At 50.9% G+C, this 83,461-nt stretch carries 92 protein-coding genes, 2 tRNA genes and 1 pseudogene (1 of these 95 cut by a window edge); 20 read left to right on the top strand and 75 right to left on the bottom strand.

The window, feature by feature from the left end; all coding sequences use genetic code 11:
• Nucleotides 1-364 precede the first annotated feature (364 nt).
• Both EDD53_RS14310 and EDD53_RS14305 read left to right on the top strand, forming a co-directional pair.
• The gene (locus EDD53_RS14310) at nt 365-1,546 is read left to right on the top strand and encodes an AMP-binding protein (RefSeq protein WP_123794236.1); all 1,182 of its coding nucleotides are present in this window, start codon (nt 365-367) and stop codon (nt 1,544-1,546) included.
• The gene (locus EDD53_RS14305) at nt 1,543-2,649 is read left to right on the top strand and encodes a thiolase family protein (protein WP_123794235.1); all 1,107 of its coding nucleotides are present in this window, start codon (nt 1,543-1,545) and stop codon (nt 2,647-2,649) included. Before EDD53_RS14310 ends, EDD53_RS14305 begins: the two co-directional genes overlap by 4 nt.
• A 1-nt stretch (nt 2,650) precedes the next feature.
• Here EDD53_RS14305 and EDD53_RS14300 read toward each other — a convergent pair whose 3' ends face one another.
• From EDD53_RS14300 to EDD53_RS14285, 4 genes are read right to left on the bottom strand one after another with little or no spacing between them, the layout of a single operon-like run.
• Nucleotides 2,651-3,328, bottom strand: coding sequence for a nitroreductase (locus EDD53_RS14300; protein ID WP_123794234.1), 678 nt, complete (start codon nt 3,326-3,328; stop codon nt 2,651-2,653).
• Complete coding sequence (locus EDD53_RS14295) at nt 3,325-3,870, bottom strand: biotin transporter BioY (protein ID WP_123794233.1); 546 nt, start codon at nt 3,868-3,870, stop codon at nt 3,325-3,327. The genes EDD53_RS14300 and EDD53_RS14295 overlap by 4 nt, the downstream gene beginning before the upstream one ends.
• Nucleotides 3,871-3,887: 17 nt before the next feature.
• Entirely contained in the window at nt 3,888-4,487 is a 600-nt protein-coding gene (locus tag EDD53_RS14290; protein WP_123794232.1) for an energy-coupling factor transporter transmembrane component T family protein, read from the bottom strand.
• Complete coding sequence (locus EDD53_RS14285; protein ID WP_123794231.1) at nt 4,462-5,202, bottom strand: energy-coupling factor ABC transporter ATP-binding protein; 741 nt, start codon at nt 5,200-5,202, stop codon at nt 4,462-4,464. Before EDD53_RS14285 ends, EDD53_RS14290 begins: the two co-directional genes overlap by 26 nt.
• Before the next feature lie 384 nt (nt 5,203-5,586).
• Here EDD53_RS14285 and EDD53_RS14280 point away from each other — a divergent pair, with 384 nt between their 5' ends.
• Genes EDD53_RS14280 through EDD53_RS14270 form a run of 3 tightly spaced genes read left to right on the top strand, consistent with a single transcriptional unit; the run spans nt 5,587 to nt 7,470 of the window.
• Nucleotides 5,587-7,119, top strand: a complete 1,533-nt coding sequence (locus EDD53_RS14280) for a cryptochrome/photolyase family protein (protein ID WP_123794230.1) — start codon at nt 5,587-5,589, stop codon at nt 7,117-7,119.
• On the top strand, nt 7,106-7,258 hold the full coding sequence (locus tag EDD53_RS14275) for a DUF2256 domain-containing protein (RefSeq protein ID WP_123794229.1): 153 nt from the start codon (nt 7,106-7,108) through the stop codon (nt 7,256-7,258). The genes EDD53_RS14280 and EDD53_RS14275 overlap by 14 nt, the downstream gene beginning before the upstream one ends.
• Nucleotides 7,255-7,470 (top strand): DUF2805 domain-containing protein, encoded by a 216-nt coding sequence (locus EDD53_RS14270; protein ID WP_123794228.1) that lies wholly within the window; start codon nt 7,255-7,257, stop codon nt 7,468-7,470. The genes EDD53_RS14275 and EDD53_RS14270 overlap by 4 nt, the downstream gene beginning before the upstream one ends.
• A 77-nt stretch (nt 7,471-7,547) precedes the next feature.
• Here the strand turns inward: EDD53_RS14270 and EDD53_RS14265 are convergent, their stop codons facing one another.
• The 3 genes from EDD53_RS14265 to EDD53_RS14255 all read right to left on the bottom strand — a co-directional run bounded on the left by EDD53_RS14265 (nt 7,548) and on the right by EDD53_RS14255 (nt 11,090).
• Nucleotides 7,548-8,534 (bottom strand): ABC transporter permease, encoded by a 987-nt coding sequence (locus tag EDD53_RS14265; protein ID WP_123794227.1) that lies wholly within the window; start codon nt 8,532-8,534, stop codon nt 7,548-7,550.
• Nucleotides 8,531-10,075, bottom strand: coding sequence for a sugar ABC transporter ATP-binding protein (locus EDD53_RS14260; protein ID WP_123794226.1), 1,545 nt, complete (start codon nt 10,073-10,075; stop codon nt 8,531-8,533). Before EDD53_RS14260 ends, EDD53_RS14265 begins: the two co-directional genes overlap by 4 nt.
• A gap of 94 nt (nt 10,076-10,169) precedes the next feature.
• Entirely contained in the window at nt 10,170-11,090 is a 921-nt protein-coding gene (locus EDD53_RS14255; protein WP_123794225.1) for a sugar ABC transporter substrate-binding protein, read from the bottom strand.
• 360 nt (nt 11,091-11,450) lie between these two features.
• Here EDD53_RS14255 and EDD53_RS14250 point away from each other — a divergent pair, with 360 nt between their 5' ends.
• A complete protein-coding gene (locus EDD53_RS14250; protein ID WP_123794224.1) occupies nt 11,451-11,921 on the top strand; it encodes an RbsD/FucU family protein in 471 nt (156 codons plus the stop codon).
• On the opposite strand, the gene EDD53_RS14245 is transcribed toward EDD53_RS14250, so the two are convergent.
• The 3 genes from EDD53_RS14245 to EDD53_RS14890 all read right to left on the bottom strand — a co-directional run bounded on the left by EDD53_RS14245 (nt 11,911) and on the right by EDD53_RS14890 (nt 14,389).
• Nucleotides 11,911-12,912: a LacI family DNA-binding transcriptional regulator gene (locus tag EDD53_RS14245; RefSeq protein WP_123794223.1), complete on the bottom strand. Its 1,002-nt coding sequence runs from the start codon at nt 12,910-12,912 to the stop codon at nt 11,911-11,913. The two genes, EDD53_RS14250 and EDD53_RS14245, sit on opposite strands and share 11 nt — an antisense overlap.
• Nucleotides 12,913-12,966: 54 nt before the next feature.
• Complete coding sequence (locus EDD53_RS14240) at nt 12,967-13,866, bottom strand: ribokinase (RefSeq protein ID WP_123794222.1); 900 nt, start codon at nt 13,864-13,866, stop codon at nt 12,967-12,969.
• Between the two features lie 349 nt (nt 13,867-14,215).
• Nucleotides 14,216-14,389, bottom strand: a complete 174-nt coding sequence (locus EDD53_RS14890; RefSeq protein WP_170162777.1) for a hypothetical protein — start codon at nt 14,387-14,389, stop codon at nt 14,216-14,218.
• A gap of 32 nt (nt 14,390-14,421) precedes the next feature.
• On the opposite strand from EDD53_RS14890, the gene EDD53_RS14235 reads away from it, so the two are divergent.
• Nucleotides 14,422-16,080, top strand: coding sequence for a BCCT family transporter (locus tag EDD53_RS14235; RefSeq protein WP_123794221.1), 1,659 nt, complete (start codon nt 14,422-14,424; stop codon nt 16,078-16,080).
• A 223-nt stretch (nt 16,081-16,303) separates the two neighbouring features.
• Here the strand turns inward: EDD53_RS14235 and EDD53_RS14230 are convergent, their stop codons facing one another.
• Nucleotides 16,304-16,750, bottom strand: a complete 447-nt coding sequence (locus tag EDD53_RS14230) for an ABC transporter ATP-binding protein (protein WP_123794220.1) — start codon at nt 16,748-16,750, stop codon at nt 16,304-16,306.
• Between the two features lie 2 nt (nt 16,751-16,752).
• Between EDD53_RS14230 and EDD53_RS14225 the strand changes: the two genes are divergently transcribed.
• Together EDD53_RS14225 and EDD53_RS14220 are read left to right on the top strand one after the other, a co-directional pair.
• Nucleotides 16,753-17,043: a hypothetical protein gene (locus EDD53_RS14225; RefSeq protein WP_123794219.1), complete on the top strand. Its 291-nt coding sequence runs from the start codon at nt 16,753-16,755 to the stop codon at nt 17,041-17,043.
• A gap of 33 nt (nt 17,044-17,076) precedes the next feature.
• Nucleotides 17,077-18,276, top strand: a complete 1,200-nt coding sequence (locus tag EDD53_RS14220; protein ID WP_246002414.1) for an AGE family epimerase/isomerase — start codon at nt 17,077-17,079, stop codon at nt 18,274-18,276.
• Between the two features lie 92 nt (nt 18,277-18,368).
• On the opposite strand, the pseudogene EDD53_RS14215 reads toward EDD53_RS14220, so the two are convergent.
• From EDD53_RS14215 to EDD53_RS14195, 5 genes and pseudogenes are all read right to left on the bottom strand, one after another.
• Nucleotides 18,369-18,610: pseudogene (locus tag EDD53_RS14215) on the bottom strand (hypothetical protein); the annotation flags it as partial.
• A 112-nt stretch (nt 18,611-18,722) separates the two neighbouring features.
• Nucleotides 18,723-18,799 (bottom strand) — tRNA-Arg (locus tag EDD53_RS14210).
• Between the two features lie 86 nt (nt 18,800-18,885).
• Nucleotides 18,886-20,316 carry a sensor histidine kinase gene (locus tag EDD53_RS14205; protein ID WP_123794217.1) on the bottom strand — a complete coding sequence of 477 codons (1,431 nt, stop codon included), beginning with the start codon at nt 20,314-20,316 and terminating at the stop codon, nt 18,886-18,888.
• A gap of 18 nt (nt 20,317-20,334) precedes the next feature.
• Nucleotides 20,335-21,756, bottom strand: coding sequence for a dihydrolipoyl dehydrogenase family protein (locus EDD53_RS14200; RefSeq protein WP_123794216.1), 1,422 nt, complete (start codon nt 21,754-21,756; stop codon nt 20,335-20,337).
• Nucleotides 21,743-22,444 carry a TVP38/TMEM64 family protein gene (locus EDD53_RS14195; protein WP_246002412.1) on the bottom strand — a complete coding sequence of 234 codons (702 nt, stop codon included), beginning with the start codon at nt 22,442-22,444 and terminating at the stop codon, nt 21,743-21,745. Before EDD53_RS14195 ends, EDD53_RS14200 begins: the two co-directional genes overlap by 14 nt.
• A 344-nt stretch (nt 22,445-22,788) precedes the next feature.
• On the opposite strand from EDD53_RS14195, the gene rpmH reads away from it, so the two are divergent.
• From rpmH to EDD53_RS14150, 9 genes are all read left to right on the top strand, one after another.
• Nucleotides 22,789-22,923 (top strand): 50S ribosomal protein L34, encoded by a 135-nt coding sequence (gene rpmH / locus EDD53_RS14190; RefSeq protein WP_123794215.1) that lies wholly within the window; start codon nt 22,789-22,791, stop codon nt 22,921-22,923.
• Nucleotides 22,924-22,946: 23 nt separating this feature from the next.
• The gene (gene rnpA / locus EDD53_RS14185) at nt 22,947-23,408 is read left to right on the top strand and encodes a ribonuclease P protein component (RefSeq protein WP_123794214.1); all 462 of its coding nucleotides are present in this window, start codon (nt 22,947-22,949) and stop codon (nt 23,406-23,408) included.
• A complete protein-coding gene (yidD, locus tag EDD53_RS14180; RefSeq protein ID WP_123794213.1) occupies nt 23,405-23,665 on the top strand; it encodes a membrane protein insertion efficiency factor YidD in 261 nt (86 codons plus the stop codon). The genes rnpA and yidD overlap by 4 nt, the downstream gene beginning before the upstream one ends.
• A 3-nt stretch (nt 23,666-23,668) precedes the next feature.
• Nucleotides 23,669-24,562: a tRNA 2-thiocytidine(32) synthetase TtcA gene (ttcA, locus tag EDD53_RS14175; protein ID WP_123794212.1), complete on the top strand. Its 894-nt coding sequence runs from the start codon at nt 23,669-23,671 to the stop codon at nt 24,560-24,562.
• 84 nt (nt 24,563-24,646) lie between these two features.
• Nucleotides 24,647-26,176, top strand: coding sequence for a putative bifunctional diguanylate cyclase/phosphodiesterase (locus EDD53_RS14170; RefSeq protein ID WP_123794211.1), 1,530 nt, complete (start codon nt 24,647-24,649; stop codon nt 26,174-26,176).
• 101 nt (nt 26,177-26,277) lie between these two features.
• Nucleotides 26,278-28,083: a membrane protein insertase YidC gene (gene yidC, locus EDD53_RS14165; RefSeq protein ID WP_123794210.1), complete on the top strand. Its 1,806-nt coding sequence runs from the start codon at nt 26,278-26,280 to the stop codon at nt 28,081-28,083.
• A gap of 16 nt (nt 28,084-28,099) precedes the next feature.
• Nucleotides 28,100-28,747, top strand: a complete 648-nt coding sequence (gene yihA, locus EDD53_RS14160) for a ribosome biogenesis GTP-binding protein YihA/YsxC (protein ID WP_123794209.1) — start codon at nt 28,100-28,102, stop codon at nt 28,745-28,747.
• A 69-nt stretch (nt 28,748-28,816) separates the two neighbouring features.
• Nucleotides 28,817-29,707, top strand: a complete 891-nt coding sequence (argB, locus tag EDD53_RS14155) for an acetylglutamate kinase (protein WP_211331633.1) — start codon at nt 28,817-28,819, stop codon at nt 29,705-29,707.
• Nucleotides 29,707-30,198, top strand: a complete 492-nt coding sequence (locus tag EDD53_RS14150; protein ID WP_123794208.1) for a SixA phosphatase family protein — start codon at nt 29,707-29,709, stop codon at nt 30,196-30,198. The genes argB and EDD53_RS14150 overlap by 1 nt, the downstream gene beginning before the upstream one ends.
• Before the next feature lie 74 nt (nt 30,199-30,272).
• Here the strand turns inward: EDD53_RS14150 and EDD53_RS14145 are convergent, their stop codons facing one another.
• The 31 genes from EDD53_RS14145 to rpmC all read right to left on the bottom strand — a co-directional run bounded on the left by EDD53_RS14145 (nt 30,273) and on the right by rpmC (nt 52,172).
• Nucleotides 30,273-31,040, bottom strand: coding sequence for an amino acid ABC transporter ATP-binding protein (locus tag EDD53_RS14145; RefSeq protein ID WP_123794207.1), 768 nt, complete (start codon nt 31,038-31,040; stop codon nt 30,273-30,275).
• A 15-nt stretch (nt 31,041-31,055) separates the two neighbouring features.
• Nucleotides 31,056-32,366: an amino acid ABC transporter permease gene (locus EDD53_RS14140; protein WP_123794206.1), complete on the bottom strand. Its 1,311-nt coding sequence runs from the start codon at nt 32,364-32,366 to the stop codon at nt 31,056-31,058.
• 1 nt (nt 32,367) lies between these two features.
• The gene (locus tag EDD53_RS14135) at nt 32,368-33,588 is read right to left on the bottom strand and encodes an amino acid ABC transporter permease (RefSeq protein WP_123794205.1); all 1,221 of its coding nucleotides are present in this window, start codon (nt 33,586-33,588) and stop codon (nt 32,368-32,370) included.
• Between the two features lie 136 nt (nt 33,589-33,724).
• Entirely contained in the window at nt 33,725-34,759 is a 1,035-nt protein-coding gene (locus EDD53_RS14130) for an amino acid ABC transporter substrate-binding protein (protein ID WP_123794204.1), read from the bottom strand.
• Between the two features lie 314 nt (nt 34,760-35,073).
• Nucleotides 35,074-35,784 carry an ATP12 family chaperone protein gene (locus EDD53_RS14125; protein ID WP_123794203.1) on the bottom strand — a complete coding sequence of 237 codons (711 nt, stop codon included), beginning with the start codon at nt 35,782-35,784 and terminating at the stop codon, nt 35,074-35,076.
• Nucleotides 35,785-35,787: 3 nt separating this feature from the next.
• Nucleotides 35,788-36,456: an HAD-IA family hydrolase gene (locus tag EDD53_RS14120; protein ID WP_123794202.1), complete on the bottom strand. Its 669-nt coding sequence runs from the start codon at nt 36,454-36,456 to the stop codon at nt 35,788-35,790.
• Nucleotides 36,453-37,493, bottom strand: coding sequence for an RluA family pseudouridine synthase (locus EDD53_RS14115; RefSeq protein WP_123794201.1), 1,041 nt, complete (start codon nt 37,491-37,493; stop codon nt 36,453-36,455). The genes EDD53_RS14120 and EDD53_RS14115 overlap by 4 nt, the downstream gene beginning before the upstream one ends.
• The gene (gene crcB, locus EDD53_RS14110; protein ID WP_123794200.1) at nt 37,490-37,864 is read right to left on the bottom strand and encodes a fluoride efflux transporter CrcB; all 375 of its coding nucleotides are present in this window, start codon (nt 37,862-37,864) and stop codon (nt 37,490-37,492) included. The genes EDD53_RS14115 and crcB overlap by 4 nt, the downstream gene beginning before the upstream one ends.
• Before the next feature lie 69 nt (nt 37,865-37,933).
• Nucleotides 37,934-39,247, bottom strand: a complete 1,314-nt coding sequence (locus EDD53_RS14105) for a replication-associated recombination protein A (RefSeq protein WP_123794199.1) — start codon at nt 39,245-39,247, stop codon at nt 37,934-37,936.
• An 84-nt stretch (nt 39,248-39,331) separates the two neighbouring features.
• Nucleotides 39,332-39,919, bottom strand: coding sequence for an acyl-homoserine-lactone synthase (locus EDD53_RS14100; RefSeq protein WP_123794198.1), 588 nt, complete (start codon nt 39,917-39,919; stop codon nt 39,332-39,334).
• Nucleotides 39,920-39,972: 53 nt separating this feature from the next.
• Nucleotides 39,973-40,584, bottom strand: coding sequence for an autoinducer binding domain-containing protein (locus EDD53_RS14095; protein WP_123794197.1), 612 nt, complete (start codon nt 40,582-40,584; stop codon nt 39,973-39,975).
• 325 nt (nt 40,585-40,909) lie between these two features.
• Nucleotides 40,910-41,335, bottom strand: coding sequence for a 50S ribosomal protein L17 (rplQ, locus tag EDD53_RS14090; protein WP_123794196.1), 426 nt, complete (start codon nt 41,333-41,335; stop codon nt 40,910-40,912).
• A 153-nt stretch (nt 41,336-41,488) separates the two neighbouring features.
• A complete protein-coding gene (locus EDD53_RS14085) occupies nt 41,489-42,505 on the bottom strand; it encodes a DNA-directed RNA polymerase subunit alpha (protein WP_123794195.1) in 1,017 nt (338 codons plus the stop codon).
• Nucleotides 42,506-42,625: 120 nt separating this feature from the next.
• Nucleotides 42,626-43,015 (bottom strand): 30S ribosomal protein S11, encoded by a 390-nt coding sequence (gene rpsK, locus EDD53_RS14080; RefSeq protein WP_123794194.1) that lies wholly within the window; start codon nt 43,013-43,015, stop codon nt 42,626-42,628.
• A 15-nt stretch (nt 43,016-43,030) separates the two neighbouring features.
• Entirely contained in the window at nt 43,031-43,399 is a 369-nt protein-coding gene (gene rpsM, locus EDD53_RS14075) for a 30S ribosomal protein S13 (RefSeq protein WP_123794193.1), read from the bottom strand.
• Between the two features lie 335 nt (nt 43,400-43,734).
• Entirely contained in the window at nt 43,735-44,310 is a 576-nt protein-coding gene (locus EDD53_RS14070; RefSeq protein ID WP_123794192.1) for an adenylate kinase, read from the bottom strand.
• Nucleotides 44,307-45,665, bottom strand: coding sequence for a preprotein translocase subunit SecY (gene secY / locus EDD53_RS14065; RefSeq protein ID WP_211331630.1), 1,359 nt, complete (start codon nt 45,663-45,665; stop codon nt 44,307-44,309). Before secY ends, EDD53_RS14070 begins: the two co-directional genes overlap by 4 nt.
• A 103-nt stretch (nt 45,666-45,768) precedes the next feature.
• A complete protein-coding gene (gene rplO / locus EDD53_RS14060; RefSeq protein ID WP_123794191.1) occupies nt 45,769-46,239 on the bottom strand; it encodes a 50S ribosomal protein L15 in 471 nt (156 codons plus the stop codon).
• 233 nt (nt 46,240-46,472) lie between these two features.
• Nucleotides 46,473-46,688 carry a DUF1127 domain-containing protein gene (locus EDD53_RS14055; protein ID WP_123794190.1) on the bottom strand — a complete coding sequence of 72 codons (216 nt, stop codon included), beginning with the start codon at nt 46,686-46,688 and terminating at the stop codon, nt 46,473-46,475.
• A gap of 215 nt (nt 46,689-46,903) precedes the next feature.
• A complete protein-coding gene (locus EDD53_RS14050; protein WP_123794189.1) occupies nt 46,904-47,686 on the bottom strand; it encodes an MBL fold metallo-hydrolase in 783 nt (260 codons plus the stop codon).
• A gap of 142 nt (nt 47,687-47,828) precedes the next feature.
• On the bottom strand, nt 47,829-48,020 hold the full coding sequence (gene rpmD / locus EDD53_RS14045) for a 50S ribosomal protein L30 (RefSeq protein ID WP_123794188.1): 192 nt from the start codon (nt 48,018-48,020) through the stop codon (nt 47,829-47,831).
• Between the two features lie 12 nt (nt 48,021-48,032).
• Nucleotides 48,033-48,602 (bottom strand): 30S ribosomal protein S5, encoded by a 570-nt coding sequence (gene rpsE / locus EDD53_RS14040; RefSeq protein WP_123794187.1) that lies wholly within the window; start codon nt 48,600-48,602, stop codon nt 48,033-48,035.
• Between the two features lie 134 nt (nt 48,603-48,736).
• Complete coding sequence (gene rplR, locus EDD53_RS14035; protein ID WP_123794186.1) at nt 48,737-49,096, bottom strand: 50S ribosomal protein L18; 360 nt, start codon at nt 49,094-49,096, stop codon at nt 48,737-48,739.
• An 11-nt stretch (nt 49,097-49,107) separates the two neighbouring features.
• Complete coding sequence (rplF, locus tag EDD53_RS14030; protein WP_123794185.1) at nt 49,108-49,641, bottom strand: 50S ribosomal protein L6; 534 nt, start codon at nt 49,639-49,641, stop codon at nt 49,108-49,110.
• A gap of 10 nt (nt 49,642-49,651) precedes the next feature.
• On the bottom strand, nt 49,652-50,044 hold the full coding sequence (rpsH, locus tag EDD53_RS14025) for a 30S ribosomal protein S8 (protein WP_123794184.1): 393 nt from the start codon (nt 50,042-50,044) through the stop codon (nt 49,652-49,654).
• A gap of 12 nt (nt 50,045-50,056) precedes the next feature.
• On the bottom strand, nt 50,057-50,362 hold the full coding sequence (gene rpsN / locus EDD53_RS14020; protein ID WP_123794183.1) for a 30S ribosomal protein S14: 306 nt from the start codon (nt 50,360-50,362) through the stop codon (nt 50,057-50,059).
• 19 nt (nt 50,363-50,381) lie between these two features.
• Nucleotides 50,382-50,945 (bottom strand): 50S ribosomal protein L5, encoded by a 564-nt coding sequence (rplE, locus tag EDD53_RS14015; RefSeq protein WP_123794182.1) that lies wholly within the window; start codon nt 50,943-50,945, stop codon nt 50,382-50,384.
• Nucleotides 50,945-51,250 (bottom strand): 50S ribosomal protein L24, encoded by a 306-nt coding sequence (rplX, locus tag EDD53_RS14010; RefSeq protein WP_123794181.1) that lies wholly within the window; start codon nt 51,248-51,250, stop codon nt 50,945-50,947. Before rplX ends, rplE begins: the two co-directional genes overlap by 1 nt.
• Entirely contained in the window at nt 51,250-51,618 is a 369-nt protein-coding gene (rplN, locus tag EDD53_RS14005) for a 50S ribosomal protein L14 (protein WP_123794180.1), read from the bottom strand. The genes rplX and rplN overlap by 1 nt, the downstream gene beginning before the upstream one ends.
• A 111-nt stretch (nt 51,619-51,729) precedes the next feature.
• Nucleotides 51,730-51,957, bottom strand: coding sequence for a 30S ribosomal protein S17 (rpsQ, locus tag EDD53_RS14000; protein ID WP_123794179.1), 228 nt, complete (start codon nt 51,955-51,957; stop codon nt 51,730-51,732).
• Between the two features lie 14 nt (nt 51,958-51,971).
• Complete coding sequence (gene rpmC, locus EDD53_RS13995; protein WP_123794178.1) at nt 51,972-52,172, bottom strand: 50S ribosomal protein L29; 201 nt, start codon at nt 52,170-52,172, stop codon at nt 51,972-51,974.
• Nucleotides 52,173-52,398: 226 nt separating this feature from the next.
• Here rpmC and EDD53_RS13990 point away from each other — a divergent pair, with 226 nt between their 5' ends.
• On the top strand, nt 52,399-53,019 hold the full coding sequence (locus EDD53_RS13990; RefSeq protein ID WP_123794177.1) for a TIGR02466 family protein: 621 nt from the start codon (nt 52,399-52,401) through the stop codon (nt 53,017-53,019).
• Nucleotides 53,020-53,541: 522 nt separating this feature from the next.
• On the opposite strand, the gene EDD53_RS13985 is transcribed toward EDD53_RS13990, so the two are convergent.
• From EDD53_RS13985 to EDD53_RS13910, 16 genes are all read right to left on the bottom strand, one after another.
• Nucleotides 53,542-54,303: an ion transporter gene (locus tag EDD53_RS13985; RefSeq protein ID WP_123794176.1), complete on the bottom strand. Its 762-nt coding sequence runs from the start codon at nt 54,301-54,303 to the stop codon at nt 53,542-53,544.
• Between the two features lie 311 nt (nt 54,304-54,614).
• A complete protein-coding gene (gene rplP, locus EDD53_RS13980) occupies nt 54,615-55,028 on the bottom strand; it encodes a 50S ribosomal protein L16 (protein ID WP_123794175.1) in 414 nt (137 codons plus the stop codon).
• 13 nt (nt 55,029-55,041) lie between these two features.
• Nucleotides 55,042-55,749 (bottom strand): 30S ribosomal protein S3, encoded by a 708-nt coding sequence (gene rpsC, locus EDD53_RS13975; protein WP_123794174.1) that lies wholly within the window; start codon nt 55,747-55,749, stop codon nt 55,042-55,044.
• A complete protein-coding gene (rplV, locus tag EDD53_RS13970) occupies nt 55,749-56,129 on the bottom strand; it encodes a 50S ribosomal protein L22 (RefSeq protein ID WP_123794173.1) in 381 nt (126 codons plus the stop codon). Before rplV ends, rpsC begins: the two co-directional genes overlap by 1 nt.
• Nucleotides 56,130-56,132: 3 nt before the next feature.
• On the bottom strand, nt 56,133-56,411 hold the full coding sequence (gene rpsS / locus EDD53_RS13965; RefSeq protein WP_009574008.1) for a 30S ribosomal protein S19: 279 nt from the start codon (nt 56,409-56,411) through the stop codon (nt 56,133-56,135).
• Nucleotides 56,412-56,414: 3 nt separating this feature from the next.
• Nucleotides 56,415-57,254, bottom strand: a complete 840-nt coding sequence (gene rplB / locus EDD53_RS13960; protein WP_123794172.1) for a 50S ribosomal protein L2 — start codon at nt 57,252-57,254, stop codon at nt 56,415-56,417.
• Between the two features lie 159 nt (nt 57,255-57,413).
• Nucleotides 57,414-58,325 carry an AbaSI family restriction endonuclease gene (locus EDD53_RS13955; protein WP_123794171.1) on the bottom strand — a complete coding sequence of 304 codons (912 nt, stop codon included), beginning with the start codon at nt 58,323-58,325 and terminating at the stop codon, nt 57,414-57,416.
• Between the two features lie 182 nt (nt 58,326-58,507).
• Nucleotides 58,508-58,804, bottom strand: a complete 297-nt coding sequence (locus EDD53_RS13950; protein WP_123794170.1) for a 50S ribosomal protein L23 — start codon at nt 58,802-58,804, stop codon at nt 58,508-58,510.
• On the bottom strand, nt 58,801-59,421 hold the full coding sequence (gene rplD, locus EDD53_RS13945) for a 50S ribosomal protein L4 (protein ID WP_123794169.1): 621 nt from the start codon (nt 59,419-59,421) through the stop codon (nt 58,801-58,803). Before rplD ends, EDD53_RS13950 begins: the two co-directional genes overlap by 4 nt.
• The gene (rplC, locus tag EDD53_RS13940) at nt 59,418-60,143 is read right to left on the bottom strand and encodes a 50S ribosomal protein L3 (RefSeq protein WP_123794168.1); all 726 of its coding nucleotides are present in this window, start codon (nt 60,141-60,143) and stop codon (nt 59,418-59,420) included. Before rplC ends, rplD begins: the two co-directional genes overlap by 4 nt.
• A gap of 14 nt (nt 60,144-60,157) precedes the next feature.
• A complete protein-coding gene (gene rpsJ, locus EDD53_RS13935) occupies nt 60,158-60,466 on the bottom strand; it encodes a 30S ribosomal protein S10 (RefSeq protein ID WP_085848206.1) in 309 nt (102 codons plus the stop codon).
• A 231-nt stretch (nt 60,467-60,697) separates the two neighbouring features.
• Nucleotides 60,698-61,876, bottom strand: a complete 1,179-nt coding sequence (gene tuf, locus EDD53_RS13930; RefSeq protein WP_123794167.1) for an elongation factor Tu — start codon at nt 61,874-61,876, stop codon at nt 60,698-60,700.
• Nucleotides 61,877-61,933: 57 nt separating this feature from the next.
• Nucleotides 61,934-64,054: an elongation factor G gene (fusA, locus tag EDD53_RS13925; protein ID WP_123794166.1), complete on the bottom strand. Its 2,121-nt coding sequence runs from the start codon at nt 64,052-64,054 to the stop codon at nt 61,934-61,936.
• A 24-nt stretch (nt 64,055-64,078) separates the two neighbouring features.
• Complete coding sequence (gene rpsG / locus EDD53_RS13920; protein ID WP_123794165.1) at nt 64,079-64,549, bottom strand: 30S ribosomal protein S7; 471 nt, start codon at nt 64,547-64,549, stop codon at nt 64,079-64,081.
• Between the two features lie 12 nt (nt 64,550-64,561).
• Nucleotides 64,562-64,933, bottom strand: coding sequence for a 30S ribosomal protein S12 (rpsL, locus tag EDD53_RS13915; RefSeq protein WP_085848203.1), 372 nt, complete (start codon nt 64,931-64,933; stop codon nt 64,562-64,564).
• A 281-nt stretch (nt 64,934-65,214) separates the two neighbouring features.
• A complete protein-coding gene (locus tag EDD53_RS13910) occupies nt 65,215-66,111 on the bottom strand; it encodes a DMT family transporter (RefSeq protein WP_123794164.1) in 897 nt (298 codons plus the stop codon).
• 185 nt (nt 66,112-66,296) lie between these two features.
• On the opposite strand from EDD53_RS13910, the gene EDD53_RS13905 reads away from it, so the two are divergent.
• Entirely contained in the window at nt 66,297-67,295 is a 999-nt protein-coding gene (locus EDD53_RS13905; RefSeq protein WP_123794163.1) for a glycosyltransferase family 2 protein, read from the top strand.
• A 103-nt stretch (nt 67,296-67,398) separates the two neighbouring features.
• Here EDD53_RS13905 and rpoC read toward each other — a convergent pair whose 3' ends face one another.
• The 12 genes from rpoC to EDD53_RS13845 all read right to left on the bottom strand — a co-directional run.
• On the bottom strand, nt 67,399-71,643 hold the full coding sequence (rpoC, locus tag EDD53_RS13900) for a DNA-directed RNA polymerase subunit beta' (RefSeq protein WP_123794162.1): 4,245 nt from the start codon (nt 71,641-71,643) through the stop codon (nt 67,399-67,401).
• Between the two features lie 55 nt (nt 71,644-71,698).
• The gene (gene rpoB, locus EDD53_RS13895; RefSeq protein WP_123794161.1) at nt 71,699-75,835 is read right to left on the bottom strand and encodes a DNA-directed RNA polymerase subunit beta; all 4,137 of its coding nucleotides are present in this window, start codon (nt 75,833-75,835) and stop codon (nt 71,699-71,701) included.
• 265 nt (nt 75,836-76,100) lie between these two features.
• Nucleotides 76,101-76,472, bottom strand: a complete 372-nt coding sequence (rplL, locus tag EDD53_RS13890; protein WP_123794160.1) for a 50S ribosomal protein L7/L12 — start codon at nt 76,470-76,472, stop codon at nt 76,101-76,103.
• A 72-nt stretch (nt 76,473-76,544) separates the two neighbouring features.
• Nucleotides 76,545-77,060, bottom strand: a complete 516-nt coding sequence (rplJ, locus tag EDD53_RS13885) for a 50S ribosomal protein L10 (protein WP_123794159.1) — start codon at nt 77,058-77,060, stop codon at nt 76,545-76,547.
• 344 nt (nt 77,061-77,404) lie between these two features.
• Complete coding sequence (rplA, locus tag EDD53_RS13880) at nt 77,405-78,103, bottom strand: 50S ribosomal protein L1 (protein ID WP_123794158.1); 699 nt, start codon at nt 78,101-78,103, stop codon at nt 77,405-77,407.
• A complete protein-coding gene (rplK, locus tag EDD53_RS13875) occupies nt 78,103-78,528 on the bottom strand; it encodes a 50S ribosomal protein L11 (RefSeq protein WP_123794245.1) in 426 nt (141 codons plus the stop codon). Before rplK ends, rplA begins: the two co-directional genes overlap by 1 nt.
• A gap of 102 nt (nt 78,529-78,630) precedes the next feature.
• On the bottom strand, nt 78,631-79,167 hold the full coding sequence (gene nusG / locus EDD53_RS13870) for a transcription termination/antitermination protein NusG (protein WP_123794157.1): 537 nt from the start codon (nt 79,165-79,167) through the stop codon (nt 78,631-78,633).
• A gap of 534 nt (nt 79,168-79,701) precedes the next feature.
• Nucleotides 79,702-79,899 carry a preprotein translocase subunit SecE gene (gene secE / locus EDD53_RS13865; RefSeq protein ID WP_123794156.1) on the bottom strand — a complete coding sequence of 66 codons (198 nt, stop codon included), beginning with the start codon at nt 79,897-79,899 and terminating at the stop codon, nt 79,702-79,704.
• 125 nt (nt 79,900-80,024) lie between these two features.
• Nucleotides 80,025-80,100: transfer RNA gene (locus EDD53_RS13860), tRNA-Trp, on the bottom strand.
• An 85-nt stretch (nt 80,101-80,185) separates the two neighbouring features.
• Nucleotides 80,186-80,854 (bottom strand): CatB-related O-acetyltransferase, encoded by a 669-nt coding sequence (locus tag EDD53_RS13855; RefSeq protein ID WP_123794155.1) that lies wholly within the window; start codon nt 80,852-80,854, stop codon nt 80,186-80,188.
• A 198-nt stretch (nt 80,855-81,052) separates the two neighbouring features.
• Nucleotides 81,053-82,231: an elongation factor Tu gene (tuf, locus tag EDD53_RS13850; RefSeq protein WP_123794154.1), complete on the bottom strand. Its 1,179-nt coding sequence runs from the start codon at nt 82,229-82,231 to the stop codon at nt 81,053-81,055.
• 510 nt (nt 82,232-82,741) lie between these two features.
• Nucleotides 82,742-83,461, bottom strand: the 3' end of a protein-coding gene (locus tag EDD53_RS13845; RefSeq protein ID WP_123794153.1) for a DNA topoisomerase IV subunit A. Its footprint extends 1,638 nt past the window's final position; 720 of the gene's 2,358 nt are visible here — the last part of the coding sequence; its start codon lies beyond the right edge, outside the window; it ends in the stop codon at nt 82,742-82,744.

The raw sequence follows: 83,461 nt of genomic DNA, 5'->3' as shown, positions 1-83,461 counted from the left end.
AGGGGGTTCTAAGCCCAACACCCAATACCCGCAACCCCTTTTTTAACAGTTTCTCACTTTTCTTACAAAATTCAAACAACATACTGATATATATAAGTTTTTAGGTGAAGGGTCACATGTGATTTCTATTTGTCACGCTCGCAGCCCCCGTTACACCCTTAGCTTACAGTAGATTTTACGGCGTTATGCGGTTTTGAGCGGCGTTTTTATCTGTTGCCGCGAGTCGCTTGGGGCCGAAACCCGTGTAACGAACGCAAAAGACAAAGATTATCGACCAAGTGCCAGCACAGCCGCTCTTTATACTTGGGTCTCGGTGGTTTGCTCTGCTAGCTAAGGATGTCGCCGACAAAAGGGGTCGTAGATCATGCGCAACACCACAGTACAGTTTCACTGGGAATCCACTTGCAAGGTTCGTCCCCCTGCTGCGCAATTGGCTGGCTCGCGGATCAACGACGGTTTGCTGTCCTTGCGGGCTGGTATCGACGCGGGGCATTCTATCAGCATAACAGGTGACACAGTGCAAACGCAGGATGACATGCAGCCACGGCTGTTTTGCGCCACAGGAGGAAGCACAGGTGCCCCTAAAACGATTTCGCGCAGTCATGCGTCTTGGATTGCTAACTTCGAAGTCAATCAAAAACTGTTTGATCTCATGCCACAAGATTGTCTTGCCGTCTTTGGCGCATTGAAACATTCTTTAACAGTCTACGCCGTACTCGAAGCTGCACATATTGGTGCGGACATTGCCTATCTCGCAGGGATAAATGCCTCGAGGCAGGTTGACCAGATAAATGCACAGCGCGTGACATATATATATGCCACGCCGACGCAGTTGAAACTTTTGCTGACGGCCAAGACCCCTGCCCCATCAGTGCGGCATATCATCGTTGGAGGCGGAACCGTAACACAGGATGTTGTGCAAGACTGCGCTGCTATCTTTACGCAGGCGCAGATCACGCAGTTTTACGGTGCCTCTGAAACCAGCTTTATTACTTTGACAGACAAAGACACGCCACGAGGGTCAGTGGGCAAAGCCTATCCAGGCGTCACATTGGAGCTGCGCAACAGGCAAGCACAAGGGCCCGATGCCGCAGGCGAGGTTTGGGTCAAAAGTCCTTATGTGTTTGAAGGGTATACAGATGGGCCAACAAGCGCCATCAAAGACAGCTTGGGTTTTGTCACGGCGGGGGAAATTGGGCGATTGAACGCGGCGGGATATCTGTACCTCATGGGGCGCAAGAACCGTATGATCACAATCGCCGATCAAAACGTTTATCCCGAAGAAATCGAGAGTTTTATCGCAGGCAAGTTTGGCCCCAGACATGTTGTGGTGCTTCCTGAGCGCGATAACATGCGCGGGCATAAAGTGGTCGCTGTCGTTCAGGGCGATGATCTAGATCATCACGCCATCAAACGCGCTTGCAACGATCGCTTTGGCGCACTGATCGCGCCGCGTCGAATAGTGCGCATAGAGGAAATGCCACTGCTATCATCAGGCAAACCCGATTTATCCGTTGTACAAGCGTGGTTGGAGACCGAGATATGAGTTCCGCCTATATTATAGCTGCAAAACGCAGTGCGGTTTCGCCGCGCAATGGGGCATTTGCAACACTATCGCTGCACCAACTGTCGACGCCTGTCATCTTGGATCTACTACAAACGGCAGACATTTCACCTGACCGCGTGGACGAAGTGATCGTCAGCAATGCATTGGGGGCGGGCGGGAACCCTGCGCGCCATGTGGCTTTGGCAGCGGGGCTAAAGCAGACAGTGGCAGGACTAACAATCGACCGTCAATGCTGTGGCGGTATGGATGCTGTTTTGTTGGCCGATAGCCTTGTGCGATCAGGACGCGCGAAGATTGTCATAGCTGGCGGGGTCGAAAGCTATTCGCGCGCCCCCCTGCGCGCCGAGACCTTTGCTGATGGCCGCCCCCCTCTCCCCTATAGCCAAGCGCGCTTTACACCATGGGCAGATCGCGATCCTATGATGCAAGATGCCGCTGCCACGCTTGCACGTGTGACGGAAATTTCACGCGCAGATCAAGATGCTTGGGCGGCTTTAAGTCACCAAAAAGCACGCGCTGCAAAACATCGGATGGCGCATGAAATCACCCAGATCAACGACCTGTCCTATGATCCCTTTGCCAGAAACATGACGCCCGCCTTAGCCGCACGAGCCAAACCATTGGCAGGCTCCATCACCGCTGCCAATACCAGTGTGGCGGCTGACGCCAGCGCCTTTTGCCTTGTTGTTTCTGATGACATCGCGCGTCGCTTTATCGGGCCAAAGGCAGAAATAATAAACGGTTGCACCTTAGGTGGCGAGCCTGACATGCCAGGTATCGCGCCAGTTGAAGCCATTGAAACAACGCTTTACAACGCAAACCTTGGCGCTGAGCAATTGAAGGCCTGCGAAATTATGGAAGCCTATGCGGTGCAGGCAATGGCCTGTGTGCAACAAGCGGGGCTAGACCCTGATATAGTGAACATGGGGGGCGGATCTTTGGCGCGAGGGCATCCGATCGGGGCCTCGGGGGCTATCAATATCGTTCGGTTACTTTCGGAACTCAGCCACACAGGTGGATATGGGCTTGGGGCGATTGCGGCCGCAGGGGGATTGGGCACTGCAGTTTTGTTACGTGTGTAACTCAGTCGAACCCGCGAAAACTTGCGAAAACATCAAGGGGATCCCGTTCTGTACGAAACTGATTCACCCTAGCTGATCTATCTTCGTGTCCCAAAGCGACACCACAGACGACCAATTCATCATCGAGCAACCCCAACGCCTCATGCGCATCAGGGCCGACATTGCCAATCGCACCAATGCCAGTTGTTGCATAGCCCATGTCCTGCGCCGCCATAAACAGCGCCATCAAAGACATGCCGAGGTCCATGAAACAACCTTTGCCCATATTTTTATGAATGGTCACAACAATACCAACGGGCGCATCGAAAAAGCGGTAGTTACGCGCGAACTGATCTTTGCGGCCTTGAATGTCACGCCGTTCAATCCCCAATGCTTGATATAAAGCAAATCCAGCTGCACGTTGTTTCGCTTTTAAAGCTGCGGGCATGGGTTTCGGGAAATAAGAATATTCAGACACAGGGTCTTTGGTTTGAGCTGCCTTCATCAATTGCGCTGACAGATCACTTAAGGCATCCCCAGCCAAGGCGTAAAATCGTCCCGGCTGAAGGTTGGCCCCACTGGGGGCAAGGCGCGCGGCTGTCAAAATTTGCGCAACGTCGGCTTGTGGCACGGCTGTTGGCAAATACTGGCGCACTGATTTCCGCGATCTTAGGGCCTCTATGATCGCAGCCTGCGTCATGCGCGTGACAACACGCTGTTTGGACGCGCTTTAAACAAGGCCGCTGTCACAACACCTGCGACAATCGCTTTAATCAAATCGCCAGGAATAAAGGCTGTCACCAGCAAAGTAGCTTCGACTAGAGTTTTGTCCAAAACGAATGCCATGCCAACGATACCGAAGCCGTAGACAACGATGATACCGCCCAAAATGGATGCAATACCTGATGTTACCGCCAAAGATCCTGCACGGACTTTTTCAACGAAAAGACCTGTCACGAATGCGCCAACTGGCCAGCCGAACAAGAAACCCGCAGAAGCAGAAGTGAAGACACCCAAACCACCACGACCGCCCGCCAAAAGTGGCAGGCCGACTGCAACCAGAACCAAGAACAGCAACGCTGCAAGTCCACCACGGCGTGCCCCTAAAACAGTCCCGCAGAGCATAACGCCCAAAGTTTGCGCCGTGATCGGCACGCCAAAACCCAAAGTGAATTTTGGAATCAAGCCCAATGCAGCAATCAAAGCCGCGAATAAGGCGATAAGTGTTAGGTTGCGTTCCATGTTTCGTCCTCAGTTTTCTAGTCTACACCGCCGCGCGCTTTTAACGCCTCGGCCAAATATTCTGCATCATCAATTGCCAAGACTGCAAGCGGGACAACAATATTCCACTTGGCGCGCTTTGGCGAGCGGGCGCGCCATGCATCCGATAGCTGGCTGCCTTTATGCGCTAAGACCGGTGTAAAGCGTACAACCAGCGCGATGCCAAGTTCTAATTGCTGCGTTTTTAATCCGATGCGGCGCAGGGGCGTTGCCAAAAACCGTACCACATCAATCATCGCTGACAGTTTGGTCGTAAGTGTCACCAAATTGGCCAAAGCCACGGCAGAGAGCAATCGAATGGAAATCACCAGCCCTGCGACGAAATCTTGGGTCACCGCGTGCCAAATCAAAACCATGACGACAAAAGGCCAAAGGCCCCAAAGACGCGCTGCTCCGTAGCGCAAAAATACAAGTCCCGCCGAGGCGTAAGTGGCTGCGATGCACAAGAATGCGCAAGCATGAAAAACGATACCGTTTTGAGAAAACAGCACCATAGTGGCCAAACACAGCCCCAATAATTTAACCCCCGCAGGCCATGCGTGGGCGCGGGTTTCAATCGGTGAGGTGAGTGAGATCATCAGCCTCTCCGATCTTGCGCATTGCGTCCACGAAGTTCGGCAATACCTGTTTGGCGGGGCCATGCTGTTTTAGGGTTCCCTCATCAATCCATAAGATTTCATCGTAATCGATCAAAGCTTCGGGATCATGGGACACATGGACAATCGCAGCATCGATACGATGAAACGCGCGGGCCAACTGCATTTTCGTAGGCAAGTCGAGACCTGAAAAAGGTTCATCTAAAATCACGACGCGCGGTTGCATCGCAAGGATAGACATCAAACACACCAACTGCTTTTGACCCTGAGACAGTTGGTGCACCGCCGCCTGCGCCCAATGGGATTTATCAAAGTCCTTCAGGATGCTTTGAACCTGCTCGGCGGCCTCAGCTTTGTCAAACCCCTGCTGTAAAAGGCCAAAGGCGATTTCTTCTTCAACGGTTGGAAAAATGATTTGATGATCTGGGTTTTGAAACAAAATTCCGACAGTGGTCAGCGCAGCTTTTCGATCTTTCGCAGGATCGATTCCACATATGGAGACAGATCCAGAACTTGGCGCGAGCAATCCAGCCAGAACACGCGCCAAAGTGGTTTTACCTGATCCATTGCGCCCTACAATTCCAATACGCTGCGTGGAAACATCGACGTTTATGTCCCGCAAAATCGTTTTATTTCCTTGCGAAAGGCAAAGGTTTTTAGTGAAAAACACAAGGTCGGATGGGCTTTGATCAGTCATATTTGGTACAAACCAGTATTTGCCCAAAGGGGCAATAAAGATTTGGCAGCTTTGCCAAAGAAGTCAACAATTCGGCACATGTCAAACACGCGCGGCTTGCCCTTTGGAAAGTCATGCAGCAAGCGATCCTATTAAAGTGAGATGACGGCGCCCTCACCACAAGGAAATTAAAGTGTCGGCACAATAAATGAAAGGTCACGCCCCGCTCACCGTGGCATGAATGCGGTGAAGAAAGAATGATCCATAGTGTCTGTTTTTCCGTAAACTAAGTATCGCCCAATCGACTGGCAAACGCGATATCAAGCAACGGGAAAGTGCCTATGCAAACTCTGGTTTTTACGCTCAATCAACTGTGCACTTTGCAAAGCACACAGAGTATGCAGCATGAAACTTAGGCTGGTGCTGGGCGACCAACTCAGCCTGTCCATCGCGTCCCTGCAAGACGTTGCAAAAGATGATGTCGTTTTGATCTGCGAGGTCAAACAAGAAGCAACCTATGTAAAACATCATAAAAAGAAAATCGCATTTGTGTTTAGCGCCATGCGCCACTTCGCGCAGGATCTTCGCGCCCAAGGTTATACTGTGCAGTATGTGGCCTATGACGACCCCAACAACACAGGCTCTTTGCTTGGCGAGGTGCAAAATTTTATAGCATCTCACCCAGTGTCACAGGTCGTATTGACCAAGCCCGCCGAATACAGATTGCTCAGCGAATTTGAAACATGGCGTACAGAACTAAGCGTGCCAGTCGAATTGCGCGAAGACGACCGTTTTCTTGCCACTCCATCGGAATTCGCGGATTGGGCCGATGGGCGTAAACAGCTGCGTATGGAATTTTTCTATCGCGAGATGCGCCGAAAACACAACGTGCTGATGGACGGAACCGCCCCCGTAGGTGGGCAATGGAACTATGACGCCGAGAATAGAAAGCCGCCCCCCAAACACCTGACTGTGCCTGAAACATATAAGACGCCTGTAGATGCGATCACACGACAGGTTATCGATCTGGTTCACATCGCTTTTCCCGATCATTTTGGCGACCTAACCCCCTTTCATTTCGCCGTCACCCGTAGTGGCGCGTTGGAGGCATTGGATCAGTTCATTGATCAACGCCTTTCTTTATTCGGCGACTACCAAGATGCCATGATCCAAGATGAACCATGGATGTATCACAGTCATATCGGCCTGTATTTAAACTGCGGATTGTTGACGCCACTTGAATGTATTCGGCGCGCCGAGGCTGCCTTTTACGAGGGCTCTGCGCCACTCAACGCTGTCGAAGGTTTCATCCGCCAGATCCTCGGATGGCGCGAATATGTGCGCGGCATCTATTGGCTGAAAATGCCCGAATATAAAAATATGAATGTGCTTGGTGCCACGCGCCCCCTGCCCGATTTCTATTGGACGGGCGAGACGCAAATGAATTGCCTGCGCCAATGTGTTTTGGAAACCAAACAAAATGCCTATGCCCACCATATTCAACGCCTGATGGTTTTGGGGAACTTTGCTTTGCTCGCGGGAATTGATCCTGACGACGTCAACAATTGGTACATGCTGGTCTATGCTGATGCTTATGAATGGGTGGAATTGCCCAATGTCAGCGGCATGATCCTATTTGCAGATGGGGGAATTTTGGCATCGAAACCCTATGCGGCCAGCGGATCCTATATAAAGAAAATGTCGAACTACTGCGACAGTTGCAGCTATAAACCGACCATCAAAAACGGGCCCAAGGCCTGCCCATTCAACTATTTGTATTGGGATTTTATCGATCGCAATTCTAAACTCTTGCACAGCAATCCACGCATGGGGTTCATGTATAAAACGCTCGGTCGCATGGATGACGACAAACGCCAAGCCATTGCGGATGACAGCCAAAGGTTTCTACGTGAGATTGGCGTCGATGAAAAAAACTGACCTGCCACAAAAAACATGCGCAACCTGCAGACGACCTTTCACTTGGCGCAAAAAATGGGCCAAAGTCTGGGAAGACGTGCGCTATTGTTCAAAACGCTGCCGTGGCCAACGCGCAGCAACAAAGGCGAAATCGGTATGACAAAATCAACGCAATTCACACAAGCACAGGTCAGCGACATCATTCAAATGGCGCTCAGTGATCATATCAGTTTCGCCAATATTCAACGCGAATACGGTATCGGGGAAAAGGACGTCAAAGCATTGATGCGCTCCGAACTTAAAACAGGCAGCTACCGCACGTGGCGCAAACGTGTGCGCGATTTTTCGGACCGCCGCGAAAACTACAAATGATGCGCCTTTGGTGCAAACATTGCATTGAGTAGCGCAGCGATGCCGATCGCCAAAACGGTCCTGCTAAATTGATGGCCCTAAACGTTTGCATACTTGGCGCGGTAATAATCCACGATCACCGCAACAATGATGACAAGACCTGTAATCATTTGGCGCATAAAGTCATTTAGCCCCATTAAAATTAGGCCATTTGCCAAGACGCCTATGATAAAGGCGCCCATCAGCGTGCCTATAACAGATCCTCGGCCACCCGCCAGTGAGGTGCCGCCGATAATGACGGCTGCGATTGCATCCAGTTCAAAGGCTATACCCGCGATCGGAGAGGCGATGTTCAAGCGGGCCATATAAGCCAACGCTCCAAGACCTGCACAGGTCCCACAAATTGCAAAAGCGCCAACTTTGTAGCGAAACACATTGTGCCCCGCCAATCGGACGGCCTCTTCGTTGTTTCCAATGCCGTAGACCATGCGCCCAAAGACTGTGAAATTCAAAATCAACCATGCCAACAAAACAAGCAGCAACGCCAATAGGAACAAAATTGGGATTCCAAAAAATGAAATGCTGCCGAATTCTTCAAAGGCGTAGGGAAACGAATAGATAGTGCGCGCTTCTGCGACATGCAGCGCTCCACCGCGTGCGATGTTTAGCATCCCCAAAGTAATGATAAAGGAAGGCAATCCCCACCAAGCGGAAATGGCACCGTTCATCAGTCCGCAAAGCATACCTGTACCCAAGCCAGCCATGACAGCAAATACGATAACTGTCCCATCGCCCAGACCTGTCATAGTCATGACCTTTCCTGCGACAACTGAAGAAAACGCCAGCACAGAGCCCACAGACAAATCAATGCCGCCAATCAAAATCACAAAGGTCATGCCCACCCCAAGGATCAAGTTAATCGTGATTTGGGTTAGAATGTTTGAAATATTCCCAGAGGTTAAGAAATGTTCTGATGAGAGGGAAAAGAACACAATCAAGAGGAACAAGGCCAAGCCGATACCAGTGCTTTGCAACAGGCCTTGGACGGTAATTGTTTTCGTTGGTGTGACGGTTGTATCGCTCATTGGGCTACCCTTTGTTCGACGGTTTGCCCGTAGGCGAGTTGTAAAATGCGTTCTTCGGAGTATTCACTTCGCGTCAGAACGCCAGAAATTTTGTGATCGGCCATCACCGCTATTCGGTCAGACAAGGTCATGAGTTCAGGCAGTTCAGACGACACCACAATCATCGCCACGCCTTCGGCGGCCAGTGCACGTAGTATGCCGTATATTTCAAACTTTGCCCCGACATCGACACCACGGGTCGGTTCGTCAAGCAACAGTACGGCAGGTTTGCTTGCCAGCCATTTCGCAAGGACAATTTTTTGCTGATTGCCCCCAGAAAGTGATGCTGCCGCATCGGCAGTTTTGCCATATTTCATCTGCAAGTTATCACCGTATTTCACCGCTTGATGGTGCTCTGCGAAATGTCGAATAAGGCCCGTACGAAACAGTTTCTTCAAATTGACCATGCTGATGTTCATCGAAATCGGCATCTGCAAGATCAGCCCTTCGTCTTTGCGATCTTCGGTGACAAAACCAATACCCGCATCGATTGCGTCGCGAGGTCCGCGAAATTTTACCTGCTTTTCCTTGATGTATACAGTGCCGCCATTTGACTTATCGGCTGCAAATATTGCGCGCAGAAATTCTGTGCGCCCAGCGCCAACCAAACCTGCGATGCCCAAAATTTCCCCCGATTGAACTGCGATAGAGACGCCTTGTTCGCTGCGATTGGCAATTGTTTTCAACTCCTTTGTGCGCAGGGCAATTGGCCCAAAAGGAACCGCCTGCGCGGCGCTCGCGTCTGTATGATCGACGTGACGCCCAACCATATGTGATACGACCTCACTTGGTGAGGTCTGATCTATGTCTTGCGTGATGACGGTTTTACCATTTCGAAACACCGTCACGCGATCACAGATCTGGAACACTTCATCGAGGTGATGAGAGACAAACAAAACCGACACGCCTTGTTCTTTTACGTTTTGAATGATTTTAAACAGCTTCACTTTTTCGCGTTCCGTCAGTGTCGCGGTGGGTTCATCCAAGATCAAAAGCTTGCTGTCAGATTGCAAAGATCGCGCGATTTCGATCAACTGACGGTGCGCAATTCCAAGGCTCGAAACAGGCCGGTTCACATTCACACCGTCCAATCCGACCGCTGCGATTGCCACCACTGCACGGCTGCGCATTTCGGTTCGGTTCAAAAGACCCCAACGGCTTGTCGGCAGGTCTTCGATAGAGATATTTTCTGCGATTGAGAGATGTTCAAGCAAGTTGAATTCTTGGTGGACCACCTGAATACCGACATCTTTGGAGGCATGCGGGGATCCAGCGTCAAAAGGCTTTCCCGCAAATGAAATCTGCCCATCGGTCGGCATATGGATTCCCGTTAACACCTTAATCAGTGTCGATTTTCCCGCGCCGTTCTCCCCGACAAGGGCATGCACTTCGCCTTGGCGCACGTTTAGATCAACGCCATCCAGCGCTTTGACGCCACCGAAGTGTTTTTTCAAATCGCTGACGCAGAGCAAGTCAGGGATCAGCTGGGTGACAGATTGCATGAAAGGGACCTCAACTTCAGTCGTCATTTTATGGAAAGATATGATGTGGCTTACCGCAACGATGCGTGGTGCGGTAAGCAATGCTCATACTGGCTTATTGAGTAACCAATTCGATGGGCGTGCGCACCCAGCCTTCAAGTTCAGGCGCGCCTTGCACAACGTCGATGGCCATATCAATCGCATTCGCGGCCATTTCGGTGCCAAACTGATCAACTGTGGCCAACAACTTGCCCTCTTTCACCAATTGCGCTGCAGCAGGGACATTGTCGAAACCAACAACGAGAATGTCGTCGCGACCTGCTGAGGACAGCGCTTGAACAACACCAATCGCCATAGAGTCGTTTGCCGCCATCACACCTTGAATGTCAGGATTGGCCGTCAGCATGTTGGCAAAGACTGAATTGGCTTCTTCTGTTTCCCAATAGGCCGTACGACTGTCCAACAAGGTCAGCCCTGCTTGGGCAATGGAATCTTCAAACCCAAGGCGACGCTGCGTTGCGTTATCAGCACCAGGGTTGCCTTCGATAATGACGACTTTTGCGCCACTCGGCAGAGCTGCTGCAAGGGCATCGCCTGCCATTTTCGCGCCTTCGCGGTTGTCTGGTCCAACAAACGCGAGCTCAACACCTTGCTGTTCTTTCGCTTCGGTGTCTAAGGCGACGTCAAAATTGATCACTGTAATGCCAGCTTCCATTGCGCGTTTGAGCGGTCGCACCATCGCGCGGCTATCAGCTGGCGCAAGTACGATTGCATCCACGCCCTGTGTGATAAAATTGTTGACCGCATTGATCTGAGATTCAAAGTCGGTTTCGTTCTGCATGCCAACAGCGATCAAATCATAATCGCCGCGCTTTTCTGCATGAGCTTGCGCGCCGACCAACATGTTTTGAAAGAACTCATTTGCCAGCGACTTCATGACCAGCCCAACCACTGGGCGCTCTTCGTCTGCAGATACGCTGGTTGTGAGAACCATTAGGCTTGTCGCTGCAACAGCAGCCAGTTTCATAAATTTCATAGTTTTTCCTCCCAAGGAATTTGTGCGCGAAACCCGCACTGTTAAATAACTTCTGTCATGACAGCTGCACATCGGAGCATTCAAAGCCCGTCCGATTTGCACTTGCGCTTGCGCGCTGTCACCCGCTGCATTTCTCTCCTCCAAGATAAATGAAACGTTTCAACAACAGGTCGAATTAATGATAAGATCTATCGCGAGTCAATATGAAACGTTTCATTATTTTGAATGCAATCACTAAAAAACTACGCTAAGCTGACTATAAAAGGGTCTAAAGCAGGCCTATTTATGCAAGTTTCACTCAAGCCACATGGCGAAAACGCCTCAGCCCATCGCAACACACCGATCCGAACGGAGCAAAGAATGCTTAAAGGAATTGATCATCGACTGAATGCAGACCTATTGCAGGCCTTGCGCGCAATGGGGCATGGCGACTTGATTGTCTTATGCGATCGCAACTTTCCTGCGCAGTCTGTCGCGCAAGACACGGTGCTAAAACGCCCCTTGATGCTGGAAAATCTGAGCAGCGCTGAGGCAACGTCAGTAATCTTATCAGTTTTGCCCCTAGACACGTTTGTCGACGACTATGCGATGTCCATGGAGGTCGTCGGCGATCCGACTGGGCGACCTGATGTGCAGCGAGAAGTCGACAGCTGTATCGCAAAATTCGATGGCCGCTCAGAGCCCACTCGGCAGGTTGAACGATTTAAATTCTACGATCTCGCAAAAACCGCCTATGCAATTGTGCAAACTGGCGAAACACGATTTTTTGGCTGCTTTATCTTCCGCAAAGGCGTCATCAGACCTGAGGATGTAATCGAAACTAAGCCTTAGACACGACAGCAGTTGTGCGGCGGACAATCAGTTCCCCCATAAACAATGCATCACTGTCGGCTGGCGTATCATCAAATAAACGGTCGATTGCGCACTTGGCTATATCCGCGACGGGCTGGCGAATTGTCGTCAGCCTAGGCACCACGATATCCGCCAATGCGATATCATCAAAGCCGATCACGGATAGCTGCTGGGGCACCACGACTCCAATATCACGCGCCGCACGGATCACGCCAATGGCCTGCTGATCACTCGCGGTTGCAATCGCGGTCGGCGGATTGGGCTGTGATAGCACCTCACGCGCGATTTGATCGCCCGATTCAAAGCTAAACGCCCCACCCGTCACACGCAGATCAATATCAACGCCTTGGTCTTTGAGTTCATTCACTCTGGCACAAAAACCATCTTTGCGTTGGCGCGCGGTTGCAGTGTTTTCAGGGCCCGCAATATATAGGATTTTTCGATGCCCCAGTTCGATCAGATGATCTAGGGCCAATGCTGCACTGGCCATTTGATCGGTACAAATTGACCCTATCCCATCGACATTTCGATCAAGCGCCAGCACCAAAGTATCATCAGGGACGTCGATAGATCTGTTCTCGTCAGACGGTACGATCAGCACGGCTTTGGGCTTATGTTCTAAAATAGCTTGTAGTTGCAGCGCTTCATGTTGCCACTGGTTTCGAGAACTCGCTAGGATCAGCGCGTGATTGTGATCTGACGAAAACCGCTCTAACTCGTTCGCCAATTGCGCAAAAAACGGATTGGTAATATCGGGAACGATCAGACCAACCACGTTCACATGTTTGGCGCGCATGGCCCGCGCTGCAAGGTTTGGCTTGAACCCCAGTTCAACAATCGACGCATTCACCCGATCAAACAGTGCTTTTTTAACCGTTTGATTCTTGGCAAGCACTCTTGAAACAGTCCCCACGGAAACACCAGCATGTGCCGCAACATCTTTGATTGTTATGTTTTTTATCCGTGCCATTATTCAAACAGATATCTTGTTGCGCTTGAACAAGCTAGATGCGTGTTGTGAATTTCACAGCAAGTCATTCAGATAAGGCAGCGAATCGATTGCGCCATGACGTGTTGTGGCCAACGCAGCTGCTTTTAAGGCAAATTTGATCGCATCAAACTGTGGTTTACCCTGCGATATCGCGGTCGCCAGTGCACCATTAAAGCAGTCACCCGCCGCGACAGTGTCGATTGCATCAACTCTGGGACAGGGCGCTTGACCACTCTCTCCCTTGATACACCACGCAACGCCTTTCTCTCCCATCGTGACAATCGCATCCACACCCAAACGATCCTTTAGGGCCATCGCTGCGCGCTGACCTTCGGCTAAGGTCTGAGGCGCCTGCCCCAATAGAGCCCCAGCTTCGGTACTGTTGGGGGTAATGAGATCAAAATGCTTAAATTCTTCGACACCCCAAGTGGGGACAGCAGCTGGCGCGGGATCCATAATCACTGTGGCACCCGCCGCTCTGCCTGCTTTCGCGGCAGCTATGGATGCACAAAGCGAGATTTCATTTTGCAGCAGCACAACTTTTGCATCCGTAAATACAGATGAACGTCGGTCTATAAACTCATCCGTCAGCTTTGCATTGGCGCCAGGTGAGAGCCGAATGATATTGTCGCCATTTGGTCCGATGTCGATAAAAGCAAGCCCCGTCGGCCCATCAGCTTCAAGAAACGCGGCAGAAACATTATTTTGATGGCATGCCGTGGTTGCCATGTCCGCAAATGAATCCTCGCCAACAGCAGCCACGAAATGCACATTGCCGCCAAGACGCGCAACAGCCACCGCCTGATTGGCTCCCTTGCCGCCAACAGATGTGGCAGCATCTGAACCAAAAATAGTTTCGCCTATCGCGGGCCAATGCGGAAGTCGAACCGTGAAATCGATATTGATACTTCCGACGACAACAACTTTGGACATGATTTTTCCGCCTTTCTTTGAAACCGCGTTTTCTTTTGTGTGACGGTTCTTGGTGTGGCAGTCAATATGAAACGTTTCATACAGTGTTTATATTGCATTCAGAGGTCAAAAACCCGTACTTGGTCAAAACGCAAAGATGCAACAGAATTAACACAGCCCCAAGAGAGGGACTGTGTTTGCATTCCATGTCGGTATTCGATTAGGTTCATGGCTAGGGGCAATGTGTAATTAGCGTTGAAACGAAACAAATCTGAGAAGTACCTACTTGCCAAAAAGTCATTTTTACCCAGAGCGAGAAAAAGTTTTCTGACACACTTTGGCGCCAGCCAATTTGTTTCGCCTCGACAGCTCAAAAGTACAGATGACTTGACCAATCGACAGGTTGCCCCAGTTCTATGGGCTGGCATCCCAGCGATGCGACCCAGCCAAAGGCATTCTCCAATCTAGCCTTTGGAAACGTGCCCAGCACAACGGGCATAGCGGCAAACTGCACAAGAATGGTGATGCGCCAAAGGGCGTTCATCCAAAAATCAAAATCAATAAGGAGGCTGTAAAATGGCCGACGAAGAAGATGTAAACACTGGCATTCCTGCGCCAGAGGGCGCGTCAGAGATCATTGATACCGACTACGAAGTCGGTCAGGACAACATAGAAGCACAGATTGGCCCATTCGGCCTTGATATTCACAATCCCGTCTTTTTGATCTCGGGTTTATCAGTGGTGGTCTTTGTGATCTACGCGCTGATTGCCCCAGACCAAGCCGCCAGTTTCTTTGGCTGGCTACGCCCAACACTGACATCAACTTTTGACGGCTTTTTCTTGTCAGCTGCAAATATTTTTGTTCTGTTCTGTCTGGCTCTTATCGTATCGCCTTATGGCTCGGTCCGACTGGGCGGCGTGGATGCGCGACCTGATTACGGATACGCTGGCTGGTTCGCGATGCTCTTTGCCGCTGGTATGGGTATCGGGCTGATGTTCTTTGGCGTTCTAGAACCTGCCTATTACTTTGGAACCCCTTGGGGTGACGAACCTTTAGGCGCGGTACGTCCCTTCACCGAAAGTGGCGCATTGATCCCTGAAAATGTTGAAGCCGCGAAACGCATGGCGCTTGCTGCAACATCATACCATTGGGCGCTTCACCCTTGGGCGATCTACGCTGTTGTTGCTTTGGCACTTGCACTGTTCAGCTACAACAAAGGACTTCCCCTATCCATTCGCTCTGCATTCTACCCGATCCTAGGCGAACGTGTTTGGGGTTGGTGGGGTCACCTTATTGATATCGTTGCGGTCTTTGCCACACTCTTTGGCCTCGCAACGTCACTAGGCTTAGGGGCGCAGCAAGCCAATGCTGGTTTGGAATTTGTCTATGGCATCCCGACGAACGTTACGGTTCAGGTGCTCTTGATCGTCGGCATCACTCTGATGGCTTTGATTTCTGTCCTGCGTGGCCTTGATGGTGGCGTGAAGATCCTGTCCGAAGTAAACATGGTGTTGGCGATTGTGCTGCTTGTGTTTGTGGTCTTCACCGCAGGCGCTGTTGGTGTTTTCACCGATTTCGGCAAAACTCTGGTCGCCTACGCACAAGAAGTCATTCCGCTTTCCAACCCGATCGGGCGTGTGGATGATGGATACCGCGAAGGTTGGACTGCATTCTACTGGGCATGGTGGATCAGCTGGTCACCTTTCGTTGGCATGTTTATCGCGCGTGTTTCACGTGGACGCACAGTGCGTGAATTCTTGACCTGTGTGTTGATTATTCCATCTTTGGTTTGTGTGTTCTGGATGTCTGTCTTCGGTGGCACCGCCATCAATGACATGATCGCAAATGTTGACTTGAGCGCGGTGAAAGCCAACGTGATCGACGCCTATAAGCCAGAGCTGTCACTCTTTGCGATGCTCGACAGCCTGCCCTTGGCATCCATCACTTCAACGGTCGGCATTGTGCTTGTGATCGTGTTCTTTGTCACATCGTCCGATTCAGGCAGTCTTGTGATCGATACTATTACTGCTGGCGGCAAGGTCGACGCGCCGATCCCGCAGCGCGTGTTTTGGTGTACCTTCGAAGGCCTCGTGGCCATCGCGCTACTGCTAGGTGGTGGCCTTGGATCATTGCAAGCCATGGTAATTTCTACAGGCTTGCCATTCACCATCGTCTTGCTGGTCATGTGCTGGTGTATTTTCAAGGGCCTGTCCCAAGAGCACAAACACTCCTAACGTAAACGAATTGAACGGGTGCCCCCAAGCACCCGTTCGCCAAAACGTTGTCAGACATACTAAAACTTGGCCACTCAGGCGTCTTTAGCCCTCTGTTTTATTGAGTTCCCAAATCCATTGAGCGGCTCATGGGATCCGTGGCACTTGGTTGGCAAGATTAAAACGACAGTGCCAGCGATAGGCTAGGTTCAGATGAACCGTCTCGCAGAGCCTGACTTTAGGTTCAAATCTTCGGCATGATGGCAACTGATCTGTCGTCCGAATATCTCGCGTTGGGTCGGCCTTTCTTGGCTGCAAAGCGCGGTTGCATCGGGGCCAACGTGGATGAAAGGCGCACCCCGTTGGCGGGTTCACGCATCGAGGATTTCCCCCCGTAGACCCCCGTGCTTCTCGCGGCTACGTTTGCGGGATCCGGCTGTGGCACAGCGCTCAAAAGCGCTTCGGTATAGGGATGGCGCGGTTGTACGAGCAACTCATCGGTGCGACCCATCTCAACGTTCCGTCCCAGATACATAACGGCAATTCGACCCGAGATATGTTCGACCATGCCTAAATCATGGGGAATGAACAAATAGGTTGGATCAAACTTGTCTTGCATGTCTTGTAATAAATTGATGTTTTGCGCTGCCACCGACACATCCAAGGCCGAGACGGCTTCGTCTGCGGCCATGAGTGAGACGGGTTCATGGCCAGCGCAAGCGCGATGACCGGTTTGCCTCCGCTGATGCGGCAGGTCGGATCAACGCTTGGCATCTTGATGAAACCGGCAAAGTGTTCGGGCTTGTAGATTATCCTGATGGAATGCCTAGATTGTTTGCTTGCGCGATAGAAAACCTTAAGTTGGGCGAAGTGAATATAATCAGGCCCAAACCTTTACCCTCTTCTTTCAACACCGCTGTGGTTGTTGAAACAGCTCTAAACCCGTCATTGCTACTGCCGCAACAGGCTGCGCGCAATCTTTGATCTAAAGAGGAAATCGTCATGATCGAAACGCCTATGACCCAACGTCCATATCATCGCCTATGGCTGCTTTCGCAGGCCCGCACTTTGTTCGACTTTTTTGGTGCCAATGCCCGCAATCCGGCGGGTGGGTTCTATACGCTTGATGACAACGGCAACCCTTTGGCGAACCAACAGCAACAGCTTTTTGATACATGCCGAATGGTGCACTGCTTTGCGGCAGGTCATCAGCTTGGGCATCCTGGCGCGATGCATATGGTTGATCATGGCATGTCCTTTCTTATTGAGCATCATTACGACACAACCAATGGTGGTTTCTTTTGGGAGGTCGATCAAAACGGCCCCACGAATGCGGCAAAGCGTGCATATGGGCACGCCTTTGTTTTGCTCGCAGCAGCCTCTGCCCATGAGATTAGGCACCCGAAAGCCAAACAGCTTTGCGCCTTGGCAATGCACGCCATCGATACACATTTTTGGGACGAAAACGCTGGTGCATTGCGCGAAGAATTCAATGCTGATTGGACAGGACTTAAAGACTATCGCGGGCAAAATGCAAACATGCATACCGTTGAAGCGCTCATGGCCGCGTATGAAGCATTTGGCGATGCCCGCTATTTATCCATGGCTCAAAGGATCGCGGACTTGATTATCAACCGCCATGCTCGGGCAGCCAATTGGGTGGTGATCGAACATTTCAACGCAGACTGGACGCCGGATTTGACCTATTCTGGGGATCCAATGTTCGGCCCTGCAGGCACAACGCCGGGACACGCTCTCGAATGGTCTCGGCTTTTGGTGCAGCTTTGGCATCTGGGTGATCAAAGTCACGCATGGATGCCAACCGCGGCCGCAAATCTGTTCCATATGGCCTGCCAAACTGGTTGGGATCAAACAAACGGCGGGTTTTACTATACGTTAGACTTTAAGAACCAACCCGATCAACGGGTACGCATCTGGTGGCCCGCTTGCGAAGGCGTCGCGGCGGCGGCGGCCCTGCAAACAGCATTTGAAGACACCAAGGCACAGCATTGGTATGCGGAAATTTGGGCCGTTATATCGCGCGACTTCATCGACCCAAATGGCGGCTGGTGGCCGGTACCTCAAAATGCTGTTGAGATGGACGAACATCCTTTTCAAGGCAAACCTGACCTGTACCACTCGGTGCAAGCCTGCCTGCTCCCATTGCTTCCACCGTCATCTGGGCTACTGAAGGGGCTGCTCAAAGTCCTGTTGTGATTTGACCTTCTCCATATCTTTTGGGCAGTTTCTGGCGCGAATTAAGCTGCTCTTTGCAACAACCAATCGGACTTAGGTGTTGCATTTCCCGGTCACCAGATCAGCTCAGCCTTGAGCGCTCCACAGCAATGTCGTGAAAACCTTGTGGCGACCCGCGATCTATGGAAGTTGCAAAAGCGTTCCCATTCATCGAGTTTCGCCTGTAAAGCAACATCATCTTTGTCTCTAAGCAACTGATAAAATTCTTTCCCGTCAGATCTGTGCGAAGGTTCAACTATGCCGTTGAGTTGCGGTGTCCGCGTTTGATGTCCGCATGACGGATGCCAATCTCTTCAGCGGCGCAGAATCCGCAGCTTGCGTTGAATTTCGCAGTGATCACGGCACAAACCATCACGCATCGTGAGATAATTTTGGCACTGATATGCTTAAGCGAAAGAGGGGAAGTATGGTGCACCCGAGAGGATTCGAACCTCTGACCCCCTGATTCGTAGTCAGGTACTCTATCCAGCTGAGCTACGGGTGCGCTCATGGGGGCGATTTACCGAGTGTGGCGAGGGGGCGCAAGAGGCCATTTGCATTTTTGGTAAAAAAACTTTGTTTCTGGTCATTTTACGTGACCTCGGATGCAACGGAACTGTTTTGCTCCAAATCGAACCCCTTCGGCAAATGGATCGCAAAGCGCGTACCAGTTTCATCACTATTCTCAAGCGCCAGACGCCCTCCATGCCCCCGCACCAGCTCAGAGGCGATCGCCAACCCAAGACCAAAGCCGCCTTTGCGCGCGCCCCCTTGAAAGGGTTGAAACAGGTGCTCGCGCGCTTTTTTGGGGAGGCCGGGCCCTGTATCGACGATCTGGATGACCCATTCAGCAGGTTCTTCGAAAGTTGTCACAGCAATTTCTCCCGCCTGCCCAGTTGCCATGATCGCTTGGCGCGCATTACGCACAAGATTCGATATCACGCGGTGTAACTGTTCATCATCCGCCCGCAGGACCATGGTCGCAGGCACATCTTCGGCAAAGGACAGGTCAAAATCGCCAATCGCAAGTCGTTCGCTTTCGATCACCTCCGCCACCAGTTCAGCAATACGAACCCCTGTTAGCTTTGGAGCTGGCTCTTCAGCTTTGCCAAAAGCCAACGTCGATTCGCATAGGTTAACCGCGCGATGGATAGAGTTCACCAGCTTTGGCGCAGATCGCATCACAGCTGGATCTTCTGAGGCTTCCAAACGATCGCTAAACAATTGCGCCGTGGTCAAAATATTGCGCAGATCATGCGAGACCTTAGCAACAGCGCCGCCAAGTTGCGCCAATCTTTCTTTTTGACGCAAAGCCCCCGTGAGTTCGGTCTGCATTTCAAACAATGCCGTTTCCGCTTCGCGCAATTCTTGTATCCGCGCGGTGGGCACAAAGATACGCCGCGCATCTTCAGGCGCCTGCGTATATGATGTCATCGCGCTGACCACGTGTTTAATCGGTTTCACCATAAAAGAACGCACCACGAAAAACAGCAGCGTGGCAGTGAAAAGCGAAATAGCGGCAGAAAGCGCCAAAATGCGCACACCATAGTCTAGCATGGCAGCGCGCAAAGGCGCAGTCGAGACCGTCACCTCGATCAGCAGCCCCGCTTCTTTCACAGGGTCGCCAATCACGCGGATCACTTTATCTTCGGGGTCGATCAGCACTGTCATCGCATCTTGGATCAGCTCCAATGCAGACGCGTTTCGAAGATCGTATGTCTCATATATCTGTGCAGGGATCGGCGACGACAAAACCAATTGACGCAATTCATCGCGCCGCAAAACAACGTTATAGACTCCAGCATTGGCCAAAAGTTCGTCTTCAAGCCCCATATCAATCGTATCATTCGCTAAAAGCGCCAAAGAAGCGATTTGAGCACGCTCTAGACGGGACAGCAAAAAGTCTTCGCGGAACCGCGCAATAGAGGGCACGAAAATCATGATTTCTGCCAACATCACGAAAATGACCGTCAGCATCAAAAACCGCCCTGTTAGCGTATTTAGAAAGCGCGGAACCTTCATAAACCCTCATTTTGATTCCTATGGCAGGAACCGTTGCACCAATTTCACCACAGTTTTCACCCGAGGGCTTTCAAACAGCTTTGGAGTAAAATAGGCACCCGCCGCGCGTTTGTTAACCTCCATCAATGTAGGATATGGCGCGACCATACCAGCGATTTGTCCCATTTTCAGTCCAGATGCCGCAACCAAGGCCCAAAATGAGATCAGTTCACCCGCATCAGGCCCCACAATCGTAACCCCAACGGGACGTTTTTTAACGATCATAACCTTAATAAAGCCGCCACCAGCGCTGCGCCCAGTTGCGATAGCGCGATCATTTCCTGAAATCTCTGCACGGGTGACGGTCAAGGCATTGCCATGCGCCTCACGTGCCTCACTTTCCGTCATGCCGATCTGTGCGAGTTCTGGATCGGTATAGGTCGCACGCGGAATGTGGTGACTTGCAGCTTTGGCAGGCAAGCCAAACAAAAGCGCGCGGATCAAAACGCCCGCATGATAGCCCGCAACATGTGTAAATTGCATCCCGCCCGCAGCATCCCCGATTGCATAAACACGGCGGTTAGAGCTGCGCAATGCGGCATCAACTTTCACACCTTTCGAAGTCAGATCAATGCGAGCCTTCTCAGCATCTAAACTATCCGTATTGGCGACACGCCCAACGGCAACCAATAGATCAGTCCCTGAAAGGGTTTGACCATCTTTTAGGTGCAACTGAATATCACCAGCGCCCCCCGACACGCGTATAACAGGGGCATCTTCGATGATCGACACGCCTTCATTGCGCAACGTCGCCTTAACGACCTCAGCCGCTTCAGGATCATCACGGCCCAGCGCTTTGCCTGCATCAACAACGGTCACATCAGATCCAAGCCTGCGATGCGCTTGCGCCATTTCCATTCCGATAGGGCCTCCACCAAGAATCAAAAGGTGTTTCGGTGCAGAACGTTGTGCCCAAAGCGTTTCATTGGTCAGGAATGGCGTGTTCTTTAAGCCGTCGATTGGCGGAATAAACGCACGCGACCCCGTGGCAATCACAAAGCGGCGCGCTGTAATTTCTGTATCGCCGGCCTGCACAGTTCTGGGCGAGATAAAGCGGGCGTGAGCGCGGATAACAGTGCAGCCTAAACCTTCAAATCGCTCCTGACTGTCATGGGGCGCAATCGTGGCAATGGCGGATTGCACATGATCCATCGCGGCGGCGTAATCGACCTGTGGCGTGACGCCCGCAATCCCTGCGCCACCTTCGCGTATCACATGCGCTTGCTTGGCCGCAGACAACAAAGCTTTCGACGGGACACAGCCGTAGTTCAGGCAATCTCCCCCCATTTCACCAGCCTCGATGAGCACAACTTTTGCACCCATCTGCACAGCCCCAGAGGCAACAGACAGACCACCAGAACCCGCGCCGATGACACAAACATCTGTTTTAATCTTTTTCATATGAGCCCCCTAGGTTGCTTTTGTAGCGTTTGTAGACAATGGGCGCAGCGGACAAGGCGGCGAGCCCCAAGAGTGGCAACAGGATGCGCGGCTCGAAGAACACACCTAAATCAGGCGCACCGCCTTCATCTAGCACAGATCCAAGACCAGAACCGATAGATGTGATTACTAAGGTGCCGGGAATAATACCGATCCCAGTCGAGATAACAAACCTCCGCAAAGGGACCCCCACAAAAGCCGGCAGCAAGTTGGCGACAAAAAACGGTAAAATCGGCAAAAGACGAATAAGAAACAACATCGGCCATTGGTTGGTATCGATGCTATCTTTGACCTGCTTTATCCGCCCCGAACTTGCATCCATCTTTGCGGCAAGCCATTCGCCAAGCCCCCAACGTACGGCCAGAAACAAACAACTTGCCCCAATGGTTGCCCCTGCGACATTAAATAAAACGCCCGGAAAAGCTCCGAACAGAAATCCGCCCGCCAAAGTGGCAACTGTGGCACCTGGCAACGAGAATGTCACAACCGCGATATACAGCGCGATGAATACCGCCACTGCGGCAAAATAATGCGAATCGCGATAGGCGATCAGGGTTTCACGGTTTTGGGCCAACGCCTCAAAACTCAAAGAATCGCGAAAGACCACCGCCAAAGCGATGGCCAAAGCGACAAAGAGTGCCAGTGGCACAAAGCGCTTCCAACTCCCTTGAACACAAGGGTCTTCAAGGCCGCACGGGTCTTGTTCAATTTCGGGGCGAGAATCTGGCAAGGGCTTTCCTTTAAGGTGTTTGAGCGATAAAATGGGGCGAGACACATACAGTGGCCAGTAAAAACGCTGCATCTCACGCGACAATGACCATAGAGTGATCTTGGGATGCGAAACTGTAATAATCGAAGGAATTCTTTTACGAATATGCCTTAGGTCAATTGACAAGCCCCCCTGTCCTGCCTAAAGACTGCGCTTCGAACCTATATGCCTTCGAATCCCCTTTTTGGATTTGGGCCAGAATTTTAACCGATGGAGACGTTGCGATGAAACGCACCTTTCAACCAAGCAACCTCGTTCGCAAACGCCGCCACGGTTTCCGTGCGCGTATGGCAACTAAAGCGGGCCGCAAAATTATCAACGCACGTCGTGCACAAGGTCGGAAGAACTTGTCAGCGTAAAGTTGTGCCGAAAGGCTATGCAAATGACACCGTCGAATGCCCCCAAAGTTATGGCTCACGCCACATCGAATGGGACGCAGTCGGCGGTTTTGTCATGTTCGACACCTGAAATCACAACGCTACAAAAACGCGCTGATTTTTTATTGGCAGCTCGCGCGCGTCGTCAAGGTACGTCAAGCTTTCTACTTCAAGGTCGCAAGCGCAAAGACACCGAACCCGCCACAGGCATTCGGGTCGGCTATACTTGCTCGAAAAAAGTTGGCAATGCAGTCAAGCGCAACCATGCCAAACGCCGCCTACGCGAAGCAGCTCGCGCTGTGATTCCTGAATTGGGCTGCGATGGCTGGGATTATGTCTTGATTGGCAAAGCAGGTGACACCAGCGCCCGAGTCTTTGAAGCTTTGCTGAAAGATCTGCGCTACGCCCTGCGCAAGGTGCATGAAGACAAGCGCACAGCCAGCGCATCAAAGAGATCTCAGTCGTGACTCCTTTTGCATTTATCGTTTCTTTGCCTGTGCGTGCCTATCGCATGGTTTTCAGCCCATGGGTTGGCTACAATTGTCGATATCAGCCAACCTGTAGTGCCTATGCAATGGAAGCTTTGGAAAAACACGGTGCATTAAAGGGCGCATATCTGACAGCGCGGCGCATTGGTCGCTGCCACCCCTTAGGCAAAAGCGGCTATGACCCAGTGCCTAGTAAAAAAGCGCCTGACACAAAAACAAACGCCCCTAAGGATTAAGCCATGCTGGACGATCACGACGACATCCACCCTTTATTTCACGGGGCGCCCTCCACAACTGAATTTAAAAAACTCCGCAAGCGCATCGTACGCAATGTCCGTGAAGCAGTTGAGCAATACGGCATGATTGAACGCGGCGCAAAATGGCTTGTCTGCATGTCGGGGGGCAAAGACAGCTACACCCTTTTGGCGATTTTGTACGAATTGCAATGGCGTGGACTGCTGCCCGTTGAACTTTTGGCATGCAATCTCGACCAAGGGCAACCTGGCTTTCCTGCGACAGTCTTGCCAGAATTTCTTGAAAAAATGAAAATTCCGCACCGAATCGAATATAAAGATACCTACTCGATCGTGACCGAAAAAGTGCCAGCGGGCCGCACATATTGCGCCCTATGTTCACGCCTGCGCCGCGCAAACCTGTACCGTGTAGCGCGCGAAGAAGGTTGTTCAGCCGTTGTGCTTGGCCATCACCGCGATGACATTTTGGAAACCTTTTTCATGAACCTGTTTCACGGGGGGCGATTGGCAACCATGCCGCCCAAACTGGTCAATGAAGAAGGCGACCTGTTTTTGTATCGACCGCTTGCACATGTCGCGGAAGCAGATTGTGAAAAATTCGCAACATCAATGAATTACCCAATCATTCCTTGCGATTTATGTGGGTCACAAGACGGTTTACAACGTCAGCAGGTCAAACAAATTCTGGACGGTTGGGAAAAGAACAGCCCTGGTCGGCGCCAAGTTATGTTCAAGGCTCTGACAAACATTCGTCCAAGTCACATGCTTGATCCAAAACTGCATGATTTTTTGGGTTTGATGACAGCACAGAATCCTGCGGCCCTTGCTGCGGACGAGAAAAATATGAACAATTCTACTGAAATCCCGAAGCTGCGTTAACTCTGACGCTACTTGATAGGCGTTACTGTGTCTGTGGAATAAGCCGTGCCCCTTGCACACAGCCACGAAACAGGACGCCCAATCATGCGCCAGAACCTTTCTGCCACGCTACACTTCATGCAAATGCTTTTGTCAGGTCATCAGGCGCTGGCCTTTTTTCCTGCGGTCTGTCTAGGCGCATTTTGGCTTGGCGGTGAGGCGGCACTCATAGAAATCGCAATCTGTCTGCCTATTCTTATCACCGCTATAAACGGGGTATCGCAAAAACAGTCAGAGCAAAATTTCGACGGCCTGACCGCCCTTCCCCTCAGACCAGCTGTCATCGACGCTATGGACCAAATACTGGATGCACAGGTATCAACGGGGCGAACGACGGCATGCCTTGCCATTGAAGTTGATGATTATCGAGGAATCCAATCCACCTTTGGGGCAGAAGCGGCTGAATCCGTTTTGCGCGCTTGCGCGCACCGCATTACCGAAAGCCTACGTGATTTAGATATCGTTGCACGACTAGATGGCCCGCGATTCTGCATTGCCCTCGCGCCTGTCCGCCGCGCGGATCTGGAAACGCTCATTCAAATGGCATCGCGCCTGCAATCAGCGCTATCCGAACCTCTGTCAATTGATGCAACCAAAATATATGTTTCAGCAAGTATTGGGTTTTGCATGCCCTCGCGAGCCCCTGCGCATTCGGGCGCGGCATATTTAGACTCAGCAGAAGCGGCGCTGGCCGAGGCGCGACGTCACGGCGCTGGATCTATTCGCGCCTTTTCATCTGCAACGCTGCAAACAACGCGGGATCGTAGTTCATTGTCTATCGAGGTCAGCGAAGCCCTTGAGAACGGTGACATCATTCCATGGTTTCAGCCGCAAGTTTCCACCGATACAGGCACAGTGTCTGGGATGGAAGCGCTCGCACGCTGGAACCATCCTGAGCACGGCATAATCCCACCTGACGAATTTATTTACATGATTGAAGAAAGCGGCCTAATCGAACGCCTCGGTGAAATCATTTTATATCATGCTTTCACTGCTCTCCAAGCTTGGGATAAGGCTGGAATTGATGTTCCGACGGTTGCAGTAAATTTTTCAGCTACAGAACTTGCAAACCCCGCACTGGTGGACAAAATTCGGTGGGAACTGGACCGCTTCGAGCTTGCGCCATCTAGATTGACCGTTGAAATCCTAGAAAACGTGATTTCCTATTCCGAAAATGACACGATTACGCGCAATATCACTGCGCTTAGCCAGCTCGGCTGCGGCATTGATTTAGATGACTTTGGCACGGGGCATGCGTCGATTTCAAACATTCGTCGCTTTGCGGTAAAGCGGATCAAGATAGACAGATCTTATGTCACCCGCTGCGATATAGATCGTGAACAACAAGATATGCTAGCCGCCATCCTAACGATGGCAGAACGGATCAATTTAGAAACACTTACGGAAGGCGTTGAAACCGTCGGAGAGCACGCGATGCTCGCTCAACTTGGTTGCGGTCATGTGCAAGGGTTTTCAATTGCACACCCGATGGCATTTGATTTGACGATGGAGTGGATGGAGAATCACCGCCAAAAAATGGCGCAAACCCCTCAAATCGGACGGAAGGCCAGCTGAGCATTTTTTCACTTTCCTTGGAAAAACATCGAATTTGCTTGACCTTCGGCGCTTGGACGGGTTGAACCACCCAGACAAATTCCAACAATCAGGCGACCGTGATGGATGATCAAAACAAGAACTTGATTCTGGCTGTAGCACTCAGCGGGATCGTGTTGCTGGCATGGCAGGTCTTTTTCCCTGCGCCAACACAGACGACAGCAGTAGAAACAACTCAACTTTCCCAACCAACAGATAGTGCGGCCCCACTTTTGCCTCCAAGCACTGATGCGGGCGTTCAGGCATCTACAGATACACCTAGTCCAACAGCTGCTACAGCAGAACGCATCACGATAGATACTGATCGTCTTCAAGGATCACTTTCATTGGCAGGCGGCCGGATCGACGATCTTTCCCTGAAAGACTATACGGTCGATTTAGACAGCGATGAAATCGTAACGCTGCTTGAACCCGTTGGGGCAGAATCGCCTTACTACGCCGTTTATGGCTGGGCACCTGCCGGCGACCTACCGCAAGAATATGTTCCAAATGCCAACACGATTTGGTCTGTAGAAGAAGGGGATGTTCTAACACAGACCACACCGATTACTTTGGTTTGGGACAATGACAACGGCATGATTTTCCGCCGCACGATTGCGATTGATGATGAATATATGTTCTCGGTTGAGCAATCAGTCGAAAACACAAGTGCTGCGCCTGTTCGCCTCTCCCCCTACGGCATCGTTGCCCGTCACGGCACGCCTGACGTTTCAGGATACTTCGTGTTGCATGAAGGTCTGATTCTGCAAAGCGACGACAGCTACGAAAAAGAGACATACAAAAAGATTGCCAAATTCGACATGAATGCAGCCGAGGGTGGCAACACCTCTAAGTATACATCCGAAGAAAATGGCTGGATCGGCTTTACTGATAAGAACTGGATGACAACCTTGGTGCCACAACCTGGCCAAGCCTTTACATCAGTTGCGAAATACGTGCCGACAAAAGACACTTACCAAATCGAATCCCGCCTGCCCGTGCAAGAAGTCGCAGCTGGCGCAACCGTCACAAGCAAAACATACTTGTTCGCTGGTGCTAAAGAGTGGGAAGCGATCAAAGGTTACCAAGATGATTTGGGCATTCACCGCTTTATCTACTCCATCGACTGGGGTCTGTTTTTCTTCTTCACGCAGCCAATCTTCCGACTTTTGCACGCTATCAATCTGTTGATTGGCAACATGGGCTGGTCGATCATCGCTTTAACGCTTTTGATCAAAGGTATCATGTTCCCACTGGCCTATAAATCTTACGTTTCAATGGCTCGCATGAAAGAATTGCAGCCTGAGATGGAAAAAATGAAAGCCGATGCAGGCGAAGATCGTGAAAAACTGCAAAAAGGCATGATGGAGCTGTACAAGAAAAACAAAGTAAATCCAGCTTCGGGCTGCTTGCCATTGCTTTTGCAAATCCCTGTGTTCTTCTCTTTGTACAAAGTGATCTTTGTCACCATTGAGCTGCGTCATGCACCTTGGCTGGGGTGGATCCGCGATCTTTCCGCGCCAGACCCTAGCTCAATCCTGAACCTGTTCGGCTTGTTGTCCTTTTCACCACCCGACCCCTCATCCATTCTGGCGTTTATCAGCCTCGGCATTTTGCCAATCTTGCTGGGTATTTCCATGTGGTTACAGCAAAAACTGAACCCAGCGCCCACAGATCCCGCGCAAGCGATGATCTTTGCGTGGATGCCATGGGTGTTTATGTTCATGTTGGGCAGCTTCGCATCTGGTCTGGTTCTATATTGGATCACCAACAACACGATCACGTTTATCCAGCAATATCTCATCATGCGCAGTCACGGCCACAAGCCGGATCTGTTTGGCAACATTGCCAGATCCTTGCGCCTCAAGAAAAAGGAAGGTTCGGCCTAAGGGCCGTATCACCCATATGAAACTAACATTCCCAATTGCGGAACCAGATGCGGCGGCCCTTGAGAAGGGTCGCCTCCTCTTTTCTGGTGAAACTGATTTCCTCAAAGGTGTCGTTGCCATGGACGGCATGCCACCAGATGACAGAATCGAAATCTGTTTCGCAGGCCGATCCAACGTGGGTAAATCCACGCTGATCAACGCGCTGACAGGCCGTAAAGCATTGGCGCGTGCATCAAACACCCCCGGTCGCACCCAAGAAATTAACTTTTTCACCTGCGCGGACAGCCACTATGTGGTCGACTTGCCAGGCTATGGTTTTGCCAAAGCCCCAAAAGACACTGTCGCCAAATGGCAGCGCCTTCTGAAAGCATATCTGTCAGGTCGCGCCACTTTACGCCGCGCGTTTGTTCTGATTGACAGCCGTCACGGCGTCAAAGCGGTAGATGAAGAAATCATGAGTCTTCTGGACCGTTCCGCAGTGACCTTTCAAGTTGTGATGACGAAAGCAGATAAGGTCAAAGAAGTTGAGCGAGCGAAAAATTTAGAGCAAACTCGCGAGGCCGTTTCAAAGCACCCTGCAGCCTACCCTGAAATCATTGTGACTTCATCGGAAAAAGGCTGGGGCATTGACGTATTGCGCGCTGTGATTTCAACGCTGGAATAATTCGCCGATGCAGCCACGAATCCCGAAGGATTGGTCCGCTGCATGGCACAAACCTTGGACCCCAAAGCCATGAAGAAACAAGACATGAACAGAGACTGGATCGCCACTGCCCGCACATTGTCCCAAGCCCTGCCCTATTTGCAGCGCTATGAAGGGGCCACAGTTGTGATAAAACTTGGCGGTCACGCCATGGGATCCGATGAGGCTATGGACAGCTTTGCACGCGATGTGGTTTTGATGCAGCAAGTCGGTGTTAAGCCCGTGATCGTTCATGGCGGCGGCCCGATGATCAACAAAATGCTGTCAGACCTGAACATTAAATCCGAATTTGTCGACGGCAAGCGAGTGACTGACAAGGCAACGGTGGAAGTTGTTGAAATGGTGCTTTCAGGCCTCGTCAACAAGCGTATCGTGCAAGCGATCAACAACCAAGGTGGGCGTGCTGTCGGCATTTCAGGCAAAGATGCGAACCTTATGGTTTGCGATCAGACCAACGCCGACCTGGGCTATGTTGGTACGCCTGTCGAAATGAAGCCTGCGATCATTGATGATCTCGGCAGTAAGGGCCTTATCCCAGTGATTGCCCCTCTTGGCGCTGGCAAGAATGGCGAAACCTTCAACGTGAATGGCGATACCGCGGCAGGCGCGATTGCAGGCGCGCTGCAAGCCGACCGCCTTTTGCTTTTGACAGATGTGTCGGGCGTCAAAGGGGCCGATGGTGAAGTTTTAACTGCACTTGATTCCAATATGATCCGCAGCTTGACGACCGATGGCGTGATTGCTGGCGGCATGATTCCCAAGACACAAACCGCGCTGGATGCCCTTGCAGATGGCGTGCGCGCAGTTGTGATCTTGGATGGACGTGCACCGAATGCCTGCCTGTTAGAATTGTTCACCGAACATGGCGCAGGGTCGTTAATTAGGGATAATCTTCCCGACGAAAAGAGAACGGAACAGTAGTGGCACTGCGACTGATCCTGACGCGTCATGCAAAGTCGGGCTGGGCAGACCCGATACAAGACGACAAGGACCGCACTCTTGCAGATCGAGGGCGCGCAGATGCCGCGCGCTTGGGTCGCTGGTTGACGGACAGCGACATAGATCAGGCCATTGTTTCAACCGCTGCGCGGACACAAGAAACGTGGTCTGTCATTGCACAGATCGGCGCTATTCAAGCTGAGGCGCAAAACCTTGACGCTTTATACTTGGCGTCTTGTGATGTGCTTTTGCAAACGCTTCAGCGCGCTACAGGAAATTGTGTCCTGCTGCTTGCACATAATCCCGGCATCGGCGAACTGGCCAATCGTTTGATAAAATTCCCTGCCCCGCATTCAGATTTCGTACACTACCCAACCTGCGCGACAGCAGTTTTTGACATAGCAGCACCACGTTGGAGTGACGTGGCGCTCGGTGAAAACATCCTGCAAAATTTTTGGACACCTCAAAGTTAGGGCATATCCAACTGCGCAGCGTTTCCGCATAAAAAAGGCGCCCGCAGGCGCCTTTTATTATATTGACCGAAAGCCTAGTGACCCAAAATTTGGCTGAGGAACAGTTTTGTTCGATCAGATTTAGGGTTGTTAAAGAACTCTTCTGGCTCGTTCTGCTCAACAATTTGCCCTTGATCCATAAAGATCACGCGGTCAGCAACCTGACGGGCAAAGCCCATCTCATGCGTCACACAAAGCATAGTCATGCCTTCGTCCGCGAGCGTAACCATGGTGTCGAGCACCTCTTTGATCATCTCAGGGTCAAGGGCTGATGTAGGTTCATCAAATAGCATGATACGCGGCTGCATGCACAAAGACCGCGCAATCGCCACACGTTGCTGTTGACCACCTGACAGCATGCCTGGGTACTTGTTGGCCTGATCAGGGATCTTCACCTTTTCAAGGAAATGCATCGCCAGTTCTTCGGCTTCTTTCTTAGGTGTCTTGCGGACCCACATCGGCGCCAAGGTGCAGTTTTCCAAGATCGTCAAATGCGGAAACAGGTTGAAGTGTTGAAAACACATCCCCACTTCTCGACGGATCTTATCAATATTTTTCAGATCCGACGACAATTCGGTGCCATCAACAACGATCTGACCTTTTTGATGCTCTTCCAAACGGTTGATACAGCGGATCATAGTGGACTTGCCCGAACCAGATGGGCCAGCAATCACGATACGTTCACCGCGTTGAACCGTTAGGTTGATGTCGCGCAACACGTGGAAATCACCGTACCACTTGTTCATATTGGTGATTTGGATCGCCACTTCGTCGGCGAGATGGTTTTGAAGTTCAGCAGACATAGACAGTCTCCTTTCTTAGTGATGACCAGTGCGCAGCTTGCGTTCCAGCCACTGAGAATATTGCGACATTGAAAAACAGCAGATCCAAAAGACGAGCCCGATAAAGATATACAGCTCCCAATTGATGCCGTTCCAAGCGGAGTTCGCGCGGATAGCGTTAGATAGACCAAGCATGTCAAAGATGCCGATGAACATGACCAAAGTCGTGTCTTTAAACAGGCCGATGAACGTATTTACGATTCCAGGAATCGAGATTTTCAAAGCCTGCGGCATGATGATCAGGCGCTGAGACTGCCAGTAATCAAGCCCCAATGCATCTGCTGCTTCGTACTGACCTTTTGGCAAAGCTGCCAAGCCCCCGCGGATCACTTCGGCCATATAGGCAGATGAGAATAGCGTCACCATAATGATCACCCGCAACGTCAAGTCAAAGGCAGTGCCTGGTGGTAGGAAATAGTTCAGCAACAAAGACGCCGTGAACAGCAAGGTAATCAACGGCACGCCACGAATAAATTCGATGAAGCCCACACAAATTGCCTTTACCACCCATAGGTTCGATTGGCGGCCAAGCGCTAAGATCAAACCAATCGGCAATGATAATGCGATGCCAGAGAGGCCAATGATCACACAGATCATAAACCCACCCAAGACGCGGCTTTCAACGCGTTCCAAATCGCCAATCGGCAATGCAGACCCCAAAGCCTCACTCAATGGACCGACACAGAACATCCACCAGACTAATCCGATAACCAATGATCCAATCAGCGCCAACAAGGTCGATGATTTGCGCTCTAGTACCACATAAGAGACATAGAAAAGGACAAAGCCAAGAGCGACCAGAAGTGGCCCCCAAATTGGACCGCCCCAAACAAGCCAAACCATCAAGAATGGAAAGGCAATGGTCACCCACAACAGTTTGCGTGGCACAGATTCAAACAGAACAGGCGCAATCGCAACAAGCATCAGTACAAAGGCCACGACAGCGCGCCAGATTTCTTCGGCGGGATAGAAGCCAAATAATAATTGCTGCCAGCGTTCTGTCAAAACCGCCCAACAGGCGTAATGCGTATTGCCATAGCGTTCGTTCAAAATGTCACGGCACTCAGAAAGCGAACTTGCATTCCACACGCCCCCGAACATCCACGGCACAATGCCAGATAAAACCCAGAAAATGACGAGTAGGGAAATGATCGTCAAAATCGAGTTGAGTACGGAAGAAAACAAGTTGTCTTTCAACCACCGCACAGCACCGATTTGTGACGCAGGCGCCGGCTGTTGATCGATCATGCCTTCGCGCACGAAGGCGACGGATTTCGAATTTTTCATATTACCGCTCCTTCAGTTTTACAGAGTTGTTGTAGACGTTCATGAATGTTGAAATCGTCAAGCTGACAGCCAGATAGACCATCATCATCAACAACATGCATTCCAGCTCCCGCCCTGTGGTATTCAAAGTCGTGCCACCCAAAGTTGATCGCAAGTCCATGTATCCCACGGCCAAGGCCAGTGACGAGTTCTTTGTCAAGTTCAGGTATTGTGAAATCAGCGGCGGAATGATGATACGCAAAGCTTGCGGCAAAATCACAAGGTTCATCGTCCGTGAGGGACGCAAACCAAGCGCTGCGGCTGCCTCTGTCTGTCCTTTGGAAATGGCCAAAATGCCAGAGCGCACGATCTCAGCGATGAATGACCCTGTGTAGAATGACAAAGCCAACCACAGCGCCAAAAGTGAATTGCGAATATGCAAACCGCCAGAAAAGTTAAATCCTTTGATTTCTGGGATAGACAAGGCAATCGGGCGGCCTAGCAAAAAGAAAACGGCCAATGACGGCACAATGAAAATGCCAAGCTTGTACCAGAAATTCGGCAAAATCTGACCCGTCGCTTCAAAGCGGCGATGTGACCATTTTCCGTAAGCCCAGATGCCCAAAAGCGACAACAAGAACGTGATCACAACAAGCGCAGATCCATCGCCCCAAATAGGTGCTGGGATATATGTTCCGCGGTTTGTGACAGCAACGGAATCCCACAACCACATGTTATTCACAGCGTCTTCACCGCGGAATGAACGTGGCTTACGATCCATTTCAGACAAAACAGCGAAAAACGCCAAAATCCAAAGCAGCACAGGAATATTGCGGAAGCTTTCCACATAGAATGACATGATCTTTGCTGTGAGCCAGTTTTTAGACAAACGCAAAACACCCGCAACAACCCCGATGATCGTTGCAAGGATACAGCCTAAAAACGCAACAAGGAGCGTGTTCAAAAGCCCTACAATCGTCGCACGCCAATGAGTGGAATCGGACGAATACGGGATAAGCAATTGATTGATATCATAGCCAGCTCGATTGCCAAGAAATCCGAAATCGATGTCTTTGTCAGCGGCGGCCAGATTGATGATGGTATTATTTAGCAGATAAGCGCCGAGCCCCATTACGAGCAAGAACACAATCACTTGGATTGTCATCGACCTATAGCGAGTATCGTAAAGCAGTTGGCTGATGTGAAAACCAGCAGCCTTTGGTGGGTCTATCATTGTCGTCATTGTAGACTGTCCCCCATTTCCCCGAAGTTAGCGCAAAATTCGATGGGAAAAATCCTATCGTTTTGGCCATTTTGTTTTTTGATCTGTAGATATGAAAAGGGCGCGGAGTGATCCGCGCCCCCTTTGTCATTAGAACCTAGCGGAAGGGTGGGGAGTAGATGAGGCCACCATCAGTCCACTGCGCGTTCAAACCACGTGCAAGACCGATTGTTGTGCTTTCGCCAATGTTCGCTTCAAAGCTTTCACCGTAGTTGCCTACTTTGGTGATGATGTTCAAAGCAAAGTCATTTGGCAAACCAAGCATCGCACCAAGCTCACCTTCACGACCGAGCAAACGGTTGATTTCAGGGCTATTCGTACCGTTTTCAGCCATTTCAGCCGCATTCGCAGATGTCACACCCAATTCTTCAGCAGCAACCATCGCGTTGAATGACCAACGTACGATATCTGCCCATTCAGAGTCGCCGTGGCGTACAAGTGGGCCGAGTGGCTCTTTAGAAATGATTTCTGGCAAAACAACGTAGTCGCCAGGTGTTTCAAACGCAGAACGTGCAGCCGCAAGTGCAGATGCATCCGTGGTGTAAACGTCACAAGCGCCAGCCAAGAACTGGTTTTGCGCTTCTGTGAAGCTTTCTACTGGAACTGGTTCATAGTCCAGCTCATTGATGCGGAAGAAGTCTGCAAGGTTAAGCTCTGTTGTTGTACCTGTTTCGATACATACAGTCGCACCTTCAAGTTCTTTCGCAGAAGACACACCAAGATCTTTTGGAACCATAAAGCCCTGACCGTCGTAGTAGTTTACACCTACGAAATCGAGTTTCAGGTCAACATCACGCGAGAATGTCCATGTTGTGTTACGTGCAAGCAAATCGATCTCGCCAGAAGACAGCGCTGTAAAACGCGTCGCTGAAGTCAAAGGAGTGTACTCAACTTTTTCTGGATCGCCAAAGACAGCCGCAGCAACAGCGCGACAGAAGTCGATGTCAAAGCCCTTCCACACGCCGTCAGCGTCTGGGGCAGCGAAACCGGGTGTACCAGTGTTCACGCCACACTTAACAGCGCCGTGTTCTTGCACAGCAGCCAAAGTTGCAGAGCCAGAGCTTTGAGCCATGGCGCCAGTTGCAACAAGCCCTGCGGCAGCCAAAGCGCTTACAAATGCAGTTTTATTCATTTTTACCTCTTCCTGAGTTCACGTCGATACAACGCTAGTCCAACCTTGAGTGGCTGGTAATTAAGACGGGAGGCAGTTCACAGCCTCTCCTGCGCTCAAGTTGAGAGGAATCATCACGTATCGTCAAGGCTATGATCAAAGATTCGTATGCAAAATAGGCATTTGCTTTTTTCTTAGGCTATAGCAGCGCAATCTATAGCTGATGCAATTTTAGCATCAATTTACAGCACACCACAGTATACAAATCGCAGGCACAAGCATTTCCCTAATTTTGTTGCCTAAAATCAGGCCTGATCGCAAAAACTGGGGTATCTCTATTTTTGCGCCATGTGGAAAAAACGATAGGCGTGAAAAAAACTGTCTCTTTTTATCTCAGCGATTGACGTAGCGTCGTCATCAGCGCCCCACTGCGAAATTTGGAATGTTTCATCAATGCGCGAGCGATCCCAGAGGTCTTTTTCACTGTAAATTGATTCGGTTGCAGCCAAACCCAAGGCTAGTGATCCCGTCAAAGCCACAAGATCATGAAAGGCGGACAGTTCAAATTCGGTGAACCCATGCACGTGCTGGCGCAACAGATCAAGTGACGCTTGATCTTGCGGGACGGGCATCACACCTTCACGCGTCTGCAAAGCGGCACCAAATCGATCTTTCACCCAAGCGATAATAGGATCCCATGCTTCAGCCTGCATCGCGACAAGTTCGCGCGGATAGCTGGCACGGTAACACACAAGATCACTATCGCCGTATTCCGACAGCATATCAGCGACCTCAGCATGTTGAATGCGCACCTTGTCGATTGCCGCATTAGCCCCCCGCGTGAAGGGCATTGAATTTGGATCGATCTTACCCTCTTGGGCATCCCATTCGATACGGATGTGTTCAGCTAAATCCTGCGTCGGCACAACCAAAAGCGCTTTGGCTGGCGTGCGCACATTGCGCCCATCTAGCAAAACCGTAAAGCCGCCCTCAACAGGGGCCACTGTTGTCTCTTTCCAAAAGCGCTTTGCCTCAAAATCCGCCATGGTCTAGTCCTTCCAAATCGTATCGAGCGTCGTCTCAAGCTGTGAAAAATCAGTCACAATCGCCGCCGCCCCAGTCGTCGTTAGGGCACGCACCCCGTGGTAGCCCCAAGACACACCAATCGAAGCACAGCGCGCGGCCTTCGCCATTTCCATATCGTAAGTCGTATCCCCCACCACAACCGCATCCGCCGCTTGGGCATCGCAATCGGTCAAACAGGCCTGCACCATCGAAGGATGCGGCTTTGATGGGTGATCGTCGGCGCAATGTGTTGTGGCGAAAACATCGGCAAATGGCCAAGATTCAAGCAAAGCATCTAGCCCGCGGCGACTTTTGCCTGTTGCAATTGCAAGCATCATATCCCCACGTGAAGCAAGCGCCGCAATCGCTGCCTCAGCCCCATCATAAAGCGGCGGCATCGCATCAGAACGCAAACGGTTGGCGCTGAAATCAGACTTATAGACCTCTACCATTTGCGCGACTGTCTGGTCATCCGCCATGGGCGCAAGTTCTTTCATCGCATAGGGCAAAGACAGCCCGATGATAGAGAGCACCGCTTGGCGTTCTGGCTGGGGCAAGGCAACGCTGTCAAAGGCCGCGGTCATTGAGGCAACGATATGCGCCTGACTGTCGACAAGCGTTCCATCGACATCAAAAATAACGAGCTTGCTCATCTGAGCGTCTCAAACGGATCTTCCGCCGCCAAGTCTTCAGACCAATCGAAAGTGTCCCAGCTGTTTTTCATATGCTCTGGCAAAGGCGCAGTCACGCTCAGCAGTTTACGTGTTACAGGGTGTTCAAACGCAATACGGCGTGCATGTAGGTGCAGCTTTTTGCTGATGACACCGCCAAGTTGTGCGCCCCAGCCGTCGCCCATGTTTTCTTGTCCAGAGCCACCATATTTGCCGTCGCCTACAATCGGATGACCGATTTCAGCCATATGCGCGCGCAGCTGGTGGGTGCGCCCTGTCAAAGGTTCCATCGCCACCCATGACGCACGGCTGCCGACGCGATACAACGTAGCATACAGCGTGCTCGCGCGTTTTGCGCCCTCGGTGCTGTCTACATCGCGCGGGTGAACAGCATACATTTTCTCGCCTTCACCACCTTTGCCGCGCCCCGATGCTTTGACCAATCCGTATTTGATCTCACCCAAATATGGAACGGGAACGCCCGCGACCAAGGCCCAATAGATTTTGCGCGTATTACGGTGACGGAAGGCTTCGGTCAGTTTTGTGGCCATCGCAGGGGTGCGTGCCAAAACCAATGCACCTGATGTGTCCTTGTCCAAACGGTGCACAAGGCGAGGCTTTTCATCGTAATCAAAACGCAGCGCTTCAGACAATCCATCGACGTGGCGCAACTGTTTTGAGCCACCTTGCGTCGGCAGCCCCGCAGGCTTGTTGATGACGATAATATGGTCGTCTTTATACAAAACAGACTGCTGCATCATTTTAATGTCAGCATTGGTCAATCGAATATTGTTATGCTTTGGCGCTTCCACATCGGGCAGCGGCGGCACACGCACTACATTGCCAGGGCCGACGCGCGTATTTGATTTAACGCGTCCCCCATCGACACGAATATCACCCTTGCGGCATAGTTTTTCTATGTTGCCCTGCGTGATCTGTGGAAAAGACTTTCGAAACCAACGATCCAAACGCTGCTCGGGTTGATCATCCCCTATGGTGATCATTTGAACTTTGCTCATGCGACGACTCCCCGTGCAACTGCAAGACCAATAGCAATGCCGCCAAGCGCCAAAACCAAGGTCCCTAAAACATAACTCGCGGCTAGGCCGAATTGCCCCCGCTCATACAGCGCGATCGCATCAAGCGAAAACGCGGAAAATGTGGTGAAGCCCCCTAAGACACCTGTCAACAAAAACAGAGTGAAGCGATGACCTGACGTTTCCGCCAAAACCACGATAAAAACACCCATAAGGAACGAGCCGACAAAGTTGACTGCCAAAGTGCCCCAAGGAAAGCCACCGCCCAGTAAACGAGCCAGTGCAATGGAGGTTAAATACCGCGCCGATGCGCCGATCGCCCCGCCAAGGGCCACTTGCAAGAGAGGTGCCATTTTTGGTGTCCTTTTGCCTGTTCCTTGGGTCTCATTCAGTGAAATGTCAACAGATATTGGGGTTTTGGCCTAATCTCGTTTTCGCTGATCTCTAAGCTTTTCAAAATAGGCAACACGTTTAGCTAAGTCACGTTCAAAACCGCGTTCAACAGGGGCGTAGAACTGGGTGCGTGGCAAGGTTTCAGGAAAAAAGTTTTGCCCTGAAAATCCATCTTTAGAATCGTGGTCATAGGCATAGCCTACGCCATACCCATGCTTTTCCATCATCTTGGTCGGCGCATTTAAAATGTGCTTGGGGGGCGGCTCTGATCCCGTTTTGCGCGCCGCGTCACGCGCCGCCTTATAGGCGACGTAAGCCGCGTTAGATTTTGGCGCCAATGCCAAATATATCACAGCCTGCGATAGGGCCAACTCGCCTTCAGGGGAGCCAAGCCTCTCAAAAGTTTCCCACGCGTGCAGGCAAACCGTTTGCGCCTGAGGGTCGGCCAATGCGATATCTTCGACCGCCATCCGCACAAGCCTGCGCGCGAGGTAGCGCGGGTCTTCGCCGCCCTCTAGCATTCTGGCAAACCAGTACAACGCCGCATCAGGATCGGACCCTCGCACCGACTTGTGCAACGCTGAAATCAGGTTGTAATGTTCCTCACCAGATTTGTCATATTTGGCAGCACGCCGCATCAAACGCTTGCCCAACTGATCGCTGTCAAGCGGCTGCGAAACCCGCCATGCCATGACCTGTTCAATCAGATTTAAAAGCGTGCGACCATCGCCATCGGCCATCTCACATAGGGTTTCGCGTGCGCGCTGGGTCAGCGGCAAATCGCGCTCAAATTCGGTCTCAGCGCGCGCGGCCATCAATGCGAGCTCATCCAGCGACAAACGTTCCAGAATCATCACTTGGCTGCGTGACATGACCGCTGCGTTCAATTCAAAGCTGGGGTTTTCAGTCGTTGCGCCAACCAAAAGAATTGTGCCGTCTTCCATATGAGGCAGAAAACTATCTTGCTGTGCTTTGTTGAAACGATGGATTTCGTCGACAAATAACAACGTGCCTTTACCATTCTGACGGCGCAATTTCGCTGCCTCGAAAACTTTGCGTAAATCAGGAACGCCCGTAAAGATCGCCGAGATTTGGACAAAATGCAGATCCGTTTCATCCGCTAATAGCCGCGCGATGGTGGTTTTACCAACGCCAGGCGGTCCCCAGAAAATGATCGACGATAAAGATCCAGAGGCCAGCATCACACCCAAAGGGGCTTCGGGTCCGAGCACATGGGATTGGCCGATAACCTCACCCAAAGATTTCGGGCGCAAACGGTCCGCAAGCGGGCGCGGCGCTTGGACTTCGGGTTTAGAGATATCGGATTGGAATAGGTCAGACATGCGCCAACACTACGCCGCAATACCACGTGGTAAAAGGGAAAACGGGGCCACAATACTGCGTTGCGGCCCCGTCGTGAGTATTTGCTAGTGCAGTTTATTGGACAGGTTGATGCGAATGCAGGCGTTATTCGCCCCTCCGATGTCCATTACGCGGCCGATCACGTCGATATCTAAGCCGACGCGGCGCCCCCAACGCGGACCCTTTTCAGGAATCAATCCGATCACTGAGGTTGCGCCAAGTGCACGCGCAGACAGCGTCATTTCATTGATGAGATTCATCTGAACGCGCATACGGATTTTTGCGGGAACGCGGTGGGATACAAAAATGCGACTGGATTCCCAGACATGCGGCGCGACAGGCGCTTCCTCAAAGAGCAGGTCGGATGGGATACTATCCAAAAGACCGCGCTGAGCGTCGCGGATCATGTAAGAATATATACCGCATTTCGTTGTTGTAGGGGTCAGTCTGATCCCTGCTAGAACCTCGCCAAATTCATGAACTGCAATCCAACGGGACGCAGGTGTATCGTATTGATCGTACTCCATACCATCTGCTTGTGGCAGATCCCATTTCGCCTGCTGAATGAAGGTTTCATGTCTTGCGCGAAGCATGTTCGCAAAAAGATCGCCATAGTTGTGCAAATTGGTGAAAGAAAGTGTGGTTGTTTGCATGGTAGTCTCCAGTGTCGGTTGATTTCTTCAACGCAACGCAGGGAGGCTCACCATCACAACAGCTTAATCTCCTTGGCTTTTTGGATTGCCTCTGAGGTGGTCCGCGCCATGAGACGCTCTCGGGCTGATACCAACCGCGCTTTTAATGCACTTTCGGATATCCCGAGTCTGGCCGCGGCAGCTGCGTGACGATCACCGCCCGCGATGCACCGGAGAGCCTGAATTTGAGCTTGTGTTAGATCTGTCTGGGGTTCGGACACCTCATGCAAAGTGCGCACAACCAACGCAATCTTTGCCATTTCAGCATCGGTAAATTCGCGATCGGTGCGAGAGCAACCAACAATAGATCGCGACTGAACTGGCCCGCAGGACACAGCCATTCCGTAATTCAGGCCGAATTCAGCGGCCTGCCTCCAAATTCCAAATGGATCGGGGAGATCAATTTCGCTCCACCGTGTTTGCCCCTCGCAGCTTAAACCCCAAGCGATCATTGGATCACGCAACGCATACGCATTGGACGTGTAATGCTCCAACCATTTGGGATCGTAGGTTGATTGATACACTAAAGGCGCAGCGAATCGAATATGCAGCCCCGCCGTATAACCAACGGGGGATGCTTCACGAAGCTGCGCAAATAGTCGATTTAACTCTGTCATACCAATCATAAGAATTCATTCGCTGTTAAAGGGACTCGACAACCATAAGGCGACCTTATCACCCCAAGCTAAACCAATGGTATTCACATGGGAAGTCAGGATTGCCCTATTATGCCCGAAAGTCATCTGCATCGTAACGTCTGAACTTAGAACCTAAACGACCTAGCTGCCGACACTTTACCAGAATTGAGCATAAGGTATTGTAAACAAATCTGAAAAAATCGGTATCCCATCACAGCAGAAAAATCGATAAACTTTTAAGCTATTTACCACAAAGTCAAAAAAAAGGCCCCGTTCAACTGAACGAGGCCCAATTATTAGACGTTGGAAACGCTTATGCGTCTGCAACTGTACCGTCTTCGGCGGCAAGGCGTGCTTTGTCGTCGGCGCCTTTCGCTGCTGGATCGCGGTCTACGAATTCGATGATCGCCATAGGCGCCATGTCACCGTAACGGAAACCAGCTTTTACGATACGAACGTAACCACCTGAACGCTCAGCATAACGTGGGCCGAGAACGTCAAAAAGTTTTGCCGCAAATTTTTCCTGTTTCAACTGGCTTGCAGCCTGACGACGCGCGTGCAAGTCGCCGCGTTTGCCCAATGTGATCAATTTCTCGATGATTGGACGCAATTCTTTTGCTTTTGGCAAAGTTGTTTTGATTTGCTCATGTTCGATGAGCGAGCCAGCCATGTTCGAGAACATCGCTTTGCGGTGTTCGTGTGTACGGTTTAGGCGGCGGTAACCTCTAGCGTGACGCATTGTAAATCTCCTATAGCGTGTTTTGCTTTGTCTGGCAGCCGATGCGTGTCAGCTACTCTCCTTGGGGCCCTTCACTGAGGATCCAGTGCCCAGATCTTCCCCGTATCAAAACGGGCATTTGCGGGAGAAGGCCGAAGCCTTCCCCCAAATCACTTAGAACTGATCTTCGAATTTCTTAGCAAGATCTTCGATGTTCTCTGGCGGCCATTCTTCAACGTCCATACCGAGGTGCAGACCCATGCCTGACAACACTTCTTTGATCTCGTTCAAAGACTTGCGGCCAAAGTTTGGCGTGCGGAGCATCTCAGCTTCGGTTTTCTGAATAAGGTCACCTATGTAAACGATGTTGTCGTTCTTGAGGCAGTTCGCGGAACGTACTGACAATTCAAGCTCGTCCACTTTCTTAAGAAGAAGTGGGTTGAACTCAAGACCGTCGTCTTCTTCCTGACGATTGGCAGACTCAGGCTCATCGAAGTTCACGAAGATACCAAGCTGGTCTTGCAGAATGCGCGCAGCGTAAGCAACAGCGTCTTCTGGCGTGACAGAACCATCAGTTTCAATTTTCAATGTGAGTTTGTCATAGTCGAGAACCTGACCTTCGCGGGTCGGTTGCACGTCATAGGACACTTTTTTCACTGGTGAATAGATCGCATCGATCGGAATAAGGCCGATTGGTGCATCTTCTGGTTTATTCTTTTCAGCAGAGACATAGCCTTTGCCTGTGTTGACAGTCAGTTCCATAAACAAATCAGCGCCGTCATCCAAGTGACAGATCACGTGATCTTTGTTCAAAACTTCAATGCCAGCAGTTTCAGAGATGTCACCAGCGGTTACAACCATTGGACCCTTTGCAGAAATAGAAAGACGCTTAGGTCCTTCAACTTCCATGCGCAAAGCAACACCTTTGAGGTTCAAGATAACGTCTGTGACGTCTTCGCGAACACCAGCGACTGACGAAAATTCGTGAAGAACGTTGTCGATCTGAACGGAAGTGATAGCGGCACCCTGAAGGGACGACATCAAAATACGACGCAGGGCGTTGCCCATTGTCAGACCGAAGCCACGCTCAAGTGGTTCAGCAATAATAGTCGCTTGACGTGCTGGCTCGTTGCCAGGCTTCACTTCAAGCTGCTGTGGTTTGATGAGCTCTGCCCAATTCTTGTGGATCATGCTGTAGCCTCCATTCTTGTCCCAAACCCATGTCCTTAAGTAGGGGACGCCCGAGGGGTCTTAAAAACGCAAAAACGGACCGCGGGCAATAAGGCCCGCGATCCAAAAAATCAGTATATATTATACGCGGCGGCGCTTTGGTGGGCGACAGCCGTTGTGCGCCATTGGTGTAACGTCACGGATAGATGTAACGTTAAGACCAAGAGCAGCCAGAGCGCGCAAAGCGGACTCACGGCCAGAACCTGGACCTTGAACTTCAACTTCCAAAGTTTTCACGCCGTGCTCTTGTGCTTTTTTACCAGCATCTTCAGCAGCCATCTGAGCAGCGTAAGGAGTCGACTTGCGTGACCCTTTAAAGCCCATAGTACCAGCAGAAGACCAAGAGATCGCGTTACCCTGAACGTCAGAGATCAAAATCTTAGTGTTGTTGAATGTAGAGTTTACGTGAGCAACGCCAGTGGCGATGTTCTTGGAAACTTTTTTCTTAGTGCGACGAGTATCACGTGCCATGTTAAGTAGCCTCCCTTACTTCTTCTTGCCAGCAATGGCTTTCGCAGGACCCTTGCGAGTACGTGCGTTTGTGTGCGTACGCTGACCGCGTACAGGGAGGTTGCGACGGTGACGCAAGCCGATGTATGAACCAAGGTCCATAGCGCGCTTGATGTTCATCTGTGTCTCACGGCGCAGGTCGCCCTCAACAGTGTAGTTCGCGTCGATGTGCTCACGCACAGCTAGAACTTCTGAATCGGACAATTCGTTAACACGACGAGTTTCGTCGATGCCAACTGCTGCACAAATGTCTTTTGCGGATTTAGATCCGATACCCGTTACATAGGTCAATGCGATAGGAAGACGCTTGCCTGTCGGGATGTTTACGCCGGCGATACGAGCCAATGTATATTCCTTTTTCGTTGCGGTTCCGTAGTACCGGAACCTTTTTTCACAACGGAAGCCCGCAAGTTTTTCACCTACGAGCGTCAGCTGAATTCGATGATCTTCACGTTTGGGAGCGACCCTTAGCGAATCTATTACCCCTTACGGGATGGGTCTCACTACTGCCCCGCTGTGACAGCGTCAAGCCCTTTGGTGATATGCCCCGCAATTTCCCATAACCATTTGAGAAATATGAGGCAAGCTTACCATAAGTTGTCACGCAGAAGCCGCCCCACTAAACCAAAAGGCCGCGCCAGTTTCCCGTGCGCGGCCTTTGAAATGCTATGTAAAAGACCTTAGCCTAGTGCTTTTGCGACATCGCTGGCGACGCGTTCAACATCTTGCAAACCATCCACTGTGCGCAACTCGCCCCGCGCATAGTAATAGCCAATCAGCGGCGACGTTTTCTTGTAGTATTCCATCAAACGGATCTTGACGCTTTCTTCATTGTCATCTGCACGCACAGGTTTGCCTGCAGCAGCAGCTTCTGCCGCGCGATTAACAATACGCTTGACCAAGGTTTCATCGTCGACCTCAAGCTGAACCACTGCGTCCAATTGTACATCATTGCGTGACAGCAATTCGTTCAAAGCATCAGCCTGACCCAGCGTACGCGGAAAGCCGTCAAAGATAAAACCTGCAGCATTGCCAGCTTGGATTTTTTCTTCGATCAAACCGATAACGATTTCGTCTGTTACAAGCTGACCTGCATCCATGACTGCGGCAACTTTCTTGCCCATTTCTGAGCCAGAAGTCCGCGCTTCACGCAGCATATCACCCGTAGAAAGCTGCACCATACCGCGCTCTTGCACAAGGCGAAGTGCCTGTGTGCCTTTTCCCGCACCAGGTGGTCCAAGCAGAATAATGTTCATCGTCTCGCGCTCCCCCGCTTACTGCGTTTTTTGCCACGCAGCTGAGATTTTTCAATCAAGCCTTCATATTGGTGCGCCAATAGATGTGACTGCACCTGCTGAATTGTGTCCATAGTTACAGACACAACAATCAAAACAGATGTCCCACCAAAGTAGAACGGAATTGCAAACTGGCTGCGCACGATTTCTGGCAACAAACACACAGCCGCAAGATACGCAGAGCCGATCACCAAAATACGCGCCACGATATAATCAAGGTGCTCTTCGGTTTTCTTGCCAGGACGAATGCCTGGAATGAAACCGTTTTGGTTTTTCAAGTTGTCTGCAACCTCATCAGATTTGAAAGCAACGTTCGCAGTGTAGAAGTAAGCAAAGAATACAATCATTGCTGTAAAGAACAGCAAGTAAAGAGGCTGGCCGGGGCCAAAGTAAGCCAAGATTGTAGACATCACAGGACCAAGATCAGACTGACCTGAAAAGGTTGCGATCGTGGTTGGCAACAACAACAAAGACGATGCAAAGATAGCAGGGATAACGCCCGCTGGGTTTACTTTGATCGGCAAGTGGCTGCTTTGCGCGTCAAATACTTTCATGCCTTGCTGACGACGTGGGTACTGAATGTGCACCTTGCGAAGCGCGCGCTCCATGAAGACCACAAAAGCAATCACACCGACGATCATGGCAAGCACCAGAATGATCACAAAGGGTGAAATCGCGCCAGACCGACCAGAGGCTAGGAATTGCGCCATCGCACTTGGAATTTCTGCGACGATACCAACGAAGATGATCAAGGAAATGCCATTGCCGATGCCGCGATTGGTGATTTGCTCACCCAACCACATCAAGAACATTGTCCCCCCCACAAGCGTGATGATCACACCTGCGCGGAAATACCAGCCCGCTTCATGGGCCAAATCGCCAGCTTCCAAAGAGGCAGCCAATCCATAGGCTTGGAACAAGGCCAAAGCCACCGTGCCAAAGCGCGTATATTGGTTGATCTTTTTACGCCCCTGCTCGCCCTCTTTCTTGAGTTGCTCAAGCTTGGGAACCATAGCAGTTAGAAGCTGCACGATGATCGATGCAGAAATATAGGGCATGATGCCCAATGCAAAGATACCCATACGGCCCAAAGCACCACCAGTGAACATCGACAGAATACCGCCAATGCCGCTAGAAGCTTGTTCCATAAAGTCACGGAGCGCATTTGCGTCGATACCAGGCACGGGGATAAATGTCCCGAGACGGTAGACGATCAACAGACCGAGGGTGAAAATAATACGTTGGCGAAGCTCAGTGGCTTTCCCGAGGGTGCCCCAGCTAAGGTTCGCTGCCATTTGTTCTGCTGCGGATGCCATTAGGTCTCTCTTTCGCGATAACGCCGCCGAACCGGGTTTCCCGGTCGGCGGCGCTTGGAAAACATAGAATTGATGTAAGGGGCAACGCCCCCTATCACAACCCTTATTCGGCCGCTTGTGCCGTTACTGTGAGAGAGCCGCCTGCTTTTGCAACAGCTTCAACAGCTGCTTTAGACGCGCCAGTCACAGTGATGTTCAATTTGGATGTCGCTTCGCCTTTTGCGAGAACGCGGATACCGTCCAATTTGCGGCGGATCAAACCAGAAGCAACCAATGTATCTTCTGTGATCGCTGCTGTTGCGTCGATTTTGCCTTCGGCTACGAATTTTTCGATTAGGCCAAGGTTCACAACTGCAAATTTCTTACGGTTTGGTTTGTTGAAACCGCGCTTAGGAAGACGCATGTACAATGGCATTTGACCGCCTTCGTAGCCACCGATCGCAACACCTGAACGGGATTTTTGACCTTTGATACCACGGCCACCCATTTTACCTGTGCCAGAACCTGGACCACGGCCAACGCGCTTGCGTTTCTTTGTTGCGCCTTCGTTATCGTGAAGTTCGTGTAGTTTCATGTCGCTTCTCCTTGCCGGAACTGACCCCCAGCGACGGAAGGCCAAACACGGCGTAAAATTAATGATTCTGATGGGCTAAAAACCCACTTGGCGCGTATACGCAAGTTCCGCGCGCTATTCAAGCCTGCTATTGGCATTGCCCAGTTTTAAAAGGCGGCCTTAAAATGCAAAATGGCCCGCAAAACTGCAGACCATAAACGCAAGGCATCCAACCTAAATACTGTGGTAAAAGCTTATTTAAGCTTTGTACCCATTGCAGCTTCGTAGATTGAGCCGCGGTTCAAGCCAATGTCAGCCAATTCACGGTCAGACAAAGCGCTCAATTTAGTGTATGTTGCTTCGATTGCACGCGCTTCTTTGAATGCTGATACAGCTGCTGAGAATGCAGATACGATAGAAGCGAATACTGAAGTGTGAGCTGGTGTTGAGAATGTTGTTACGTGTGCCATTGTGCGGAACCTTATAAGATTTGAACGTTTTCATTGCGTCTATTTTTCGACATCCCCGTCTGGGGTGTTGATGATCATTTAGGCGGTTTGAAAACTTTTAGGTAGCATTAGATTCCCAAACCCGCCATGCAGCGCGTGCATAGCTCTATCCGATATAAAAAAACCCCCGCTGTTTCCAACGAGGGCTTCAGACTGTTCAGGTAGATTATTCCATTCTAGCCGTGGCTGTGATCACCGTACCAATCGCCGATTTTGACCTCAGACGCGCCCCCGACAAGTTCCGCGAATTGTTCAGGATCTTGTGTCCCGCCATCGCGGCCTTGGTAGTGGTATGGGTAGACATAGGTCGGTTTAAACACTTTAACCGCCTCTGCTGCTTGCTGCGCTGTTTGCGTGAATGGCAGGTTCATACAGAGGAACGCCAGATCAATATCTGTCAGCGCCAGCATTTCAGGCGTAGGCTCAGTGTCGCCAGAAATGTAAGTGCGGAAACCATCCAAGGTTACAATATACCCGTTATCGCGCCCTTCTGGGTGAAAATTCATGCGCTCTTCAGTGGTGTTATAGGCAGGGATCGCGTCAACCCCGATTTCACCCCAAGCGGCCGATTCGCCATTGGCCAAAACTTGCGTGTTGTTTCTTAACCCTTCGGGTAGTTTTTCAAAGACCGCAGGATTGGTGATCATCTGGGTCGCATCCCCCTTGAGCGCCGTCAAAGTATCAACATTATAGTGATCGCCATGCTCATGAGTAATCAGGATGTAGTCGGCAGAGGGCAGGCTTTCATAGCTTGCAGCATCCCCCACCGGATCAACGTAAATCACCCCTGCAGGCGTTTCCATAACAAAGGATGCATGCGCAATCGGATGCACTGTGATCGCACCATCTGCGAAAACATCAGACATATGGCCAGCAGCGCGCGCGGAAAACGGCAATACTGTAATCAAACCGACGGCAGCGCCAGCATGCGTTAAAAAGGAACGGCGTGTTTGTGTCATCTTTCAACCTCCATGAATTAGGCAATAGATAGCACGCAACCGTCCCGCGGCAATGTCACGACGCCGTGAGCCCGCAAATACAAAAACGCCCCGCTGTTTCCAACGAGGCGTTTTCCAAAAGCTTTAGATCAAAAAGATCGACTTAATTGTCGCGCTCTTCGATGATTTCTACCATGTGAGAAATCTTACGCACCATGCCGCGAACCGCTGGAGTATCTTCCAACTCACGTGTCTTGTGCATTTTGTTGAGGCCAAGGCCAACCAACGTAGCACGTTGATCTTGTGGGCGACGGATCGGAGAACCGATCTGTTTTACAACGATAGTTTTAGCCATTGTGTCTACTCCTTACGCTTCTGCTGATTCAGCAGGTGCGGCTGCAGCGGCGTCATCTTTTTTCAAGATGTCAGCCACTTTCTTGCCGCGACGCTGAGCGACGGAACGTGGTGATGATTCTTGCTTAAGACCGTCGATAGTCGCACGGATCATGTTGTATGGGTTTGAAGAACCGATGGATTTGGACACAACGTCCTGAACACCGAGCATTTCAAATACAGCACGCATTGGACCACCAGCGATGATACCAGTACCTTGTGGCGCAGTACGCATAACCACTTTGCCAGCACCGTGACGGCCGTTGACGTCGTGGTGCAATGTGCGACCTTCTTTCAAAGGCACGCGGATCATTTGGCGTTTCGCTTGCTCTGTGGCTTTGCGAATGGCCTCAGGGACCTCTTTCGCCTTACCTTTACCAAAGCCAACGCGGCCTTTTTGATCGCCTACAACTACAAGAGCAGCAAAGCCAAAACGCTTACCACCTTTTACAGTTTTAGACACACGGTTGATCGCGACAAGGCGATCTGCAAATTCTGGAGTTTCATCGCGATCGCGACGGTTCCCACGGTTGTTATCTGCCATTGGGCATTTCCTTAAATAGGTGGCGCGAGGCGCCGGATGTTATCAATCCTAGTGGAAAAGCGCAGCCTAGGCTGCGCCTCCCTGGATCATCGGGGGGGCGCCAACCCTAAGGTTAAGCGCCACCCACAAGTGATTTAGAACTTCAAGCCGCCTTCACGCGCAGCTTCGGCCAAGGCCTTCACTTTGCCGTGGAATAGGAAGCCGCCGCGGTCGAAGTAACATACTTCCACGCCAGCTTTCTTGGCACGTTCCGCGATAGCAGCGCCAACTTTGGAAGCTGCATCGACGTTGTTTTTGCCGACCACACCGAGATCTTTCTCGAGTGTTGACGCAGAGGCGAGTGTCACGCCGTTTACGTCGTCGATCAACTGAACGCTGATGTTCTTGTTCGAACGATGGATAGACAGACGCGCACGTCCGTTTGCCATCTTGCGAAGTTTGTTCCGGACGCGCAGGCGGCGCTTCAAGAACAGGTCTCTTTTGCTGTTTGCCATGATCTACGTCCTTACTTCTTCTTACCTTCTTTGCGGAAGATATACTCGTCTTTGTATTTGATACCTTTGCCTTTGTAGGGCTCAGGTTTCCGCCATTCGCGAATATTTGCCGCGACTTGGCCAACGAGTTGTGCGTCTGTACCTTCAACAACGATTTCCGTTTGCTTCGGAGCTGTGACTGTTACGCCAGCAGGAACTTCGAAGAGAACGTCATGTGAATAACCCAAAGCCAGTTTGAGAGTGTTACCCTGCATAGTTGCACGGTAACCAACACCGTTGATCTCAAGCTCTTTTTTGAAGCCTGTAGATACACCTGTCACCAAGTTGGCGATAACAGTGCGGGACATGCCCCACTGTTGACGCGCGCGCTTGGATTTACCGCGAGGCGTGACAGTTACAGTATTGTCCTCAACTGCGACAGTTACGTCATCAGTTGCGGTGAATGTGTGAGTAGCCTTAGGGCCTTTCACTTCGATGGTCTGACCTGAAACAGAAGCAGTTACGCCGCTGGGCAGCTCGACCGGTTTTTTACCAATGCGAGACATCAGACCCTCCTTAGAAGACTGTGCAAAGCACTTCGCCGCCAACATTGTTGGCACGAGCGTTTGCATCAGACATCACACCTTTAGGTGTAGAGACAATCGACAAACCCAAACCCTGACGGACAGATGGGATGTCTTTAGCGCCCATGTAAACGCGACGACCAGGTTTTGAAACCCGTTTCACTTCGCGAATAACAGGAGTGCCTTCGAAGTATTTAAGGCTGATTTCAAGCGTTGGGTGACCAAGCTCGTTTGTGCCTTTTTCGTAGCCACGGATGTAACCTTCGTCGAGCAATACGTCCAAGACCCAAGCACGCAACTTAGAAGCTGGTGTTGAGACAACGGATTTACCGCGCATTTGAGAGTTACGGATACGTGTGAGCATATCTGCGATAGGATCGTTCATACTATGCTCCCCTTACCAGCTTGATTTCACGAGACCAGGGATCTGGCCGAATGAGCCAAGTTCCCGCAGCATGATACGGCTGACCTTAAGCTTACGGTAGTAAGCGTGTGGACGGCCTGTCAGCTGACAGCGGTTGTGAAGACGGACAGCCGAGCTATTGCGCGGCAACTCAGCAAGCTTCATGGTTGCGCGAAAACGCTCTTCCATGGGCTTCTCTTGGTCATAGATGATCTCTTTGAGAGCAGCGCGTTTGGTTGCATATTTTGCCACCAATTTAGCGCGTTTTGCCTCACGTGCGATCATGGATTTCTTAGCCATGTTCTCTAACTCCTCGCGATCAGCTGTTGAAAGGCATGTTGAATGCTTTCAACAAGGCCTTAGCTTCTGCGTCAGTTTTCGCAGTGGTTGCGATTACGATGTCCATACCCCAGTTTTCATCAACTTTATCAAAGTCGATTTCAGGGAAGACGATGTGCTCTTTAATACCCATGGCGTAGTTGCCACGGCCGTCAAAGGATTTGCCAGAGATGCCGCGGAAGTCGCGGATACGTGGCATAGCAATCGTGATAAGACGATCGAGGAATTCGTACATCTTTTCGCCACGAAGAGTAACCTTCGCGCCAAGGGGCATATCTTCACGAACGCGGAAACCAGCGATTGATTTCTTAGCGATCGTTGTCAAAGCCTTTTGACCAGCGATGAGTGTGAGATCTTCCTGAGCAGATTTTGCTTTTTTGGAATCACGCACAGCTTCAGCACCACAGCCGATGTTGAGAACGATTTTGTCCAAACGTGGGATCTGCATGTCGTTCTTGTAGCCGAACTCTTCTTTAAGAGCTGGACGAACGGCGTCAGTGTACACGGTTTTAAGACGTGGAGTGTAATTTGCAGTATCGAGCATCAGATCACGTCTCCTGTGGACTTAGCGAAGCGCACTTTTTGGTCGCCTTCCATACGGAAGCCAACGCGTGTTGCTTTGCCATTTGCGTCAACGATTGCAAGGTTTGACAAGTCGATCGGCATAGAGACCGGTTTCTTGCCGCCTTGGTCGCCTTGGGACGCTTTTGTGTGACGCAATGAGACATTGATGCCTTCGATTACGGCTTTGCCTTTTGACGGGTTCACAGAAGCGATTTCGCCCTGTTTACCTTTGTCTTTACCAGCAAGAACGATGACCTTGTCACCTTTACGGAGTTTAGCAGCCATTACAGCACCTCCGGAGCAAGTGAGATGATCTTCATAAAGTTTTTCGCACGCAATTCGCGAACAACTGGCCCAAAGATACGTGTACCTACTGGCTCATTGTTGTTGTTCAAAATCACAGCAGCGTTGCTGTCAAATTTGATTGCTGTGCCGTCTTCACGACGAACTTGTTTTGCTGTGCGAACGACAACGGCTTTACGCACGTCACCTTTCTTAACACGGCCACGTGGAATGGCTTCTTTCACCGATACAACGATGATGTCACCCACTGACGCGTACCGACGGTGTGAACCGCCGAGAACCTTGATGCACTGAACACGGCGAGCGCCGCTGTTGTCAGCAACATCCAGATTGGTCTGCATCTGAATCATGTGGTTTCTCCCGACCTTTGGGGCTGCCTGCAGTGGCGTAGTTCCCCAGGGTTTCGATTATGCTGAGTTACTCTGGCACAATCGATTTCAACTGATGTTAAAATCGAATGATTACGCGAGAACTTCCCAACGCTTGGTTTTCGACTTTGGTGCACATTCCTGAATACGGACTGTATCACCAACGTTGAATTGGTTGTTCTCATCGTGAGCCCGGTATTTTTTGGACTTACGGATGGTCTTTTTCATAACTGGGTGCTTGAAACGACGTTCAACGGAAACAGTCACTGTTTGCTCGTTTTGGTTAGACGTCACGACACCTGAAAGGATACGTTTAGGCATAGTCTCAGCTCCTCTTACTCAGCCGCAGCTGCGGCTTTTTCGTTCAAAATTGTCTTTACGCGTGCAGCTGCACGGCGCGCTTTACGAATTTGAACGGTGTTTTCGAGCTGACCAGTTGCTTGTTGAAAGCGCAGGTTGAAAGACTCTTTTTTGTTGTTTGCAAGCTCTTGGCGGAGCTCGTCTGGCGTTTTAGCGCGCAGGTCGTCGGCGTTCATAGCCCTATCCTTTTCCTAAGCACCAGTGGGCCCCCGTTAGGGTCACCCATGATCTGGTGGGTAATGTCAAAACACACGAATCCCCTGATGGGGTTCGAGCGATGCGTCTCTATAGGGGGCCACGCGCTTTAGGGCAAGCCTTACTTGCCCCTTTTTTCTATAGTGTTTTCACGGCATAACATCGACAAAAATCAGATTATCGCATCCCCACCAGAAAGCCACCACCATGTCCGATATCACTTCTCTCTTTGTCACCCGCCTTTACCGCGCGGCCTTATCCGAATTTGGCACGCCTGTGGACGCGGATGAATTGGAAAACTCCTGCCTGTCCATCGCCGAAGATGACGAGGCGGGCCAAGACTGGTGTGAGGCCAATGATTTTCCGGGCTACACCAGCTACGCGTCTCTGACGGACCTCGCGTGGCGCTTTCCGATTTTCAAAGACATTGTCGACAGCCTTGATCAACATGTCGCAGCCTTTGCTGCCGACCTGCAATTCGATCTGGACGATCGCAAACTGGTTTTGGAAGACATCTGGATCAACATTCTGCCCGAAGGTGGCGCGCATTCCGCCCACATCCATCCGCATTCTGTGATCTCTGGCACAACTTACGTTGCCATGCCCGAAGGCGCCTCTGCCCTCAAACTCGAAGATCCGCGTCACGCGATGATGATGGCCGCCCCACCCCGCATCAAAGACGCCCGCGAAGAGATGAAGAATTTCGTCTACGTGAAACCCGCCGTAGGGGATGTGCTGTTGTGGGAAAGCTGGCTGCGCCACGAAGTGCCGATGAATATGTCCGAAGATCACCGTATTTCTGTGAGCTTTAATTACCGTTGGGAGTAGTTTTTTGACAGATATTGATTCTGCTGCCGTGCGCTTCATGGAAATTTCGCGGGATATGTTAAAAACACACCCAAACACTGCAAGCCAATGTGTAGCTGTTTGCGCGCTAATATCGTCAGAATTGGATCAAGATGAAATACCGCATTCTATCGCTCTAGGGTCTCTATCTTGCAACGGAGTTAAGGCATTTCAATACAAGAAGGCTTTTCCCAAGAGACCCAAATCATTAGTCGACTGGGAAGGACATGCGTGGATAGACTTCGATTGCGGATTAGTTGGAGAAGCAACACTGATGCGAACAGCTCGAAGGTTCCCAGATACGAGTAATATGAAGTCCTGCCTCAAGTCAGCGAATTTGCTAGACAAGGGCCCATTCGTGCTACCTAGAACTACACTTCTCCAGCTAGGACTAAAGTACACAAAGCGAAGCCAACTTCATAGATCGATATACAACCCACTTATCGACGGACTGAAATTCATCAACGATGTCTAAAACGAGCTGTTTAATTTTCACCCTATGCCCTACCGCTCCAAAGCGCGCTCAATCCGATCAAGGCGTGCTGTGATGTCTTCGCGATAGGCATCGGTTTCGGCCAGCTCCTCTGCTGCGTGGGCGTCTTGCATGGAGTTGACGATCAGACCGACGACCAAGTTCATTACCGCGAAAGCTGTCACCAAGATGAACGGAATAAAGAACAACCACGAATTCGGGTGGACCTCCATGACCGGACGCACGATGCCCATGGACCAGCTTTCCAGCGTCATGATCTGGAACAACGAGTAAAGCGATCCACCCAAGGTGCCGAACCAATCAGGGAAGGTGTCGCCATAAAGTTTCGTCGCCATTACGGCACCGATGTAAAAGATAATTGCGGTGAGGAAAAACACCGATGCCATGCCAGGTAAGGCTTTGATAAAGGCTTCGACCACGCGGCGCAGGGATGGCACGACGGAAATAACGCGTAGCAACCGAAAAATGCGCAAGGCGCGCAGCACGGCGATACCTTGGCCAAAGGGCAAAAGCGAAATACCGACGATCACCACATCAAACAGGCCCCAACCCGATTTGAAAAAGGCCAAGCGGCGCGCATAGATTTTGGCTGCGATTTCGATCACAAAAATGGTGAGACAGGCAATGTCCAAAGCTTTGATCAGCCCACCTGCCCGCGCCATCACCGCGTCAGATGTTTCCAGTCCCAAAATGACGGCGTTGAATAAGATCACGCCCATGATGATATTTTGGGTGACCTTACGATCTAGGATTTCGGCAATCTGTTGGCGCATGGGGGTGGCTCCTGTGGCGTTGTCGTCACGATATGGCGTCAGATACCATGGGGATCAAGCCTTGGTTGCGCTTATGGGCGGCAAAACCCGCTCAATGGTCTGTTTCGCCACCTAACCGATGCTCATCGCTCGCCACGTCGCTTTGAGGCATGCAAAACGGCCAAGTATAAAACCGCAAAACGTTAAAACACGGGCGGAATCTTGCGGATTCGCGTGGTGCGGCCTGTAACAGCAAAACCCCCGCTGATTGCTCAACGGGGGTCTTAATATTTCAGATGGAAGTCAAACCGACCGCGAGCGGCCGAACTGATTTACCAGTCTTCGCGCACCACTGTGCGGGTTTTGACAGGCAGTTTCATTGCTGCAAGGCGAAGTGCCTCACGTGCAACGTCTTCACCAACGCCGTCGATTTCGAACATAACGCGGCCAGGTTTGACCTTGCATGCCCAGTAATCAACAGAGCCTTTACCTTTACCCATACGAACTTCGGTCGGTTTGGATGTTACCGGTACATCTGGGAAGATGCGGATCCAAACGCGGCCTTGGCGTTTCATGTGGCGTGTCATTGCACGACGAGCAGCTTCGATCTGACGAGCAGTTACGCGCTCAGGCTCGAGAGCCTTAAGACCGTAAGTGCCGAAGTTCAGATCAGATCCGCCTTTGGCGAGACCTTTGATGCTGCCTTTGTGCATCTTGCGAAATTTTGTACGCTTTGGCTGAAGCATTTATCAGATCTCCTTAGCGACGGCCGCGGTCGCCACGGGGCGCCGGACCTTGTTGGGCTTCTTCGAGACGACGGTCACGAGCCTGTGGATCGTGTTCCATGATCTCGCCTTTGAAGATCCAAACTTTGATGCCGATGATGCCATAAGCAGTTTCAGCTTCGAAGTGTGAGTAATCAATGTCAGCACGCAAAGTGTGCAAAGGAACGCGGCCTTCGCGGTACCATTCAGTACGCGCGATTTCAGCGCCACCAAGACGACCAGCAACGTTCACACGGATACCAAGAGCACCCTGACGCATTGAGTTTTGAACCGCACGCTTCATAGCGCGACGGAAAGAAACACGACGCTCAAGTTGCTGCGCGATGCCTTCGGCAACGAGTGCAGCGTCTAGATCTGGCTTGCGAACTTCAACGATGTTGAGGTGCAATTCAGAGTCAGTCATCGCAGCGATCTTCTTGCGAAGCGTTTCGATGTCTGCGCCTTTTTTACCGATGATCACACCAGGACGTGCGGTGTGAACAGTCACACGACATTTCTTGTGTGGGCGTTCGATGATCACGCGAGAGATGCCAGCTTGCTTGCACTCTTCTTTAACGAATTCGCGAATTTTGATGTCTTCCAAAAGAAGATCGCCAAAATCTTTGGACTCAGCGTACCAGCGGCTATCCCATGTGCGGTTGATCTGCAGACGGAAACCGATCGGGTTTACTTTATGACCCATTAGCTTTGCTCCTCATTCTGGCGCACCAAGATGGTGATTTCAGCGAATGGCTTCAAGATCTTGCCGAAACGACCACGAGCACGTGGACGACCACGTTTCATAGTCAAGTTTTTACCAACCCAAGCTTCTGCGACAACAAGTTCGTCAACATCAAGGTTGTGGTTGTTTTCGGCGTTGGCAATCGCGGACTGAAGACATTTCTTCACGTCTGCTGCGATACGCTTGTTAGAAAACGTAAGGTCTGTAAGAGCCTTATCAACTTTCTTACCACGGATCATCTGAGCAACGAGGTTCAGTTTTTGCGGGGATGTACGAAGCATGCGCGTTTTCGCCATTGCTTCGTTGTCAGCCACGCGGCGGGGATTCTTATCCTTGCTCATGGCTTATTTCCGCTTCGCTTTTTTGTCAGCAGCGTGACCGTAGTAGGTGCGAGTTGGTGAGTACTCACCAAACTTTTGACCAATCATGTCTTCTGTGACGTTTACAGGAATGTGCTTACGGCCGTTGTACACACCAAAGGTGAGACCAACGAACTGAGGCAAAATAGTTGAGCGGCGTGACCAGATCTTGATGACCTCGTTACGACCAGACTCGCGAGCTTTCTCGGCTTTCTTGAGGACGTACGCGTCCACAAATGGGCCTTTCCAGACAGAACGTGCCATATTCTAGCGACCCTTCTTCCGAGCATGACGCGAACGAATAATGTATTTATCCGTCGCTTTGTTTTTACGCGTTTTCGCGCCTTTAGTTGGCTTACCCCAAGGTGTAACTGGGTGACGACCACCGCTGGTACGACCTTCACCACCACCGTGCGGGTGATCGATCGGGTTCATAACAACACCACGCACAGATGGGCGGATGCCCTTGTGACGGTTACGACCAGCTTTACCAAAGTTTTGGTTGGAGTTGTCAGGGTTGGATACTGCGCCAACAGTTGCGATGCATTCTTGGCGAACCATGCGCAACTCGCCAGAAGAAAGGCGGATCTGAGCGTAGCCACCGTCACGACCAACGAACTGAGCGTAAGTACCAGCAGCACGAGCGATTTGACCGCCTTTGCCTGGCTTCATCTCAACGTTGTGGACGATAGTACCGATTGGCAGACCAGAGAACGGCATAGCATTACCAGGCTTCACGTCAGCTTTTGCAGATGCGATGACTTTGTCACCAACTGCAAGACGCTGAGGAGCGATGATGTATGCTTGCTCTCCGTCTTCGTATTTGATTAGGGCGATGAACGCTGTGCGGTTCGGGTCATATTCGATCCGTTCTACAACTGCTGGTACATCAAATTTGTTACGCTTGAAATCGACGATGCGGTAAAGACGCTTAGCGCCCCCGCCGATGCGACGCATCGTGATCCGTCCGGTGTTGTTCCGGCCGCCCTTTTTTGTCAGACCCTGAGTAAGGGATTTGACTGGACGTCCTTTCCAAAGCTCCGAACGGTCGATCAGAACCAGCCCGCGCTGGCCAGGCGTCGTTGGTTTGTACGACTTTAGTGCCATAGTTTCTGTCTTCCGTTTGCTTTGTGACCTTATGCTCAGGTCGCCCTGAAAGGTCTGTGTGTAGGCCCCCGTAGGTGCCCAATGTCATATATCAAAAGGCCACAGAGCGAATCTGTAGCCATAAGATTTGTGGGGAGTACCAGAGGGGGGATTGGGTGTCTAGTGGGGAGTGGGGTTTTGTGGGGAAATACGATTGTGATCGCCCAATTCAATCCTGTCGCAGACCTTATTATAAATCGCCGCCCCTCTCTCTTTAGACTCACTAAGTGAGTACTCAAACACCCCAACAAATCTGTACAGTGTCCTGATTAGAGGTTCTTCCTTTCTCGCAAAAACCGCGCGGCGATGGTTTGGTCCGTATTTATCATAGTTGAGAATCTGAGCACCACGCTCGTCTTTGTTTTTCTCCACAATTTTGGAACCATCTGGAGAAAGTGAATTATCCCACTTGTCATTTTCATAAAGCCTGGGAAACCATGCCATAGCCAGACCGAACCGCTTTGGCGTTTTCCAGCTGCCACTTTGATGCCCCCTGAGCTTTATGCCGAACAGCTCAATGGCATCAGTGTGTTTGCGCAGCAATACGTCCTCGTTGGCATCGATATACCCGCGCTTGAGGTGCGGTGCTGCCGTAAATTCAGTTTCAAAATCCCAAGGCCGCCAGTCGTTGAGACCCTTTATCTCGTCAACTTTGCTATACAGGCACTTCAAAAATTCGTCCGTATCACTGGCAATTTCATCAAGCGACTTTAACCTACCACTGTCCATCACCGGAAGGAATATTATATCAATATCTGCCGCTTGAACTACATCACGGGAGCGCATTTCATCTAAGCGCTTTTGCTCCTCGCTGTCATGGTATCCTTCATTAATTTCTAGGGACAGCTTCACTTGGGGAAAATAAATATCCAATAAAGCATTATGCCCATTTGGTCGTCGAACCATTTGCTGACATACAAATTTGATATCGGTTGCAAAAATTTGTTGAACAATTCTTGAAATAACGAAGCTCTCATATTTCTTGTGTGCGATTTTTCTCAGAACGCGCAGGATATGTTCGTCTTTATTCATTTGGGACTTTCCGTAAAATATGGCGCTTCTATGCCGATAGCTCGTTTTTACCTGACAGCAATATACGCTTCAACATTCCTAGCAGAGCAACTCTTTCTAGGAGGAATACGAACTGACCGCAAAAAAGCCCCCCGATCGCTCGGAGGGCTTTTCAATTTCTAACCAGTCAAATCCGAAAGGATTTAGAGACCAGTGGACACGTCGATGGAGTTGCCTTCTTCGAGTGTCACGTAGGCTTTTTTAACGTCTTTGCGTTTGCCGAGCATCCCGCGGAAGCGTTTTGCTTTACCTTTTGTGATCGATGTGTTCACGGCTTTAACTTTCACACCAAAGAGCGTTTCAACGGCTTCTTTGATTTGTGGCTTGTTAGAGTCGATCGCAACTTCGAAAACAACCGCACCATTTTCGGAAGCCATAGTGGCTTTCTCAGTGATGATAGGCTTACGAATTACGTCGTAGAGTTCTGATTTAGTGGTCATTTGAGGCGAGCCTCCAGAGCTTCGACAGCTGATTTTGTGAGCACGAGAGTGTCACGTTTCAGGATGTCGTATACGTTTGCGCCCATTGTTGGCAGGATATCAACACCAGTCAAGTTTGCCGCAGCAGCTTTGAGGTTTGCGTCGATGTCAGCACCATCAATGATAAGAACGCGTTTCCAGCCCTGCTCTTTGACAGCTTTTGCAAGAACCGCAGTCTTCGCACCAGCCAATTTGGCGTCGTCGAGGATCACGAGGTTACCTGCTCCAGCTTTCGCGGAGAGCGCGTGCTTGAGGCCAAGTTTACGGAATTTCTTCGTAAGCTCGTGACCATGCGAACGCGGTGTAGGACCTTTGTAGATACCACCTTTGCGGAAGATCGGCGCCTTGCGGGACCCGTGACGTGCGCCACCAGTACCTTTTTGACGGTAGATCTTCTTCGTGGAGTAGCTAACTTCTGAGCGTGTCTTTACCTTGTGTGTACCAGCTTGCGCTTTGTTGCGCTGCCAGCGAACCACACGGTGAAGAATGTCAGCACGTGGCTCAAGACCGAAGAGAGCTTCGTCCAGATCCAATGTGCCAGCTTTTTCGCCGTCAAGTTTGATTACGTCAAGTTTCATGCTTCACCTCCTTCAGCAGGTGCTTCAGCCGGAGCCGCTGCAGCCGCAGATTTCAAGGCAGCTGGAAGTGGCGCATTCTCAGGGAATGGCTTTTTCACAGCGTCTTTGACAGTAACCCAGCCACCTTTGGAGCCAGGAACAGCGCCTTTAACCATGATCAAGCCACGGTCAGCGTCTGTACGGACAACCTGAAGGTTTTGCGTCGTGACACGAGCAGCGCCCATGTGACCAGCCATTTTCTTACCTTTGAAAACTTTACCTGGATCTTGACACTGACCAGTTGAACCATGCGAACGGTGAGAGATAGACACACCGTGTGTCGCACGCAGACCGCCAAAGTTGTGACGCTTCATCGCACCAGCAAAACCTTTACCGATAGATGTACCGGCAACGTCAACGTATTGGCCTTCGAAGTAATGCTCAGCTGAGATTTCTTCACCAACAGCGATGAGGTTCGCTTCGTCTACGCGGAATTCTGCGATTTTGCGTTTTGGCGCAACATTCGCAGCGGCGAAAACGCCACGCATAGCTTGTGATGTGCGTTTTGCTTTTGCATTGCCACAACCAAGTTGAACAGCTGTGTAGCCGTGCTTCTCAGAGGTGCGCTGCGCAACAACCTGCAAGTTTTCGAGTTGAAGAACAGTAACAGGAACCTGCTTGCCGTCTTCCATGAACAAGCGGGTCATGCCCACTTTTTTCGCGATAATACCAGAGCGCAACATATTCAATTGCCCCCTTATACTTTGATTTCGACGTCAACGCCGGCAGCAAGGTCGAGCTTCATCAGCGCGTCTACTGTTTGCGGTGTTGGGTCTACGATGTCGAGAAGACGCTTGTGCGTACGGATCTCGAACTGATCGCGGGATTTCTTGTCAACGTGTGGACCACGCAAAACAGTGAATTTTTCGATTTTGTTTGGCAGTGGGATCGGGCCACGTACTTGAGCGCCGGTGCGCTTAGCAGTGTTCACGATTTCCTGTGTAGATGCGTCAAGAACGCGGAAATCAAAGGCCTTCAACCGAATGCGGATGTTTTGGCTTTGCATTGCAATGCCTCCGTTTAGGCTTTGAAGTTGAGAGGTCGAAGCACCTTATTGCACTCCCACATCGAACCCAAATTGGACAAGACGAATCTCACCCGTAGACTTCGTGTAATACGAATTCACGCCCAATACAGCGGGAATCGAGTTGTGGCAATACCCTTGGTAAAAAAAGGGCCTTGCCCATGAAAAAGGGCGCCACGCGGGCGCCCTTTCCTAATCATATCGCTGAGTAAATTACTCTACGATTTTAGATACAACACCTGAACCAACTGTGCGGCCGCCTTCGCGGATCGCGAAGCGTAGGCTTTCTTCCATCGCGATTGGTGCGATAAGCTCAACGTTGAATTTCAAGTTGTCGCCTGGCATGACCATTTCTGTGCCCTCAGGAAGAACAACAGTGCCTGTCACGTCAGTTGTACGGAAGTAGAACTGTGGACGGTAGTTCGCGAAGAATGGTGTGTGACGACCACCCTCTTCTTTGGTCAAGATGTAGACCTCAGCTTCGAACTTGGTGTGTGGCTTAACGGAACCTGGCTTACAAAGGATCTGACCACGCTCAACACCTTCACGGTCAACACCGCGAAGAAGTGCGCCGATGTTGTCGCCTGCTTCACCGCGATCAAGCAGTTTGCGGAACATTTCAACACCAGTACATGTTGTTTTAGATGTGTCTTTGATACCAACGATTTCGATCTCGTCACCAACGTTGATCGCGCCGCGCTCAACACGACCGGTTACAACTGTACCACGGCCAGAGATTGAGAATACGTCCTCGATTGGCATCAAGAATGGCTCGTCGATCGCACGTGGTGGCTGTGGGATGTACGCATCAACAGCAGCCATCAACTCAGCAATTTTGTCTTTGCCGATGTTGTCGTCGCGGTCTTCCAAAGCTGCCAAAGCAGAACCAGCAATCACAGGAATGTCGTCGCCTGGGTAGTCGTAAGCAGACAACAATTCACGGATTTCCATTTCAACCAATTCGAGCAACTCTTCGTCGTCAACTTGGTCAACTTTGTTCATGAAAACAACCATGGCTGGGATACCAACCTGACGGCCGAGCAAGATGTGTTCACGAGTCTGTGGCATAGGGCCATCAGCCGCGTTCACAACCAAGATAGCGCCGTCCATTTGAGCCGCACCAGTGATCATGTTTTTCACGTAGTCAGCGTGACCTGGGCAGTCAACGTGTGCGTAGTGGCGGTTCTCTGTTTCGTACTCAACGTGCGCTGTAGAGATGGTGATACCGCGTGCTTTTTCTTCTGGCGCGCCGTCAATCTCGTCATACGCTTTAAACGTGTCTGAGAATTGCTTCGTGATCGCAGCTGTCAACGTCGTTTTACCGTGGTCAACGTGACCAATCGTGCCGATGTTACAGTGCGGTTTATTACGCTCGAACTTTTCCTTAGCCATGATGGCCTCCTAATAAATCTGAGGGGGATCGGACCGTGGCCCGATCCCCAATTGCGCTTAAGCGAATTTCGCTTGAATTTCTTCCGAGATGTTTGACGGAACAGCTTCGTAGTGGTCGAATTGCATCGAGAACTGCGCACGGCCCGAAGACATGGAGCGCAATGTGTTGATGTAACCGAACATGTTGGCAAGAGGAACAAACGCGTCGATTGCAATCGCATTGCCGCGTGTGTCTTGACCCTGAACCTGACCACGACGTGATGTCAGGTCACCAATGATGCCACCAGTGTATTCTTCTGGTGTAATCACTTCCACTTTCATGATTGGCTCGAGCATTTTCGCGCCAGCTTTCTTCATGCCTTCACGCATACACATACGTGCAGCGATTTCAAATGCCATGATAGAAGAGTCAACATCGTGGAACTTACCATCGAGCAACTGCACTTTGAAGTCGATCACAGGGAAGCCAGCCAAAGGACCGTTATCCATGACGGATTCGATACCTTTTTCAACACCTGGGATGTATTCTTTAGGAACAGCACCACCAACGATTTTGGATTCGAAGGAGTAACCTTCACCAGGCTCGGTTGGAGAGATAAGCATTTTCACCTCACCGTACTGACCAGAACCACCGGACTGTTTCTTGTGCGTGTAGCTGTGCTCAACTTCGTGTGAAATTGTCTCGCGGTAAGCCACTTGTGGGGCGCCGATGTTGGCTTCCACTTTAAACTCACGCTTGAGGCGATCCACAAGAATGTCGAGGTGAAGCTCGCCCATACCTTTCATGATCGTCTGACCAGATTCGAGGTCAGTTTCAACACGGAAGGAAGGATCCTCAGCTGCAAGACGCTGAAGGCCAAGACCCATTTTTTCTTGGTCAGCTTTGGTTTTTGGCTCAACAGCAATCTCGATCACAGGATCAGGGAAAGTCATTGTTTCAAGAACCACTGGATCGTTGACGGCACAAAGCGTGTCACCAGTTGTCGTGTCTTTCAAACCAGCAAGCGCGATGATGTCACCAGCGAACGCTTCGGTGATTTCGTCTTGCTTGTTGGAGTGCATCATAACCATACGGCCGATACGCTCTTTGCGACCCTTGGTAGAGTTCAAAAGCGTGTCGCCTTTGGCCAATTTACCAGAGTAGATACGCGTAAAGGTCAATGTACCCATGTATGGGTCATTCATGATTTTGAACGCAAGACCAGAGAAGGCCATTTCATCGTCAGCGCGACGTGGAATGTTACGAACCTCTTCCTCATCGCCAGGCTTAAAGCCCATGTAGTCAACAACGTCGAGCGGGCTCGGCAAGTAGTCAACAACAGCGTTGAGAAGTGGCTGAACGCCTTTGTTTTTGAACGCAGAACCGCCAAGAACAGGGACGAAGCTCATGGACAAACAACCCTTACGGATCAATGCGCGCAATTCTTTAACTTCAGGCTCTGTGCCTTCCATCAAGAATGCTTCCATCGCATCGTCGTCCATTTCAACAGCAGCTTCGACCAATTTGCCGCGCCACTCAGTCGCCATGTCCTGAAGTTCAGGGCGAATGTCAACTTGGATCCATGACGCACCAAGATCTTCACCCTGCCACAACCATTCTTTCATGGTTACGAGGTCAAGAAGACCTTCGAGCTCAGTCTCAGCACCGATTGGAATACCAACAGGAACAGCACGTGCGCCTGTACGGTCTTCGATCATGCGAACACAGTTGAAGAAGTCCGCACCGATTTTGTCCATTTTGTTGACAAAAACCATACGTGGAACTTTGTAGCGGTCCGCTTGACGCCAAACAGTTTCTGTTTGGGGCTCAACACCAGCGTTGGCGTCGAGAACACAAACAGCACCATCGAGAACAGCCAAGGAACGCTCAACTTCGATTGTGAAGTCAACGTGACCTGGTGTGTCGATGATGTTCATGCGGTGCTTAGGTGAATCCGGTGTTTGACCGTCTTCTGTGCGTTCCCAGAATGTGGTTGTCGCAGCAGAGGTGATGGTAATACCACGTTCTTGCTCTTGCTCCATCCAGTCCATAGTGGCCGCACCATCGTGCACCTCACCGATGTTGTGGGACTTACCTGTGTAGAACAAGATGCGCTCAGAACAGGTTGTTTTACCTGCATCGATGTGCGCCATAATACCGAAGTTACGGTACAGTTCGAGGGGATATTCGCGTGCCATTGGGCTGCCGTCCTTCGTTGTAAGTTACCAGCGGTAATGGCTGAACGCTTTGTTCGCGTCGGCCATTTTGTGCGTATCTTCACGTTTTTTCACAGCGGAACCACGGCCGTTAACTGCGTCAAGCAATTCACCAGCGAGGCGTTCTTCCATTGTGTTTTCGTTGCGTGAACGCGCCGCAGAGATCAACCAACGAATAGCAAGTGCTTCGCGGCGCTCGGTGCGTACTTCAACAGGCACCTGATAAGTTGCACCACCAACACGGCGTGAGCGAACTTCTACAGATGGCTTAATGTTTTCGAGTGCTTCGTGGAACACTTCGACTGGTGCTTTTTTGAGCTTGTCTTCAACGCGGTCAAACGCATTGTAAACGATTTTCTCAGCAGCAGATTTCTTTCCATCGATCATGAGGTTGTTCATGAACTTGGACAAAACGCGATCACCAAATTTGGCGTCGGGCAAAATTTCGCGCTTTTCAGCGGCGTGACGACGGGACATACCAGTCTCTCCTTACTTAGGACGCTTAGCGCCGTATTTCGAACGACGTTGTTTACGATCTTTAACGCCTTGCGTATCGAGAACACCGCGAAGGATGTGGTAACGTACACCAGGAAGATCTTTTACGCGGCCGCCACGGATCAGAACAACAGAGTGCTCTTGAAGGTTGTGGCTTTCACCTGGGATGTAAGAAATAACCTCGAAACCGTTTGTAAGGCGCACTTTGGCAACTTTACGCATAGCGGAGTTAGGTTTCTTTGGCGTCGTTGTGTAGACGCGCGTACATACACCACGTTTTTGTGGGCAGGACTCCAAGTGCATAGACTTCGAGCGCTTGACTTTCGGCTGGCGCGGCTTGCGGATCAGCTGTTGGATCGTTGGCATTGGGTATTTCCCCGTGTTTCAACACATTTCATCATGGCAAAGTGCCACAACATTTCAGATTGGCGTGTTATGCAAAGCGCATAACACAAAAACCCGCAATCGCTCCCATTCCGAGGTGAACGACGCGGTGAGTTCCCAGAGGATCAAAGCGTCTTAAAGTGCTCGGATCTTGGCCACTACGATGTAGAATTCGACGTAAAAGGGAAAACCCCATATGCCGGATGAAGCGCGGTATATGGAGAGTCGCCCCCGTTGTCAACAGGGCCAGAATGCCCAAGCCTTTAACGCAAATCGGTTTGTATTTGACGGGTCATACGGCGTTCGCCGATCAAGGTGTAAACACCCGTTACTGCAATAACCCCTGCCCCAAGAAATGTCCAAATATCAGGGGTCTCATTGAACACAAAAAAGCCGATCAAAAGCGCCCAGATTAAAGCGGTATACCGATAGGGTGCGACAAAAGATATGTCTCCCACCTTCATCACAATCACAGACAAAGCATAGGCCGCGATGATCGCGCAGGCGACGAGAACCAACAAAAATAGGTCACGCGGCGACCACACTCCCCAATCGCCGCCAATGCAAGATAGACCAAAGATAACAGTCGTGCATAGGATCGCAAAGAATGTCACGGTAGAGGCATTCACATCTGACGACATGGCTTTGACGCTAAGGTCGCGCACGGTCACGCTGGAAACACCGAGCAAAGCCCAAAGGACACCATTCGAAAAGCCCTCAGGACCAGGTTTTACGATAAGTAACACACCCACAAAACCTATAGCGATTGCAAGCAATCGCCGCCATCCAAGTGGCACACCAAAAGCGATGGCCGCACCAACTGAAATCAAAAGCGGCGTAGATTGCAAGGTCGCGCTCACATTGGCAAAAGGCATTTGGGACAGGGCCATGATAATGCCCAAGGACGCGCAAGTTTCCGCAACAGATCGGATGGCAACCCATTTTGCGTCCCGTCGTGACATCCTAAATGACACTGGTCCCGTGATGCGTGACAGCACGAAATACACTAAGATCAATGTCACACATCCACGTAGAAAAATAACTTGCAAAGGCGCATTATTCACAACCAAGGCTTTGAGGATCGCATCATTCAATGCAAAGGCAGCCATAGCGGCCATCATCAAGATCGCGCCGCGCATATTTTCATTCAAGTTGCCCATACGCCCTCCACTGAGGCTGTTATAGCTTTATATTTTGTGGCAGCGTATGCGAAAGTCCGTGTATGGGGTGTTTATTTTTTCCCATCCCTAAACGCGGTTTAAGCGCGCCGTTACTGTAGTGAGTGAACACAGGAAGACGTTCTTGACGCGTGCGGGGGCCACTTGAGCATTTGGGTGATGATACAATGCGATATACCGTAGCGACCAAAGTCAAAAACGAAGGCGCCTATTTGCTGGAATGGGTCGCTTGGCAAAAGATGTTAGGCTTTGATGATATTTTGGTCGTGCACAATGATTGCGATCCAATTTTCAAAGAGATGCTTTATGTGCTCGAAAATGCGGGTTGGATAACTGCGGCCGAACACTTTCCGGACGAAAACACGATGCCAGGCCCGTCGGCGCAGCGCTGCATTCAACAGCACCCGTTGGTTAAAAATGCTGATTGGTTTTTTCTGTGCGACGTTGATGAATACCTTGTCATTCACGCAGACGACCCAACAGTTCAGGCTTTTTTACAGGACCGTCATCTCAATTGTGCTGGCATTATTGTTCAGTGGAAAACTTTTGGCACAGGCAGCAATTATGTTTGGGAAGACGCGTTATTGCACCGCACCTTTGTTCGGGCAGCCAAGACCAAAAATTTTGCCAATGCGTTTTACAAAACCTTTTTGTACCAGCCGCGCCGCTTTAAGCATATCGGCGCCCATGAGCCGCGCGACTTTTTGCCCGAAGAACCATGGGGCGAACGCCCCAATGTTTTTGAGCGCGCTGATGGTCAAAAGATCAATTTCAACCCAAATGGATCGCCAAGAAAATATACCAAACCCCAGTATATTTCGCATGAAGGCGCTCAAGTTAATCATTACATCACCAAATGGTTTGAAAGCTTTTCAGCCAAAGCTGGCGCGCGCGGCCTGTACCGCAAATCAAACAAACCGCGATATTCAGCTGAATTTTTCGAGCGCTACAACCGCAACGAAACGCGTGAGACAAGTGCACGAAAATTGACAGATAGATTTCAGCCTATCTACGATGCTTTGATGACAGTTCCAGACTTAAAGGCGCTACACCATCTGAACTGCGCGCAATACGTAAAGATGTTGAATGAAAATACCGGTAGCGATCCGCGAGATGATTCACGCTACATTGAACATATGGCTACGGCGAAGAAACTGCGCACATAGCCGACTTTGCCAGCGGCCTTTGATAAACACCTTGTTGTCTGGCGCAAAAATAGCAAAGGGCCCCACAATTTTGCGAGGCCCTTTTTTGTCTCTTATCCGAAGCTTAAGCGTCAGATTCAGGTGTCTCAACCAATGTGCTGTCGAATGTATCACCCGAAGAATCTGCAGCAGGCGTCGGCGCGGCCAACATTGCTGCGGCTTCTGCTTCTGCGCGCGCATCTTCGATAACGGTCAAGTCACGATCAAGCGCCACTTTGCGTACGGCTTTCGTCGCGCCACCAGTACCCGCTGGGATCAAACGGCCAACGATGACGTTTTCTTTGAGACCAACCAGCTTATCGCGTTTACCTTGGACGGATGCCTCGGTGAGAACACGTGTGGTCTCTTGGAATGACGCCGCAGAGATGAAGGAACGTGTCTGCAAAGACGCCTTGGTGATCCCGAGAAGGATCGGCTGACCTTTTGCATGACGTCCACCTTTGGACTCTGCTTTTGCATTGGCTTCTTCGAATTCGATCTTGTCCACGTTCTCGCCTTTGAGAAGTGTGGTATCGCCGGATTCGAGGATTTCCCATTTTTGCAACATTTGACGTACGATAACCTCGATGTGCTTATCGTTGATCTTAACGCCTTGCAGACGGTACACTTCTTGAACCTCTGCAATCATGTAAACAGCCAGTGCTTCGATACCCATAATCGCAAGGATATCATGCGGCGCTGGGTTGCCATCCATGATGTAGTCGCCTTTGGTCACAAGATCGCCTTCGGCCACAGGGATGTGTTTCCCTTTTGGCACCATGTATTCGACCTTAACCTCTGGATCTTCCTTAGACTCGATCGCGATACGACGCTTGTTTTTGTAGTCTTTGCCAAAGCGCACGTAACCGTCGATTTCCGCGATGATCGCGTGATCTTTCGGACGACGTGCTTCGAAGAGTTCAGCAACACGCGGCAAACCACCGGTGATGTCTTTTGTCTTCGCGCCTTCGCGTGGAATACGAGCAACAACATCACCCGCTTGAATGTCCTGACCGTCCTCGATTGAAAGGATGGCATCAACAGACATCAAGTATGTGACAGGGTTGCCAACGTCATTGCGCATAGGTTCGCCATCAGCGTCCAAGATCAAAATCTCAGGTTTCAGATCGCCACCTTTTGGCACAGAACGCCAATCGGAAACGATTTTCTGAGACATGCCAGTCGCGTCATCGGTCACGTCACGCACAGACAGGCCAGAGATCAGATCAACAAACTTCGCTTTACCGCCTTTTTCAGCGATGATCGGAAGCGTGTATGGATCCCATTCAAACAGCTTGTGACCACGTGGGATCATTTCGCCGTCTTTCACAAAGACCTTTGTGCCGTAACCAAGTTTGTAGGACGCAAGCTCCACACCATGCTCATCGACGATTGCCATTTGCATGTTGCGACCCATAACGATGTTTTCGCCATGAGTGTTTTCCAATAGCGCAGTATTCGTAAGAACGATCTTGCCCTCTTGGTTGCTTTCTTGGAATGACTGTTGGCCACCCTGCGCAACACCACCAATGTGGAACGTACGCATGGTAAGCTGTGTACCCGGCTCACCGATAGATTGCGCCGCGATGATGCCGACAGCTTCACCTTGGTTCACCATGGTGCCGCGTGCAAGGTCACGACCGTAACACATTGCACAAACGCCTTCTTCTGCTTCACATGTCAGCGGGCTACGGATGCGCATTGTTGCGATCCCAGCTGCTTCGATGATGTCAGATTTGCGTTCGTCGATCAGTTCGTTTTTCGCGACCAACACTTCATCAGTGCCTGGGCGCAGAACATCGTCTGCTGACACACGACCAAGGATGCGCTCGGACAAAGACGCTACAACTTCACCGTCATTCACAGCCGCTTCGGCAGTGATGGCGATTTCAGTGCCACAATCGACTTCGCGGACGATACAGTCTTGTGCAACATCCACCAAACGACGTGTCAGGTAACCTGAGTTCGCTGTCTTAAGCGCGGTATCTGACAGACCCTTACGAGCACCGTGAGTAGAGTTAAAGTACTCAAGAACCGACAGACCCTCTTTAAAGTTCGAGATGATCGGTGTCTCGATAATTTCACCAGACGGTTTGGCCATAAGGCCGCGCATACCGCCAAGTTGTTTCATCTGAGTAACCGAACCACGCGCACCAGAGTGAGCCATCATGTAAACTGAATTCGGTTCATTTTCAGCGCCGTTTTCGTCCACACCAGCCGTCGAGATGTTTAACATCATCGCGTCAGTGACTTTGTCATTACACTTGGCCCAAGCATCAACAACTTTGTTGTACTTCTCGCCCTGTGTGATCAGACCGTCCATGTACTGCTGTTCGAAATCCTTAACCTGTTCGCGGGTCTCATCAACCAGCGGCCATTTTGAGTCAGGGATAACCATATCGTCTTTACCAAACGAAATGCCCGCTTTGAACGCTTCGCGGAAGCCCAAGGTCATGATCTGGTCACAGAAGATCACGGATTCTTTTTGACCACAGTAACGGTACACAGTGTCGATGACCTGCTGGACTTCTTTCTTGCGCAGCAAACGGTTCACAAGCTCGAACGGCGCTTTGGCATTCAGTGGCAAAAGCCCACCAAGGCGCAAACGACCAGGCGTTGTGTCGAACAAAACAGCCACTTCTTGGCCAGTTTCGTCGATTTGTGTCATGCGTGCTTTGATCTTGGCGTGCAGGTGCACTTCGCCCGCGTTCAACGCGTGCTCAACCTCTTCGATGTCAGAGAAGATCATGCCTTCGCCCTTCATCCCGCTACGTTCCATAGTCACGTAGTAGAGGCCCAAAATCATATCCTGTGATGGAACAATGATCGGCGCGCCGTTGGCTGGCGACAGAACGTTGTTTGTAGACATCATCAAGACGCGTGCTTCAAGCTGTGCTTCCAAAGACAAAGGCACGTGAACAGCCATTTGGTCACCGTCGAAGTCGGCGTTAAACGCAGAACATACGAGCGGGTGCAGGTTGATCGCTTTGCCTTCAACCAACACAGGTTCAAACGCTTGGATGCCCAAACGGTGAAGCGTTGGCGCGCGGTTGAGCATCACTGGGTGTTCGCGAATAACCTCATCAAGGATATCCCACACTTCTGGACGCTCTTTTTCGACCAATTTCTTGGCTTGCTTCACTGTGGAAGACAGACCTTTGGCTTCAAGACGCGAATAGATGAACGGTTTGAACAGTTCCAGCGCCATCTTTTTGGGCAAACCACATTGGTGCAGCTTGAGCTCAGGGCCCGTCACAATCACCGAACGACCAGAGAAGTCGACGCGTTTACCCAAAAGGTTCTGACGGAAGCGACCTTGCTTACCCTTCAGCATGTCTGACAGCGATTTCAACGGACGCTTGTTCGCGCCAGTGATCACGCGGCCACGACGACCATTGTCGAACAACGCATCCACAGATTCCTGCAACATACGTTTTTCGTTACGCACGATGATATCGGGCGCACGCAATTCGATCAGACGTTTCAAACGGTTGTTACGGTTGATCACGCGGCGGTACAGATCGTTGAGATCGGATGTCGCGAAACGGCCACCGTCAAGTGGAACAAGTGGGCGAAGCTCTGGCGGGATCACAGGGATCACTGTCAGGATCATCCACTCAGGACGGTTGCCAGATTCCAAAAAGGACTCAACGATTTTGAGACGCTTGATGATCTTCTTCGGCTTCAGTTCACCTGTCGCTTCTTTAAGGTCTTCACGCAGTTGGTCAGCAGTTGATTCGAGATCAATGTTGGACAACATCTTGCGGATCGCTTCAGCGCCAATATCGGCTTCGAATGCGTCAGCGCCGTAGAGATCTTGCGCGTCCATGAACTCTTCTTCGGTCATCATTTGACCGTAGACGAGGTCCGTAAGGCCGGGCTCGATAACTGCGTAATTTTCGAAGTACAAGACACGTTCAAGATCGCGCAATGTCATGTCGAGCATGAGACCAATGCGGCTTGGAAGTGATTTCAAGAACCAGATATGTGCGACAGGCGCAGCCAATTCAATGTGGCCCATGCGCTCACGGCGGACTTTTTGTAGGGTAACTTCAACACCACATTTCTCGCAGACAACGCCGCGATACTTCATGCGCTTATATTTACCACACAGGCATTCGTAGTCTTTGATCGGTCCAAAGATACGTGCACAGAAAAGGCCGTCGCGTTCTGGTTTGAACGTACGGTAGTTGATGGTCTCTGGCTTTTTAATTTCACCATATGACCATGACAGGATCCGCTCTGGGGATGCCAACGACACTTTGATCTCGTCAAAGGTGGATGGCTGCGCCAAAGGGTTAAACGGATTTGTTGTTAGTTCCTGGTTCATGTTTTGAGTTCCTCAAATTGTTGCGGAAAGGGGGAGAGAAATAAGGGCAAAGCCCCTATTCCTCATCCTCCGCATCCAGGAGTTCCATGTTGAGACCGAGGCCACGGACTTCTTTGACAAGAACATTGAAGGACTCGGGGATACCCGCTTCAAAGTTGTCTTCGCCCTTGACGATCGACTCGTAGACTTTTGCACGACCAGCGACGTCATCTGATTTCACTGTAAGCATCTCTTGCAGCGTGTATGCCGCGCCGTATGCTTCCAGTGCCCAGACTTCCATCTCACCAAAGCGCTGACCACCAAACTGCGCCTTACCACCCAGCGGTTGCTGTGTAACAAGAGAGTATGGACCAGTTGAACGCGCGTGGATTTTGTCGTCCACAAGGTGATGCAGTTTCAGCAGGTATTTCATGCCAACGGTTACACGACGTGAGAATTGCTCACCTGTGCGGCCATCAAACAAGACAGACTGTGCCGAGGTGTCAAAGCCAGCTTTTGCCAATGCTTCGTTGATGTCAGCCTCTTTAGCGCCATCAAAAACAGGTGTCGCGATTGGAACACCGTTTGTGACGTTGCCCGCTTTTTCAAGCAGATCTTCATCTGCAAGATCAGCAAGACCTTCGTCGTACACATTGTCGCCATAGACGAATTTCATCGCGTCTTTGACAGGCGTCATATCACCGGTGCGACGGTATTCTTGCAGAGCTTCGTCTACCTGAATACCCATGCCGCGCGCGGCCCAGCCCATGTGTGTTTCCAAGATCTGACCAACGTTCATACGTGATGGAACGCCGAGGGGGTTCAGACAGAAATCAACTGGCGTACCATCCGCAAGGAACGGCATATCTTCCATTGGAACAACGCGTGAAATCACACCTTTGTTCCCGTGACGACCGGCCATCTTATCACCCGGCTGAAGCTTACGCTTCACAGCGATAAAGACTTTGACCATCTTCATCACGCCCGGAGGCAAATCATCGCCGCGACGGACTTTTTCGACTTTGTCTTCAAAGCGGTGCTCAAGCGCACGTTTTTGAATTTCGTACTGTTCGTTCAAAGCTTCAACGATGATTGCATCGTCTTCGTCTTCAAGTGCGAGCTGCCACCACTGACCTTTTGAGAGCTGGTCCAAAAGTGCATCATCGATGACAACATTTGGCGCAACGCCTTTGGGGCCTTTGGCCGCGACTTTGCCGATGATCATGGATTTCAGACGCGCATAGATGTTGCGGTCCAAGATGCCCATTTCGTCGTCGCGGTCACGTGCGAGGCGTTCGATTTCTTCACGTTCGATCTGAACAGAGCGCTCATCTTTTTCAACGCCGTGGCGGTTGAAGACGCGGACTTCTACGATTGTGCCGTAGTCACCTGGTTTCACACGCAAAGATGTGTCACGCACGTCAGAGGCTTTTTCACCAAAGATGGCGCGCAGAAGTTTTTCTTCTGGTGTCATCGGGCTTTCGCCTTTTGGTGTGATCTTACCAACGAGAATGTCACCTGGCTCAACGTGAGCGCCGATGTAGACGATCCCTGCTTCGTCAAGGTTGCGCAGAGCTTCCTCGCCGACGTTTGGAATATCGCGCGTGATTTCTTCTGGCCCAAGCTTCGTATCACGGGCTGCAACTTCGAATTCCTCGATGTGTACAGATGTGAAAACGTCATCGCGTGCGATGCGCTCAGAGATCAAGATCGAGTCTTCGTAGTTGTAGCCGTTCCAAGGCATAAACGCCACGCAGACGTTTTTACCCAAAGCCAATTCGCCCATATCCGTAGACGGGCCGTCAGCAATCACTTCGTTTTTGCCAACAGTGTCGCCAACCTTAACCAGTGGTTTTTGGTTGATACAGGTGTTTTGGTTCGAACGCTGGAACTTGCGCAGACGGTAAATGTCTACACCTGGATCGCCAGGCTCAAGATCGTGGGTCGCACGTACAACGATACGTGTCGCATCAACTTGGTCGATAACACCAGCACGTTTCGCCATGATCGCAGCACCGGAATCGCGGGCCACAACTTCTTCGATACCTGTACCCACAAGCGGTGCTTCCGCACGCAAAAGTGGAACAGCCTGACGTTGCATGTTCGAGCCCATCAAGGCGCGGTTGGCATCGTCATTTTCAAGGAATGGGATCAAGGACGCAGCGACAGAGACCAGCTGTTTTGGTGAAACGTCGATCAAGTCTACATTTTCAGGCGGGTTGAGCGCGTGCTCACCAGACTGACGTGTGGACACGAAGTCGTTTGTGAAACGACCGTTTTCATCCAAAGATGCGTTGGCCTGCGCCACAGTGTGACGCATTTCTTCGGTCGCGGACATGTACTGCACATCGTCAGTCACCTGACCGTCAACAACTTTACGGTATGGTGTTTCGATGAAGCCGTATTTGTTCACACGCGCGAAGGTTGCGAGTGAGTTGATCAGACCAATGTTCGGACCCTCTGGGGTCTCAATTGGACACATACGACCGTAGTGCGTGATGTGAACATCGCGGACTTCAAAGCCTGCACGTTCGCGTGTCAAACCACCTGGCCCAAGCGCAGACAAGCGACGCTTGTGTGTGACTTCGGACAATGGGTTGGTTTGGTCCATGAACTGTGACAGCTGGGAAGAACCAAAGAACTCACGCACAGCAGCAGCCGCAGGTTTCGCGTTGATCAAATCTTGCGGCATGACTGTGTCGATTTCGACAGAAGACATGCGTTCTTTGATCGCACGTTCCATGCGCAAAAGACCAACACGGTATTGGTTTTCCATCAGCTCGCCAACAGAACGCACACGACGGTTGCCCAAGTGATCGATATCGTCGATGTCGCCTTTGCCGTCACGCAATTCAACCAAAGCTTTGATACAAGCGATGATGTCTTCGCGGCGCAAAGTGCGGTGTGTGTCAGGCGCATCGAGATCAAGACGCATGTTCATTTTCACACGGCCAACCGCGGAAAGATCGTAGCGCTCGGAATCGAAGAACAAGCTTTCGAACAAAGTCGACGCTGCATCAACGGTCGGTGGCTCGCCTGGGCGCATCACACGGTAGATATCCATGAGCGCAGTTTCGCGGTTCATGTTTTTATCTTGCGCAAGCGTGTTGCGGATGTATGGGCCAACGTTCACGCCGTCGATGTCAAGCACAGGGATATCAGTGATACCCGCATCCAAAAGATCTTTCAAAGATCCACCGATGACTGTACCGTCTTTGTCCATCTCTAGCTCAAGTTCATCACCAGCTTCGACGTAAATCGCACCAGTTTCTTCGTTGATGATGTCTTTCGCAACGTATTTACCGATGATGTTCTCGTAGGGAACAAGAAGCTCAGAAACTGAACCTTCATCGATAATCTTCTTCACTGCGCGTGGCGTCATTTTATCGCCAGCTTTGCAGATCACTTCGCCCGTGCCAGCATCGACCAAGTCGAATGTAGGACGCGTGCCGCGTACGCGCTCTGGGAAGAACGGGGTCACCCAACCTTTGTTCTTTTCAAGCTTGTACTCAACAGTTTCGTAGTAAGCGTCCATGATGCCTTCTTGGTCAAGACCAAGAGCATACAACAAAGACGTCACAGGCAATTTGCGACGGCGGTCAATACGCACATAAACGGCATCTTTTGCGTCGAATTCAAAATCCAACCAAGAACCGCGGTATGGGATAATACGACATGCGAACAGCAACTTGCCAGACGAGTGTGTTTTACCTTTATCATGATCAAAGAACACACCAGGAGAACGGTGCATCTGAGACACGATCACGCGCTCTGTGCCGTTCACGACGAAGGTTCCATTTGGTGTCATCAAAGGCATGTCGCCCATGAATACATCTTGTTCTTTAATGTCTTTAACAGACTTGGCACCCGTGTCTTCGTCCACATCAAATACGATAAGGCGCAACGTCACTTTCAGTGGTGCGCTGTAAGTCATGTCACGTTGCTGACATTCCTCTACATCGTATTTCGGGGCTTCAAGTTCGTATTTCACAAACTCGAGTACAGATGTCTCGTTGAAATCCTTGATCGGGAAAACCGATTGGAAAACACCTTTGATGCCTTCGCCGTCAAGCGGCTGTGGCTCATCGCCAGACTTCAAAAAGAGATCGTATGAAGATTTTTGAACCTCAATGAGGTTCGGCATTTCTAGAACTTCACGAATTTTGCCGTAGTACTTCCGGAGCCGTTTCTGGCCAAGGTAGGTCGAAGCCATGTGCATCATTACCTTTTCAATTTTTCGCGAGCTGCATCGAACCGTTGGGCGCCGGCCGATGTACCCTTACGAAACAGAGGTGCTCGATCTATTCCTGCCACCCTCCCACAGGTGGCTCCCGATCCGAACCCTCCTTAGAAAATGTCCCATCATAGGACACTTACTAAGGCGGATTAACATATCCTGCCCCCAAGACAGGTTCGGCTGGACCCCGAATTTCGGGATCCAGCCTTAACTTTATACGGCCTCAAAAAGGCCTAAGCGATTAAGCAAGCTCGACTGTTGCGCCAGCTGCTTCGAGTTTTGCTTTAACGTCTTCAGCTTCAGCTTTATCAACGCCTTCTTTGATTTTGCCACCAGCTTCAACAAGATCTTTAGCTTCTTTCAGGCCAAGACCTGTGATGCCGCGAACTTCTTTGATCACGTTGATTTTGGACGCGCCAGCGTCTTTCAATACAACATCAAATTCGCTCTTTTCTTCAGCAGCCGCACCAGCGTCTGCAGCGCCAGCAACCATTACAGCGCCGCCAGCAGCAGGCTCGATGCCGTACTCGTCTTTAAGGATAGTTTTCAATTCTTGTGCTTCGAGAAGTGTAAGACCTACGATCTCTTCAGCAAGTTTTTTCAGATCAGCCATTGTACTGTTTCCGTTCGTTTATATTTCTGTTCCAACGCGTGCTTTATGCAAACTACGTCAGTCCCAAATTGCTTATGCAGCGGCTTTGTCTTCGATTGTAGACAAGATACCAGCGATGTTCGAAGCAGGAGCGCCAATCGCGCCAGCGATGTTCGATGCAGGTGCGCCAATGCAACCAACGATAGAAGCAATAAGCTCCTCGCGAGAAGGCATTTTGGCGACGGCTGCAACACCGGCGACGTCAAGAGCGTTATCACCCATAGCACCACCAAGAATAACGAATTTTTCGTTATCCTTAGAGAACTCTTGGGAAACTTTGGCCGCAGCCACAGGATCCTCAGAGTAGGTCATAACAGTCATGCCTGTCAGGTATTCTGCAATGCTTTCGCAAGGCTTACCATCAAGGGCGATTTTGGCGAGCTTGTTCTTGGCAACGCGTACGGATCCACCAACTTCACGCATGCGTGCGCGCAGATCCTGCATATCAGCAACTGTAAGACCTTCGTAGTGGGCAACCACAACGACGCCAGAGCTGTCAAAGATTTGGCCGAGCTCGTCGACCATTTTTTCTTTTTGGGCTCTATCCACAGTTTTTCTCCAATTTTGGGAGGGTTTCCCCTCCCGGCTCAATTCTACCAACCAAGGTTGGCACGAAGTCCGTTACGGGGCTGCGCCAAAGTCACCCGAGGTAATACCTCAAATAAACTTTTCGTCTTCCCGTCTCAGGCAGGAATTATGGAAAGAATACTTTCCACCCGCCGTCTTGGACGAAGCGCAAAACAGCGCACGACGAATCGCACGCTGGGCTGCAAGAAGGTGTTTAGACGGGATTAATCAAACGCGCAAGTGCTGCCCGTTGAAATGATACCAAAGCGACCTAAGGAAAAAGGCGCCCCAATGGAGCGCCTTTCAAGAGAATATAGTGAAAAAGCTTAGTTGCCTGTTGCGCTATCGATGCTAACAGAAACACCTGGGCCCATCGTGGACGCCAAGGAAACTTTTTTCATGTATGTGCCTTTGGTGCCTGATGGGCGCGCTTTTTGAACGGCCTCAACAAATGCACGAATATTTTCAGCAAGCTGCGCTTCAGAGAAGGATGCTTTACCAACACCAGCGTGCACAACACCACCTTTTTCAGCTTTGAACTGAACTTCGCCACCTTTAGCTGCTTCAACGGCCGCTTTCACGTCCATAGTCACAGTGCCAACTTTTGGGTTTGGCATAAGGTTACGTGGACCAAGCACTTTACCCAAACGACCAACGATAGGCATCATGTCAGGTGTCGCGATACAACGATCAAATTCGATCTTGCCGCTCTGAATGGTTTCCATCAAGTCTTCTGCGCCAACGATGTCTGCACCAGCAGCTGTCGCTTCTTCAGCTTTAGGGCCACGTGCGAAAACCGCAACGCGTACTGTTTTGCCTGTGCCATTTGGCAAAGACACAACACCACGAACCATTTGGTCAGCGTGACGCGGGTCAACACCAAGGTTCAAAGCGATTTCAACAGTCTCGTCGAATTTTGCAGTCGCGTTGGTTTTCACCAATGCTACAGCGTTTTCAACAGTGATGTTTTCTTGGCCTGCGAATGCTTCGCGTGCCGCAACTGTACGTTTACCGAGTTTAGCCATTACTTCACCTCGATGCCCATGGAGCGCGCGGAACCCAAGATGATCTGCACAGCAGCATCTAGGTCGTTTGCGTTCAGGTCTTTCATTTTTGCTTCGGCGATTTCTTTCACCTGAGCAACAGAAACGGAACCGACAACTTCACGACCGGGCAATTTTGCACCTGAAGAGAGTTTTGCAGCTTTCTTGAGGAAGTAAGACGCTGGAGGCGTCTTGATGTCCATAGTGAAAGACTTGTCAGCGTAGTAAGTGATCACAGTCGGGCACGGTGCGCCTGACTCAAGATCCTGCGTTTTTGCGTTAAACGCCTTACAGAATTCCATAATATTAATGCCGCGCTGACCAAGCGCCGGACCCACGGGTGGGGACGGGTTCGCTTTGCCTGCTGGCACTTGCAGTTTCATTGTACCTGCGAGCTTCTTAGCCATTGTATTTTCCTTTTCAACTGCCACAGAACGCGTCCTGCGGCGACTAATGTTGCGTGGTCGGGTTTGGACATCGCGATGCCCTTACCTCCCACTCAGTATCGATCAAGCTTGTTTGTTAACCTGACCGAATTCCAAATCGACCGGCGTTGCGCGGCCAAAGATAGAAACAGCAACTTTCAAACGCTGCGCTTCTTCATCAACCTCTTCAACCATGCCGTCGAACCCTTCAAAGGCCCCTTCGGCAACGGACACCTGTTCACCCACTTCAAAGGTGATGGTCGACCGTGGCGCTTCTGCGCTGGTTTCTTCTGCGCGCCCCATGATGGCCTCGACTTCGGCGTCACGCATTGGAACAGGGCGCCCAAAAGAGCCCAAGAAACCAGTGACGCGATTGATTGAATTCACAAGATGGTAACCTTCGTCAGTCATCTCCATGCGGATCAACACATAACCTGGCATGAACCGGCGCTCTGCGGTCACTTTTTTACCGCGGCGCACTTCAATGACTTCTTCTGTGGGGACCAAAACTTCTTCGATTTGATCCTCTAGGCCCTTTTCGACCACAGCAACTTTGATCGCTTCGGCAATCTTTTTCTCGAAGTTCGAGAGAACGCTTACCGAATACCAACGCTTAGCCATGATGCTCTTGCCTTTTCAATCACTCCAGCATTCCTGCCAGATATCGTTATTTCCTAAACACTTATGTGCCTTTTCCCTAAACAGAAAATCGGCGCACAACACGAATCGATGCACGCCAGCTCAGTGGAATGCGCTGCAATTACCGTGCCACGTCCATAAGTTCAAGTGCTTACACGCCGCAACACCCAAGTTTGGTTGGACTTTTACAGCATATTTTCAACATTCAACCCTATCGACAAACAGTCCGCGCCGTTGCGTAAAAGCGCAGAGCATTGTCGTCAGCCGACCATCGACAATGAAATGCGCAGCGGCCTCATTGCTTGATCCAATAAAATCGAGAAACAAAACTTCGTTGCGACTTGTGACGCGCAGCATGTCGGTGGACCGTCGCGTGAGATTAATCCGAGTGCCTTCGGCAGCGGACGCACTGAAAAAATGTGCCCTCGCGGGATCAACTCGATCTCAGCGTCGTCTAAATTTTGAAAATTGTTCAGCCACGATGCACCCTATTGGGCCACAACATGCACTTAGAATTTAGCCTACGAAATCAAGCAGTGCGGCTAGGCCGCTGCGAATACCAAGATCGACAACAAAAAAGAATGTCGCAGTCAAAGCGGCCATGATGAAGACCATCACCGTTGTCAAAACAACTTCGCGGCGCGCTGGCCAAACGATTTTCGATGCTTCTGCACGAACTTGCTGGATAAACAGAAGTGGGTTTGCCTTGGCCATGTCTTTTCCTGACTGTGGATCGTAATCGATATCGTGAAGGGCGTGTACGCCAGCACGCTGCCTAATTCAACCCCATAGCCAACAAGTGCTGTGAAACGGTGTCACATCCTTGGCACATTGGGAAATGGCAGGGGCACACAGACTCGAACTGTGGGCCTACGGTTTTGGAGACCGTCGCTCTACCAACTGAGCTATACCCCTACTAGGCGCATGAAATACGAAAGCCGCCCGTGGTTTGCAAGCATAAAACCACGGACAGCCAGTTAATTTCAGTGAGATGACGTGACTATTGCCCATTCTGCTTTTTAGCCAAGGCCCGATGTAACCCAGCAAGGTCGGCAGAAGCTAAGACAGGCATCAAAGCGCGAATCTGTTCGAGCGTCATATGCCACCATTCAAGCGCAAGTAACGCCTCGATAATGGGCTGGTCGAAGCGCATCCTTACGAGCGTCGCAGGATTTCCCGCCACAACCGCAAAATCAGGCACATCTTTGACGACAACCGCCCCTGCCCCAACAATTGCGCCGCTCCCGACAGTGACGCCAGGCATAATCTTTGCATCGTGGCCGATCCAAACATCGTGGCCGATCACCGTGTTTCGACGGTTCTCGAAGTATTCCTGTGCAAAGAAGGGCATAACATCAGTGTTAAAAACGCCAAACGGATAGGTCGTAAACCAATCGCGCGCATGATTGGCACTATCGGTGATAAAACGGGTTCCATGAGCGAATTGGCCAAACTTGCCGATGATTAATCGCTCTGGTGCACCTTGATGCAAGTAAGGCGCTATGCGCGCAGCATAGTCGGTGACGGTCTCAAAATCATTATAATAGGTGAAGTCACCTACATCAATTTGCGGATGGTCGATGACAGATTTTAACCAGACAGTGTTTTTGTAGCCGCTGCCATCGGGTAATCGGATAGGGTGACGTGTATTTGGATTCAGAAAAGGCATACTGCGCTCCTGCTTTTTACATATTTAAGCTGAAAAAAGGGCAGTTACTGAATCACGACACTCTCCATTAGTTGTACAGATAGTATCAACCATCGATATTCCATGCAAATAAAACGGCTTTGATAATCATATCGTTGGTTACAAAAGCAAAGAGCCGCCCCGAGGGACGGCTCTTTCCTAGTCATATCGCTGAGTAAATTACTCTACGATTTTAGATACAACACCGGAACCAACTGTGCGACCACCTTCGCGGATCGCGAAGCGCAGGCCTTCTTCCATCGCGATTGGCGCGATGAGTTCAGCGTTGAATTTCAAGTTGTCGCCTGGCATGACCATTTCTGTACCTTCAGGAAGAATAACAGTGCCGGTCACGTCAGTTGTACGGAAGTAGAACTGTGGACGGTAGTTCGCGAAGAATGGTGTGTGACGACCACCCTCTTCTTTGGTCAAGATGTAGACCTCAGCTTCGAACTTGGTGTGTGGCTTAACTGAACCTGGCTTACAAAGAACCTGACCACGCTCAACACCTTCACGGTCAACACCGCGAAGAAGTGCGCCGATGTTGTCGCCAGCTTCACCGCGATCAAGCAGCTTGCGGAACATTTCAACACCAGTACATGTTGTTTTAGATGTGTCTTTGATACCAACGATTTCGATCTCGTCACCAACGTTGATCGCGCCGCGCTCAACACGACCAGTTACAACTGTACCACGGCCAGAGATTGAGAATACGTCCTCGATTGGCATCAAGAATGGCTCGTCGATCGCACGTGGTGGCTGTGGGATGTATGAGTCAACAGCGGCCATCAACTCAGCAATTTTGTCTTTGCCGATGTTGTCGTCGCGGTCTTCCAAAGCTGCCAAAGCAGAACCCGCAATCACAGGAATATCGTCGCCAGGGTAGTCGTAAGCAGACAACAATTCACGGATTTCCATTTCAACCAATTCAAGCAACTCTTCGTCGTCAACTTGGTCAACTTTGTTCATGAAAACAACCATGGCTGGGATACCAACCTGACGGCCAAGCAAGATGTGCTCACGTGTCTGTGGCATAGGGCCATCAGCCGCGTTCACAACCAAGATCGCGCCGTCCATTTGAGCCGCACCAGTGATCATGTTTTTCACGTAGTCAGCGTGACCTGGGCAGTCAACGTGTGCGTAGTGACGGGCCTCTGTCTCGTACTCAACGTGCGCTGTAGAGATGGTGATACCGCGTGCTTTTTCTTCTGGCGCGCCGTCAATCTCGTCATACGCTTTAAACGTGTCTGAGAATTGCTTCGTGATCGCAGCTGTCAACGTCGTTTTACCGTGGTCAACGTGACCAATCGTGCCGATGTTACAGTGCGGTTTATTACGCTCGAACTTTTCCTTAGCCATATCCTAGGCGCCTTTTATCCAGAAGGGGCCGCGTGCGGCCCGAATTATCATCGCGGGCTAATTATTGTTTTCCAGACATAAAATCAAGCACCAGTTGAAATTTGCGACACTATGAGCGGCATCTGCCGCAATTCTTTTTGCCCAAGTCGCTAATTTCGCAACTTAACCTGTCAACCTTGGGAGTTTTTGGTCAAAAACCTTGCGGTTTCAGGGGCCACTTGGGCCTTTGAAACTGCACGACCACATGGCTGGAGCTGTTTGAAGATTTTGTAACACTTAAGGTAGATCCATATTGCTCATCATATGACCAATATCTCAGACCTAGTCGGCACCGCGCGTCCTGACGAATCAGCCAGAATTATTTCTGCACCCCGAACTGCGTGGATGGCGCGGTCCCTTGCGGCAAGCCGTAAGCGCTATTGAGTCAAATAGACATCATTGCCTCGCTACAGCGAGCCGATTTTATACTCCCTGCACACAAAAAAGGGCGCAACAGATGCGCCCTTTTGACTATCCAAATGTGTTATCACGCGGGAACCCATGGGGGGGCTGCTTACCGACCCCTGCCCGCTTACCTACCCATTGGCTCAGGTCTTTTTCGGTACGCGTATTGCCACCGCCCATCGTCCAACTTAGTCCCTCTTCAAGGTTAAAAGTTGTGATATCGCTTAGGCCACCATCCAATTCCAGCGTGCCTTGTGCACCGCGCGCTTGGCTGTATTTTTGCAAGCGCACACCTTTTCCGCGACCCAGTTCAGGCACCTCGGAAATCGGGAAGACGAGGAAGCGGCGGTTTTTCGAAATCACAGCAACATGATCCCCAGCAACACGACGCACGCAGGCTGCAACCGCACCATCTTTGACGTTCAAAACCTGCTTGCCCGTGCGTGTTTGCGCGATAATGTCATTTTCTGGCACGATGAAGCCGTCACCCGCACTGGAGGCAAACAACAACTTTTCTCCGGGTTTGTGCACGAAAAGATCAACGATTTCAGCTTCATTCGGCAAATCAACGATCAGGCGCACAGGCTCTCCCATGCCACGACCACCAGGTAAGTTCGCGGCCGACAGCGTCAAGACGCGCCCATTTGATCCGACCAAAAGCAAGCGGTCTGTTGTCTCAGCATGGAAGATAAAGCGCGGACCATCGCCGTCTTTAAACTTTAACTCACGTCCCAAATCGATATGGCCAGACATGGCGCGAATCCACCCCATTTGCGAACAGACAAC

Origin of the sequence: Pacificibacter maritimus, from assembly GCF_003814915.1 — a bacterium.
Lineage (GTDB): Bacteria > Pseudomonadota > Alphaproteobacteria > Rhodobacterales > Rhodobacteraceae > Celeribacter > Celeribacter maritimus.
Note: the sequence above shows the minus strand (reverse complement) of the source record. Positions and strands in the feature narration are given on the sequence as shown.

Excerpts from the sequence above, each read along its gene's own strand:
- EDD53_RS14310 (WP_123794236.1), top strand. The coding sequence starts at position 365 with ATGCGCAACACCACAGTACAGTTTCACTGGGAATCCACTTGCAAGGTT.
- EDD53_RS14305 (WP_123794235.1), top strand. The coding sequence starts at position 1,543 with ATGAGTTCCGCCTATATTATAGCTGCAAAACGCAGTGCGGTTTCGCCG.
- EDD53_RS14300 (WP_123794234.1), bottom strand. The coding sequence starts at position 3,328 with ATGACGCAGGCTGCGATCATAGAGGCCCTAAGATCGCGGAAATCAGTG.
- EDD53_RS14295 (WP_123794233.1), bottom strand. The coding sequence starts at position 3,870 with ATGGAACGCAACCTAACACTTATCGCCTTATTCGCGGCTTTGATTGCT.
- EDD53_RS14290 (WP_123794232.1), bottom strand. The coding sequence starts at position 4,487 with ATGATCTCACTCACCTCACCGATTGAAACCCGCGCCCACGCATGGCCT.
- EDD53_RS14285 (WP_123794231.1), bottom strand. The coding sequence starts at position 5,202 with ATGACTGATCAAAGCCCATCCGACCTTGTGTTTTTCACTAAAAACCTT.
- EDD53_RS14280 (WP_123794230.1), top strand. The coding sequence starts at position 5,587 with ATGAAACTTAGGCTGGTGCTGGGCGACCAACTCAGCCTGTCCATCGCG.
- EDD53_RS14275 (WP_123794229.1), top strand. The coding sequence starts at position 7,106 with ATGAAAAAAACTGACCTGCCACAAAAAACATGCGCAACCTGCAGACGA.
- EDD53_RS14270 (WP_123794228.1), top strand. The coding sequence starts at position 7,255 with ATGACAAAATCAACGCAATTCACACAAGCACAGGTCAGCGACATCATT.
- EDD53_RS14265 (WP_123794227.1), bottom strand. The coding sequence starts at position 8,534 with ATGAGCGATACAACCGTCACACCAACGAAAACAATTACCGTCCAAGGC.
- EDD53_RS14260 (WP_123794226.1), bottom strand. The coding sequence starts at position 10,075 with ATGCAATCTGTCACCCAGCTGATCCCTGACTTGCTCTGCGTCAGCGAT.
- EDD53_RS14255 (WP_123794225.1), bottom strand. The coding sequence starts at position 11,090 with ATGAAATTTATGAAACTGGCTGCTGTTGCAGCGACAAGCCTAATGGTT.
- EDD53_RS14250 (WP_123794224.1), top strand. The coding sequence starts at position 11,451 with ATGCTTAAAGGAATTGATCATCGACTGAATGCAGACCTATTGCAGGCC.
- EDD53_RS14245 (WP_123794223.1), bottom strand. The coding sequence starts at position 12,912 with ATGGCACGGATAAAAAACATAACAATCAAAGATGTTGCGGCACATGCT.
- EDD53_RS14240 (WP_123794222.1), bottom strand. The coding sequence starts at position 13,866 with ATGTCCAAAGTTGTTGTCGTCGGAAGTATCAATATCGATTTCACGGTT.
- EDD53_RS14890 (WP_170162777.1), bottom strand. The coding sequence starts at position 14,389 with ATGAACGCCCTTTGGCGCATCACCATTCTTGTGCAGTTTGCCGCTATG.
- EDD53_RS14235 (WP_123794221.1), top strand. The coding sequence starts at position 14,422 with ATGGCCGACGAAGAAGATGTAAACACTGGCATTCCTGCGCCAGAGGGC.
- EDD53_RS14230 (WP_123794220.1), bottom strand. The coding sequence starts at position 16,750 with ATGGCCGCAGACGAAGCCGTCTCGGCCTTGGATGTGTCGGTGGCAGCG.
- EDD53_RS14220 (WP_246002414.1), top strand. The coding sequence starts at position 17,077 with ATGACCCAACGTCCATATCATCGCCTATGGCTGCTTTCGCAGGCCCGC.
- EDD53_RS14205 (WP_123794217.1), bottom strand. The coding sequence starts at position 20,316 with ATGAAGGTTCCGCGCTTTCTAAATACGCTAACAGGGCGGTTTTTGATG.
- EDD53_RS14200 (WP_123794216.1), bottom strand. The coding sequence starts at position 21,756 with ATGAAAAAGATTAAAACAGATGTTTGTGTCATCGGCGCGGGTTCTGGT.
- rpmH (WP_123794215.1), top strand. The coding sequence starts at position 22,789 with ATGAAACGCACCTTTCAACCAAGCAACCTCGTTCGCAAACGCCGCCAC.
- rnpA (WP_123794214.1), top strand. The coding sequence starts at position 22,947 with ATGACACCGTCGAATGCCCCCAAAGTTATGGCTCACGCCACATCGAAT.
- ttcA (WP_123794212.1), top strand. The coding sequence starts at position 23,669 with ATGCTGGACGATCACGACGACATCCACCCTTTATTTCACGGGGCGCCC.
- EDD53_RS14170 (WP_123794211.1), top strand. The coding sequence starts at position 24,647 with ATGCGCCAGAACCTTTCTGCCACGCTACACTTCATGCAAATGCTTTTG.
- yidC (WP_123794210.1), top strand. The coding sequence starts at position 26,278 with ATGGATGATCAAAACAAGAACTTGATTCTGGCTGTAGCACTCAGCGGG.
- yihA (WP_123794209.1), top strand. The coding sequence starts at position 28,100 with ATGAAACTAACATTCCCAATTGCGGAACCAGATGCGGCGGCCCTTGAG.
- argB (WP_211331633.1), top strand. The coding sequence starts at position 28,817 with ATGAAGAAACAAGACATGAACAGAGACTGGATCGCCACTGCCCGCACA.
- EDD53_RS14145 (WP_123794207.1), bottom strand. The coding sequence starts at position 31,040 with ATGTCTGCTGAACTTCAAAACCATCTCGCCGACGAAGTGGCGATCCAA.
- EDD53_RS14140 (WP_123794206.1), bottom strand. The coding sequence starts at position 32,366 with ATGAAAAATTCGAAATCCGTCGCCTTCGTGCGCGAAGGCATGATCGAT.
- EDD53_RS14135 (WP_123794205.1), bottom strand. The coding sequence starts at position 33,588 with ATGACGACAATGATAGACCCACCAAAGGCTGCTGGTTTTCACATCAGC.
- EDD53_RS14130 (WP_123794204.1), bottom strand. The coding sequence starts at position 34,759 with ATGAATAAAACTGCATTTGTAAGCGCTTTGGCTGCCGCAGGGCTTGTT.
- EDD53_RS14125 (WP_123794203.1), bottom strand. The coding sequence starts at position 35,784 with ATGGCGGATTTTGAGGCAAAGCGCTTTTGGAAAGAGACAACAGTGGCC.
- EDD53_RS14120 (WP_123794202.1), bottom strand. The coding sequence starts at position 36,456 with ATGAGCAAGCTCGTTATTTTTGATGTCGATGGAACGCTTGTCGACAGT.
- EDD53_RS14115 (WP_123794201.1), bottom strand. The coding sequence starts at position 37,493 with ATGAGCAAAGTTCAAATGATCACCATAGGGGATGATCAACCCGAGCAG.
- crcB (WP_123794200.1), bottom strand. The coding sequence starts at position 37,864 with ATGGCACCTCTCTTGCAAGTGGCCCTTGGCGGGGCGATCGGCGCATCG.
- EDD53_RS14105 (WP_123794199.1), bottom strand. The coding sequence starts at position 39,247 with ATGTCTGACCTATTCCAATCCGATATCTCTAAACCCGAAGTCCAAGCG.
- EDD53_RS14100 (WP_123794198.1), bottom strand. The coding sequence starts at position 39,919 with ATGCAAACAACCACACTTTCTTTCACCAATTTGCACAACTATGGCGAT.
- EDD53_RS14095 (WP_123794197.1), bottom strand. The coding sequence starts at position 40,584 with ATGATTGGTATGACAGAGTTAAATCGACTATTTGCGCAGCTTCGTGAA.
- rplQ (WP_123794196.1), bottom strand. The coding sequence starts at position 41,335 with ATGCGTCACGCTAGAGGTTACCGCCGCCTAAACCGTACACACGAACAC.
- EDD53_RS14085 (WP_123794195.1), bottom strand. The coding sequence starts at position 42,505 with ATGATCCACAAGAATTGGGCAGAGCTCATCAAACCACAGCAGCTTGAA.
- rpsK (WP_123794194.1), bottom strand. The coding sequence starts at position 43,015 with ATGGCACGTGATACTCGTCGCACTAAGAAAAAAGTTTCCAAGAACATC.
- EDD53_RS14070 (WP_123794192.1), bottom strand. The coding sequence starts at position 44,310 with ATGAACATTATTCTGCTTGGACCACCTGGTGCGGGAAAAGGCACACAG.
- secY (WP_211331630.1), bottom strand. The coding sequence starts at position 45,665 with ATGGCATCCGCAGCAGAACAAATGGCAGCGAACCTTAGCTGGGGCACC.
- rplO (WP_123794191.1), bottom strand. The coding sequence starts at position 46,239 with ATGAAACTACACGAACTTCACGATAACGAAGGCGCAACAAAGAAACGC.
- EDD53_RS14055 (WP_123794190.1), bottom strand. The coding sequence starts at position 46,688 with ATGGCACACGTAACAACATTCTCAACACCAGCTCACACTTCAGTATTC.
- EDD53_RS14050 (WP_123794189.1), bottom strand. The coding sequence starts at position 47,686 with ATGACACAAACACGCCGTTCCTTTTTAACGCATGCTGGCGCTGCCGTC.
- rpmD (WP_123794188.1), bottom strand. The coding sequence starts at position 48,020 with ATGGCTAAAACTATCGTTGTAAAACAGATCGGTTCTCCGATCCGTCGC.
- rpsE (WP_123794187.1), bottom strand. The coding sequence starts at position 48,602 with ATGGCAGATAACAACCGTGGGAACCGTCGCGATCGCGATGAAACTCCA.
- rplR (WP_123794186.1), bottom strand. The coding sequence starts at position 49,096 with ATGGCAAACAGCAAAAGAGACCTGTTCTTGAAGCGCCGCCTGCGCGTC.
- rplF (WP_123794185.1), bottom strand. The coding sequence starts at position 49,641 with ATGTCTCGCATTGGTAAAAAACCGGTCGAGCTGCCCAGCGGCGTAACT.
- rpsH (WP_123794184.1), bottom strand. The coding sequence starts at position 50,044 with ATGAACGATCCTATCGCAGATATGCTCACACGTATCCGTAACTCTCAA.
- rpsN (WP_123794183.1), bottom strand. The coding sequence starts at position 50,362 with ATGGCTAAGAAATCCATGATCGCACGTGAGGCAAAACGCGCTAAATTG.
- rplE (WP_123794182.1), bottom strand. The coding sequence starts at position 50,945 with ATGCTCGATACTGCAAATTACACTCCACGTCTTAAAACCGTGTACACT.
- rplX (WP_123794181.1), bottom strand. The coding sequence starts at position 51,250 with ATGGCTGCTAAACTCCGTAAAGGTGACAAGGTCATCGTTCTTGCTGGT.
- rplN (WP_123794180.1), bottom strand. The coding sequence starts at position 51,618 with ATGATTCAGATGCAGACCAATCTGGATGTTGCTGACAACAGCGGCGCT.
- rpsQ (WP_123794179.1), bottom strand. The coding sequence starts at position 51,957 with ATGCCTAAACGTATCCTTTCAGGTGTCGTGACGTCTAACCAAAACGAG.
- rpmC (WP_123794178.1), bottom strand. The coding sequence starts at position 52,172 with ATGAACGCCGACGACCTGCGCGCTAAAACGCCAGACGAGCTCCGCCAA.
- EDD53_RS13990 (WP_123794177.1), top strand. The coding sequence starts at position 52,399 with ATGTCCGATATCACTTCTCTCTTTGTCACCCGCCTTTACCGCGCGGCC.
- EDD53_RS13985 (WP_123794176.1), bottom strand. The coding sequence starts at position 54,303 with ATGCGCCAACAGATTGCCGAAATCCTAGATCGTAAGGTCACCCAAAAT.
- rplP (WP_123794175.1), bottom strand. The coding sequence starts at position 55,028 with ATGCTTCAGCCAAAGCGTACAAAATTTCGCAAGATGCACAAAGGCAGC.
- rpsC (WP_123794174.1), bottom strand. The coding sequence starts at position 55,749 with ATGGGTCATAAAGTAAACCCGATCGGTTTCCGTCTGCAGATCAACCGC.
- rplV (WP_123794173.1), bottom strand. The coding sequence starts at position 56,129 with ATGAGCAAGGATAAGAATCCCCGCCGCGTGGCTGACAACGAAGCAATG.
- rpsS (WP_009574008.1), bottom strand. The coding sequence starts at position 56,411 with ATGGCACGTTCTGTCTGGAAAGGCCCATTTGTGGACGCGTACGTCCTC.
- rplB (WP_123794172.1), bottom strand. The coding sequence starts at position 57,254 with ATGGCACTAAAGTCGTACAAACCAACGACGCCTGGCCAGCGCGGGCTG.
- EDD53_RS13955 (WP_123794171.1), bottom strand. The coding sequence starts at position 58,325 with ATGAATAAAGACGAACATATCCTGCGCGTTCTGAGAAAAATCGCACAC.
- EDD53_RS13950 (WP_123794170.1), bottom strand. The coding sequence starts at position 58,804 with ATGACCACTAAATCAGAACTCTACGACGTAATTCGTAAGCCTATCATC.
- rplD (WP_123794169.1), bottom strand. The coding sequence starts at position 59,421 with ATGAAACTTGACGTAATCAAACTTGACGGCGAAAAAGCTGGCACATTG.
- rplC (WP_123794168.1), bottom strand. The coding sequence starts at position 60,143 with ATGTTGCGCTCTGGTATTATCGCGAAAAAAGTGGGCATGACCCGCTTG.
- rpsJ (WP_085848206.1), bottom strand. The coding sequence starts at position 60,466 with ATGCAAAGCCAAAACATCCGCATTCGGTTGAAGGCCTTTGATTTCCGC.
- tuf (WP_123794167.1), bottom strand. The coding sequence starts at position 61,876 with ATGGCTAAGGAAAAGTTCGAGCGTAATAAACCGCACTGTAACATCGGC.
- fusA (WP_123794166.1), bottom strand. The coding sequence starts at position 64,054 with ATGGCACGCGAATATCCCCTCGAACTGTACCGTAACTTCGGTATTATG.
- rpsG (WP_123794165.1), bottom strand. The coding sequence starts at position 64,549 with ATGTCCCGTCGTCACGCCGCTGAAAAGCGCGAAATTTTGCCCGACGCC.
- rpsL (WP_085848203.1), bottom strand. The coding sequence starts at position 64,933 with ATGCCAACGATCCAACAGCTGATCCGCAAGCCGCGCCAGCCGAAAGTC.
- EDD53_RS13910 (WP_123794164.1), bottom strand. The coding sequence starts at position 66,111 with ATGGGCAACTTGAATGAAAATATGCGCGGCGCGATCTTGATGATGGCC.
- EDD53_RS13905 (WP_123794163.1), top strand. The coding sequence starts at position 66,297 with ATGCGATATACCGTAGCGACCAAAGTCAAAAACGAAGGCGCCTATTTG.
- rpoC (WP_123794162.1), bottom strand. The coding sequence starts at position 71,643 with ATGAACCAGGAACTAACAACAAATCCGTTTAACCCTTTGGCGCAGCCA.
- rpoB (WP_123794161.1), bottom strand. The coding sequence starts at position 75,835 with ATGGCTTCGACCTACCTTGGCCAGAAACGGCTCCGGAAGTACTACGGC.
- rplL (WP_123794160.1), bottom strand. The coding sequence starts at position 76,472 with ATGGCTGATCTGAAAAAACTTGCTGAAGAGATCGTAGGTCTTACACTT.
- rplA (WP_123794158.1), bottom strand. The coding sequence starts at position 78,103 with ATGGCTAAACTCGGTAAACGTACAGTTGCGGCACGCGAAGCATTCGCA.
- rplK (WP_123794245.1), bottom strand. The coding sequence starts at position 78,528 with ATGGCTAAGAAGCTCGCAGGTACAATGAAACTGCAAGTGCCAGCAGGC.
- nusG (WP_123794157.1), bottom strand. The coding sequence starts at position 79,167 with ATGGCTAAGCGTTGGTATTCGGTAAGCGTTCTCTCGAACTTCGAGAAA.
- secE (WP_123794156.1), bottom strand. The coding sequence starts at position 79,899 with ATGGCCAAGGCAAACCCACTTCTGTTTATCCAGCAAGTTCGTGCAGAA.
- EDD53_RS13855 (WP_123794155.1), bottom strand. The coding sequence starts at position 80,854 with ATGCCTTTTCTGAATCCAAATACACGTCACCCTATCCGATTACCCGAT.
- tuf (WP_123794154.1), bottom strand. The coding sequence starts at position 82,231 with ATGGCTAAGGAAAAGTTCGAGCGTAATAAACCGCACTGTAACATCGGC.